The following is a 115343-nucleotide window of genomic DNA, read 5'->3' as shown; positions in this document are numbered from 1 at the left end:
CAACCCATTCTCTTAATTTTGATTTGGGTTTTTTATCTTCAGTATCTTTTTTCTTTTCCCAGAATTTCCAGTTCATTATTGAATTTCTTTAACTGTTGTATTTGTGTGGCTTATTTAAAAAACCTTACAAATTAAGGTGATTTTTTTAAAACTTTAAGAAATCTTCCATTCCCAGTACGCCCTTTTTACCCATCATCCATTCAGCCACCAGCAAGGCGCCTTTCGCAAAACCCTCTCTTGAATGAGCCGTATGTTTGATTTCAATAGTATCAATAGGAGAAGAGTATTTGATGATATGAGTTCCAGGTACTTTTCCTTCTCTTTTGGAGTATATAGGAATGGCTTTTTTGTCACTATCGTCATTCAATATCCATTTTTCCTTGAGATCACTTTTTTTGATAATTCCCTCGGCCAGTGTAATTGCAGTACCACTAGGTTCATCCTTTTTCTCAGTGTGATGGATCTCTTCCATTTCTAAACGATATTCGGTAGTATTTTCCATTAACTCAGCTAACCGTTCATTTAGCTTGAAAAAGAGATTTACGCCAATACTATAGTTTGAAGAATAGAAAAAAGCGCCATTATTCTCCTTGCAGAGAGTTTCAATATCATCTTTACGGTCCAGCCACCCCGTAGTGCCGGATACTATGGGAATACCATGCTGCAGGCAATAAATAATATTATTATAAGCAGCATCAGGTTGGCTGAATTCAATGGCTACATCTACATTGGTATGGTTATACTGATGTAGGTCGGTATAATTGTCTTGATCGATACGATCGGCTATTAGATGCGAACGGGATAAGGCGAGTGTTTCGATGGTTTTACCCATTTTACCGTAACCCAACAACAAAATTTTCATATTAAAATCTCAGTTTTATAGCGAGCCCCGCCCGGTAATTTTCATATTGAGGTTGTTCGAACTTAGGTTCAATTTTAACCCTGAGATCAGGGTTAAGTTTAAACTCTTTGAGGTGAGCTGAAATGTGTGCCTCGGCAATCTGCAACAGATAAAAAACACCTGTCATAATCATATAAAAATCACGCTCTCTTCTTGCATCATCCACCAAGTTACGCAGTTGTTGTTCTGTTAAACCATCAGGACTTGGCTCGCCGGTCTCCAGTAATGCGAACAGATCACTTCTGAACCGGCTGTGTTGATCATTCCAAAATTTTACCGTCAAACCAAAACCTATAAAGCCGCCGTATACTATAGGTAATTTCCAGTAATCTTTGTTATATATCTGTCCCAGACCTGGCAGAACTGCTGCATATAAAGAAGCTTTTCTTGGAACAAACTTTGAGGCGTAAGATTGAATTTCCTGTACTTTAACACTATCACTATCAGTACTACTTATCAGTTCATCGTTGTTATACGTTGAATCCGTGGTTATTCCGGGAGGTGTTATCTGTCCAAATCCCAAAGCGGCATAAGTAAGTATGATTATGAGTAAAGCAGCTTTTTTCATTTCATGTCGAGAATATCCAGTATCCTGTTCAGGTCTTCTACTGAAACAAAAGGAATTTTAATTTCACCTTTCTTTCCATTGGATTTGACCTGTACACGAGTGCCAAAATGTGAAGCTAATTTACCCTGAAGCCCTGCAATTTCCTTGCTAGTTTCGTTTTCCGCTGGAGTATCTTTTAGCTCTTTCTCTTTCAGACTCTGCCTGACCAGTTCCTCTACTTTTCTCACGGAAAGGTCTTGCTGGATGATCCTTTTAAAAATGTCCAATTGGAGCGCTACATTTTCTATGTTAATAAGAGCTCTGGCATGTCCCATGGATATTTTCTTGTCTCTCAAAGCTGCTTGAATATCAGGTGGCAGTTTAAGAAGGCGCAGATAATTATTTACTGTGGTTCTGTTTTTCCCCACACGGCCCCCTAATTCTTCCTGTTTAAGATTACACTCGGAGAGTAGGCGCTGATAGCTTAGTGCAATTTCTATGGCATTTAGATTTTCCCTTTGGATGTTTTCGATCAATGCCATTTCCAACATTTGCTGATCGTCAGCCGTCCGTACATAGGCGGGTATGGCCGATAAGCCTGCAAGTTGTGAGGCTTGAAAACGTCGTTCGCCGGAGATTAACTGGAATTTGTTTTCAGCGAGTCTTCTTACCGTGATGGGTTGAATGATCCCTTGTGTTTTAATGGATTCACTCAATTCCCGAAGGGCATCTTCATCAAAATGAACTCTTGGCTGATAAGGATTAACTTCTATTTCCTCGAGTTTGATTTCATTTATACCACTTGATTTAGATGGTGTTGCGGAAATAATACCTTTAGATGTTGAAGGAGAGTCATCCAGCAACGCTCCTAACCCTCTGCCCAGTGCATTTTTTCTTTTAGTCGTTTTTGCCATTCCTCCTCACTTTAACTTATTAAATACTATTCTTTTCTACTATCTCCCTGGCCAAATTCAGATAGCTGATGGCGCCCTTGCTTTCTGCATCATGAGCGATCACAGGTATACCGAAACTTGGTGATTCACTGAGCTTTATATTTCTTGGAATAATGGTATCAAATACCATAGAGTGAAAATGAGTTCTAACCTCTTCTACTACCTGGTTACTCAGGCGCAATCTCACATTGTACATGGTGAGAAGTATCCCTTCTATTTCAAGATCGGTGTTTAATCGGGTTTGAATGATCTTAATGGTATTCAAAAGTTTACCCAATCCTTCTAAAGCGAAATATTCACATTGTACTGGTATTATCACTGAATCAGCGGCTGTCAGGGCATTTATGGTTATTAAACCTAACGAAGGGGAACAATCAATGATCACGAAATCATAATCATTTTTTATTTTGTTTAGCGACTCCTTCATTTTTCCCTCGCGCTCTTCTATGCTTACCATTTCAACTTCTGCTCCCACTAAATCTATATGAGAGGGTAGGATATGCAAGAACTCTATGTCAGTTGGCCTTATAGCATCTTTTGCCTCTACCGCATCTACCATGCACTCATAAATGCTGTTTTCAACGGACTTCGGATTGATTCCCAAACCGGAGGTTGAATTGGCCTGAGGGTCGGCATCTACTACAAGTGTTTTGTATTCTAAAGCGGCAAGACTGGCAGCCAGATTAATGGCTGAGGTAGTTTTACCTACGCCACCTTTCTGGTTGGCAATAGCAATTATTTTACTCATGTATAAAACTTACAAATTAATGACGTCTCCAATATTCATCAGGATCAATTCCTGACCATTTTCTTTAAACGTATTTATGGCTTCATCATGGTCAATTTTTATAAAAGGAAAAGAATCATAATGCATGCCTATCACTTTGGTGGTGTTGACAAATTGTGCAGCACGCGAAGCATCTTTTATACCCATAGTGAAATTATTCCCTATGGGAAGGAATGCAAAATCTATCTTGAACTCGTCAGCGATCAACTTCATATCATAGGTTAAAGCTGTGTCTCCGGCGAAGTAAAATGTACCTTCACTATTGCTGATAATAAATCCTCCAGGGTTTCCTCCATGGCTGCCATCAGGTAAACTGCCTGTGTGAACGGCATTCACCATTTTGACCTTTCCAAAATTAAAGTTCCATTCGCCACCAAGGTTCATTGAGTGGTTGTTCTCAATTCCTTTTTCTTCAAACCATGAGACAACTTCAAAATTAGCAATGACCTGGGCTTTAGACTGCGCATAGATCAGTTCAACATCAGCAACGTGGTCCTGATGTCCATGAGATAGCAGAATAAAATCCGGTGTAATGGTACTCACATCAATATCAGCCGCTAATTCATTAGGTGTAATGAAAGGATCAAAGAGAAGTTTTTGACCCTCAGTGTTTACTAAGAAGCTGGAATGACCGAAATAGGTAACTTGCATAAGCTAGGGTGTTTTATGCTTTAAAATCAGGCCTACAAAGATATAAGTTTAATTGAATTATAATCGGTACACCTATCCAAGTTCCATAACATGTTACTTATTTCTTTGACTTACTTTGCTGGCTGGCCTTCATTGCATCTTCCAGTCTTTGCTGAAACTTTGATTTTTTCTTGCTTCCACTTCGCTTTCTGTTTTCCTCAAGTACTTTTTTGATTTTATCTTCATCAATGAACTTACGTATCAAGGCTTGTTGGCCAAACGTTACCAGGTTAGAAACAAAATAATAGAAACTTAATGCAGCCGGATATGAATTAAGCACAAACATAAAAATCACAGGCATCAGGTAAGAAAATGATTTCATGGGTCCCTGTACGGTACTTACTTGCTGGTTTTGCCAGGTGATAAATATAGTAGAGACAGTCATGAGTAACACGAATAGACTGACGTGACTTCCATAAAATGGGATAGTAAAGGGTAAGTCTAAGATAGAGTCGTAGGATGATAGGTTTTCTGCCCATAAAAATGACTTGCCTCTTAATTCAATCGACTGGGGAAAGAAATAAAACATGGAAAGTAAAATGGGCATTTGAAGTACCATGGGAATGCACCCACTCACAGGATTTACTCCTACTTTTTGATACAACTTCATTTGCTCTTGTTGAGCTTTGGTCATATCATCCCCATGTTTTTCCTTTATTTCATCCAGGTCTGGCTTCAACACTTTCATTTTTGCCATGGAAACATATGACTTGTATGAAAGAGGTGATAAAGCCAGTTTGATCAGGAACACCATGATAATGATGATTATACCATAGTTATCGATGAAGTTATTTAACAGATCAAACATCGGGATGATCACGAATTTGTTCACCCATAGCATCGGAGGCCAACCTAACCAAAGGTTTTTGGAAAAGTCCGTGGCAACATCGGGGGTAATGTGGTAATCATTCGGGCCAAAATAATATTTAAAATGCCCCTGGTTAGAGACGATATCGTCATAAGGCAATTTTAAATCTACTTTTGCATATTTTACTTCAGTTTCATTATTCGGATTGAAGTCAGTGCTTATCCTGGCCCCGTTAAACTTATTTTCAGCGATAAAGCCTGCAATAAAGAAGCGTTGTTTGATAGAGATCCATTCGACGGGTTCATTTAAGATCTCTTCCTCTAACCCATTGGACCGTTCACTTAGATAGTCAAAATCACCCTTTGATGTATAATAATTAATAGTGGTATTGGTACGACTTAACGTAATGTCTTTTTCCTGGGGTATGATATGGTCATTCCACCTAAAGTCAAGGTCCTCTCGATTGATGATGCCTTCCAGTCCCTTTAACTTGAGTTGATAGGCTACTTCATATCCCTGAGCAGACATTTTATAGATGTGTTCAACATACTTACCATCGCCAATTTCAAGTTTAAAGCTATGGATACTCGTATCGGCCACAGAGGTTTTGGAATAACTATAGAATAACTCTGTCAGATCAATTATTCTGTTGTTCGATTTTAAAGATATTTCAAAATCACTACTCTCAGGTGATAGTAATACAACGGGTTTGCCCTCAAACGTTTCAAAACTTTTGAGTTCTACCTGTTCTATAGAAGCCCCCTTTGTGCTAAGTTCTATTTTTAACAGATCGTTTTCGAGTGAAATGGTTTCTTCAACTCCTGACGCCCCTACGCTGAAAACACCAAATTTGTCTGTGTTCATAGCTTTAAGCAATGAATCTGGTAATTGAGTTAACTCTTCATTCGGAGTGTCGTTTGTTTCTACTTTTACTTCTTGTTCTATTGTAGTTTCTTCCACTAATTCTTCCGCCGACGGTTCCGGAGCGAAAAAAGTGAAGTATCCGATTACCATTAAGGCAATCAATATTAAGCCTGTGGCTTGATTTCTATCCATTACTGATATCCTATTAGATTAATTCTTAGCGTGTAGTTTACTGTTTTGTATTGCTGCTCTCACAAATTTGACGAACAAAGGGTGTGGATTAAGTACCGTGCTTTTTAGTTCAGGATGATATTGTGTTCCTATAAACCAAGGGTGGTCCGGAAGCTCAACTACCTCTACTAACCCTGTTTCCGGGTTAGTGCCTGATGCCATCAATCCGGCTTTCTCCATTTTGGTTAAATACTTATTATTGAATTCATACCTATGACGATGACGTTCAATGATTTTAGATTTGCCATAGATCGTTGCAGCTTTACTTCCACGTTTAAAGGTGCAAGGATAAGCACCTAAGCGCATGGTTCCTCCTTTTATCGTTATTTTTTTCTGTTCTTCCATCAGGTCAATTACAGGGCTTTTAGTATTTTCATCAAGCTCGGTAGAAGCAGCATCTTTAATCTTCAGCACATTTCTTGCAAACTCGATGACGGCGCATTGCATGCCCAGACAAATCCCGAAGAAGGGTATTTTATTTTCTCTTACATACCTCACGGCTTCTATCTTTCCGGGAATACCACGTTCCCCAAAACCCGGTGCAACTAAGATGCCATCAAGCTTACCAAGGACAGATTGGCAGTTTTCCTCATTGATGCTTTCAGAAGGGATCCATTTCAGGTCTACTTTACATTCATTTACCGCTCCGGCGTGAATGAAGGCTTCAGCAATAGATTTATAGGCATCGGGTAATTCAACATATTTGCCCACAAGACCGATCTTGACTTCTTCTGTGGGGTTTTTAAGCTTACCGAGGAAATCTTTCCATTGGTCTAAATTTGGTTCTGTTTTGTTAGAGATCTTCAACTTGGTTAACACCCTCTCGGCTAATTTCTCTTTACGCATCAATATAGGCAAATCGTAGATAGTATCAGCATCTAAGGCTTCTATGACCGAATTATATTGAACATTGCAGAACAATGCCAGTTTTTTTCTGATGTCATCAGGTAATTTCGTTTCTGCACGACAAACCAGGATGTCCGGTTGTATACCGGCTTCCAGCAATTGCTTAACGGAATGCTGTGTGGGTTTAGTTTTGAGCTCCTTTGCAGCCTTAAGGTAGGGGATCAGTGTCAAGTGGATCACCAGGAAGTCGTTTTGTCCTACGTCCCATTTTACTTGCCTTACCGCTTCTATGAATGGCAATGATTCAATGTCGCCTACACATCCGCCTATTTCCGTAATTACAAAATCATAGTCGCCACTTTCGCCAAGCAGGTAGACATTTCTCTTTATTTCGTCAGTGATATGAGGTACTACCTGGACAGTCTTTCCAAGATATTGCCCTTCTCTTTCTTTGGTGATGACATTGTTATAAATGCGTCCTGTGGTAATGTTATTAGCCTGAGAGGTGGCTGTATTTAGAAAGCGTTCGTAATGCCCCAAGTCCAGATCAGTTTCCGCACCATCATCTGTAACGTAACACTCGCCGTGTTCATAAGGATTTAAAGTACCTGGATCAATGTTAATATAGGGATCAAATTTTTGAATTGTTACCTTAAAGCCCCTGGCTTGTAGTAACTTACCTAATGAAGCTGATATAATTCCCTTACCTAAAGAAGATGTTACGCCGCCCGTAACAAAGATGTATTTCGCCTTGGCCATAAGTTTGATTAGAGATGCCGTTTAACCTATGGGGTACAAAGGTAGAAGAATCAAAATGAAATTGATAAGTTATGAAAGAAATTAAATATCTTGCAAAGATAACGTTTATAGTAAGTGCTGATGAACGTTGTTGATAGTTATTTACTGTTTACTTATTGCTTACATAAGGTATTAATTTACGAATGGTTGGCTTTCATATAAACTATCAACTTTATTTGGAGAAAATTAAAGGACTATTTTGGCGACATCTTTATCCTCTTTATTCAGGCATATTGCCGTTTTTTTATTGGTTATTCTGTCAACAATTTCTGTTGTCAAAGGCGAAGATTTTTTAAACACGGACCCCGTAGAGGAAGAACTGTGTAGTGTTTCACCGGCTGTTGATTTTAATTTTGCCGCTGTTTTTGCTGGGTTTTCACTAACTACGGCCTGGTTTCGTACCTCCATGAATGAAGCAGGAACAGTATATGTGACCTTATATACCGCTGATCCTGGGGTGTTGACCAGTGCGGATGTTTTGAACCATCACAATGGAATAGGAGTGCCGCCCGGTTTTTTTGATAGTAGAGCGATCGGTTTTGATGGAGCGGATGACCCTACTAATCCACCATTTGCCGGAGCATCGGCTGACGGCTCTTATCCCTACGGGGGAGCTCAGTTCACGGGCCTTACAAATGGTACCAATTACTGGTATGCTATGGCAGTGTTCGATGTAGGTGATGCAAACGCAGGATCTACAGTAATTCAAAACAATGATGTGGCCGGGGGCCAGCCTTGTTCTCAAACCGGTGGAATTGCTACTGATACGGGTGGTTCGGATTCAGATCTCTGTGGACCAAGAAATGTGTCTTACAGTATGTCTTTAACAGGTATTCAGTATCAGGATCCCAATACAGTATTTTTTAGTTTTAATTTTCAGTTTGAGGCAGGAATTGGTATTCCATTTGTCAGACCTACTATTCTTAACCCGGGCGAATTAAATATAAATGCACAGCAATGGGAAGCAACAGATACATTTACATATCCTGACAATGGGACAGAATGTAATTTTGCTGTCCCTGCTTTTTTAGTGTACACTAATCAAGGCAGGTGTACCAATGTCGGTGAAACGGTAACCTTTGAAGTATTTGATGATCTTGCCAATAATAACCTGGGGCAGATAGACATTATAGATCCCCTGGATGGTGATACTGAAATAGAGGTTTGTGAGGGCGAAGATGTTACTGTTAATTTTAACAATTCTACAGTGCTCAATTGTGTTGCAACAACGTTGTTGGAAGACGATGATAATCCTGTTGATGGTATATTTGACAGGCCTAACACTCAAAAAAGGTGGTACCAATATGTTTACGGTACTAACGCTGCAGATGCTGATTTTTTAAGTGATGTTGAGGTGGATGCCACTCCCGAGGGAAATGGTACTATCACGGCATTTCCCTTTTTTAGCCAACCGGTTTTCTTAGCTACTGCCGATGAAACTACTCCTTTAGACCCTTCCTATGACATCAGGGTTTTACCAACCAATGTCTTTGCTCCGGCGGGTAAGAGGTTTGTCGTACAACTGCGGATGTGGAATATTTGTAATGCCTATGATAATGATGGGGTTTTCCCATTTGACAATCTCTCCCCTGATAATAATGATCTTGTAAACGGTGATAATGCTCCGGTTACAGATGAAGCTGAAATTATTCTTGTACAACAGCCACCTGTTCCCACAGCAGTTCCAAAGGATATTTGTAATGGTAATACATTGCCGGATTTCGAGATCACAATTCCACCTCCGGGAAATTTCGATTTTGTAAACTGGTTTGACGATGACCCAAATGCCGGTGGCAATTTCATTATACAAACAGGAGGAACTACACTTGGTGCAATTGCCAGCGGCGTTGTACCTAATAATACCACAGCCGGTACTTACACAGTTTGGGCAGCTTACCAAAGGCCTACAACCGGCACAGGAACCGATTGTTTGAGTGAAGCCATTCCAACTACTATTGATATAAGAGAGGCTCTTTCAAATCCCGGAACAATTAACTCTACTTCTACTTTCCCAATCTGTGCAGATGCACCTAATATTGTTTTTACGGTACCTGATCCGGCTGGCACAGGAACACCAGGAGGGACGGTAGAGTATGACTGGCGTTTTGGTGGAGGAACCCTTGATGATAATCTAAGTTTTGTTGGGCCGAGAAATGGCCAGTCGGTTACAGTGGATATAACCAGCAGTACAGCCAGTGGTACACGCAGGATCCGAGTAAGAAGAAGGTATGTTAATGGTGATGATGATGGTGATGAATGTCAGACAGGATTCGTAAATTTTGACTTTGATATTGACGCTGTGTCGGTCGCAGGAACGGTTTCCGGAGGAACTGAAATTTGTTCAGGGGACGGTACCGGAAATATCATCTTGTCCGGAAATACAGGATCGACAATCATTTGGCAACGTTCAGTGAATGGTGGCCCATTCAACGGTTTGGGAGCTGGTTTTGACGATTTTACGATAATTTCAGAAGCAGCGCTAACTGCTGGAGGCACTTCTCCGGTGACCTATGATTATCGGGCCTTGGTGACAAATGGTGCTTGTTCTCAGGTTACCAGCGGTTTTACACGTTTTACTGTCAATCCTATTCCGTCAGATCCCACAATAACGACTCCTTCAACTGACATCTGTGAAGATGTTACAACAGTACTTACAGCCAATAGTAATGCTGCTGCAGATAGTTATCAGTGGTATAGGAATGGTGTGGCAGTACCTGGAGAAACGAATGCCACGATCACACTGGGAACAGTTGCTGAATCAGGTGATTACACCGTCGAGGCAATTGGTGTTACTCCCACGTTTTGTACAAGTAACCTATCTGCACCTACCGAAGTTACCATAAATCCATTGCCGACAGCGACGGTTTCCGGTGGCGGATCTGTATGTGCGGGAAACCCTGCGCCGCCGGCTGTCATAACATTTACCGGGACGGGACCTTTTAATGTTACCTATGAAAGAAATGGCAATCCGACAACGGACAATAGTGTTACATCTCCTTATACAATTCCTGGTTCAACCACGGTTGTTAGTCCACCCACCAATGACGTATATGTGGTAACCTCAGTTACGGATCTGGGTACAACGGTTAATTGCACTGTTAACGCTCCATCACCCAATATAACAGGAAGCGCCACGATAGCAGAGAGCGCTGTGGCTCCACCTACCATTGAGGGAGTTACTGTTGAGCCGGCTGCTTGTGAAGATGATGTGGCAGCCAATACAGATGCACCGGACATTGTTGTTGACCTGGCTCCGGATGATGCTACGCAACAATACGATATAACTTATACCATTAACGGAGGAGCACCGATAGTTATTAATAATCAGGTAGTAGATGCTTCTGGCGTATTTAGAATTCAACCTGACTATGTTGCGGACCTGGGGACTACTCCTGGAACGTATGGGTATGAAATCACTTCCATAGTAAATGTAACCTCATTTTGTACTGCTACTGGTTTGCCCTCGGGCCCACATAATGTTATTATTAATCCTCGTCCTTCTGATCCTACGAATGCTGTAAATGGAATTGCCTGTAGTAATCCGGGTACCGGTGTTGCTCTTTCAGTGGATGTGCCACCAGCGGGAACAAGAATTCGGTGGTACCAGGATGCAGCGCTTACCATAGATGCTGTGCCTGCCGCAGGGGCTATTTCCGGGTCTGCTACACGTGATGAAATATTTATACCAACTAATTCTACAACGGCTACTTTTCATGCAGTAGTAGAAAATACGACAACATTATGTCAGAGTAGAGTTGATTTATCGGTTACCATTACCGAAGATACACAGCCTGCACCGCCAGCCGCTCAGGCTGATGATCAAACATGTGATGATTTCTATGTACTTAGTGCAACAGCTGCAAGCCCGGCAGCCGCCACTGGGTTCTGGTCAACGACAGGAACGTTGTACTATGAAAATTTTGATGATCTTGCTGACGGAACAAGTGCCGATACAGGTTTGTTTGGATGGACTACAGACGTATCTTCTTTAGTTAATTATTTCCCTTCCGGAGATTACTTTGAAGTTCGTTCAGGGCGATTTGAAGGTCGTGACCTGGGCGATGGGAGTACTTCGGCTTTTTGGCTTTCAGATGTTATTGATGTTTCTACCATTAACACCGTCGATATAACTGCCTTACTTTATAAAAACGGTGACCTGGAAACAGGTGATTTCATTGAAATATACTATGTTTTGGATGGGGCAAGAACAAGGTTTGGTGAATTAACCCGAGTTGTAAATGATTCCGGACCATCACTGTTAGAGCTTCCCGTATCCAGCTTGGGGTTAGATGTATCTGCTGTAAACGATCTTCAAATAGAAGTAAGGATACGTGGTAATGCCGGGGATGAAACCCAGGGAATAGACGACATTATAGTTAGAGAAGCATCTTCGACCAGTTTAACATTTGATAATATATTTGATACAGGTACAACTGTCAGAGGCCTTCAAGATGGGGCAAATAGTGTTTTTTGGAATGTAGTGAGTCAATTTGGTGTCTGTTCTCCGGCCTCAGAAGAGGTGATCATCACTAAAATTGCAGCACCCATTGGAACAGACGCAACAGATCAGTTCTGTGAAGATACATTCAATGGAACAGTTACGACGGGTGTAGATCTGTCAGTGTATGATGGAGTTGTAACCGGAGGAACTCCTAATAGGTCAGTTCAGTGGTTTACGGACGTTAATCGCACGATTCCTGTTCCGTTAACAGGACCAGGACCTGATCCTATAGTAACTGTAAATGATGGAGATGAGTTTTATGCTCTGATCACAGAGACGCTCAGTGGTTCAAACTGCCAGAATATTGTGCCAGGACCAGGTTCAATGACCTTTACCGTAATCGATTTACCTGCAACAGCGGACCAGGACATCACTAATCCTGAAACTGAATTTTGCGAAGACACACCCGGGTCCGGTGTTTTTGGTGCAGGAGCCATTGCCGGAGTTGATTTAAGGACGATGGATGATGATGTGGCCAATGGAATAACTGCCAATCGTACCGTTGCATGGTTTGTTGATGCAGCATACACTATTCCTGTTCCTGATCCCACAGACGTGGAGGTGAGCGATGGAGATATATATTTTGCAAGGATTACTGAGACCACTTCCGGGGAAAGCTGTTTTAACGATGCCCAGGTTGAAATTACCGTAAGTTCAAGGCCAGGTAATAATGACATTGTGGGGGACGATTTTCAATGTGTTGACGCAAGTTCTTTGCAGATCTACCAGATTACTCCCGGCCCTCCAGGAACAACTTATACCTGGACGATCAATCCTCTTTTTACAACGTTTGGTGGTGGTACGATCAACGACCCTTTTGTTATTCTACAGTTTCCTACAAGTGGTACCGCAGACATTTCAGTTGTTGAAACGGCCGCATTTACAAATGTTAATTGCGACGGTATCATTGAAACAAAAACAATAGTGGTAGAAAATGCACCAACAGGTTTGACCATTACAGGGCCGGATGAGGTGTGCGCTAACGAGGCGGGAGTTTCATTCTCTACAGCAAGCTTACCTAATACTACTTATGATTGGCAGGTGCCGGTTGGCTCTTCGATTATATCCGGACAAGGGTCGGCAGCCATTACGGTCAATTTTGGTAATACAGGTGGTAATGTTTTGGTAACGCCTACGAGTACAACGGGAAATTGTTCAGGGACTGTACCTCCTAAGCCCGTAACCATCAACCCAAGACCAGTACTCAGTTCTGCTTTATCTAAAATAGTTTGTAGCGATAGCAACACAGAAGTGACATTGGCTGTAGATATATCCAGTCCGGTGGCGGCAAGTAATTACAATGTTACTGCCTCCGTAGCGCCGGGTTTATCCGCTAATACAGGCCCAACTACTGGGAATGGACTTACAGATGCAGCTATTTTTAATGACAACTTCACGAATACCACCGGAGGGCCTTTGAATGTTACTTATGTAGTTACTCCTGTAAGCGCTGATAATTGTGAAGGTGCGCCTGTGAATGTCGTGGTAACGATTGATCCTGAACCAGTAATGGCAACGGGATTGGACGTTATTCAGTGTAGCGATGCTGCACTGGGTTTGACGCTTGATGTGGCAGCCGGTAGCGTGGTGGCGGCTAATTACAATGTAACCCTGGTGGATGTTCCTCTTGCAATTACGGCTGATGTGACTAATGCTACGGTTCCTCAATCGGGCGTTTCAGCCAATTACCTGGCCAATGATCACTATACAAATAATACGGCCTCACCGGTAATAGTAGAATATACGGTGATACCTGTCAGTATGAGTGGTTGTCTGGGTAATCCTTTAGTTATTAATGCCACCATCAACCCTGAACCCGTCATTGATCCTGCGTTAGACGACATTGCTTGTAGCGATGATGCCATTGGAGTAACCCTTGCATCAGATGGAGTTTCAGTGAATGCTGCCTCCTTTAATGTTGTCTCAATCAATGTTCCAGGAGGTCTTTTGGCTAATACCGGGAATGCCGGGCCTGGCAATGGTGTACCGGCAGGTCATATATCAGGTGATCGTTATACGAATCAAACAATAAACAATATTGATGTTATTTACAATGTACGAGGTATAAGTGCAGATGGGTGTGAAGGTGACCTTTTACCTGTAACTGTGACTATCAGGCCGGAACCTGTGGTGAATCCATCTATATCCAATACAGTTTGTAGTGATGATGTAGCGTCAATAACTTTGGCGTCGGCAGGTACAGCAGTGGCTGCCGCTACTTATAATATATTGAGTGTGTCTGTTCCTACTGGCTTAACAGCTGACCCGGGCAATGCAGGTATCCCTGCATCTGGCCAATCAGATAATTATATTTCAAACGATATTTACACGAATCAAACCGGTGCTGCACTTAATGTTACGTATGAGGTGCAAGGGGTTAGCGCGGATTTGTGCGTTGGTGATACCGAAACGGTAACACTGACCGTTAATCCGGAACCTGTCATTGACCCTAATCTGGATGCAGTCAGGTGTAGTGGGCAAACGGTTGGAGTTACACTTAATACAAATGGTACGTCAGTCGGGGCCATTAGTTTTGATGTAGTATCTATAACACCGCAAACTGGTCTGGTAAGTGACCCCGGTAACGTTAGCGCAGCCAATGGTGTAGCTGCGAATTATATTCTAAACGCCATTTTTACCAATACGGGAAGCATACCATTAACCGTTGATTATGTGATCAGAGGAAGAAGTGCAGACGGATGTTTGGGTGACAATGAAACAATTACGATTACTTACAACCCTGAACCTGTAATAAGTACAGCCCTCGATAATACAGTCTGTAGTGATATACCTATCAATATCAATTTTGCTACGAATGGGGCATCAGTGACTGCTGCAAATTTTAATGTTATAGGTGTCACTGTTCCGACGGGAGTAACGGCTAATGGGTCTAATGTTCTTATTCCTGCTTCTAATGTAAGTGCAGGATATATTGTAGCAGATAGGTATACTAACCCTACCGGGGGTGATCTAAGCGTTATTTATGAAGTCAGAGGGGTTAGTGCTGCCGGATGTGAAGGTGAAAGTGAATTTATTACTGCCATTATCCAGCCTGAGCCAGTGGTCAGTTCATCATTGGACGCTACAATATGTAGTGACGAACCCATAAACCTTATCCTGGCTTCCAATGGTAGCTCCATACCGGCTGACAATTACAATATTTTGTCGCGCTCGGTGCCTGCGGGTTTAACGCCCGGTACTTCTGCTATTGTACCTGCTAACTCTGTGTCGGATAACTATCTGAACCTTGAGACATTTACCAACCAAACTACCGGGCCACTCCAGGTTGAATATGAAGTGCAAGGAGTGAGTGCCGTGGGGTGTATAGGGGATGTACAACTAATCACCATTACTATAAACCCGGAGCCTATTGTAAATACAGGTTTAGATCAGGTAGTATGTAGTGATGCAGCATCTGGTATTACCTTGTTGACGGCCCCTGTTTCTGTGGGAGCTGCCAGTTATAATATTGTAGATGTTACTATACCCTTAGGGCTTACCCCTAACGCTGGTAATGCCGCTTTTCCGGCAAGCAACCAATCATTGAATTATATTTCCAATGATATATTTACAAATCAAACAAATGCGTCACTTATCGTTATTTATGAGGTAAGGGGAGTGAGTGTAAACGGATGTATTGGTGACAGCGAGTTTATTAATCTGACCGTTGATCCGGAGCCTGTCATTGACCCAAATTTAGATGCTTCAGTTTGTAGTGATCTACCTACTGGGTTGGTATTCGCGGTAGATCCATCATCAACGCTTGCCAGTACCTATAATTTACTATCAGTCAATGTTGCGACGGGTTTGACACCAGGTGTGGCCAATGTAGTACCGGCAAATGGTATTGCAGCCAACTATGCATCGGGCGATGTATTTACGAATCAAACCAGTGCGTCATTGGATGTAGAATATCAGGTACGAGGCAATAGTTCAGCGGGGTGTATAGGGGACATAGAAACAATTACAATAACTATCAACCCGGAACCTGTCATTGATCCTAACCTGGACAAAACGTTATGCAGCGATAGCCCCATTGAACTGACCCTGAATACGAACGGGATATCTATTACTGCGGATAATTATAACATTGTTGGTATTAACATACCGACCGGGTTAACAAGAACAGGTGCCGCTATTCCGGCAACTGCCGTAACTGATAACTATTTATTTACCGATGTTTATAATAACATAACGAATGCCAGTCTCGATGTGATCTACGAAGTTAGAGGTGTAAGTGCCGGCTGCATAGGTGAAAGTGAGTTTATTACCGTAACGATAGACCCCGAGCCTGTGATAAGTCCTAATCTGGATAGAACCGAGTGCAGTGATGTAGCTACTGGTCTGGTACTTACTACAACGGGAACGTCCGCTACAGCCGCGAGTTACGATGTATTAAGTATTTCGCCCCATATAGATCTTACTCCTGACCCTGCCAACGCAGTGGTCGCCAACGGTGTCCCAGCCAATTATCTTGAGAATAACAGGTACAATAATATCACAAACAACTCACAAGATGTAGTTTATGAAGTAAGGGCCAGGAGTGGGGACAATTGTTTAAGTGATATCGTATTTATTACGGTTACTATTGACCCGGAACCGGTTATTGATCCTGGTTTAGACAGGTCTGCTTGTAGTGATGAAGCTACTAATCTGGTATTGGGAACAAATGGTTCATCTATCGGGGCTACAAGTTTTAACATTACCAATATAACCGTTGGAGGTGGTCTGGTCGCAGACCCTTTAAACAATGCCGTTCCTGCCTCAAGTGTGCCTGCTACTTATTTATCTGCTCATAGATTCAGGAATGCTACAAATGGCCCGCTTAATGTTACTTATGAAGTGGTGGGTGTTAGCAATGATGGATGTGAAGGGGACAGTAGGACGATCACCGTTACCATAGATGCCGGTCCTGTGGTAGACCCTAACCTGGATGCAACAGTATGTAGTGATGACCCTATTGGTGTTACTTTTGATATACTTACGGGTTCAGTTGCAGCCAGCAATTACAATTTGATCAACGTTACAGCTAATCCAAGCCTAAATCCCGCAGTTGGTAATGTCGCTCCTGCTTTTGGACAACCGGCCAATTATATAGCAAATGATAGCTATACCAATACTACCTCCATTCCATTGGAGGTGATTTATGAAGTCAGAGGGGTAAGTTCTCTGGGATGTGTAGGTCCAAGTGAACTAATTACCGTTACCATTGATCCTGAACCCGTAGTAGACCCTAATCTGAACAGAACGGTATGTAGTGATGAAGCGGTAGGCTTGATATTGGCGACCAATGGGGTATCTGTGGGCGCGTCTCAATATAATGTACTTAATGTTACCATACCCGCCATACCTGGTGTGAGTGCGGATGGCGCCAATGCTACGGTTCCTTTCAACGGAGTGGTTGCAGGATATCTTTCAAATGATAAATATACCAATACCACCAGTGTGACGCAGAACGTGGTATATGAAGTGATAGGTGTGAGCGGTTCCACGTGTCCTGGAGATACCAGGTTGATTACTATTAGTATACTTCCGGAGCCTATTGTCAATGCCGGGCTTGATGCCGTGGTTTGTAGTGACGACCCTGTAGGGATTACACTTGACATTGAAACAGGCTCTGTAGCAGCTGCCGGTTACAACATCATCAATAAGTCTGTGCCCGGAGGTCTTATACCGGGAGGTTCAAATGTGCCGGTCCCGGCCAATGGTGTGGGAGTGGGCTATCTTACAACGGACATGTATACGAATACCACTGGAGGTCCAATAAACGTAACGTACGAGGTGAGGGCTGTTAGTGCGGATAATTGTATTGGCGATAGCCGTTTTATACAGGTTACCATAAACCCTGAACCTGTTATTAGTCCATCTTTGATAAACGCTGTCTGTAGTGATGATCAAATAGCCATTACCCTGAATACGAATGGAATTTCTGTTGGAGCTACAGATTATGATATTTTGAATGTTGTCATACCCACAGATTTAGCAGCGGATCCGGGTAATGTGGCTAACCTCGGTCTTCCTGTTAATGGTGTAGCTGATAATGCCATTTTTGGAGACCGGTATACTAACGTGACTTCTAATCCACTTATCGTTGAATATGAGGTGAGAGGACGAAGTGCAGATAATTGTTTTAGTGACCCTGGTATTATCCGTGTTACTATAAATCCGGAACCTGTGGTGAACCCGGCACTGGATGCTACCGTGTGTAGTGGGGATATTTCTGATATTGCTTTGAGTACTAATGGTATATCCGTTGCAGCAGCGTCTTATAATCTGATCAGTAACAATGTGATTGCAGGTGCAGCTACCCCGCAGGCCGGTAATGCCACTTCCGGAGGTACAATTAACCAGGATGGCATCCGTAATGACCGGTTTGATAATACAGGTACTGTGGATGCTGTGATTGAATATCGGGTTGTGCCGGTAAGTCCGGCCGGGTGTGAAGGCGAGGAAGAGATCATATTACTTACGGTTCAGCCGGAACCTGTGCTGGATCCTGCCTTGAGTCCCGCTCCGGTGTGTAGCGCCTTGCCGTCTATGATAACATTAAGAGAGACTCCTGGTACAGCCGTAGCTACAACCTTTAATATTACAGGTATTGCGGTACAGAATGGCCTTATTCCTGGCGTCGGGAACAGTACCATTGCTAATGGACTTCCTGCAAATGCTATATTCAACGATGTGTATACCAACACAACGAATAATCAACTTACCGTTACCTATACCATTGCCCCTGTTACTGCAGCAGGTTGTGTAGGAGAAAATGCTACCGTTATTTTTACTATCAACCCTGCCCCGGCATTGGCAGATCTTAATAAAGTAGTATGCAGTGAAGATGCATCTGGTATCATTCTGGGTACGGCTTTAACCAGTACAGCAGCCACCGATTATGATATAATTGCGATCCGCCCTGATGGGGGACTTACACCAGATGCGGGAAATGTAACTACCGGATCAACCAGCGATATCAATTATTTAAGTGCAGATATTTTCACTAATCCTACCAATAACCCACTCACGGTGGAATATGATGTTGTACCTGTCAGTGGTCCGGGGTGTAGAGGGCCATTATCTACGGTTGTGTTAACCATAGAACCCGGAGTCACTGTAATAGACCCGGGCGATGAATTTATTTGTAGTGGCGATGCTACCACTATTTCAGTACAATCGCCAACCGTTCCTACTTCTGGAGACATTACCTTCATAGTGACTTCTGTGGCTTCGAGTGGGTTGGTTACTGGACAAAGTATTTTTCTGCAACTTAATAATCCTTCTACAATAACCGATGTTTTAACCAACAATGATGATACCCCGGAGACGGTTACTTACACTATTTTACCCAGGGCTACAGGTGCAAACAATGGAGCCGGATGTTTAGGAACAAGTGAAACGGTCACTGTGAATGTTGAGCCATTGCCTAAACTTGAGTTCACTCAAAACTTCTTATCAATTTGTGAGGGACAAAACCTTGATAATTTGGATAACTTCCTTACTACTCCTACACTACCATCTGGCGGAGGTACAGTAGAATTTGTACTTAATGGCGATCCTGTTGCTACCGGGGGGGTGACCGGATTTAGTCCTGGCGGTACGGTTTTCAATCCGGGAGACGAAATACTGGATGTATTGAATAATCCCACTACTTCTAATCAAACAGTAACATATACTTTTACTCCCAGGTCCGTTGGAACTTTATCAGGGAGTTGTATTGGAAATGATGTGACATTAGTAGTTACTGTGACGCCACGACCTACTGTTATTGCCGATCCGGCAGAATTGATACCGGGCACTTTGGATGTTGAGATCTGTAGTGGTGAGCCAAGGGTTATTGATTTAACTACGGATGTGGCAAATACCATTTCATCCTGGACTGTAACGGATAATCCGAACGTTGAAGGTGAGTTTGGCAGCTTAGGATCATCTCTTTTCTTATCATTGATCAATACCTCTGCCGTACCGCAAAACCTGACTTATACGATCACACCTTTCTCTTTATTCGATAATACATGTACTGGTGTGCCAATTGTTATGAATGTTACCGTCAATCCCAGCCCTGATGTTGTCATTATAGATCCTGAACCAAAAAGATGTGATGGTGAGGCGGCTGATATTCTATTGAATGGAAATACTCCCGGAACACGATTTGAGTGGGAAGCTCAGGTGATTTCCGGTAGTGTGATTCTACCGTCCAGCGCGGGTACAGGGACTAATGGAGACTTTATAAATCATGTACTGGTGAATAATGGAACTACCCCGGCAATTATCAGGTACACCATCAGGGCCTTTTATGATAAAATAACGGCAGATCCTGGGTCTGCTGTATGTGATGGTTTAATACCCGGTTTTGTTACGCTTACATTAAGCCCTCCTGTTAATGCCTCTATTCTTCCTGCTTCCGATGGAACTAACCCAAGGTTTAGATGTGCGGGTAATACGGAAGCCATCCAGTTTTCATTGTTAGGGGCAGCTCCATTTACTTTGATATTGGACAAAATTGAGAATGGTGTAGTAACTCGAGAGACGCTTAATAGCCTTCCCAGCCAGCATGTAATATTAGCTACAGAATCAGTCGAGTACAGAATTGTAGAAGTGATTGATGCTAATAATTGCAATGCCCGCCCTTCTGATAATGTAGAAATTGTTTTCGAAGAAGCCATAGCGGATTTTACCATTAACGGATCTAAGAACCCGGCCCCTGTAACACTTGACTTTAACACAGGAACGGTAGATGTAGCTATTGTATTAAATAACTTCAACCCGGCTAATATTTACGAAATGAGTATTGGTGATTCCACTTTTACTCCACCCGGAGCTTCATTTACCTATACATTTACTGAACCATCCCCTTTCGGATCTATCGGTGTGATAGCTGAATTGTTTGTGGATGCACCCAATGTGGTATTACCATGTAATGACAGGGAAAGCTTCTTCATACAAGTTGTTCCAGCCCCGGTGACCATAGCCGCTGTATTGGATTTTGATGAAGGTTGTGCTCCACATACTGTAAATTTTGAGAGCTTCAGAGAAAATCTAACACTGTCGCGTAATGTTATTATTGGGAGCCTGACCTGGGATTTTGGAGATGGAAGCCCGAGAATTACCACTCCTAACCCTACGCACATCTTTACAGCCCCAGGTGCCTATAACGTTATCGTGAGCGGGTCTAATGGATACCCAGGAGGAGATAACGAAGGGCAGGCTTCTCTAACGGTATTGGTATTGGAAAATCCTTCAGCTAATTTCAGTAGTAATCAAAAGGTAGTATTTATACCTGATCAGGCTTTTAGACCTATTAATAACTCTTCTCCAGCCACTGATGACGTTATTTTCTCATGGGATTGGGACGATGGGAATGTTACCATTGATGATCCGACTCCGGAGCATTTCTATGAGCAAGAGGGGGAGTACATTGTAGAACTGACCGTTGATATAGCGTATGAAAGTGGTATTACCTGTACAGCTACTTTCTCTGATACTGTAAATGTAGAAGAAGGCGGGTTCACCAAAACACCTAATGCATTTACCCCTAACCCTAACGGACCTCCGGGAGGTGAGTTTGACCCTAACAGTCCGGGTGCTGCAAATAATATTAATGATGTTTTCTTGCCTATTACAGAAGGTGTTGTGGAATTCAGAATGCTCATTTTTGATCGTTGGGGTAACCTGATCTTTGAAAGTGATAATAAAAGATTTGGCTGGGATGGATATGATTCCAATGGTAATCTGCTGCCGGCCGGAGTTTATGTTTATAGGTTAGAACTTTTGTTGTCGGATGGAAACCGCACTACAAGAGTAGGAGATGTGACACTGATTAGATAAATTGAGGAAACCTGTTATGAAAACACTTATACCACTCCTGACCCTCGCCATCGTTTGTTGCTGTTTTAGCTTCACCAGGGCACAAGACCCTCAGTTTTCACAATTTTATAATGCTCCCTTGTACATGAATCCCGGTTTTACAGGGGTTACGCCACAACAGCGTTTAATTGTAAATCATCGGCTTCAATGGCCCAACCTGCCGCAAACTTTTGCTACTTATGCATTTTCTTATGAAATGTTTATCCCTGAACTGCAAAGTGGGTTTGGGTTAATGGCCACCACGGATAAAATGGGTACAGGTGGATGGAGAACAACAAATTTTGGCCTTTTATACTCGTATAAAGTAAGAGTGAACAAAAACTGGGTGTTTTCTCCGGGCATCTACTTTGGTTACGGTTGGCAGGGAATAGACCAATCAAAACTTACGTTAGGGGATGAATTGGCCAATAATCAAAACGGAACCAACGATGGTACAGTTTTCAGAGTAGAAAACGAACAGTATTTCGATTTTGCTTCAGGCGCACTTCTTTACAATAGAGCATTATGGTTTGGGGTTTCTGCTTACCATATTAACACACCTAATATCTCTTTGATAGGAGCTGAGAGCAGGTTGCCCATAAGGTACAATGTTCATGGTGGTATGAGAATACCTCTGTACAATGGCCCACGTACGATAAGCAAGGTGTCTTATTTAACGCCTTCTTTTGTTTACCGAAGGCAGGGGAATACGTTCTCACAACTTGATCTGGGTATACAATATCATATTGACCCTATTGGTATTGGTGTTTGGTATCGAGGCGTTCCTATACCTCGCGGATTCCAGCTATTAGATTCAAAAGAAAGTAAAATACAACAAGATGCTATTGTTTTTATTTTGTCCCTTCAATTTTCCGGATTCCAGGTGGGGTATAGCTATGATTTTACCATCTCAGACCTGGAAACACGCGTAGGTGGCGCCCACGAGATCTCTATGATCTATGAATTTGTGGCTAAACCATTCAGAAGAGGAGTGAAAAGGAAAAACAAATTGATACCGTGTCCTACCTTTAATAGAAAAGAAGGTTTCTGGAACTAGTTGATCCTTTGAGGATGCTACAAACTCCAGTTGAAAACTACACAAATGAAAAGTTTGACATTTGATCACCAGTGAGTTAGGAGCTGATCTCAGTCATCGATCATATGGACTCCACATAATTTTAAAGTCACTTTTTGGAACTAATTGATTATCCGTAGTTTATCGCTGGATAATTCCTTTAATTGCTTAAATAGCGAGTTGGTCGATACCTGTGACCAATAGCGCTTTGTTTATGGTTTCTTTACAAATACAAGGAGTATTTAGAAGAAATGTCTGAGTTGGTTTTAAAATGGTTGTTAATCCGTTTTAAAACTAATGTTGAAACCACTATCTCTATTTGTATTTGTTGCACTAATTAGTTTGCGACCCTCGCTGTCTTACAGCCAATGTAATTCGCTAAGGCCTCAAATATCGATTGATTTTGATACAGACCAGGATTGCGCACCGGTAACGGTTACTGACTTTACCATTACTTACTTTTTTAATACGGCACAAAATCCAGCGGATATTGAGATACGGTTTGAGTGGAATGACCCTGGCAATACCATAGATGTCATTAATACAGGTAATGGCCTTGCTTCAGCAGTAGGTAATACAGAGTTTACAGCTTCTGCACCCCCATTTACTTATTCGGATAACAATGGGCAATGTACCATAATACCTACGGCCTTTATCTATATAAACGGAGTACTATGTCCTACCTCCGAAGAAATTCAAACCGCTTTTTTCTGGGGTACTGACGAACAAGCCAATGCCCAGCTATTTATAAACCCGGGTACTTATGATGTGTGTTACAATAACCCGGTGACTAATGCGGTTTTTGTAGACAATTCCGAATTTAATTGTAATATCAATGTAGAACCTGACCGGCCCAATGAACAGGCCAGGCATGTACAGTTTGTATATGGCACAAATCATAATGCGGCAGCCACAATACGGGACCTGTCTTTGCAGGATGGAGGAACACAACCGTTAACAAATGGAACAGGTGGTTTGGTAACACCACAAACCAGGGGTACAGCCGGTATGCCTGTTACAGGTGGTTATTTTGGTCCCATAGAAACGGTTCCTTTTCCAGCCAATGCTCCCATTTCACAATCATTCCCTATGAATGCACCGGCAAACATGGCAAATGCCGTGGGGAATCAATTTGAGATCACCTTGTTTAACTGGAACATATGTAACCCATGGAATGGTAATACTGCCAATCCCAATTATGAAGATGCAGTAATGACCACTGCCTATATAACCATTGTTGATGCCCCGGATCCTGATTTTTTAACACGTGAAGATAACGCAGCAGGTGATGTTACCGATATCTTTTGCATAGGACAGACCATCTATTTTGATAACGAGACTACCAATACCGCCGGATTAGGTTTTACCTGGGAGTTTTATGATGATGCGACTGGCACAATACTTTTGAATACCAGTAATAATAATAACCCTACATTTATCTATAATACTTCTGGTCAAAAGTTTATCAGACTGATAGCTGAAAACCCAACCGCACAAGGCAGTTGTATTGAGAGCTTCGAAAGAGTAATTATGATCTCACCTACCATGGTGGCGCAAATTGGTATTACTGACTTATCCAATAATCCCATCTACGGATTATTCTGTCAGGATGCTTCAAATCTTCAGAGTTTTGATGTTCGCTTAGGAGACATTTCCACTGGAATGCCAAATACGTTTACTCAATGGAGGTGGGAGTTTTATAATGAAAATAATTTGTTAGTAAGAGAAGAACCCGCTGCAGGTGCTTTTTCCAGTACAATATTGGGCCCGTTTGATCAAAGCTTCAATGGTATAGGAGTACACCGCGTTCGTATTATCATTCGGGATGATGCTACAGACTGTGAAACCGTGGATGAAGTCGAGATCATTATTTATGAAAACCCTGTCGCTGATTTTACTGCTACCAGGGTGTGTGAAGGTCAGCTCACGCGTTTTGAGGATGCCTCCGTACTCAATGCTGTAAATGGAGAAACTATCATACTGTGGGAATGGGATTTTGACTACGATGGAGTGACTTTCAATAAAGACGGAGCCTTTGACAATCAAACTTCTTTTGACCGACTTCTAACGCCTGCTGATACATTGGATGTTGCATTACGTATTACGACGGACCAAAATGTCTGTACACACCTGGTCATAAAGCCAGTAATTGTTGATCCAATGCCTTTGGCAAGTATCAGCGCTAATCAGGCCAATGGGTGTAGTGTGCTCGACGTGACATTTGTTAATAATTCGGTGGGGAACCAACCGGACATTATCCAACAATACATTTGGGAAGTGGACGATGGGTCGGGCTTTGTGATTGATTCTGTTCAAAGTCCGTCAGATCCGGGTTTTAGTAGCCTTTTTGTTCGTTCGTTTGAAAATTTCACCTCAGCGAACCTCACTTACCAGGTTCAGCTTCGTTCTGTTACCGTTAATAATTGTGAAACTATTGGTACACCGGTCAATATCGTCGTTGAACCAGGGCCTCGTTCAGGGTTTAGCATATTGAATTACTCACCTTTTGATGATAACTGTAGTCCTGTAAGTGTAGATTTCGAAGTCGATGCTGAAACGATCGCCTTGAGCCCAGTCTCTTATATATGGACGATTAACGATAATGAAGGGTTGGTTAACCAACAAAACACAGGTACGATACCTACCTACACCTATAACTTTGTTAATGATACCACCTCAGTAAAAGATTTTTCCATAACACTCACAAGTGTACTGGCCAATGGGTGCTCAAGTGATTCAACACGCCAGATTAGGGTCAATCCGGTACCTCCAGCAGATTTTACAATAGATACACTTCATTTCGATTGCGAAATAATGCAGTTGAATATGGAAGCTATCACAAAAGGGTTAAGTGAATATGCCTGGGAATTAAAGGTAAATGGTGTTACCATATTTAGTACTACTACAGAAGGAGATAGCTTCGAGCGTACCTTTAACAAGGCGGCTTTGGATCAAAACATCGAAATATCACTACAGGCTACCAATCTGGCAAATTGTCAGAGCAATTTGATCACTCAATCAATAGTAGTCCCGGCACGAGAGGTAATAAATGCCTCATTCAATGCTACTCCATTGGTACAGACACTGCCTGACAGAACTGTATTTATCAATAACACAACAAATGCAGGCCCCTGGAGCTATGAATGGGACTTTGGTGATGGCAATACATCTACAGACCCTGATGTGAGTGAACATACGTTCGATACGTTCGGGACTTACATCATAACACTAACTGTTACTAATGAAGAGTGTGTTGAAAAAGCTGTAACATCTATTATTATTAACCCGATACCACCTATTGTCGATTTCGATTATGCCCCACCTTTTGGCTGTGCCCCTTTAACCGTTCAGTTTACAAACCTTTCACAATTTGCAGATTCAGCCAGCTATTTTTGGAGTTTTGGATTGGATGAAGGTAAGTCAAGGGCTGTTAACCCCACTTATACATATTTTGAACCTGGTATCTACACCGTAAGCTTGGGTGCTACCAACATTCTTGGTGACACAGTTCGTGAAACGAAACCTTTGATCATAGAAGTATTTGAAAAGCCGGTAGCACAATTTGATGTACGCCCGTTTATTGTCCTCATCCCGGACCAGCCCCTTTTTACAAATAATAACAGCTTTGGAGCTACTTCCTTTCTGTGGGACTTTGGTGATGGAACACAGTCTACTGAGCCGGAGCCGCGGCATTTTTACAAGCAAGAAGGTATATATGATATAACCTTGATTGCCACCAGTTCCAACGGATGTATGGATACTACGCGAAAGGAAGGGGTAGTACAGGCTAAGGCCGGAGGAAGAGTGCTGATACCCAATGCGTTTACACCTAATTTATCGGCGTCTTCAGGTGGCCAGGTAGGTAATGGAGTTAACGACATATTTCTGCCTTTGACCCAGGGGGTTGCAGAATTTGAAATGCTTGTTTTTAACCGTTGGGGGGAGCTGTTGTTTAGTAGTGTCAATAAAAATGTGGGCTGGGATGGCTATTACAATGGAAAACTTTGCCCCCAGGATGTATATGTCTATAAGCTTAACCTGGTTTTTGAAAATGGGGAGCAGGCAGTAAGAACAGGAGATGTGAATTTAATTCGATGAGGGACGCAGGGAGCATATTTTTTATTCTTTTAATATCAATGAAATTGGCCGTAGGTCAGGACCCGCATTTTTCTCAATACTATGCAGCGCCTACCTATTTAAATCCGGCGTTTACAGGTACCGGTGCTGAGCACAGGTTTATTGCTAATTATAGAAATCAATGGCCCAATATTACCAATGGGTTTGTTACCTATTCCTTTTCATATGATTATCATCTGTCAGATCTAAAAAGCGGTATCGGCTTTCTTGCCACAGTAGATAAAGCAGGTTCTGCCGGGTTAAGGTCCAATCATATTGGTTTGTTATACTCCTATAAAATACAATTGGCCAACAAATGGGTAGTTACACCAGGGCTTTACTTCGGTTATGGCCACAGGGATATTGACTTCAATAGCCTCGTTTTTGGTGATCAGTTAGAATTTCAAAGAGATGGTCAGGTACCAAGTCAGGACCAGCAAACCAATTTGTTGGGGAGTGCTCAATATTTTGATTTTGGAAGTGGCATACTTGTTTATAACAAAAGCTTTTGGGCGGGTTTTTCAGCGAGTCATATTAATCAGCCGAATCGCTCACTTATTGAAGATGAGAGTGAGATACCTGTGAAAACCTCTTTACATGCAGGTTTTCGCATTCCGTTGTATTCCGGTGTTTTTAAAAAACAACGCACTTCCAGCCTTGCACCTTCTTTTGTATACCAAAGTCAGGGCGAATTTGACCAGCTTGACATAGGCCTGCACTTTCTATACGAACCTATTATGATTGGTTTTTGGTATCGTGGTATTCCTATACAGCAAAATGTAAAGGACAATGTTAGCCAGGATGCAATGGTGTTGATACTTGGGATGCGTTTCTCTAATGTAGAGATGGGTTACAGCTACGATTTTACAGTATCGGAGTTGGGAACTATATCAGGAGGAGCCCATGAGGTATCACTACAGTATAATTTTCGCGCCTCTCTTCGTTCTAAAGTGCGAAAGCCTGAAAAATTTATTCCTTGTCCTACCTTTAACAAATAGCCTTTCGGCTTTCTCATTTAATAGTAACTTTGCCCTTGTATGTAGCCTGCTTTAAACAAGGGCAATGTTTTTATGAATTACTCCTCATCTCTTAGTGATAACCCGGTATTTGCATTGGTGAAAAAAGTGGCCCGGCAGGAAAGCCTTGAGACCTACGTGGTAGGAGGTTGGGTACGCGATATTTTACTAAAAAGACCTTCAAAAGATGTAGATTTTGTTTGTGTTGGTAGTGGAATTGAACTGGCAGAGAACTTAGCCCGTGAAATAAAAGGCGCACGTGTAAGTGTATTTAAGAATTTCGGGACGGCTATGATCAAGTATAAGGACTGGGAGCTGGAATTTGTAGGAGCCCGGAAAGAATCGTATCGAAATGATTCCAGGAAGCCGCTCGTAGAAGATGGTACACTGGAAGATGATCAAAATCGACGTGATTTTACCATCAATGCCATGGCTATTAGTTTGAATGATAATAACTATGGAGAGCTGGTAGACCCTTTCAACGGAGTGCGTGATTTGAAAAGGAAGATGATAAAAACCCCGTTGAGTCCTGACATTACGTTTTCAGATGATCCGTTGCGTATGATGCGTGGTATTCGTTTTGCTTCACAACTGATGTTTGATATTGATCCTGATACCTATGAAGGGATTGTAAATAATGTAGAACGAATTAAAATTGTTTCTGTAGAAAGAATTACAGAGGAGCTCAATAAGATCATTATGTCTTCTCAACCGTCTTATGGGTTTAAACTTTTGTTCCATACCGGGTTGCTAAAAATAATATTTCCTGAAATGGTGGCATTACACGGGGTGGAGACGATCAATGGTAAATCTCATAAGGACAATTTCTATCATACACTACAGGTGTTGGATAACCTATGTGAGTACTCTAACGACCTTTGGTTGCGTTGGGCAGCAATTTTACATGACATTGCAAAGCCACCTACAAAGCGATTCAATAACAAAGTAGGCTGGACCTTTCACGGGCATGAAGATAAGGGAGCACGTATGGTGCCCAAGATATTCAGAAGGTTGAAATTACCACTGAATGATAAAATGGAATATGTTAGAAAATTGGTAAAACTCCACCTCAGACCGATAGCATTAGTAAAGGATAATATAACGGATACAGCATTGCGCAGACTATTATTTGAAGCGGGTGAAGATATTGATGATTTAATGAAGTTATGCAGGGCAGACATTACTTCCAAGAACCCGGATAAAGTAAAAAAATACCTGAGCAATTTCAGCAAAGTTGAAAAGAAGCTCCTGGAGGTAGAGGAAAAAGACCATGTAAGAAATTTCCAGCCACCCATATCCGGACAAGAGATTATGCAGGCTTTCAATTTAAAACCCGGAAGAATTATAGGTACGATTAAAGAAGAGATCAAAGAGGCCATTTTGGAAGGAGATATAAAGAATACTAAAAATGAGGCATGGAAGTTGATGATTGAAGTAGGTAAAAAAAATGGGTTGGAATTAGTGAGTGAAAAATAATACTTTTGCAGATCAAAAAAATAAGAAGATGATTAAGAGATATTTGGGAATACTATTTGTTTGTTTCGTAACCGCTACTTACGCTCAGGAAGAGCAGAAACAAACCCCTAAACCTACTACCGGACAAGTTTTTTCTGCCCACTATGCGCGCACCTACCAGGTGGCGATAAGATACAATGACTATGACGTGGCTAAACACGCTTTATATAACCTCCTGGTAGAAAATCCGCAAAATGACTCAATACTTTATTCCCTCTCATTATTGTATGTGCAAAATCAGCAATATGCATCAGCAGTGTTAAGTGCCAATGATATTTTGTCTGTAAAACCTGCCCATACAGGTGCTCTGGAAATAGGGGGGATATCTTATGAAAACCTTGGTTTGAAAGATAAAGCGCTAGAGAGATATGAAACATTATATTTAAATACCGATGACTTTCAGACACTTTACAAAATAGCTTTTTTGCAGTTTGACCTTAAAAAGTATACTGAATGTACCACCAACATAGACATCTTGATGGGAAAAAAGGAAGCAGAAGAACTTAAAAGTGTCTACACACTGGAGAATAATGAACAGAAAGAGTTTCCTATCAAGGCTGCACTCCTTTCTTTAAAGGGAATGGTCCTCAAAGAGCAAGGGGATAAAGAAGGCGCTAAAAAACGTTATAATGAGGCCTTGGCACTAGCTCCTGATTTTCCTTTGGCCCAGGAAAAACTAAAAAACATGGATAAATAATTTTTGTATGCAACTTTTGTTCTTATTACGGGTCTTTATTTGGAATGTAGACCGGATTGAGACAGAAGTTTCATAATATACATGCCGATTTAATAGATCGATGCCTGGAAGGAGATGCTTCGGCCCAGAGGCAATTGTATACTTCATATTCCAGGGCCATGTTCAACATATGCTATCGTATCACTAATGATCATAGCGATGCCGAAGATGTGTTACAAGAAGCTTTTGTAAGTGCCTTTCGTAACTTAAGCTCTTACCAGGGGGAAGCCACCTTCGGAGCGTGGCTAAAGCGTATTGTGATCAATAAATCCATCAACTTCCTGAAAAAGAAAAGGGTGGATCTGGAAGAATTAACCCCTGAGAATGAAGTAATTGAAGAAGAGGATACTAAACAGGATGAATGCACCGTTCAAAAAGTAAAAGAAGCAATTGAGCAGTTACCGGATGGCTATCGTGTGGTCTTTTCCTTGTACATGTTAGAAGGTTATGATCATGGGGAAATATCCCATATATTGGGAATCACAGAGTCTACTTCAAAGTCTCAATATAATAGGGCTAAGAACAAAATTAGACTACTTCTTAAGCAGCAATCGCTATGAAAGACGAACTTGAGAAATTTATTACCGTTAACAGGCAGAAGTTTGATACAGAGGAGCCATCTGAAGGGGTATGGAATGGGATAATACGTCAGGTCTCCCGTAAAAAGAATTTTCAATGGCTTTGGAAAGCTGCTGCTATCACTTTTTTCCTGATCAGTGTTTTTTTACTTTTCAAAAACGACTGGGATAAGAAAACTAACCTTCTGGCACAGAAAGAAAAGATATCCTCTGACTTTAACGATATCGAATCGTTTTATTTTGAAATGATCTCTCAGAAAAAAAACTTGATTGACAGCTTCGAGGAAAATATAGAGATTGATTATGGCTATGAACAGGACCTTCAGAATTTGGACGCGATGTATGAAGTACTAAAAGATGAACTCCAAACCAATCCTAGTAAAAAAGTGGTTGACGCCCTTTTACTTAACCTCGTAGTCCGTATTGATATACTCAATAAAAAACTAGCTGAATTAGAAGAAGATGACGAGGGTGCCATCGAAAATAATGATGGCGTTGAGGTAGAAATCTAAAAGCTTTCAGTATTCAAACTAAAAGAAGCTGTTTTAGAATCCAGGATCTTTCCTTTTTCACATTTCAAAACACGGTACCCGTAATTTTTCACCAGTGAATGATCATGTGTTGCCATTAGTACTGCTGTTCCGCTCTTATTGATGTCCTGGAAAATTTTGAAAATGCCTGTGGATACTTCCGGGTCCAGGTTGCCGGTAGGTTCATCTGCCACTAATATTAAAGGCTCATTAAGTAAAGCCCTGGCTATAACTACACGCTGTTGTTCTCCCCCGGAAAGTTGGTGAGGCAGTTTGGGACCCGCAGAACCAAGACCTACCTGCATTAATACTTCCGCTTGTCGTGCTTTGATCTTTGCACTATCTTTCCAACCTGTGGCCTTGAGTACAAAATTGAGATTTTCAGCTACAGTACGATCTGGAAAAAGCTGAAAGTCCTGGAAGATGATCCCTACTTTTCTTCTGAGCATAGGAACTTCAGAAGCTTGTATTTTACCTATATTGTATCCGGCTACTTGCATCTGGCCAGACCGGAAAGGAAGGTCGGCATATATTGTTTTTAACAAAGATGATTTACCACCGCCCGTACGGCCAACAAGAAACACAAATTCCCCTTTCTCAATGTCAAAATTCACATTGTTTAACACTGCAATATCCTCTTGGAAAATGCTTGCCTTCTGCACACTTATGACTGGTCCTGATGAAAAAGACATACGTGTTTCTTTTTAAAGTATTGTATTTATCAGCAACGACTAGCTATTCGCTTTTTTATGATCGGCTAAGAATTTTTCTAATCCCGAGTCAGTCAGTGGATGCTTCAGCAATCCGGTGATTACGTTCAAAGGACAAGTTACTACATCTGCGCCGATTTCAGCACATTGGATCAAATGCATGGTATGTCTGACACTCGCTGCCAATATTTCTGTTTCAAAACCATAGTTATCATAGATCTGAACGATTTGTTCGATCAAAGAAAGTCCATCGTGTGAAATATCATCTAATCGACCTATGAATGGAGACAGGTAACTGGCACCAGCTTTGGCCGCCAGAATAGCCTGACCTGCCGAAAAAACTAATGTACAGTTTGTACGGATTCCTTCATTGCTGAAATGTTTGATCGCCTTAACACCATCTTTGATCATAGGTACCTTCACTACGATCTTATCATCTATTTTAGCCAATTCCTTACCTTCTTTAATAATGGAGTCGTATTCAGTAGAAATTACCTCTGCACTCACATTATTATCTACGATGTCGCATATTGCTTTATAATGTGCTCTGACATTTTCTTCTCCACTTATTCCTTCTTTTGCCATTAACGATGGATTGGTAGTAACTCCGTCCAGAACTCCCAGATCGTAAGCTTCTTTGATATCGTTCAGATTGGCGGTGTCTATAAAGAACTTCATAGTTTGATTGTATGTAAGGGTTAAAATATAGTGACAAAGAAAAAAAGGCAAATCAAGTATCGCACCGCTACAACCGCTTACCCTTGCTACCTTCCGGTCCTGGGGGAGTTCAGCAGGAGCTGATCGTACTGATTTGCCGATGCAAATGTAAGAGGAATTGAGCAATTCGAGAAAGGAACTGATTATTTAAATGGAACAACGTTCATTTCCTGCAAATCAACATTAGTTTTAAAAACTGTTGACAGTCTGAAAATAAATTCTGAACTTCATATCTGTTGTAAATTTTTTTTGGTTTTAGTACTTTTTATTTACTTAGAAAGATACTTTTTTGACTTAAGATACCTCCATGGATAAAAAAAATCAATTTAATCTTGATATAATTACACTTCATTGTTATCGCCAGGATGAAAGGAAAGCTGATGAGATCTTCATATGTTACCAGGGAAAAAAAATATGGCCTTCAGATAAGAAGTACAAGAAAATTACTGTTGGAAAGCACACTTTAAATTTTAGGATACCACAAATAGAACAAAATGAAAGTATCGTATTAGAGTTATGGGACTATGATTTTTTCAGTCCCAATGATCACCTGGGTACGTTCAACATGCTAATTAATGAAAAAGGAGGGCCGTACAGAACCGATCTTGATCTCAAAGAAAGTAGAAATGCTAAATATACATTGGAATGGGAAGCACATTAATATTTTGCCAGACCTTTTAAGTACAAGTTGAATTCCAGTGGGCTGGCAGGTTCAAACCCATCCTCTTCCAGGTCTTCAAATATTTCTTCATCGAAGCGCATTTTTCTTTTCTCAACCGTGCCATTGTTATTAATAGTAAGTTCCATCCCTGAGAAATTAGCAGGATTGACTTGCACTAATACTTTAAACCCGTTAAAATTTCTTTTAAAGTATTCATGGACCATAATAGAAACGATTGTAACTCACATGCAATAATGAAACGTAAAAATAGCTTTTCTACCTTCAAGCTTCTTATTTATTGACCAGTGTTTCAAATTATGCGATTTCAACAGGTTCCTTTTCCTGGGATCTGGGTACGGGTACCTGTATATTCTCAACAAGGGACTCTTCCAGCATATTGACCCATGCCTCCAGGTACTTTACCACATCATCGCGCCTGTTATGTATCAAATGACGCTCTCCGATAGGTAACATACGCAATACACGCTGATCTGAAAGCTTTTCCAGGTGTTTCAGATCATCTGTGTCCAGTCCATAGCTTAATAACTCAGTGATGAGATCATCCATTAAAAGGCCGCTGGTAGGACAGTAGTCATTGAGTTGTTCATTCCAGTCCCCATATTTTTGCATAGCCCGTGTATGTATCTCACTTTTATTTAGTTTTGTTAACTCCTGTGCCAAATGCCCACAGTTACAACTGCCCATATGTCCCCATTGATAGGATTCACTGGTTGCCAGTGTTTTGGCTGTGTTTCTCAGCGCTTCTATAAGTACAAAATTAGCCTTTGCCATAATTATTTCTTTTCCTCTAAATAAACACTCATCCGGCCTTAAGGTTTGATAAACAGCACAGTCTGTCAAATTTATAATTCATCAGGACATGCGACCGTTAGCGTAACATCTGTGTTTTAAACCGTTTGCATTCTTCAATTTAGCTAAATAAATATAAAATTTATGAAAATCAACATACTAGTAACATGTTTAGTTGGCAGTTTCGGAGCATCGCTATTTGTTTCATGTGGGCCTGCTAAGGAGGAGGCAACAGAAGAAAAGGTAATGGCCATTAATACGGACTATATGGATTCTACTGTGAGCCCTGCGGATGACTTTTTTAAGTTCGTCAATGGAGGCTGGGTCGATGAGACGGAAATCCCGGGAGATCAGGGTCGCTGGGGAAGTTTCAATGAACTTCGTGAAATGACCAATGAAACGGTGTTGAGTGTATTGGAAAATGCCGCTAAAGATGAGCAATATGGTGAAGGTACCGACCAAAGGAAAGCAGCTGATTTTTATAGTATAGGTATGGATTCGCTACTGGCGGAACGTGCAGGTATTACACCGCTTCAATCATTTTTTGATCAAATTGATAAGATCAAAGATAAAAAGGACCTTCAAAAATACCTCTCTCATCAACAGAGTTACGGTGGGGGAGCATTCTTCAACTTTTTCATTCTGGCAGATTTGAAGAACAGTAAAATGATGGCGGCTTATATAGGTCAGGGAGGTTTAGGTCTTCCGGATAGAGATTATTATACTAAAACGGATTCAAAATCTGTTGAGATAAGAGAAAAATACATCAAACATGTATCCAGGATGCTTCAGCTATTGGGAGATTCTCCGGAAATGGCAGATGAACAAGCAGATAGGATCATGGACCTGGAAACAGGTTTGGCAGAAGCGTCTATGACTAATGTGGAGCAAAGGAACATTCCAGCCCTGTATAATAAAATGTCTTTGACAGAACTTAATGAGATAGTTCCAGCTTTTGACTGGTCAGAATACCTTGCAGATATTGGTGTAAATGGTCTGGATACTTTGATCATTACCCAACCTAAATTTATGGTAGAGGTACAACGCGTAATAAATGAGGTTCCTGTAAGCAATTGGAAAGAATACCTGAGGTGGCAAGCGGTAAATGGAGCTGCCGGCTTCTTAAGTAATGAATATGTAAGTGCCAACTTTGACTTTTACAATAAAGAGCTTAGAGGCGTTGAAGAAATGCGCCCCAGATGGAAGCGTGTCCTTGAAACTACGAACGGATCATTGGGTGAGGCTATCGGTAAGCTTTATGTAGATCAGGTATTTCCTGCCGAAGCCAAGAAAAAAGCCCGGGAGATGGTAGAAAACATCAAGTTGGCTTTTGCCGATAGGATCAAAAACCTGGATTGGATGACAGATTCCACTAAAGAAAAGGCACTTGAGAAATTAAAAACGATGACCGTTAAGATTGGTTATCCGGATGAGTGGAGAGATTATTCCAGGTTAACGGTAGAAAATGACCCTGAGAAATCTTCTTACATACAAAATATCCTTAACGCCACTAAATTTGGATTCGAATATCAAGTAGCAAAACTAGGCAAACCTGTTGACAGGAAGGAGTGGGGTATGACACCTCAAACGGTCAATGCGTATTTTAATCCACTTTTCAATGAAATTGTATTTCCGGCAGCTATTTTACAGCCTCCCTTCTATAACTACCTTGCTGATGAAGCGGTGAATTACGGTGGTATAGGTGCAGTTATTGGCCATGAAATATCTCACTGTTTCGATGATCAGGGGAGCAGATTTGATGCTGAGGGTAACTTAAAGAACTGGTGGACTGATGAAGATGCACAAAGCTTCAAAGCTCGAACAGGTAAGCTTGTGGAGCAATACAACGCCTACGAACCTCTGGATAGTGTAAATGTGAATGGTGAGTTTACACTCGGGGAAAACATAGGAGACCTTGGAGGAGTTAATGCTGCATATGACGGTTTACAACGTTTTTTCTTACAAAACGGGAAACCGGAAACGATCGATGGGTTTACTCCTGAGCAGCGCTTTTTCATATCCTGGGCGACGGTCTGGAGAATCAAATATAAAGATGAAACATTAAGAACGCAGGTTTTAACAGACCCACATTCACCGGGTATGTACCGGGCGAACGGGCCTTTAGCCAATCTTGAGTCATTCTACCAGGCATTTGATATCAAACCCGGTGATGGTATGTATCGTGCGGATAGCATCCGTGTGAATATTTGGTAATAGGCAAAGTGTAACGTAATAGAAGCATTGAAAGCAAAAGCGCGCTAAAATAAAAAGAAAATTATTTTTCATTTGGATTTTGGTTTTAGCTGCCTACATTTGAACCGTAATGAAGAGAAACAATTTTTATAATGCATGGTGGTGGTACTTTCATAATATATGAAGTGAACAGCCCTGTTGAATAAAAAAATAGATAAATATTAAAGGCCCGCTGTTCTACAGCGGGCCTTTTTTGATATTAAAACACTCTGAAAAAGCCAAAAGACACTAAAAACAATGAAGTTCAAATTCAAAACGAATCATAGACGCTTACTAGCCGATACACTTACACCTGTGAGTATTTATTTCAGGTTAAGGGACCACTATGCTCAAAGTATCTTGTTAGAAAGTTCTGATTACCATGGGAATGACAATAATTTTTCATTTGTATGTTTTGAGCCTATTGCTTCATTCAAAGTAGAAAAAGGAAACTTATCGGTTTCTTATCCTGATGGAATGAAAGAAGAAAAAGTGGTTGCCAGGAATGAACTTGTTGGAGAATTACAGAAGTTTAGCCAATCCTTTTTAGCAGACCCTTCACTCGACTATAAATTTACTACCAATGGCTTGTTTGGATATATCTGTTATGATGGGGTTCAGTATTTCGAGGAAATTGAACTTCAAAATAAGAATGATGAAATACCTGACATAGTTTATAAAATTTACAAATACGTGATCGTAGTAGATCACTTCAAAAACGAGCTCTATCTTTTTGAGCATCTGTTCAATGTAGAACAAGAAAGTAACATTAATAGGGTAGAAACGCTCATACAGGTCAACAATGATCCGCAGTTTAACTTTGAACTGGAAGGTGATGAGCAATCCAATTATACGAATGAGGATTTTTTGACGCTTTTAGATAAAGGGCGTTCACACTGTCTTAGGGGTGACGTATTCCAGATCGTTATATCCAGGAGGTTTAACTCAAAATTTCGTGGTGACGAATTCAATGTCTACCGGGCACTTCGTTCGATCAATCCTTCTCCCTATTTATTTTATTTTGACTATGGTAGCTATAAAATATTTGGCTCATCACCTGAGTCGCAAATTGTGATTAAAGACAATGAAGCCATTATTTATCCTATTGCCGGCACTTTTAAACGAACAGGTAATGATACGGCTGATGCTGAACTGGCTCAAAAGCTTTCGAAAGATGATAAGGAGAACAGCGAACATGTGATGCTGGTAGACCTTGCCAGAAATGACCTCAGCAGAAACTCTGAAGAAGTAGAAGTAGAAGTATTTAAAGAAGTACAGTATTATTCACATGTAATTCACCTGGTATCTAAGGTTACCGGTAAGCTTGCTTCTGATACCGACCCTATCCAGTTAGTAGCGGATACATTTCCGGCAGGTACTTTGTCGGGGGCGCCAAAACATATGGCGATGCAACTGATCGATAAATATGAAAATGCCAGCCGTAGTTACTACGGAGGAGCTATTGGCTTCCTCGGCTTCAATGGGGATTTCAACCACGCCATTATGATCCGTTCATTTTTAAGTCAAAATAACAGATTAAGCTACCAGGCCGGTGCTGGAGTGGTGGCTAAGTCCGTCATAGAAAGTGAACTTCAGGAAGTGAATAACAAATTAGCAGCATTAAGAAGTGCGCTTAAACGTGCAGAAGAGATATGAAGATACTTGTGCTGGATAATTACGATTCTTTCACCTACAACCTGGTGCACATTATCAGGAAACTGGGCTACGCTAAGGATATGAACGTCATAAGAAATGATCACATAACCACAGATGAAGTGGAGAAATATGATAAAATATTATTGTCACCAGGCCCAGGAATACCGGATGAGGCCGGAATTATGAAAGAAGTTATAGAAACTTACGCTGCCACGAAAAGTATACTAGGCATTTGCCTGGGCCATCAGGGCATCGCAGAGGTTTTTGGGGCAGAGCTTTATAATATGCCTTTAGTACTTCATGGGATCACCGGGCAGATGAACATACAAGATGAAGATGAAATCCTATTTCAGGGAGTACCAGCTTCCTTCCAGGGATGTCATTATCATTCATGGAGCGTAAAACCGGAATCTGTCAATGGGCATTTAAAAGTGACTGCGAAAGATAGTCGCGGTCTGATCATGGGGATAAGCCATACCGAATACAATGTAAAAGGGCTTCAATTTCATCCTGAGTCTATCCTGACTGAAAATGGTAAGATCATAATTCAAAACTGGTTGAATAACTAACGTATAAATTCAGATGAAAGAAATACTTAACCAACTGATAGAGCATAAAACGTTGGACAGAGAATTGTCCAAGGCCGTGTTGATGGATTTAGCTCAGGGAAAATACAACCAAAGCCAGGTGGCGTCTTTTCTGACGATTTTCATGATGCGTAGTATTACTGTTGATGAGCTGGAAGGCTTCCGTGATGCTATGCTGGAATTATGCCTGCCCCTTGAAATTGATGAATACAATGCCATTGACCTTTGTGGTACCGGTGGTGATGGTAAAGACACCTTTAATATTTCTACATTATCATCCTTTGTTGTGGCAGGTGCCGGTCAGGCCGTTGCCAAGCATGGGAACAACGGCGTGTCTTCGGTTTGTGGGTCTTCTAATTTATTAGCACACTTTGGTTATCAGTTTACTAATGATAAAGATGCCTTAAAGCAGAGCCTGGACGAAGCCAATATTTGCTTTTTACATGCTCCTTTATTTCACCCGGCTATGAAAAATGTGGCTCCCATTCGTAAGGAACTGGGAGTGAAGACCTTCTTTAATATGTTGGGACCGATGGTCAACCCATCTTTTCCCAGGAAGCAGTTGGTGGGTGTTTTTAGCCTCGAATTAGCCCGGCTATATGGTTACTTATACCAGCAGACAGACAAAGACTTTGTCATACTTCATTCACTCGACGGTTATGATGAAATTTCTCTGACAGGTGATTTCAAAATGATCTCAAATACCGGTGAACAAATTCTGGGACCTGCAGCTCTAGGGACCGGTACATTAGATGCTTCCAAAATCCATGGTGGAGAAACAGTTGAAGATTCAGCAAAGATCTTTGAGGCTGTATTAAAAGGGAATGGTACCGATGAGCAAAAAGCTGTTGTAGTTGCAAATGCAGGTATGGCGCTTTATTGTGCAAACCAGGAAGCTGGATTGGAAACAGCACTTTCACGTGCCGAGGAATCATTGGATTCTGGAAAAGCTTTGCAAGCTTTTAAAAATATGATCAGGAAGAAAACGAAAATCTCACTAAACTAACATGGATATTTTACAAGAAATAATTGCTCACAAACGCACAGAGGTGAAGGAAAGAAAAGCACTTTTCCCTACAAAACTTTTAGAGCAAAGCCTTTATTATGGTAGTCGTACTGTATCTATGAAGCGATACATTTTACGCAAAGACAAAGCAGGTATTATCGCTGAAATAAAGCGCAAATCACCTTCTAAAGGGACGATTAACGCACATGCTGCTATAGAAAAAACATCCATTGGATATATGCAGGCAGGGGCTTCTGCACTGTCTATACTTACAGATACAAAATATTTTGGAGGGAAAAATGAAGACCTTAGCACCGCCAGGAAATTTAATTTTTGCCCCATTTTGCGAAAGGATTTTACCATTGATGAGTATCAGGTGGTTGAAGCTAAATCAATAGGTGCGGATGTTATATTACTTATCGCCGCTGCCCTTGATCCGAAGGAAATTAAGTCGCTTGCGGAGCTGGCAAAATCACTTGGGTTGGAAACATTATTGGAAGTACACAACCGTGAAGAGTTGGACCGGTCTGTGAACCAATATATTGATCTGGTAGGGGTAAACAACCGAAACCTGAAAACATTCGAGGTATCCATTCAAAATTCACTGAACCTCGTAGATGCTATTTCGGATGATTTTGTTAAGGTTTCAGAAAGTGGGATAGACCATCCGGAAGCATTATTAGAACTTAAAAATGCCGGTTTTCAGGGGTTTCTTATTGGAGGGAAGTTCATGCAGAGTGGAAGACCTGATAAGGCCTGCGCCCGATTTATAGAAGCGTTAAGCCAACTGGAGAATAAAGCCTATGTCTAATGAGGCTGACATACGGCTAAAAGTTTGCGGACTTCGTGACAATATTCAAGAAGTAATAGCACTGGCTCCTGATTTTGTGGGGTTTATATTTTATCCTGAATCACCAAGGTATGTCGGAGCCCTGGAGGTGGGAAAAATTGCTTCAATGCCTGAAAGTATTAAGAAAATAGGAGTGTTTGTCAATGAAGAACTGCCCAAGGTCAGGGAAATAATACACAAATATTCCCTGGATCTCGTGCAGCTCCATGGCCATGAGACAGTGGAGTATTGCAAAGATCTGAAAACCGATGGCATTGGTGTTATCAAAGTATTCTCCGGGAATGATCTGCCCTCGCAGGAGCTTTTGCAAGCTTATGTTCCTTACATTGATTATTACCTGTTTGATACACGGAGTGAAAACTACGGAGGAACAGGCCAAAAATTTAATTGGAGCCAACTGGAAGTGTTGGACCTCGAACGTCCTTTTTTTCTGAGTGGTGGAGTAGATATGGACAGTATAGACCATCTTAAAAAAGGCACGTTATCCGTGTATGCTATAGATGTGAATAGCAAGTTTGAAATGGCACCCGGTTTAAAAGATATAAAGTTACTCGAGCAGTTAAAGCTTAAAATGAATTGATCTTTAGCGTTTAAGAGAGAATGATACTATGGAAATAAAAGCGATAAACATGAAGTATTCTGTGGATGAGAACGGTTATTATGGGAAGTTTGGAGGGGCTTATATTCCTGAGATGCTTTACCCCAATGTGGAGGAGCTGAAAGAAAACTATTTGTCGATCATTGGTTCGTCTGATTTTAAGGAAGAGTTTGACAAACTTTTGCGTGATTATGTGGGGAGGCCCACACCCTTGTTTCTTGCAGAGCGCTTATCCCAAAAGTATGAGGCACAGATCTACCTCAAGCGTGAAGATCTATGCCATACTGGTGCCCATAAAGTGAACAATACGATCGGTCAGATTATCCTGGCTAAAAAGTTGGGAAAGCAAAAGATCATTGCTGAAACCGGTGCCGGTCAGCATGGTGTGGCTACGGCTACGGTGTGTGCCCTGATGGGTATGGAATGCATCGTGTATATGGGTAAAATAGACATGGAACGTCAAAGACCCAACGTGGAACGTATGCGTATATTAGGCGCCCGGGTAGTGCCGGCTACCAGTGGTAGCCAAACATTAAAAGATGCCACCAATGAGGCAATGCGCCATTGGATCAATCACCCCACTGACACTCACTATATCATCGGATCAGTGGTGGGGCCACATCCTTATCCGGATATGGTAGCGAAGTTCCAGTCCGTGATCAGTGAAGAGATCATGAACCAGCTGGAGGCAGCTACAGGCAGCCCCTACCCGGATTATATACTGGCCTGTGTGGGTGGAGGCAGCAATGCGGCAGGTGCTTTTTACCATTTTATGGATAACGAAAAAGTGAATTTAGTGGCAGTAGAGGCCGCCGGACATGGAGTAGGATCCGGTGAATCGGCGGCCACTACAGCGTTGGGAAAGCCCGGTGTGCTTCATGGCAGTAAAACACTTCTAATGCAAACCAAAGATGGACAGGTAGTAGAACCTTATTCCATTTCAGCCGGGCTTGACTACCCGGGAATAGGTCCAATCCATGCACACCTTTTTGATACCGGGCGGGTACAGTTTCTGAATGCTACGGATGAAGAGGCTATGAATGCAGGAATAGAGTTAAGTCGACAGGAAGGGATTATTCCAGCCATAGAGTCAGCTCATGCATTTGTTGCTTTGCAAAAGTTGGATTTGACACCTAATGATACAGTAGTGATTAATCTTTCGGGCCGGGGAGATAAAGACCTGGAAACCTACATCCAATGGGGTAAATACTAATTGATCCTGGACGAATTAAATCTAAAAAAATGAAGGTTACCCATATGAACCGAATCAACACGCTTTTTGCAAATACAAGACAGAAAGTACTTTCTGTATACTTTACAGCAGGTTTTCCCAATATAGATGATACATTATCAGTTGCTAAACACCTTGAAAAAGCGGGCGCTGATATTGTAGAAATAGGGATGCCCTTTTCTGATCCTGTTGCAGACGGACCGACTATCCAGGAAAGTAATAAGCAGGCACTGGACAATGGCATGAACCTTGAACTTCTTTTTAAACAATTGGAAAAGCTAAGGGACAACGTATCTATTCCGGTAATCCTTATGGGATACATCAACCCTGTTATTCAGTATGGAGTGGAACGTTTTTGCCAGTCATGTGAAGCTGTAGGAGTGGACGGACTTATTTTGCCGGACCTTCCTATGGCGGAATACCTGACCGAATACCATTCTACTTTTGAAAAACATGGATTGAAAAATGTATTTCTCATCACACCTCAAACGTCAGAAGACAGGATCAAGACGGTAGATGATAATACGGATGGCTTTATCTATATGGTATCATCAGCCAGTACCACCGGTGCCCAAAGTTCCTTTGGTGATGAACAAAAATCCTATTTTGAAAAGGTCAATGGAATGGAATTGAAAAACCCTGCGTTAGTAGGTTTCGGAATTTCAAACCGGACTACTTTTGAGCAAGCCACAGCTTATAGTGCCGGAGCTATTGTAGGCAGCGCTTTTATCAAGCTATTATCCAAGTCAGACGACCTGGAAAATGACATTAACACATTTGTAAAAGAATTGAAAGGCTAAAAAAATGATCATACAACTGGAAAAAGGGGCATCCGCCCAGCTAAAAGAAGATATTATTAAAAAGGTACAGAACCTAAAGTATAAGATCACCGATGTAAAAACGCAAAAGGGCGATTACCTGGTGGGGATTGGAAAAAAAGAATTTGACATTCGGGATGTAGGTCATATGCCAGGCATTGCGGATATCCACATCGTTTCAGACGATTACAAATTGGTATCCAGGAAATGGAAAGTAAAACCTACGGTCATTGACCTAGGCGATGGTGTGCTTATCGAAGAAGGAGGAATGGCGATTATGGCCGGCCCATGTTCCATAGAAGGAGAGGAGCAGATCGCAAAAACCATAGAGCATCTGAAAGAAAACAATGTGCAGATCATGCGGGGTGGTGTATATAAACCAAGAAGCTCGCCTTACTCATTCCGTGGATTAGGTATAGAGGGGCTGAAGATGTGGTATAAGGCAGTGAAAGAAGCCGGTATTAAGATCATTACAGAAGTAATGCAGGTATCACAGATTGAGGAGATGTATGAATATGTGGATATCTACCAGGTAGGTGCGCGCAATACACAAAACTTCAATTTACTGGATGAGCTGGGACATGTGGATAAGCCCGTATTGATAAAACGTGGTATATCAGGAACGATTGATGAATTGCTTTCTTCTGCGGAATATGTGTTTTCTGCCGGCAATGAGAACCTTATGCTTTGCGAACGCGGTATCCGCACATATGAAAAAGCCAGTCGTAATACAATGGATATCAATGCCATTAGTATTCTCAAAGAAAAATCACACCTGCCGGTCATCGCTGACCCCTCGCATGGTATTGGTATCCGTGATCATGTAGAGCCAATTGCACTGGCCTGTATCATGGCCGGAGCGGACGGCGTGATCTATGAGACACACCAGGTACCCGAAGAGGCTTATTCGGACGGGCAGCAGACACTGGACTTCAGAGAGTCCAAAAGATTGATCAATAAAATGAGGAAGGTTTTTGAGCTCAGGGAAAGCATGTAGTGAAACCAGTACTTTAAAGTGAGATAAGGTCGGTGGCATGACACAGATCAGTAAAATTCACATGAAGAAAAGTTTGCAATTTAAAATATTAAACTACCTTTGTAGTATAATGATCAATAGCAGAACATATTACTATTACTACTTTAGCCGCTACGATGTCGGAGCAAGTAGGATATGTTCATTCTAAAAGAAATTAAAAACTGAATATAAAGCCTGGTTCCGAAAGAGCCAGGCTTTTTTTATGGCCTATTTTAAATGAAGACTATGGAAACGGAAACGAAAAGAAGCATCCCGACATTAAAAGACATGAAGCAGGTCTACGATGCATACACAGAGGAAGACCATGAAGTATGGAAGATCTTATTTAACCGGCAGATCGTGAATCTACCGGAAGCAGCTACCGAAGAATATATGATCGGGCTGGAAAAGATCAACTTTACCGCTGATCGTATCCCTAATTTCACTGAAACAAATAAGATCCTTAAGGCCCTTACCGGATGGGAACTGGTAGCAGTAGAGGGTATAGTAGATGATAAGCTCTTCTTTGAACTAATGTCCAACAGGAAGTTCCCTGCTACCACCTGGCTAAGGAAAATGAGTGAACTGGACTACCTGGAAGAACCGGATATGTTCCATGATGTATTCGCACATGTGCCACTACTTACCAATCAGAAGTTTGTTGATTTTCTGCAAGCCATTAGCCAAATAGGGCATAACCACGCAGATGATCCGATAGCCATTGACTTATTATCAAGAGTATACTGGTTTACCGTGGAATTTGGCTTGATCAGGGAAAACGGATCTCCACGCATCTATGGCGCCGGTATTCTGTCTTCTGCTGGTGAGACTGAGTTTTCTTTGAGTAAAGAGCCTAAACATTTCGAGTACCATGTGGAGCAACTATTAAATACACCTTACAGGAAAGATGTATTCCAGGACCGTTACTTTATCGTTGATTCTTACCAACAGCTTTATAATTCCATTGATGAAATAAAAGAAGGTTTGAATGAGAAGCTGAAAAAGCTGACTACGTTTGGTTGAAGTAATGAATTTCGTTTAAGTCCGTTCCTGGTCGTAGGTGATGTTGTTGAACCTACGACCTAAACAGGATGGATTCTTACTCAAGCAGGTAGCCAGAATTTATAATCAAATTTAATTTTGCTCCATTTGTAAGGGTTTGATATTCAGTACACCTGTCGGTCACCGGTACCTGGTACACACCACGTTAAGCTCTTGTCTCTTTGCACTCTGCCCTTAGGTGTGTTTTATAAAAATATTCTTTTTATTCGAAGTAATTGGGTTATATCAAACTTCTTTGGTTAGTTAGAGTGGCCGGTCAATTAGCCTTTTAAATCTTTAATAAGATTTAACTATATTGATGATAATTAGCGGCTTTAACTATGGAAAAATATGATTTAGTGGTGATAGGTGCTGGTCCTTCAGGGTACGCAGCAGCTATGCGGGCAATGGATTTTAGGAAGAAAGTATTGCTCGTGGAAAAAACACGGATAGGAGGGGCGGGCGTGACTAATGGAGCGTTGTCGTCGAAAACATGGTGGGAGCTGTCACGCGAAACGTATTTGTTCAATAAACATTTGAAACGATACGACCTTTCCGCACCAGGTGTAAACTACCAGGAGATGCGTCAGGAAGTAAGACAGGCGGTCATAGAGCGGCGTAGTATGCTAACCCGGCATATGGAGTTATTGGAAGAATCTAACTACTCCGGTTTATTGACGTATCAAAAAGGCACTGCACGCCTGTTGAACAACCACGAGATTGAAATTATCTCAGATGAAGGTACCGAAGTCATTTATACGGACTATGTGATACTCGCCACCGGTAGTCGTCCCCGGAAGCTACCTCATATTCCTATTGACGAAAAGATCATTCTGACGAGTGATGGTATCGAGCACCTGGATGACTTTCCTAAAAGTATGGTAATACTTGGTGCAGGGGTGATAGGCTGTGAGTTTGCCACTATTTTTTCAGGATTTGGCCAAACCAAAGTACACCTTATTGATAAAGGCAATCGTATACTTCCTTTTGAAGATGAAGATGTTGTGTCAGTGATAGAACGTAATATGGAATCCAAAGGGGTGCATATACACCGTAGCAGTCAGCTCGTACGTATGGACATCGTAGATGGTCGGGTGGAATATGAACTGGAATACGATAGTGGAGAAAAGAAGATTTACCATGTAGAGAAAGCATTAGTATCTGTGGGACGTATCCCTAACTACGAGGGGCTTTGGAGTGATGAAGTGGATATAAAGCTGAATAACCGTGGCATTGAAGATGAAGAAACTCAAACATCGGTTTCGAATATTTATGCTGTAGGAGATATTACCTCAGACATCGCTTTAGTAAATGTTGGCGAACTGGAAGGCCGTCATGCGGTGGAGAAAATATTCGGCAAACCTAAGCGTAAGCTGGTGTATGAAAACATCTCTACTATCATGTTTTTACAGCCTGAGGTGGCCGGAGTAGGTCTTAATGAGACACAGGCAAAGAAGAAAGGGATTCCTTATAAAGTGGTGTCTTTAGATTACAGCGTTATACCCAGGGCAGTGGCAAAAAGGATTACGCAAGGTTTTATCAAACTGCTGGTTACTAACGACGAAGAGATGAAAATTCTGGGTATGCGGGTGGTAGGCCTACATGCTTCCAGCGCTATTCAAGCGGTGGCGTTACTCATCAATATGGATAAAGGCATAGAGGAATTGGCTGAATGCGTTCACCCTCACCCTTCTATTATAGAAGGCATACAGGAATGTGTACGCATGCTTTTAGGCAAGTCTATGTTTAAACCGGAGGCTTTACCCGGTAAACTAACCTGTAGAACTTGTTGTGATGGAGTATATGAAGATATTTTGTTCTAGTGAGTGATCCCTTTTAAAGGATTGTTATGTAAAACCTTTCAAGTTATTTCAGGACGGGGCGGTAAGCGGTAAGTGAGCTTGTCTGCAGGTTTCAATACATCTTATGGATATATGCTCCATCAGGGAACCTGACTTTGTATTGTTTGACAAGTTTTTTCTGGAGGTCTTTTCTATCCGTGAGCCTAGCCAGTTTCCAAAGGAAGAAATGGTGACTCTGAACCTCCTCATTGAAATTTTCCGGATTTTTCAGGAAATGATAGGCTACCTCCAGCAGTTCCCTAGAGGTGATATTATGTAAAAAATGATTGAGCTCCGTCAGTTCCTCCCCATAATTGGCAGTATTACTTTGAACAAAACGGTAAAGTTCACTATACTTTTTAGCCTCACCAAGTTCGATCAGGACTTTTGTGATCATAGTGATGAGATACGGATCTTCAGGATATCTCGAGCGTTGTTGCAACGCTTGATGGAGACATTGATCATATTTTTTCATGAAGTAAGCAGCCTCCACAGTTTCAAACTCAGCAATAAGAGTGATCTCATCGGCATCATTTTGTACGGATGGGCTTAGATCGGCAATGTCCATCCTATTAACAAGAAGCTGCAGCCGTTCAGGAATAACCGGATGTGACTGTAGAGAATCCACTCGGAAGATCAATAAATGAGATTTTTTCATACTATACCCTCTTGGTCTTCCTTTTAGCCAACGGGATTGCAAAGGATAGTCCTTGGCATGAAAAGGTTCGAGTAATGAATAGCCTTGCGGATACTTAGGATAGGTAATGGAGTCCAGCATAGACAGGGCTGTTAACGCTCCCCACCCCGGGTATTTACTTTTTTTATAATAAACATACCACAGTGAGTCTGCCTTTATTTCATTTTCTCTTTTAAATCGGCCAAAGTCATAGGCCATTCGCTGTAAAGTTATAATCGTATTTTCGAGGCTTCGACCTTCTATTTCTTGCGATAACCGGCCTCGGCTTTCATCTTTTATTTCACGAATTTCTGCCAGGCTTTTTTTGACATGGTCCAGCTCGTTATGCGCCATTTCGTGTGCCAGGACAAAGGCCAGTTGATCTTCATTTTGTACACGTGCCAGCAAACCGATGTTTACCACCAGGCAGTTAAGCCCTACGGTATAGGCATTTACCGAGTTGTTCTTGGCAATAAATATGAATTTTGGAGGATGTCGTATGTCATTTTGTTTCAAGATCCTTTCCACGATCCGATCGATAAAATTTTGTAAAACGGATTCATCGATGAACGCGTCGTTTTTGATCATACTCAGGAGGAATTTTAGGTTTTTTTTATAATCACTTTTTAACCTTTCGTCTTGTAACAATGGAACTTCCTTTCTAAACTCTTCTTTTATTGTTTTGATCAATTCCTTTGATTCCTGATCATATGTATCTTGGAATATATTGAAATGACTGTTGTCCCAAAACAGTGATGGTAGCCATAAGATTAATGCCGATGATAAATGCGGCATAAAGGAAAGTTCTGAGCATGAGTAAGTAAAACCAACTATACGGCGAAAATAGTAAATCACTCTTATTTCACGTTAAAAATAAAAACAAACTATTGTCAGTTAGGAGAACAGGGTGCTGGATAGATCGTGTTTATAAAAAGCTGGAAAAGATACATCCAAACATTAGCTGATACTTGAAAAGGTTCTATTCATAGGCTAAAGGCTTATCAGACGGATGATTTTTTCAATATCACCATTATAGATAATATGCAAATTCGCCTTTTCACCTTTCCTATTCCCCAGGTGCTTAACTTCTATTTTCAATTGCTCATCAGCGTCCACAAGAGTTAAACCCACCTCGGATTTGATTTGAAATCGGTCATTTTCCGGTCCGGTTAATTTTATTGTGTTGATGAAGCTACCGGTATTTCCTCCCGTGTTTTCAATTTCTATGATTTTGGTCTTTCCGTTAATCATGGATATTTCTGTTGGAGCAATGAGGTTAGAAGCTATTAAAGCCACACCTTCAGGAGCATCTTCATTATAAACTTCCATATTCCATTGCCTTCCACCTCCACGATTAGGTGATCCGCCTGCTATATAGACCCCATTACCTGACAAGATAGCCTGGGTGCCATGTCTGGGATAATGCATATCCGCTTTACGGGACCAGCGTTGAGATACAGGACTATAGGCTTCAGTAAGTTTGTAGGCCGGTCCCTGGATTTCACCTTCTCCACCCATAACGAAAAGCTCATTGTTAAAGGTAACAACTCCGGGTGCTGCCCTGGGAGTGGGCAGTTCTTTTTCAAGAGTAGACCATGTTTGAGTCTTGAAATTGTAGGTGTCCACTATGCTAATAAGTGGGGCAAATACACCACCTTTTCCACCAGACTGCCTTCCACTGGCTGCATACAAGGTGTGGCCTATTACAGCGGCGTGGAAGTGGTCCCTGGCCTGAGAAGCGTTTTCAAGTATTGTCCAGGTATTTGTTTTTGGATCATATGAATCAAACCAATTTACATAACCTCCGTCGTGGCCAACGGTATTCCCTCCAAGTAAATAGAATTTATCCTGGTAAACAACGAGCCCGGCGCCGCCACGTCTTCTGTTCGTCGGAATTTCAGGACCTTTGATCCATTTATCTGTGGGCGGATGGTATAGCCAGATGTTTTCCTCCGGAATTTCTTTGGGGAAGTTATTGGTTTTAAAGCTTCCGATTACCCAAACAAATCCTTTAAAGAAAGTGGCCTGGAAATGGTTGAATTCCTTGGGCGCATCACTTCCGGTGCTCCAAGTGTTTGTTTTATAGTTGTATATATCTAATTTTTGAGCAGATTCTCTCCCTCCGAACATTATGAACCTGTCACCTGCCTGTACAAAAGAACATTCATGACGGGCCGTATAATTTTCATCCTCATTTTTATCGATCCATTGGTTTACAGAAGTTTCTGTGACCTGACAAAACAGAAGCGTTGGAAATAGACATAATACATTTAATATACTTTTCAAGCCTGCATGTGACATTTCCTTCATGAGTTTATTAAGGGTTGAGATGCATTTAAGTTACGTGAGTTTCAGCATAAGATCTGTAAATACTATTCATTATAGTCACCTTGCATTTTTTGCCTATTAAACACAGGGCACGGGTATCCCTCAGTAGTAAAGTGAGGTAAAGCAGGTATTTCATTAGTTGCCAGATAGCCTGTTACGTCAAGGTAAATTCACTTATCAAGTCACTTTCTACACGAAGATCCTCGTACGATCAGCTGCGTATCGATAGTGATCACCTCGTTCATTCCTCTATCGGTTTCTCCACGGATTTCAGCAATAAGTCGCTTTGCCGCTGCTTTTCCTATTTCTTCTCCCGATTGATCAACGGTAGTAAGTCCAGGCTTTATGATAGATGTACTTGGTGAGTTGCTGAATCCGGCGATTGCCATATCATCAGGTACGGAAAAAGAGCCATCCTTTTGAAGGTATTGCATAGCTGACAGGGCCGTGAGATCATTTGAACAGAAAAGTGCGTCGGGCAAGTCAGGGAGTGATAACAAGTACTTTATTCCCTCTATTCCATCATCGGGTAAAAGGCGACTTTCAAAAACCATAGTAGGATCCATTACCAGATTGTGATCTTTGAGCGCTTTTTTATATCCGTCAAATCTATCCCGGTAGATATTCAAATTCCGGGGTCCGGAAAAATGCGCTATCCTTCTGTGACCCTGGCTGATCAAGTGCTCCGTTACCTGGTAAGCAGCTTTAAAATCATCGATCACCACGCGACAGGCCGATACTCCGGGAGGATACCGGTCAAAGAATACAATTGGAATATTTTCATCCTTAATTTGTGTCAAATGGTCAAATTTGGTGGTATCCATGGCAACAGAGGCCAGCACACCCTCGACCCTATTATCAAACAGGGCAAATGTATTTGACACTTCTCTTTTATAGTTGTCATGCGACTGGCATATTATGACATGGTACCCTTCTTTGTAGACTACTTGCTCAATACCCGATATGGCTGAAGAAAAGAAGTGACGAGATATCCACGGCACGATCACCCCAATGGTCTTGGATCGTTGGGTCCGTAAACCGGTTGCCATAAGGTTAGGGCGATACCCTAGCTCAGAAGCCACTTTTCTAACCTTTTCCTTTGTTTTGGCTGTTACACGAGGGCTATCATTTAAGGCACGTGAAATAGTAGAGCTATCCAGACTCAAATGTCGTGCAATATCATGAATGGTGATCTGCCCTTTTTTCATGACACAAATAAAGCAATTTTATACAAGCTCAAATACAATCGATTGTATTTACATGGATTTATTGTAAATTGACCACTAAAGTATTTACAAAAAGCAATGGATATTCATATTACGAACCATAAAATTCTTTGGATATCATTTTTGATGGATATAAAAAAGACGCGTTGGCACAGCATATGTCTGGCTATTCTTAGTCTATCCGTCACTGCTTGCACCACAGGTTCCAATGTATCCATCACTTTAGAAAACACCTTAGACCTTGAGCGACCTGATGAACCGATAGTACTAAGGAGAGCAGATCTTTTAGAGTGGCTGGCCATAGATATAGATCCGGCCAACGAGGTGATCATGGTAAATGATAGGTCTGGCAAGGTCCTGCCCAGCCAACTCGACGACCTGGATGATGATGGTACCTGGGACGAACTGTCTTTTCAATATTCTTTCCCTCCAAGGGCTAAAGTTGAGCTTACGCTTCAATGGGTGGAGCAATCGAAAGATGTCAGGCATGATTCCCGTGCCCATGCCTACCTAGGTTACCGTCCCGCAAGGCAGGGAGATTTTAAATCGGTTGATCACAACGTCAGACCAGATGATCATGAGCCTCAAAGTCAGCCTTACCTGTATCAGTTTGAGGGCCCTGGGTGGGAAAGTGATAAGATCGCCTACAGGGTGTATTTTGACAGCAGAAATGGTAAGGATATCTTCGGAAAAACTAAAACCGGGATTTTCCTTGATTCAATAGGCCTAAAAGGGAACTATCATAAATTACAACCTTGGGGTATGGATGTCCTGAAAGTAGGAAACTCACTTGGTGCAGGGTCCCTGGCCATGCTCAAAAATGACTCATTGTACCGGTTAGGGAAAACTAGATCCGCAATATTTAAAAAAATTGCAGATGGACCTGTGCGGGCAATAATTCAGCTCAGTTATAAGGGATGGCAGGTAGAAAGTAAAAGCTATGATATGGATGAGTTTGTCACTATCTGGGGAGGGAAAACATGGTATCATGATAAGGTAGTGATTAAAGGTTCTGCCAGTGATACACTTGTCACCGGGATAGTGAATATGTTTGGCATTGTCCCGGTCCAAAAGGATGTTGGTGCGCTGGAAGTTCTTGCCAGTCATGGTAGGCAAAGTGAAAATCAGGACATGTTAGGTATGGCTTTACTTACTAACAAAGATCAATTGGCGCGATACGGTAGTGCTCCCAAAGAAGGTGACGGGATCACTTTTACTGACTATATGGCTCTGAAAAGTGACAGTGATGAATTTCAGTTCTATTTCTATACGGGCTGGGAGCTGGAAGATAAAAAATTCGCTGACCAGGACCTTTTTATGAAGGCATTGGAAGATGAAGCAGTCAAATTATCTGAACCAATAAAAATTACTTTCAATAAATGATTGTCATCTAAAACATCGATTGTATAAATGACCATAGATGGAGACCTGATGGGAGACTAAGACGGGAAAATACCATATACTGTGAAGTGAAATGGTGATCAATGAAAAATAAAAAAGGTAATGTATCATAAGATCTCACATAATGATGATGATCTGGAAAAAAGCAAGTTGAAGATTAGTAAATCGAGTAAACCTGTATTTTATGACCAGGACCTTGCCCTTTGGGATGCGTTCAGAGAAGGGTGTGAGAGTTCTTTTGCAATGTTATATCAAAAGACTTTCATGGACCTGTATCAGTATGGACTGAAAATCAGCCAGCAAAAAGAGTTGGTGAAAGACTGCATACATGACCTTTATGTTGATCTGTGGAATAAAAGAGAGCAATTGAAGGCTGTAGACAATGTTAAAGGCTATCTCGTTATTGCGCTGAAAAGAAGGCTTATTAACCATTTTAAGCGATCAAAAAAGATCAGTGTGCAGGAAACATTGTTTGAGCATGCAGTGCTATTGACTACGGCTTCAAGAGAAAGTGAAATAATTGATCACCAGTCACTGGAAGAAAGGAAGGCCCGCGTGTTTGCTGCAATGGAAATGCTTACTTCGCGGCAGAGAAAAGCCCTTCATTTAAAATTTTATCACAATTTTTCTAATCAGGAAATTGCAAAGAAACTGACCATCGATATTAATTCTACCTATAACCTTATCTCAAAGGCCATAAAACTTCTTCGTAACAGCCTCACCACTATAATTTTATCCCTCATACTTTTTGGGCAGTCCTATATGTAAAGCGTTGCTTTATTTCCTGCTAAATACCCCTGTTTTATTAAGTCCTAACCAGGTAGTAGAGTAAGGATCATTACATCCAACCTTCATGTATATTTCCGTATCTCCAATTTTTTTTGATAAAAGAGATTAGAATTTCCCATCTCATTTGTCAGTGTATTGAAAGCCGGAAAAAGCGATCAGACTTTTCCGGCATGAAAAAAAGAATCAGTGTAAAAGCCATGAAAAAAAGTCATTATACAACCAGAGATTTTGTATTGGATAGACACTTCCAATCCTGGGTGCTGAACCCTACTGATGAGAAAGATCAGTACTGGCAAACATGGATAAAACAAAACCCTGAATATGATAAGATCATCGCGGAGGCCCGGGATACGGTTCTGCTTTTGGGTTTTACCAGTGATCCGGAAGCCAATAATGATTTTGTCGAGGTTTGGAAAAAAGTACGTCAGGATACCGCCACATCCGTTTCCGGTAAGGTGAAACCGCTTAGGGCATCATTTTATTACAAGGCCGCTGCAGTTTTCGTTGGCACACTCATGCTGGCTGCTGGCTATTTGCTCTATCTGAAACCGGATGTTACTGTTTATTCGTCTGCCTATGGCGAAATTAAAGAAGTTACCCTACCAGATGGTTCACAAGTTACCTTGAATGGTAATAGCCGGCTGCATTTGTCAGATTCATGGCAATCCTCATCAGGTAGAGAGGTATTTCTGGAGGGAGAAGCCTTTTTTGACATTAAGCACATTGAACATCAGGGTGCGGCTAAGAAATTCGTGGTCCATACCAGTGAACTGGGGGTAGAGGTATTGGGTACAACTTTCAACGTAACCAGTAGACATGAGGAGACCGAGGTAGTCCTGAACACCGGTAAAGTGCGCTTGTATATTCCGCAGGATACGGACACGGCAGAGGTGATGATGGTGCCTGGCGAACTGGTATCCTTTGACAAGGTAAAAGGTAATACGATAGTGCACCACGTTGAAACTCCCGGACAGCTATCTTCCTGGAAGGACAACCAACTCATCTTTGATGGCACGCCATTACTTGAGATATCACAAATACTGAGAGACACCTACGGGCTGGAAATACACTTCCCTAACGATTCTGTGAAACGCAAGAGATTTAAAGGGACATTTCTGGCCAATGACATCGATATACTTAAAGAAGCCCTCACACAAACTTACAATCTGAAAATTATTGAGAATAAGTAAGTTATCTCATCGGAGGTCCGGTTGGGCCCCGCTATTTATCTAAACCTAATTTAGAGTTTATGAAGAACAATTTACCAAAAATGAGAGGGGCTGTTAGCTTGCTTATGGCCTTTCTGAGTTCCTTTTTGATCAGCCATGGCCAGGGTCTTGCGTTAGTGACGCAATATGGCACTGGTGACCTTTTTCAGGCTATCAACTCAAAAGAAAAAAGTTTATCTGACTTGCTGGAATGGGTTGAAACTACCTATGAGATCAACCTCAGCTACGATGTTGAGCTAGTCCTTGGTAAGCGTCTGACCATGGAGGCGTTCTCGTTTCCTGAGGGTGATAAAGTCAGGATAAAACAGGTTGAATCTGCGCTTAGAGATATTCTGGCGTCTATGGACTTGAATATGAAACGAATAGATAAAAACTATTATCTCATTCAAAGGAAAATAAATGAAACACGTCCGAAGCGCCTGAAAAAAAGATCTTTGGGTAAGAACTATCCTAAGGCTGGTAATCGTACTATGGTCGCCAATGCACCTTCTTCCATACCTGACATGTCGTTATCCATAGATCGGGTGATCACGGGAAAAGTGACGGATGACGAAGATAATGTCCTGCCAGGAGTAAACATCTTTATAAAAGGTACTACCATCGGAACAGTATCAGATGTAGACGGTAATTATACATTTTCTGTACCGGACGATTCCAAAGTATTAGTGTTTTCTTTTATTGGTTATGCAACAGAAGAGGTGTTCATCGGAAACCAGACTACTATTGATGTGCGCCTGACCCTGGACATTTCAACTTTGCAGGAAGTCGTGGTCATAGGCTATGGTACTCAGGAAAGAAAAGACCTCACCGGTTCCGTATCTACTATTAATACTGAGAACATTGCCAATATGCCGGTACCGAGGATCGAGCAGGCCCTGGCGGGTAAGGCTGCAGGATTGCAGATCACCAATTCTGATCCGTCTCCGGGTACGGCACCTACCATTCGGATCAGGGGAAATAATTCTCTTACAGGTGATAATAACCCACTGATAGTTATTGATGGAGTTCTTGGGGCCGATCTTCAATCTCTTAACCCTAACGATGTGGCATCCGTGCAGGTATTAAAGGATGCTTCAGCCACTGCTATCTATGGTTCCAGGGGGGCTAATGGTGTGATCATTGTCACCACTAAGAGAGGTGAATCGGGTAAAACAACTGTTAACTTCAGTAGCTCAGTAGGGTACCAGGAAGTGCTCAAAGAACTCGATCTTCTCACAGCAGAAGAGCATTTGAGTTTGTTGGATGAAAGCGCACTATTTACTGTTCCGGCTAGTTTTTCACCCAGTGATCCCGGAAGTTTCGAGCTGGATAACCCTATCTTAAGTGGTGAGGGGACGGATTGGCAGGATGAAATATTTCAGAGGGGAATATTCCAGAACTATCACTTATCCGTAACAGGGGGGAGTGAAAAAACCAGGTTTGCCGTACTGGGCGAGTACCTGGAACAGGAAGGCGTAGTCAGGAGCTCCAATTATGAAAAAATTGGTATTCGTATAAATGTAGACCATGAAATCAGTGAGAATTTCAGGGTGGGGAATAATATGAACCTTTTTCGTGCCGTGACCAATGGTATTGTACAAAATGTAAGGGGAGGCGGGTTAACTGCAAGAGCTACCACCTTTTCACCGATTGTACCGGTTTTTGCTTCTGACGGTATCACGTACAATGAAGCTGTGGATGGCGCTTTGGTAGACAATCCCGCCGAGGTTCTTGATATCAGACAAAATGAAGAAGTAAGGAACTATCTGCTCAATAACCTCTTCATAGAATGGGATATCATTCCCGGACTGACGCTTAAAGTGAGTGGAACTTACATCAATAAAAATCGTGAGACAAAGAATTATGTGCCGGGCGCTTTATTCGAAGCCAGGGCAGATAGTGGCCGTTCCACAATTACCAACCGAAGAGATGACGAGTGGCTTATTGAAAATACATTGAGCTACATAAAAGCATTTGGTAAGCATCGCTTCAATTCTGTTGCCGGATTCACGGCACAATCTTTTACGGATTTCAGAACAAGGTTTACCGGTACTGGCTTTTCTACAGATGCACTCGGTTTCGCTGGTTTAGGTCTAGCAAAAAATATCGTTGCGCCAAGCACCCGCTTACGGGAAAGTACGATAGCATCGTTCCTGGGACGTATAGCCTATGCTTATGATGATAAGTATTTGTTGACTATTTCAGGAAGGGCGGATGGCTCCTCTAAATTTGCAACTAACAATAAATGGGCTTTTTTTCCGGCGGCTTCTGTATCATGGGTAGTGTCAAAAGAAGGCTTTATGTCGGACCTGAGTTTGCTGAGCAATCTTAAGGTCCGTGCCGGATATGGCGAAGTGGGGAGCCAGGCCATTGATCCTTATCAGTCATTAGCAGCCTTTAAAACAGGTAATAATGGTGGTTACGCAGTGGGGCAGAACTTCTTTACCAATGAAATCAATGTGGAGACTGCAGCCAATCCTAATCTGAAATGGGAAACCACTGCCCAAACCAATATAGGAATTGATATGGGATTTCTCGAAGAGCGGATCACCTTGACTGTGGACTACTTTCATAAAAAGACCCGTGATCTGTTGTTTGATCAGCGATCGCCCTTTGCGGCCGGGTTAGAACGTCAGGTACAGAATATTGGTGATATGGAAAACTGGGGATGGGAACTGAGTACCGAGGCACGAGTTCTGGATAAGGGAATTACATGGGACTTAGGTGCCAACATAACTTTCCTTAATAACGAGGTGACTAAACTCGGCCAGGATTCTGTAGTTTTTTTAGATGGTACCCTGTCCTCTTTAGGCAATGGATTCCGTCCAAATGGTATACTAAGAGAGGGTGAACCTATTGGTTCTTTTTACGGCTTTGTCTTTGATGGAATATTCCAGAATGACGATGAAGTGGCCACATCTCCCCAGGCAGATGCAAGACTTGGTGGAGCGCGATACAGGAATATAAATGAAGATGATGTGATCAATGAGGAAGATAAAGTGATCATTGGGAACGCCCTGCCGGATTTTATCTTTGGCATAACCTCTACCTGGGCATATAAGGGCATTGACCTGAGCGTAGCTATTCAAGGTTCTATTGGTAATGACATAGCTTACCTGGGGCGTGCGTTCCTGGAAAGGCCCGGAAGTGCAAATAACGGTTTCAAAGAGACATTAAATTACTGGAGTCCTTCCAATCCAACGAATGAGATGGTCGGTATTGACCAGGAATTTGATGTGATCTCGGATCGTTTTATTGAAGATGGCTCCTTTATCAGGTTTAGGAACATTTCATTAGGATACACGTTTCCCGCCAGCGTATTGAATACCATGAAACTGGCAAGCCTCCGGGTTTATATGAGTGCGGTAAATTGGTTTACCATCACAGACTACTCCGGTTATGATCCGGAGGTGAATAGCCGGGGCGGGAGCGGATCGGCAGAAGATCTTGATCGCAACGTATTACTGGGATTTGACTATGGAGCATATCCCGGTTCAAGACAGCTGGTTTTTGGGGTCAATGTTGGTTTTTAATGATGGTTTTAAAGTTGTATAAAATGAAAAAGTATAAATTATTTACCATACTCCTTGTTATTAGCTTACTATCGTGTAGTGATTTTTTGGAAGAAGACCCTCAAAGTCTTTTATCGCCTGGCACCTTTCCATCCTCGCCTTCAGATGCTGAACTATTCCTGAATGGTATAGGAGATGATGATCTTAACTCAGGATTCTATTTCGATGAAAGTTTTTTTCAGCTCGCACAAGGAAGTTCAGATGAAAGTACCTCTGATGATTCAGATAACAGTCGTTTTGACATAGATCACTATACTTTCCTGACCAACAATCGTCACGTGCTTGACGTCTACCAGGCTTCATTTCGTGTTATCAATGAAGCTAACACATTGATCGGAGCTATAGAAGGGCAGGAATGGGCTCCTCGTTACTTAGGAGGTGCAAGATTTTACAGGGCATGGATGTATTTTAACCTGGTAAGACTGTATGGCGGAAATTTACCGCTTGTGGATAAGCCTACCGAATCACTTGATGCAAGTTTCCAGCCTGTCCGGGATGTTGAAGCGATTTACAGGTTCATTGAATCAGATCTGCTATTTGCCGAAGCTAATGCACCCGCATCATGGACGGGTAGTTCGGCTGTGCCTGACGATGGAAGGCCGACATCAGGCGCAGCTAAAACTATGCTTGCAAAGCTATACCTTACGTGGGCAGGGTGGCCGATAAAAGATAATTCAAGATGGGAAATGGCGGCATCAAAGGCCCGGGAAGTGATCGATATGGGATTATACAGTTTGGTAACTGACTTTTCAGAGTTATGGACCCATTGGGGTACTCCTCAGGAAACAACAATGGAAAACATATTATCGTTTCATTACGTCAATCAGGCCCCAACCAGGATAACACGTCATTTTCGTCCTAATGAATTCGGAGGTGGTAGTAGAGGTACCGGAAGGTTCCTTGCGTCTGAAGTAACGCTTAATCAATTCTCAGACGCAGATAGCCGTAAGGCCGCTACCTTTATCACTGAATTTGACAAGGGTGGAGGAAATATAATAACCTATACGGATAACTGGGGTGGCAATAACGAATTGGCCGGTGAACCTGTGTGTATCAAGTATGATGTTGACAATAGTACCTACAGCGGTTTGAATAGAGCATCTGCCGCTAATATTAACATATTCCGTTATGCTGAGGTACTTCTTATCCTGGCAGAAGCTGACAACGAAGCCAATGGTGGTCCTACGGCCAGGGCATATGATGCCATCAACCAGGTCCGGGTCAGGGCCAATATGCCGGAATTGTCAGGTTTATCTCAAAACGCATTCAGGGATGCGGTGAGAGATGAATGGACTTTTGAGCTTGCCTATGAGGCAAAGCGCAGGTTCAATTTAGTGCGATGGGAACTTTTTGATAGTGTTATGTCGGCCGATGCACGCGCATCAGACGGGTATCAACCACATATGATCTATTATCCGCTGCCTGAATTGGAAATCGGATTGACAGGTTGGCAACAGACAGAAGGCTATTAAACCTTATGATAGTTAATGTTTATCAGATAGGTTCTGCTATTTCTGTGTTATAGCACCGATCTCATTATTAAAAATAGTATGCAGTCTGATAATGCTATAGACTGTTTCCTTGGATAGGGTATAAAAGGCAGAATATGGAAGGTATTCCCTGGGTTTTGGTTAAATCGGGTAGGCTGGCTTATGCCGGTCTACCCTTTTAAAACCAGTCGAAGGTTACGATAAGACCTGATCTGTATTTTCCGGACCGGCTTCGGTTATAGTCAAAAATTTAAATAGGAAGAAATCATCTCAAAATGTGATATCCATGAAAGTGCGATGTGTTAATTCAAGTATAGGTAGGAGCTCAAAAAATATGCAACTGTTGAGTAAGGGTATTTTTACCTTGGTGCTGGTAGCATTTGCTGCCCATGTAAATGCCCAGTACAGAAAGGCACTAAGAACGGAAGAAGGAACGGTCCGTTTTCTGGCAGACAAAGTGTTGGAAACAACCTCCTTACAACTGATCAATCACAAAACCGGTGAAAACTATCCTGACAGCAAGGGCCTGGCAACCTCTGCAGACATAAAACTTAAAAGCAAATATGTCGACTGGCATTATGAAAATGGTGTCCTGAAAATGGCTTTGATCAGAATGTCTGAGGCTCTGAATGATCCTAAGTATGCGGACCATGTGGCAGAAACTTATACCTATGCCTTTGACCAACTGGACTATTTCCAAAAACTATATAAAGACCCGGAAGTTAAAAAAACCTCTTTATTCCGGTTTTTTAAAATGGATATGTTAGATAACTGCGGAACCATGGGGGCAGCGCTAATAGAAACCTACCAGGTACACCAGGACAAACGCTTTAAAGAGTATATTGATAAAGCTGCCGATTATATATCTCATAGAGAACACCGTCTGGAGGATGGAACATTTGTTCGGGATCACCCTGTAGAGATGACACTCTGGGGAGATGATCTATATATGGGATGTATTTTCCTTGTGAAAATGGGAGAGATGACCGGTGAGGTGAAATACCTGGAAGATGCGGCCAACCAGGTGATCAACTTCACCCAATACCTTTACAATGACACTGACCGGTTGTATAATCATGCTTTCATTATTCCTACAAAAGATCTTACCCCGGCTTACTGGGGACGTGCCAATGGCTGGATTATGATGGCGCAGGTTGAGCTCCTTTCAGCACTGCCGCGTGACCATCCCAAGAGAGCTCAACTTCTTACGATCTTACGGCGTCATATCCGCGGTATAGTCCGTTATCAGTCGGGGTCAGGCCGGTGGCATCAGGTTTTGGACCGTACCGATTCCTATGAGGAGTCATCCTGTACGGCAATGTTCACATATGCTATCGCCAGGGCAGTCAATGAAGGTTGGGTCCCGGACCTCTACCGTACCGCTGCTCAGCGCGGCTGGCAGGGGCTCAAGGAGAAAGTCACCGAAGATGCCCAGGTGAGTGATATATGTGTAGGGACACATGTTGAGCTTAACGCACCCTTCTATTATAACCGGCCCAGGTCCGTGAATGATACCCACGGTCTTGCATCCACATTACTTGCCGGTGTTGAAATGCATCGGATGAACAATTCTCAAAAATGAATACTCAAACAACGCGACCATGACACCCGCTCACACATATCATTCTGGCAAAAACACTTATAGACCTCTTTTATGGGCCCTGTTTTTTTTGATAATATGGGATACTCCAAATGCCCAGGGCACTTTTAGCCAGCGTGGCGATGCCATTATTGATGAATATGCCGTAGGCACAATACCCGGTGATATTCCAAAATACGGTTTTTGGTATGCACAAGCTAACTTTGTTAAAGGATTGGATGCCCAGGGAAGGGATGTGCTGTCACAAACGCTGGCCAGCACACCTGAAGACCCACCTTTTGCCTATTGGGGAAGTATGGATGCATACCTTCGTTGGAAGAGTACTCGCTATACAGATGAACTTAAGGATGTTACCCGGAATTTCATGACCTCATTCACGGGGTATGATGAAGGGGCCACCCAAAATCATTTGATAATGTTGGCAACGGCCCGGTTCCTTGCTTCAGAGCAATGGCCGGCTTCAGATTTTGCAAGCGGTTCCGATTTCGCCGCTGGTGATCCTGCCGGTAAGAACTATCTTCTGTTCAGGCTAAATGAGTGGGTTCGTCGTGGTGTGATCGAACATGATTCACCCATTTATATTACTTTTCACCTGGGCCCATTGCGTACATTGGCCGATCATGCACTTGACCCTGAAATACGACAATTGGCAGCCTTGGCCTTTGAATGGTTGATGATCAATTCAGCCAATGAATGGATGGAGGGGCATTACGCTACCTCTTCTTTACGTAGCCTGTTCCCATACGATGCTCAAAATGAATACTTTGAAACAGACATGACCCTTTGGTTATACTTTGGGGGTAAAAGTCCGGATAATTTCAACCTCAGGTCTTTGCCACGCGCTTGTTTTGCCATCGGTTCGATCGTATCAGATTACAGGTTACCCGAAGTGATCTATAAACTGGCCAACAAACGTGAACAACCGTTCCTGAATCGTGAAAGCCATGCGGTAAATACAGAGTGGGCACTTGATTTTCGAAAGACCACTTTTATGGATGGTGATCGCTATGCCCTATACAGTCAGGCGGAACTTCCTCCGAATCAAAGCTCAGGCCTGAACCAACAATCCCACCGATGGGGAGTGGTTTGGCAATCTGTGAATGGTGATGATCGAAAAAGCGCCTTCTGGATGAAGCACGGAAGGAGGGATATTTCACGCAATAGAGCGGGCACCACACGTTTTGAGCAGGTGCTTCAAAAAGACCGTACCCTGGTGGCTATTTATAACATAGCCTCAGACCAGGACTTTCCATATACAGAAGGTTTCATATCGGATGATTACGACGCTTTCATCGATAGTACCAATAATGTTTATTTCCATTATGGAAATGTATTAATAGCGGTGCTATCTCTTAAGGAACTGATTTGGAACCAAGGAGATGCACGCATTCGATCGGATCATTTGAAAAATGGGATAGTGATTGAAACGGCAAATCCTGACCGCTATTCAGGGGAAGATGCTATAACCCAACTGGCAGCTTTCAAAACAGAAATAGAAAGTATAGATAGGCTGGAAGGCTCGAATCCGGACATAGAAAATCCGCAGCTGGTTTATCGATCAATTTATGGTCATACCCTGGATATAGCCTATAACCTACATCGAAAAATTGATGGAAATATTATTGACTACACCAGTTGGCCTTTAATGACCAACCCATGGGTGCAGCAGGATGTTGATTCTGATATTATGGTGGTTAGTATCGATGGGATGTTGCGAACTTACAATTTTGCTGATCTAACCATAAGCGAAGGTACCGGTGAGCTTTTACCCACACCTTCAAACTTTAATGCGAAAAGTATTTCTTCATCTGAAATAACACTTTCATGGTCCGATGTCGACGGTGAAACGGGTTATAAGATCCAACGCAAGGCTGAAGGCGACGGATTTGTGACTATCAAAGAGACGGATACGGATATAGTCAGTTTTCGGGATGACGGATTAGAACCCAATACTACCTACAGTTACCGTATAAAAGCATTGGGTACAGCAAACAATTCATTTTATTCCGACCCGGTTTTTAGCACTACATGGAAGTTACCTCCTGACGCTCCTGACAGCCTGGTTTTGATCCAGACCTTTTTTGATCGTATTCGTCTTACCTGGTCGGATCGTTCTGATACAGAGGAGGGTTTTTTGGTTCAACGAAGCCAGCAAGATAAGCCATTTTCAACGATTGCCACCTTGCCCCCGGAGAGTGTCGACTTCATGGACTCAACGCTTGAAACAAGTGGCAACTATATCTATCGGATTGTCGCATTTAACAATGGGGGTGAAAGTACTTCGACGGAACAAAATATAGTTTACAAAAAAAAAATTAGCCGGCTTTCTCTTTCTCCGTCATGTTCACAAGACCCGTCATATGAACTTAGGTGGGAGGTGTACAATCCAAACCCGTTTAATGTAAGGATTGGCTGGAGAAGCTATAGCACAGGAGGTGGGCAGTACGGTAAGCAGGTTGCGCCACCGGGAGTAAGCTATTTCTTCACCAACCCGGCGTCATGGTTCAACATAGCCAAAGTCTTTTGGCAAAATGAAAAAGGGAGATGGCGCTTGAGAACCAGACTATCCCGTAAAAAACAGTGCAACCTCCCCGTGCCAGCCGTTCCGGACAATGTAACTGTAGCCACTTTAGGTCTAACCAGAGTTCAGGTAAACTGGAAAGACCTGGCTTCTAATGAAGACAGCTATGACATAGAAAGGCTGGAGAGAAACGGTTTTGTACTGGTGGGAGCTACAGAGCAAAATGAGGAAAACTTCATCGATGAAGAACTATCGGAAGGAGAGGCGTATACCTACAGGATACGGTCATTTAACAAGATTTTCGGACATTCCGCCTATTCGGAAACAGGAACGGCCACCACGGCCTCTGCACTGGCATATTATAGACTGGAGGGCAATGTACTCGATGATAACGGGATCAATCATGCTATTAACAGCGGAGTAAGTTTTACTTCGGGTAGGTTTGATCAGGCAGGCAGTTTCAATGGGGAAAATAATTACATCATAGTTCCATCGGGTATTCTTAGTAGTGCACGAGGGGCTGTGCTACTGTGGTTCAATACAATTCAAAGCGGCAGGGGGATGATCTTCTATGGCTCTGCCGAGAACAGTGGTAATGGGTTTGGGCCTGATAAAGAAACACATCTTAATATTAGCAGGGACGGTGGACTGGAATTTTATAGCAAAGGGGCTAATGATACGGAGCTGAATGCCGGTTCTGTCAACGATGGCAACTGGCACATGGCGGTAGTGTCCTGGGACGTAGAGGGAAGGACTGACCTGTATCTGGATGGAGAACTAAAAGGCAGTGCGATCCATGGAGGAGATCCTTTTACCTTTTCGGCTAATATCTACCTGGGGCGTCCAAGTGATAACAGACGATATTTTGCAGGCCATCTGGACGAAATTAAATTGTACAATGTTCCCTTGACTACATCTGAAGTGAGCGACATCTATGGCGAATATTTATCCATTTTATCGTCATCAACCGCTGGCTATAACTCCCGGATACGAATGTCTTATCCTGATATAAGAAGTCAACTGCCGGAGCAGCAAAATACCTTCATCTTTCCTAACCCGGCAGGCGCAATGTTAACTATGCGATTTCCTGAAGAGGGTATTTGGAATCTCAGTATTTCAGATGTTGCCGGTAAAAGGATCATTCAACAATGGAATTATGAGATAAGAAGCAGAAGTGAGATCACCTTGATAGACACCAGTTCATTAAATAAGGGCCTGTACTTGATACACCTTCAAAATGGAGAGAGAAGGTATATTCATAAACTGATTATTGATAAATAAATATAGATTTCAATTGACTTTAAATAATAAAACCACATTCGTATTATTTTTTGTATTGATAGTATTATCAACACTCGCGGGATGTACCTCTGACCGTCAAGAAGTAGTAAAACCATTCAAAGATCAGGTGGATTCGCTGTTGGCCGTGATGACATTGGAGGAAAAGATCGGCCAGCTCAACCTTGTAGGGCGCGATGGTAATTTGGATTCTGCTACCCGTATTGGCCCTGATAAGGCGGAGGCCATCCGTAAGGGGCATATCGGAAGTCTGATCGGTGTTGTGGGAGCCGGTTTTAATCGCGAGGTACAGCGCATAGCGGTAGAAGAATCAAGGCTGGGTATACCCTTACTTTTCGCCCGGGACGTCATTCATGGCTACAAAACACTTACTCCTGTTCCATTGGCAGAAGCTGCCAGCTGGGACCTGGGTGCGATTGAAAAGTCAGCCCGAATGGCTGCTTTTGAGGCTTCCGCTTCCGGTATTAACTGGACGTATGCGCCTATGGTGGACGTATCCCGTGACCCGCGTTGGGGGCGGGTAATGGAAGGAGCCGGAGAAGATCCCTATTATGGTAGCCTTGTAGCCGCCGCAAGAGTACGGGGTTTTCAGGGCAATGATCTTAACCTCAACAATACTATTCTGGCGTGTGCCAAGCATTTCGCTGGTTACGGTTCGCCCATGGCGGGACGGGAGTACAGCATAACGGATATCTCCATGAGAGAGCTGTATGAAGTACACCTCCCGCCTTTTAAAGCAGCCTTTGAAGCGGGTGTAGGTACCTACATGACCTCATTTACCGAGATCAATGCCATACCCGCTACTGTCAGCCGTTTTTTGTTAACCGGGATTCTTCGCGAACGATGGGGCTTCGACGGTTTCGTAGTCACAGACTGGAGTACGATCACCCAGCTAATGGAGCATGGAGTGGTTGCTGATTCTGCCTCCGGGGCCGCAGTGTCTCTGAAGGCGGGAGTAGATATGGATATGGGTTCTCTGGCATTTGTTAATTACTTGAAAAGCCAGGTAGATGAAAAAAGGGTTACCGAAGCTGATATTGATACGGCAGTTCGAAGGATATTACTTGCCAAATACCGGCTTGGCCTTTTTGAGGACCCCTACCGATATGCCGACCCTGAACGAGAGAAAAGGGAAGTCCTGACCTCTGAAAATCGGGAGTTGGCCCGTGATATAGCCAGGAAATCAATGGTGTTATTGAAGAATGAAGGTCAGCTGCTTCCTTTAAGTAAGTCGCTGAAGACTATTGCAGTAATTGGGCCCTTGGCAGATGATAAACGGGCTTTTATGGGACGTTGGAAGGCTGAGGGAAACAAGGGGGGTGTCATTACGTTGGTCCGGGGAATTAAAAACAAGCTGCCTGATGCTAATGTGCTTTTCGCGAGAGGAGCGGATTTTGAGTCAGATGACCGGTCGGGCTTTCAGGAAGCGCTGGCTGTCGCCCGGCAGGCCGAAGCAGTTATTTTAGCGGTCGGTGAAAGCCAACGGCATAGTGGGGAAGCTTCTACCAGGGCTTCTATTGATATTCCCGGAGTGCAGCTTGAGCTGGTGCAGAAGATCCATGCGTTAGATAAACCCGTGGTGGTACTTCTTTTTAACGGGCGCCCTCTGACCATTAATTGGCTCAAAGATAACATACCGGCCATTCTGGAAGCTTGGATACCGGGAACGGAAGGGGGTAATGCCATAGCCGACGTTGTTTTCGGTGATTACAACCCCTCAGGAAAGCTACCCATGACCTTCCCGCATTCGGTAGGCCAGATACCCGTATTTTATAGCTATAAAAATACGGGGCGTCCGGATGACGGCTCGGGTTCACGTTGGGTTTCCGGGTATTATGATATTCCCAATGAACCTCTTTACCCTTTTGGGTATGGATTGAGTTACACCACTTTTGAATACTTTGATCTGCAACTGGGAAAACCAAAAATAGAAATGGACGATACCATTAGGGTCAGAATGAAGATAAGGAATACCGGACCTGTAAAGGGGGAAGAAGTAATCCAACTTTACATTCGTGACCTGCTGGCCAGTGTCACACGTCCGGTGAAAGAACTCAAAGGGTTTAAAAAGGTAATGTTGGAGCCGGGAGAATCAAAAACGATAAAATTTCAATTGTCTGCAAACGATCTTATGCTTCTGAATGAAGAACTGAAATGGATCACCGAGCCAGGTGAATTCCAACTGATGATCGGGAGTTCCTCTTCTGATATAAGGCTGGAAGGAAAATTTGAATTATTTCAATGAAATGAAGATATGATAAAAGATCGGCATACATCAGTCATACGCATGCTATTTGTAATGATTTGCACATTGAAGTTAAGTCCGTTATTGGCGCAGAGCATTGACGATTCCTACTGGGCGTTTGACAATAATGTGATTGAATTGAGTTGTGATAAACCGGGGGAACAGTTTTTTAGGGTGATCTTAAATCCAATGCCAATTTCCCCTCAGGTTAAATATTACAAATCGAAGGGTTCGGGAGAATGGACAGGGACCAGTGGCAAGTACGGTGGCAGAACTCTTCCTGAAGCGCCCAGATGGCCCGTGGAGGTGGTGTATACCAAAGCGGATGAATACAAACGTAACGGGCAGTATTCTTTACTCAAAGATAAAAATATACCAAAGCCAAACGCTTACACACTGACCTTACCTGATATCGAAAGAGGAAATGAAATATCCACTTTATCCAGGGAGTTTGGAGATTATCATAAAGACTATGATTTCATGGTTCAAAAGAGAAATGAGATACTAAAAAATGTCGCACTTGATAGTTCATCGGCTGATTGGGACAAAGTAATGGCCTTTGCCCGGTATGCCTATCAGAAACGAAAGACTTCAAGCTCCAAACTTAAGCGGGGACGGTATATCCATGCTGTTGATTTTTGTATCCATGGTGATTTTTGTGTTGGGGCGGCTAATGCATTTGCAGGATTGTGCAGTACAATAGATATACCTGTCAGGTTAATGGCTTTCTCGCATCATACATGTGCTGAAGCGTTTGTCGACGGACAATGGCGGTATGTGGAAAACTCTGTGCCTATTTTAGATTCTTTAAGGAACATGACCGGAAAGGTCGAGGTAGGCCCAATGTTTACTTTTTCTTTTCAGGAAATGATCACAGATCCACATAAATATAATATTCCATCCATGAAAATGGATTACGTGGATTTTACCTGCCTGTCCGACGATCGTAAAGGAGAATTGGAGATATTTTATGAATTACATGCCAACTGGATATTTCATTTATATGGGATGTATAAAGATGCACCGTATTATAATGTAGATTTTTCGTTGGGTTCTGCACGTGAATTGAGGTTGCTGTATCCACAGAAAGAACATTTAGCCTATAAAAGCGATCATATCCCCAGAATGTGGCTAACCTCTTTTGGAACTACCACTGCCGGTGAAAACCGACCTAATTGGATGGTGATCGGGCAGGGGAGTTCTATTCGGCAGACTTTTTATATCAATACACTTGAAGACGTCAAACAAGTCAAAGCCTATATACCTGTTCCTCAAAAATTTTATCGGGCTATGCCGGAAGGAGGAGGAGACTGGTATTACGCCGTGAATGGGAAAAGGTATTACATAAAAGACACTGATGGTTGGAACTATGCTTATCATGATGAGATAAAGGCCAACTGCGTCATGTTTGATATTCCCCTGGAGGCTTTAAATGTCGATAATAAATAGACATGGAACGATGGGCCGGATGAAAAAAGGACGGATAAAAGACTTTTCAGTTCATGGAGGTCAATCTTATAATGAGGAAGATAGAAAAGCAAAGTGTCATGAGGTCTGAAATGAACTGGTATAAATATATCATTATATGTGCTTTTATCACACTGGCAATGATGGGTTGTCAGCAAAGAGAAGACAGCCTGCCTTTGGAAGGCCCGGGCATTACCGATCTTGTCAATCCGTTTATTGGCACGGGTGGCCACGGACATACTTTCCCTGGGGCAGCGTTACCTTTTAGTATGGTACAATTAAGTCCTGATACCTATACCAGGGGGTGGGATTGGTGCTCAGGCTACCATTACACGGATAGCTCTGTCATGGGTTTCAGTCATACACATCTTAGCGGCACAGGCCGTGGAGATTTACTGGATATTTTGGTGATGCCCACCGTAGGCAAGGTAAAATGGGAACCCGGAAGCCGCGAAGACCCGGATAAAGGATACCGGTCAAGATTTTCTCACAAGGAAGAGCACGCTTACCCAGGCTATTACGAGGTGTTTTTACAGGATTATAACATCCGGGCCTCCTTTACAGTAACACCACGTTCAGGCTTTCATCGTTACCAATTTCCGGCTTCTGACAGCAGTCATATCCTTTTTGACCTCACCCATGGCCGACCGGGAGATAAGGAAATTGAAGCTTACCTGTCCATTAAAAATGATTCGCTGATCACCGGTTTGAGAAGAAGTGATGGATGGGCAAAAGATCAGCATGTTTACTTTGCAGCTAGATTTTCAAGACCTTTTCAACACCATAGTTTACTGGTAGACGGTCTGCTTGAGGAAAAGAGTCCTGAGGGTAGAGGAAACCAGGTCAAAGGAGTTTTTAACTTTCAGACCAAGAAAGATGATGTGATCTACATCAAAGTAGGTATTTCACCAGTGAGTGAAGAAGGTGCCTTGAATAATTTGGACATGGAGAATCCCGGATGGGATTTTGAAAAAGTAAAGGCTGATGCGCGTCGTATATGGGAGAGAGAGCTTGAGAAGGTCCGGGTAATAACGGACAACCTGCAAAGAAAAAAAGTGTTTTATACAGCAGCCTATCACAGCTATCTCGCACCTTATCTTTACATGGACATTGATGGCAAATTTCGTGGTGCGGACCAAAAAATCCATTTAGCTGATGGATTTACCCGGTATACAGTCTTTTCTCTTTGGGATACATTCAGAGCTACTCATCCATTATTTACCATAACTCAACAAGACCGTGTAGCTGAAATGATCGGGTCCATGATGTCACACTTTGATGAGTCAGGATTGCTGCCGGAGTGGTCGTTAATGGGTACGGAAACCTTCACTATGATTGGTTATCATGCCGTACCGGTGATTGCCGATGCTTTTTTCAAAGGTATCAGGGGTTTCGATGTAGAGAAGGCCTATGAAGCTATGAAAAACAGTGCCATGCAAGATCATTTTGGCCTGGATCACCTCAAAAGCTACAACTATATTCCTTCGGAACTTGAGAACAAGGCTGTTTCCAAAACACTTGAATATGTTTATGATGACTGGTGCATTGCACAAATGGCAAGTGCCCTGGGGAAGGAGAAGGACTATCAATATTTTATGAACAGGGCCGGGGCTTATAAAAATGTGTTTGACAGGTCCACCAATTTTATGCGAGGTAAAAAGGCGGATGGAAGCTGGGTCACACCTTTTGATCCGAGATACTCTTCACATAGCGGATATGATTTTGTGGAAGCCAACGCCTGGCAATATACCTGGTTTGTACCGCATGATGTGCCGGGGTTGGTGGAGCTCATGGGAGGTGAAAAACAATTTATAAATAAACTCGACTCCCTTTTCGAAATAAACTCAGCCATAGCAGGAGAAGATGCCTCAATGGATATTACAGGCCTGATCGGTCAATATGCTCATGGCAATGAACCCAGTCACCATGTTGCTTACCTTTACAACTATGTTGGTCAGCCGTGGAAGACGCAGGAGAAAGTAAGAAAGATCCTTACAGGACTTTATGATAACACCCCGGACGGACTGAGTGGCAATGAAGACTGCGGACAGATGTCCTCCTGGTATATTCTGAGCTCTATGGGTTTTTATCCGGTCAATCCGATGGGAGGAGTGTATGTCCTGGGAGCTCCTGTTTTTGAAAAGATTACGATTCAACTCAACGATGGGAAGACCTTTACCATAGAGGCCGGTAATCTGTCGGACGAAAACAAATACGTACGATCCGTAACACTCAACAATCAACTGCTGGATCGTACCTGGATATCTCACAAAGAGATCATGGCCGGAGGGCAGTTGACATTTGAAATGACCAGCCGGCCCAATAGGAATTGGGGGAGTCACCCTAAAAGCTATCCACCAAGTAAACCTGAAAACTAACATGTCAGAACAGCTTCACCATAACAACCTTACCTCATCTTCATCTGCTATTAATGGCGCAGATTCTCTGAATCTGTGCCAACCCAATCCTAAAGGTTCTCCGAACCTGAGAATAAAACGAAACCCATCAATTGTGGTCTTCTGCATAATACAAAACATAAAGATCCACCAGACCTGCTTAGTTGGTCTTCTTACGCTTACCCTTATTATATTCTCCTGCCAGCCCCCCGTCCAGGAAGAAAAGGGAACACCCCTGGAAGAGATCATAAACTCAAGCCTTGACAGGGCGATCTATCAATACAAACAAATGCATAAAGTACTGCCGGATACTCTTTTTCCAAGGTCATTGAATAAGGAAGGGCAGCTGGTGACCAACCAACGGCAATGGTGGACCAGTGGATTTTTCCCGGGGAGCCTGTGGTATTTATATGAGTATTCCGGAGATGAGCACATTAAACAGATGGCACTTGTAAGGACCGCTACGTTGGAAAAAGAACAATACAACACCCTGGACCATGACATAGGTTTCAAGATGCTGTGCAGCTATGGCAATCGCATCCGGATAACGGGTGATAGTTCGACCACTCCCATATTGATCCAAAGCGCCGAGTCACTGATCAGCCGATTCAGAGAAACAACCGGGGTTATCAGGTCCTGGGAAGGGTTCCAGGAGTATAATTACCCCGTCATTATTGATAACATGATGAACCTTGAACTCCTTTTCTGGGCTTCAAGAGTTAGCGGTGACCCAAAATACAATAAGGTAGCCGTAAGCCACGCTGATGTTACGCTGGCCCACCATTTCAGATCAGATAACAGCAGCTACCATGTACTGGCTTACGATTCCCTGACAGGAGAAGTACTGGCCAAAAAAACTGCCCAGGGAGCAGCGGACGGGTCCGCGTGGGCGCGTGGACAGGCCTGGGGGCTTTACGGCTTTGTAATGACTTATCGCGAATCCGGAGATGATAAGTACCTGAGGCAAGCCGAAAGGATTGCTAATTTCATTCTGGGCCACCCTAATCTGCCCGAAGATCACATTCCCTATTGGGATTTTAATGCTTCTGATATTCCCAAAGCGCTCCGGGATGCATCAGCAGCGGCCATCACGGCGTCGGCATTGATCGAACTAAGTTTCTATGTGAAGGATGAATTAAAAAATAAATACCTGAAAGCGGCAGAGACAATCATAAGAAGCCTGTCAGGAGAAAATTACCTGGCCCAAAAAGGCGGGAACGGTAATTTTATCCTCAGACACAGCGTAGGTCATAGACCCGCCAAAAGTGAGGTAGACGTCCCCCTCAGCTACGCTGACTATTACTTTATAGAAGCCCTGATAAGATTCAAAAGAATGAAGTTATGATCCACTTGAATTCAGCATTACCCAATGCCGGCACGACAGAGGTTTTCCAAACCGCCCAACTGCCACCCCGCCAACCCCAACTGGCGCAGGTTTTCCAAACCCAACTGGCGCAGGTTTTCCAAACCTGTGACTACACAATACAGAAGGTTCTCCGAACTTGCTACACTGCTACACTCACCTTCATTTTTGTTCACCTCCATAGCCTTTACCCTCCCAGACTATTCAAAAACCTCCTTTTTCTCATATGTAGTATAGTATGTTGGTTTGGCTACCACCCGACATACTCCCAACCCAACGTTAATTGGCAATCGCTCACTGAAAGATATACCCTGGAACAACTACGATCTATTTTGGGATCACCGGACAGCTGGCAGCTGTATCCCAAAGCCAGCGATCGGGCGGCTTGGGAACAAGTACCACAATACCTGCAGAACCGGTGGATCCAACGTGGCGAAAAAGCCTTATCTTATGAATGGAGCGCTCTTCCCGCCACCCTTTTTCTGGACTATGCCCGAACCGGAAACCGTCAACCTTACAGCAGTAAGTTATATGAGAGGCGTATTAAACTACGGCAACTGGTATTAGCCGAATGTATGGAAAATAAGGGGCGGTTTATTGATCAGATCATTAACGGTATCTGGCTCATCTGTGAGGAGACCTTTTGGGGGATACCCGCACACATTGGCATGCAAAAAGCCGGAATGGGTTTGCCGGATGTCGAAGAACCTGTGGTTGACCTCTTTGCTGCCGAAACGGCTGAAATGTTAGCCTGGTCAGTTTATTTACTTCGGGAGCAACTTGATGTAGTGTCTCCTCTTATTCATCGTAGAGTAAAGCTGGAAGCACAACGAAGGATATTAACACCGGCACTTACCAGAGATGATTTCTGGTGGATGGGGCTGGACCCTGATGGAGAGAAAGTAGGTAACTGGAATCCCTGGATTGCTTCAAACTGGATGGCTACGGCCGTCCTTTTGATCGATGATAAAGAAGTACTGGCTGATCATATTTCAAAGATCCTAAGGGTATTGGACGCTTACGTGAGCAAAAACCCTTCAGATGGAGCTTCAGATGAGGGGCCACACTACTGGGGACATGCGGCGGGGTCGTTATTTGATGCCTTAGAGATACTTTATAGTGCAACGAATGGCAAATTCAATATCTACAATGATCCCTTGATCACTCAAATGGGTCAATACCTGAATCGCATGCACATTAATGAACAGTATTACTTCAATTATGCAGATGCTGTTCCTTACATCCGAAACAATCCTTTCCTGATCTATCATTACGGCTCCAGGATCAACGACCCTTCCCTGATGGACCTGGGCGCTTACCTTGCTCCTTTTGGAAATTATAGTGAGCGTGCCGGCACACACGATGGAATGGGAAGAGTATTGCGGGAGATATTTCTGGTGGAAGAAATGCAAGACCGCTCACAGGAGCATCTTTTTCTTAGAGATGTCTGGATGCCCGTATCACAGTTGATGGCAGCCCGCCAAAAAGCGGGGTCATCGGAGGGTTTTTTCCTTGGTGCAAAAGCCGGGCACAATGCAGAAGGCCAGGGACATAACCACAATGATGTTGGCAATTTCATTGTCTATTATGATGGAAAACCAGTCATTATAGATGTAGGTATGGCTACTTATAACTCTAAAACGTTTGGTCCCGAACGTTATGAGATCTGGAATAACCAATCCGCATACCATAATCTTCCAACCATAAATGGAGTAATGCAGCAGAATGGGTTGGAATTCAAGGCGGAAAATGTGGCATATACATCTGGCAAAAGAAAGACCACTCTTTCTATGGAAATAGCAGGGGCTTATCCTCCCGGGGCCGGATTAAGCTCCTGGCGACGTTCTCTTACCTTGGATAGGAAAAAAGGCATCATCTTGTCAGACGTCTACCAATTGGAGAAACCCGGGCAGGACATTCAGCTTTCTTTTATGACCATTTGCCAGGTAAATGCCGATATACCGGGACAAGTCAGACTGCTCGTGGACCCCGGGCGTGGTCAAAGTATCCTGGTCACCTACGATCCTGAAAAGCTTTCTGCTACACTGGAAAGGCTGCCATTAAATACAGCGCATGATCTAAGGATCAAAAAGTTCTGGGGCGAGCATATGGTAAGGATACTCTTCAGCGCCAAAAAGGAAATGAAAGAAGACATTTTTACCATGCATATTACCAAACAGTAAATGATCAGGATATCCCATATGACCGGACTATTACTTTGGTCCATAATAATGATCAGTTGTAAGCAACAGCATGATCTGATCCTGACCTCGCCAAACGGACAGGTTGAGATCAATTTTCTTTTAAGCGTTGAAGGACGACCGCAATACACTGTGGCTTTAGATACAGAAATGATCGTGGATACCTCAGGGCTGGGTCTTGATTTAAGAAAACAGCCCGATCTGCTGGCAGGTTTCACGATAGACAAAGTGATAAGATCAACAAAAGATGAAACCTGGGAACGTCCCTGGGGAGAAACACGGTCCGTACAGAACCATTATAATGAATTAAAGATATTCCTTGTAGGTCAGGAAAGCAGGGGCCGCAGGTTGAACATATATTTTCGGGCTTTTGACGATGGGCTGGGTTTTCGATATGAAGTACCTGATCAGGAAGAAGTGGATTCCCTTTTCATTATTTCCGAGGAAACTCAATTCAACATTGCCGGTGATCCTGAAACCTGGTGGATCAAGGCAGATCATGACTCCTATGAAAAGAGATTTCGACAAACACGGTTGAGCGAGTCAGCTTCACTGGGGACTCCTGTTACGATGAAGACCGCTAAGAATAGCTTCCTGAGTATCCATGAGGCCAACTTGACCAACTATGCCTGCATGACATTAGTACACCAAGAAGGATCGACATTGCTTGAAAGTGAACTGGCCCCCTGGCCGGACGGAGTGAAGGTAAAAGCCACCTTCCCCATGTTGAGCCCATGGCGGACTATTCAACTTTCTAAAACGGCAGGAGGTCTTATTGAATCCAATCTTATCGTCAACCTGAATGAACCAGGTAGAATCGAGGATACCTCATGGATCAAACCTATGAAATACATTGGTATCTGGTGGAGCCTGCACCTGTTCCTGGAAACGTGGAAAGCAGGACCCAAACATGGAGCTACTACAGAAAATGCTAAGCGGTATATTGACTTTGCAGCGGCAAACAACCTTCAGGGGGTGTTGGTGGAGGGCTGGAACCAGGGTTGGGATACCTGGCTTACCGAGGACAGCTTTGATTATATTACTCCCTATCCGGATTTTGATCCCGTAGAGGTGGTACGTTATGCCAAAGAAAAAGGGATTGAATTTATAGGTCACCAGGAGACAGGGGGTAATATTCCCGAATTCGAAGCCCGCCTGGATTCAGTTATTGTAATGTACAAAAGCCTTGGGGTGCATGCTATCAAAACGGGTTACGCAGGAAAGATCAGGGTGCCAGGCCAAAGCCACCATGGCCAATTTATGGTCGATCATTATCGTAAGGTCGTGGAGATGGCAGCTGCCAACAAGATTATGGTCAATGCACACGAACCCATCAAAGATACAGGGATTCGTCGCACCTGGCCCAATATGATGACCCGTGAAGGAGTGAGAGGCATGGAATGGAATGCCTGGAGCAAAGGGAACAGCCCTTCCCATACCACCATCATGGCTTTCACCAGGATGCTCGCAGGCCCGGTAGACTATACCCCTGGAATTTTTGATGTTACCTTCAGTAATTCCCGGGATAGAATGCCCAAATGGGATGAATTCAAAGAACGTAACCTGACCTTGAGGGTGAGGACGACCATTGCTAAACAGCTGGCACTTATGGTAGTCCTTTACAGTCCCATGGTGATGGCTGCTGACAGGATTGAAAACTATGAAGGTCAGCCGGCTTTTCAGTTCATCAGAGACCTGGATGTAAACTGGGAAGATCAAAGAGTGTTGAATGCAGCTATTGGAGAGCATGTTACCATTGCCCGTAAAGCCGGGAACCGCTGGTTTTTAGGAAGTATTACCAATGAGGAAGCTCGTGAATTTGAAGTGCCCCTGGACTTTTTGGAAAAGGGGAAAATATATCGGGCAGCCATCTATGCTGATGCAAGCAATGCGCATTGGGAGTCCAATCCTCATGCGATTTCCCATGTCCTGCAAACGGTGGCATCGGATACTGTATTAAAGATCAGGTTGGCACCGGGTGGCGGGCAAGCGATTGAATTTAAACCTATTGACCAGGAATAGAATGGGACTGACCAGACATAAAAAAATGTGACTGAAACTTATACCATCACAGTGAAGAGATTTTTATGCAAATGAAGCAGCTGACTATTATAGTATTCATCTTATGCAGTACCCAGGCAGTACTGGGGCAAAATGAGAAACTGAATGTCCTTTTTATCGCGGTAGATGACCTTAATGACTGGGTAGGGGTACTTAATGGACATCCCAATGCAATTACTCCCAACATTGATGGATTGGCTGGTCAGAGCACACTGTTTACCATGGCCTATCCTGCCGCCCCTTTGTGCAACCCTTCACGTTCGGCGTTGCTTACTGGAATCCATCCTTTTACATCGGGGGTTTATGACAATAAGCAGCCTCTACGCAATAGTGAGGTGTTAAAAGAAGCACATACGCTTCCGGAATATTTCAGAAAAAACGGTTATAAAACCATGGGTTCCGGTAAGGTATTTCATTATAGACACGATACCGTATCGTGGGATTATTATTGGCCTTCTAACGAACAGATCAGACCAGAGGATCCTGCTCCCCCTGAGGTCCCAATGCATGGTATGCCAATGCATGACCGTTTTTTTGACTGGGGTGCGTTGGATGTGGAGCCTTCGGAAATGGGGGATTGGAAAGTAGCCGATTGGGTATCGAACCAGCTGAATATAGACCATGAAAAACCGTTCTTTTTGGCTTGTGGGTTTTATAAACCTCATTTGCCCTGGTACATTCCTAAATCGTACTTCGATCGATATCCTTTGGATGAGATCAGGCTTCCGGAAGTGAATAAAAACGATTTGGACGATGTACCTGCTGCGGGAAGAGGAATGGCCAAGTTAAAGATTCTGAAAGATGATAACATACCCGGAGACAGTGTAGAGGGGGACCATGCGAGAGTGTTACGATACGATAAATGGAAAGAAGGCGTACAGGCCTACCTGGCCGCACTAACGTTAGCAGATGAATGTCTTGGAAGAGTTTTAGACGCCCTGGAAAACAGTAAGTACAAAAATAATACTATTGTGGTGCTCTGGTCTGATCACGGATGGCATTTAGGAGAGAAGCGTCATTGGCGAAAGGCGACCCTTTGGGAAGAAAGTACCAGAAGTTTACTGATGTTCAAAGTCCCGGGAGTGACGCAAGCCGGTTCCAAAGTGGACTGGCCGGTCAGTTTGATTGATATTTATCCCACCTTACTGGATTTGACCAGGTTGCCACAAAAAAATGACCTGGAAGGTAGCAGCCTGCACCCGTTGTTAAAAGACCCTTCCCGAGAATGGGATAAGCCCGTGGTCACCACATACCGGTATAAAAATCATAGTGTCCGATCTAAACGCTACCGGTATATCCGCTATGCAGATGGAACAGAGGAATTGTATGATCACGCGGTAGATCCATTAGAATGGATCAATTTGGCTGGTCAATCCCTGTATGATCCGATCAAAGCGGAATTGACTCAATTGCTGCCTGAAACCAATGCACCTTATATACCTAATGATAGTGTAAAATGAAGTTATTTAAAATACAAATTACATTAAGTTTACTGATGATGCCTCTGGTTTGTGTCTACGCACAAAAGGCGCAGGTCCAAAAACCTAATATCCTGTTCATTATTGCCGATGACCTTGGTTGGAAAGATACCGGGTTTAATGGAAGTCAGTTTTTTGAAACTCCGAACCTTGACAAAATGGCGGCACAAGGTATGTTTTTTGCCAATGCCTATGCTAATGCGCCTAATTGTGCACCGAGTCGGGCGGCGATCATGTCCGGACAATACGCGCCGAGAACCGGGGTATATACCGTAGGGAGTTCGGTGCGGGGTGAAACCGAATGGCGTGCAGTGATCCCGACACCCAATCAACACAGGCTGGATCCGGAGAAAATCACCATTGCGGAAGCATTGAAACCTGCCGGGTATACCACGGGTTTCGTAGGCAAGTACCACCTGGGTGCTGCCCATGACAAAAATGGACCCGCCGAACAGGGTTTTGATGTGAATGTAGCCGGGTGTTATAATGGAAAACCTTACTCTTATTTCAGCCCATACCAGCATGAAATCCTCGAAGACGGGCCGGAAGGAGAGTACCTGACTGACAGGCTCACGGATGAAGCCTTGAAGTTTATAGAAGATTATAAGGAGGGGCCGTTTTTCCTGACCATGGCGTACCATTCGCCCCATACACCCATTCAGGCCAGGGATTCTAAGATGTGGAAATACATTCCCAAACCACCGTCCAACGGTCAGTTCGATCCCATCTATGCTGCAATGATCGAAAGCCTCGATGATAATATTGGAAGGGTGATGGACAAACTGGAGACATTGGGGATTTCGAAAAATACCGTAGTCGTGTTTTTCTCTGACAATGGAGGGCTGCACGCTGTCACATCCATGAAACCTCTGAAAGGCTTTAAAGGGATGCTCTACGAAGGTGGGATAAGGGTCCCTATGATCGTTAAATGGCCAGGTAAAGTTCCGGCTGCTTCCATATGTAATGAGGCTGTGATCGGTACGGACTTTTATCCCACTTTTCTCGAGCTGGCAGGTGCCAAACCACCAAAGCACTATCCGTTGGATGGAGAAAGTATTAAGCCGTTGTTCACCCAAAAAAAGACATTAAAAAGAGATGCCATATTTTGGCACTATCCCGTCTACTTACAAGCGGGATATGGACTGGATCAGTTGTGGCGTACCACACCCGTTGGTGTCATAAGAATGGGCGATTATAAGCTAATGGAGTTCTTCGAAGATAATCACCTGGAATTGTATAACCTCAGAGATGATATTGGAGAAGCAAATAACCTTGCATCGCTTGAGCCGGAGATAACACGGCAAATGTTGCAGCGCATGCGTGATTGGCGAAAAGAGATCGGGGCGCCATTTCCATTGGAAAAGAACCCGGACTATGATCCTTCATCATTGAAATTGCAAAACAAACCTGCCAGGAACAGGGAAAGGATCTATTATTTTAGAAAACCCTAATAACAGAACTTAATGTACTGCCCTGGATATAAAACTAGTGCTGGTGTATGTTCTCTGAACCTAAGTATAAGAACAATTAAAACAAATCAAATGAAGCTCAAAGATCTAAAATTCAAAGCATATCTCTTGTTCACCATTTTTTTGATTGTAAGCTGCCAGTCAAAGCATCCGGAAAACCACGATGAAGTTTCCTTGTCAGCATCCCCGATTAAGGTACCAGCCAATTTCAGAGAAGCCAGATGGCAAATGGATCCCCGTGCTGTACTTACCCGGTCTGATGAAAATGGCTTTGACTCCCATGTAGTAGGTGACCCCTGCATAGTATGGGACGAGGAAATTCATACATGGCGAATGTTTTACTTCGCTATGGGCAGAGCTGAGGATGGTGAAGAGCTATTAAGCACCGGAATGGCAAAAAGCAAATCTGCGGAAGAGATTGGCCCGGGTGACTGGGAAAAATTGGGCCAGGTGGAGATATCAAACCCGGAAGATTTCACTTACGAAATCGGCTGGCATAAATGGTGGGTCATCATGGACGCCTATAAACCTAATCGTGCGGCTAAAATCGAGGAAAAATATTGGTCTGTTTTCACTTGTACAACTCCCAATGAGCAAGGGGGTAAAAATAAATTTATACAGGTAGCTTTTGCCAATCGATTGGCCGGCCCCTGGACTGTAGTTAAACAGCCTGTGCTTTCGCCTGATGAAAATTGGTTTGATGGTTTACATTGTGATACACCTACGGCCTACTGGGTAAAAGATGAAAATAAGGTAGCCATTTTTTACAAAGCGTATCCAAAATACGCTCAGCAGGAACAAAAAGAGTCAGAATTTGGATCAGGAACGGTACTGGCCTGGTGGCACCCCAGTCGGGCTGAAGCTGAAAAAGTAAAAATACTACAGCGACCAGGGCAGTCAAAAGCCTGGAACCAGGGCTGGATGAGTACACCTCAGGTGTTCTATGATAAGCACAACAAACAATGGTACGGCCTGATCAATGGAAGTCCTACCTCACCGGCCGATGAAAGCCACAGGGAACCGGCTCCTTCTTTAGGCGGATGGGTAATCAGTGGACCGGAAGGTCTTGAAAGTTTATGGTCACCGGACACAGTCAATAGTCCTTTTCGATATCCGGAGGATTTAAATCAGGCCGAATTGGATGGCGGAATAGGCGTGAATTTTTGGCGGCATCACTTGTTGGCAACCCCGGGAGGTAAAGCCAGGATCTTTTTCAATTCCGGCCAGTATGGAACAGAGCAGATGTATTCTATGGAGATGCAATCGTTTGACAGGTAGATTAAGAGTGGTTCAACAAAAAGCCAATGATAAACAGTATGACCGTCTTTAAAAAGGGTAGTGACTCCCTGATCAGGAATTGCCGGAGGTGGTTTCTTCTGACCATAGGCATCCTGTTTTTGGGTTGCACTCCTCAGGAAAAACAAAAGGAATCGGAAAAAACCTGGACTTTCGTAAGCGTCCCTGATTTCCTCAACAAAGATGCCCGATATCCGCATCCGGGCTTTGAAGAAGCATTTTCATATTTCCTGGATGCCGTTAAGGCGGAAAATCCGGATTTTATCTTAGTACCTGGCGACCTGGTGGATGGCAGGTGGCCATCGATTTTAGAGCCAACGGAGGAGTCTATTTTAAAAAATGCCGCCATTTTTTACCCAGCGTGGAAAGCGAGAATGGAGGCAAAAGGATTAAAATATTATGTATCTGTGGGTGACCATGAGGTAGGAGATAATCCCTGGCCTGAGGAAAAAGCCAAACTGGTGCCACTGCTGGAAGAACAGTTCAGGAATTATATGCGAATGCCAATGAACGGCCCTGATCATATGAAAGGGCTGGCGTACTCTTTTATTCATAACAACACCTTGTTTGTTTCGGTAGACGTATTCGAGCCCGGTCAGGGGGCGGAGGGCCATATTGTGGCACAGGTTTCAGGCAAACAATTGGAGTGGTTGGGCAATGTACTTGCAGAAAAAAAAGAGGTGGATCATGTCATTGTTATGGGACACACACCTATTCTGGCACCGGTGAATAAGTTGAATTCCAGTGGAATGATGTTGGAGAAGGGGCGTGAATCAGATTTGTGGAAGACGCTTACAAAGCATAATGTCGATCTATACCTGTGTGGAGAAGTTCATGCCATTACCTGTACAGAAGAAGATGATGTGCAGCAGGTTGCGCATGGTAGTCTGTTTGGGTGGAACCCTACCGTCAATTACCTGGTGGCGAAGGTAAGTTCAGATCAAATTCAACTTGCTCTCAAAGAGATTGATATCATTCCAAGAGTAGAAAACCGAAAGTCATTGGCAGCAATCATTAGCCCTGAAGCAATGGAAAAGGGATTTCGGACCATTGGTACCATGACCGTTGATAAGTCCGGAAAGCAAACAGAAAAACTTAAAACAGGATGTTTTATTGAGTCGGATGGAAAGTAATCTTTTAAGATTTGTTGGATACTTTTTGATCCTTTTGCTACAGGCTCCGGGGGTTGCCCAAAATGTTGAAGTAACCTATGGGCCAATTTTAAGGAAAATGGCAGATGGCGGTATTGGTGTTTGGATAAGAACTTCCGGAGCAGGTACCCTGTACGTCAAATACGGACCTAATGAACGGCAGCTAAGTGATTCTGTGGCCATCTCTACCAGGACAGGATATGACTTAACCGGTTGGACACGCTTATCAAACTTAAAATCAAATAAAAGGTGTTTTTCGATACAATAGCGGTAATACTGGAAATCTACTTTATGCAAAGGCTAGTTCAATTATTGAATTTGACAGTGAAGAAAATAAAACAAAAGATGAATGACAATTAAACTCATGATCTTGCTGAAAAGTACAGGTGTTCTGCTGCTGCTTTCGACTAATTTTTCATGTGCACAGCAAAAAAAACCTAACCTCATCCTCATTGTTACCGATGATCAGGGGTATGCTGATTTAGAAAGTTTCGGATCCAATGATTTGGAGACGCCTAATATAGATGGGATAGCTGCGGCCGGTGTTCGGTTTACTCAATGGTATGCCAATTCTCCGGTCTGTGCTCCGTCCAGAGCTGCCTTGATGACAGGGCTTTATCCTCATAACGCCGGAGTGCCTGATTTACTGGCCCCACGCTCTCCCGGCCTCTCATTGAATAGGGTGACTTTGGCAGATGCATTAAAAAAGAAAGGCTACCAAACCGGAGTTTTTGGGAAGTGGCACCTTGGGGCCGCTGCTGATTACCTGCCTAACAAAAGAGGATTTGATGAATTTTTTGGTCATTTGGAGGGTACATTGGATTATTTCTCCCATATGTATTACCTCATACGTGCACCCCGTCCCTTTCATGACCTATGGAGGAACACGGAGGAAGCCTGGGAGGAAGGGAACTACATGACCCACCTGATCACCAGGGAAGCGAAACAATTTATTCGAAATAATAAGGAAGAACCCTTTTTCATGTATGTGGCATACAATGCACCCCACCAACCATTGCATATGCCTAAAAAATACCTGGATCGATTCAGTCATTTAGAACCGCAACGTCAACGAATAGCCGCTATGCTGGCGGTAGTGGATGAAGGCGTAGGTGAGATCATCGCACAACTGAAAAAAGACGGACTGAACGATAATACCGTGGTATTTTTTATGAGTGACAATGGAGGAGCAAATAATACTAAAAATTTTCTTTCCAATGAACCTGATCAATTCTTTTACGGTGCCAACAATGGTGGGCTCCGGGGCCATAAGGGGAGCGTATTTGAAGGAGGCATCAGAGTCCCTGCTTGTATGAGCTGGCCTGGAGTGATCCCTCCGGGTACTGTAGTGGATGAGCCGGGTATTGGTATGGACATCTATCCCACCTTCCTGAAAATAGCCGGAGCTGAGCCCCCGGACTATATGTTAGATGGACATGATCTAATGCCCAGGATAAACGAACGTAAAAAGACACCGCATGATGTGCTTTGCTGGGAGTATGCAGGCCAATATGCAATTAGAAAGGGCAAATGGAAACTCTCTCTCAATACGATGCTTGACTTTAGAAGAGAAGGCCCTGAAGTGTTTTTAGCAGACCTGAAAGCTGATAGAGAAGAGACCCATAACCTGGCTGGAGAATATCCTGAAGTGGTAAAGGAACTGCGTACTCAGCTTGATACCTGGTATGAATCCGTGAAACCAAATCTGCCTTCAGAATGAGATATAGAAATATACATATTGTATCCTTGATCATAGGGAGTTTTCTGTTAATCAATCTGATAACTTCATGCACTTCTTCTGCGGACCCACTCACCGGATCAAAACCCAACATCATCATCATTATGGCTGATGACCTGGGGTACTCTGACCTGGGGTGTTATGGTTCGGAAATTAAAACACCTAACCTGGATCGGCTGGCTGCCGGTGGTTTGAAGTTTACTCAGTTTTACAATGCCGGTCGCTGTAGTCCGTCCCGGGCGGCATTACTTACAGGTTTGCACCCACACAAGGCCGGAGTGGCCTGGTTAACGACTGAACCTTCAGGAAATACTGCTCCGGGCTATCGTGGTAATCTGAACGATCAATGCGTTACTATCCCGGAAGTGCTTAAAAAGTCAGGTTATACCAGCTATATAAGTGGCAAATGGCATGTGACCGAAAAGAAATTGATGGAGTCCTCAACTCCGGTTGCAAGCTGGCCTAATCAGCGTGGCTTTGCTCAGTTTTTTGGTACGATCAATGGGCTGGCTGACTTTTTCACTCCTGTTGACCTCAAAAGAAATAACAATTCCATTTCTTATCCGGAAGGCTTTTATTATACCGATGCCATCAGCGATACCGCGGTAAGTTTTATCTCCAGCCATGCGAAAACTCAACCGGAAGACCCCTTCTTCTTATATGTGGCTTATACTGCACCCCATTTTCCTCTGCAAGCCAAACCTGAGGATATAGTCAAGTATGAGCATACATACCTGTCGGGCTGGGATGAGGTAAGAAAGCAAAGATTTGAACGCATGAAAAAATTAGGTGTCATTGATGCAGAAGCATCACTGATTGGTAGAGATGCTGAAGTAACGGCCTGGAAAAACCTTGACGAAGCCAAGAAAAAAGAGATGACGCAGCGTATGGCCGTGTACGCTGCACAAGTTGATTGCATGGACCAGGGAATAGGTCGTATCCTTTTGTCGCTTGAACAGAATGGTCAACTTGACAATACCCTGATTTTCTTTTTATCGGATAATGGGGCTTCCGCTGAGTATAAATCTGAATTGGATCCTGATCCGGCCCTATTGGGGACAGCAGGGTCTTATGAAAGTTATCGAATGGCCTGGGCACATGTCAGTAACACCCCTTTCAGCAGGTATAAACATTGGGTGCATGAGGGAGGGATCAGCAGTCCTCTGATCGTTTCCTGGCCTGCAATAGTTAAAGATAAGGGAAAGTGGGTACATGATCCGGCACATATTGTAGATCTTATGGCCACGAGCATGGATGTAGCCGGTGCCCGCTATCCTGAAGAATTTGAAGGCAGGCCCATACATCCCTATGACGGTCTGAGTTTGAGCCCGGTATTGCAGGGAAGACTGCTGGGTAGAGATACCCTTTATTGGGAGCATGAAGGAAACCGTGCCATCAGGATAGGGAACTGGAAGCTGGTATCCAGAGGGAAGCCATTGGCCCCATACTATGGAGAATGGAAATTGTTTAACCTCGGAAAGGATCGAAGCGAACAGAAGGATCGTGCTGCTGAATTTCCTGAAAAAGTTAAAACAATGGCAGATGTATGGCATCATTGGGGAGAACGAAGTGACGTATTCCCGCTCGATGGTCGTGCAGGTAAGGCAAGAAGATACGTCTCGGATTATGCCATTGATCAGGAAAAATTCGGGGCCATGCCTGATGGAAGACAGGTGCACCTTTACACCTTAAAAAATTATGATGGAGTACAAGTCAAGATCACAAATTACGGTGGTATCATTACCCGGATACTGACACCGGATAAAAATCAATTCTATAAAGACATTGTACTTGGATTTGATACACTCGAGGAATACCTGACCAAAAATGGTCCGCACTTCGGGGCCCTCATCGGTCGGTATGCCAATAGGATCGCTTATGGTAAGTTCGAGCTGGATGGGAAAACCTATGACCTACCTAAAAATCGTCCACCTCACCATTTACATAGCGGAGACAGGAAGGGGTTTGACAGGATTTTATGGGATGCTGAGATTGTTGAGGAGGACCACCAGGAAAAACTTAGACTTACCTACACCAGTCCGGATGGTAACGAGGGGTATCCCGGGAACCTGGATACAAGGGTAGACTACTACCTGACCAATAACAACGAGCTGGTGATCGATTACCTGGCAAAAACAGATAAACCAACCATAGTCAATCTTACCAACCATTCATATTTTAACCTTTCAGGGCAAGATACAAAGCAATTCCGGGAGTACGGGCCGGATCTGGAGAAGTATTTACAGATCATGGACCATACAATTTATATTAACGCGGATAGTTATACTCCCATAGGTGCTTCGCTCATCCCGACCGGTGAGGTGCTTCCCGTAAAAGGGACAAAATTTGACTTCACGGAGTCAAAAGTGATTGAACAGGCTGATCCAGCCGGGTATGACCATAATTTTGTGCTTAATAAAAGCACACGATATGAACTGGCATTAGCAGCGATCATACACGATCCAAAAACAGGTAGAACGATGGAAGTGCATACCACACAACCAGGCCTGCAATTCTACACCGGAAATTTTTTATCGGATAAGATTAAAGGAAAGAAAGGGAGATCACTGACAGAACATGCTGCTTTTTGCCTGGAAACCCAAAATTTCCCGGATGCCCCCAATCATAAAAACTTTCCCAGCCCTGTATTAAGGCCAGGAGAGGTATACGAACATAAAACCATATACAGGTTTGATGTCCGGACGGAATAATTAACAAAGAACGAAAATTGAGTGATGATCATGACGGACAAATACGAACGACGATCTTTCATTAAGAAGCTATTAGGAGGCTCAGCGGCTGCGATCACCCTGCCGTCCATAGGATGGACCAACCGGAATAGGTTTGACCAGTTTCCAAAATTCAAAGAATGGACACAACCGGAAGAAGATTACTGGGCTTTGGTCAAAAATCAATATCAAATTAAGCCCGGCCTGATCATGATGAATGCTGCTAATTTTTGTCCAAGCCCATATCCTGTAAGCCACGCAATGGCAGATCACCTGGATAGTCTGAACTCAAATGCCTCCTCTCAGGATCGTAAAAAATACCATGCTATTTACGATGAAACAGTAAACCTGTTGGCTGATTATCTTGGAGCCCAACCTGAAGAGATAGCCATAACCCGCAACACCAGTGAAAGCAATAATATGATTAACAATGGGCTAGATCTGAAACCCGCGGATGAAGTGATCTACTGGGAGCAAAATCATCAGACCTTAAATATTGCGTGGGAAGTGCGTGCGAAACGAGCTGGTTTTAAGATTATCAAAGTGAGTACACCACGCAGCCCTGAAAATGAAGAAGACCTGATCAGGCCGTTTACAGATGTCATGACCAAAAAAACCAGGTTGATCTGCTTTTCACACATTTCCAACATATCAGGTACACTGCTACCTGTTCAGCGACTGTGTGCCATTGCCCGTGATAAAGGTATTCTCAGCCTGGTCGATGGCGCACAGACCTTTGGATTTATGAATGTCGACCTGGAAGAGCTCGGATGCGATTTTTATACCGGCAGTGCCCATAAATGGTTAACAGGACCAAAGGAATCCGGTGTATTATATGTCAAAAAGAACCAACTCAATAAAGTATGGCCACTGGTGATCAGCAAAGATTGGACCTGGGGGAATGAATGGAAAATAGAAAACCTGGTCCGATACGGACAACGCAATGACGCTACCATAGCTGCTTTTGGAAAGGCAGTGGAATTCCATAACATGATCGGCAAGGACAAAGTGGAGGCACGGGTGCGGGAATTGGCGACTAGTTTAAAGGACAAGTTGTCCATGACGCTTCGGGAAATTGAATTTGTTACTCCTGAAAATGCTAAGATGAATGCTTGTATTTTGGTATTTAACCTGCCGGGTATTGATTCGGATACAGCAGTGGCCAGGCTGTATTCCGATTATAAAATTGCTGCAGCGGGTACTCATGATGGCTTCAATGGAATACGCCTTTCACCCAATATTTATAATACCAAAGAAGAACTGGATCAGGTAGTGAAAGCACTAAGAGAACTTAAAATTTAGCAGATGACCAACTCAAAAAAATCACTGTCTAACCGTTTAGTTTGGGCGACCTTGACAATTTGTGCACTTACCGTGATCAGGCACTTAATTATCATTAAGAGGTGGAGAGTCTGATATACCCATATAAGAATGGAGTAGAGTCAATATCTATTGAACGTATTCCGGACGAATTATTAGAATAGAGATCTAAATCCTTTTTAATAGATGAAAGCGAAATTTTTAAAAATGGACAAATGTATAGTACTGATCATCATAGTAGCCTTCGGTTTTTCTTGTCAAAGTCAGCCCGAAGTAGAAGAACAAAAGAAACCCAATGTGTTGTTCATAGCTGTGGATGATCTACGCCCTATGCTGGGTGTCTATGGCGATCTGAATATCAAAACCCCAAATATTGATCGGCTTGCTTCAATGGGTACGATGTTCGAAAAAGCTTACTGTAACGTACCAGTCTGCGGAGCCTCGAGAGCAAGCCTGTTGACCGGTCTGCGCCCTACACGCCGCAGGTTTTTGGACTATGACACCTGGGCTGAAAAGGACGCTCCGGGAGTAACCAGTTTACCTGCTCATTTCAAGAAAAACGGTTACTTCACAGCTAGTTTGGGAAAAATATTTCATTTCGCGGATGATATGGCGAAGGAAAGCTGGTCTGTGGACCCCTGGCGTGCCAGTTATGTCCGTTCGAATGGGAAAAAGAGTATATCCCGACATTACCTTTTGCCTGAAAATCAACAATTAGATGCCAGGGGTAATGGTTTACGCGGACCTTCCTATGAACAGGTGAATGTACCTGATAGTGCCTATTTCGATGGGCAAATAGCAAAAAGGGCCATCAAAAAACTTAATGAATTCAGCCAGGCGGACACTTCCTTTTTTCTGGCTGTAGGATTCCATAAGCCTCACCTTCCTTTTAACGCACCTAAAAAGTACTGGGATATGTACCCCGAAGAAGCAATATCCCTGGCACAAAATTCTTTTTGGCCACAAGATGCGCCCTTAGAGGGCTGGTACGGTACAGGTGAGCTTCGAAAGTATCATGGTGTCCCTTCAGAAGGCCCTGTGCCGGACTCGCTGGCTATGAAGTTGGTCAGGGGGTATAAGGCCTGTGTGAGTTACGTTGATGCACAGGTTGGAGAGCTGCTGCAAACACTTGAGTCAACAGGTCTGGACAAGAACACAATAATAGTACTATGGGGAGATCATGGATACTTACTTGGAGAGCATAAGCTATGGTGCAAACATATTACTTTCGAAAAAGCACTTCATGTGCCTTTACTAATAAATGCCCCGGGGTATCAGCCCGGGCAACGGACCCAACAGCTGGCTGAATATGTAGACCTATATCCTACATTATGTGACCTGGCCGGATTGGACCAACCTGAACATCTGGAAGGAACAAGCCTGGTGTCCCTTTTGAATAATCCGGAAGGCACTGGCAAAGAATTTATTACCTCCCGATACCTGAATATGGAAGCTATTAAGACAGATAAATTTTTATATACAGAATGGATCGATAGTGCAGGAAATGTCGAGAACCGTATGTTGTATGATCATACTAAAGACCCTGATGAAAATGTTAATGTCGCAGAACAGAACCAATACGAAAAAATTGTATACGAGCTAAGTCAAAAACTGGCTAAAAGTATCGATGATGCAGATACGGACAGTTTAACCGGTAATGACTAATAAAGGTCCCACGATACAACCTTAATAAAATATAAAACACTAATTCAATCAATTAGATGGCGCAGGTTCTCCGAACCTGTGCCACTTAATAAAAAGGTTCTCCGAACCTTAGATAAAACCAACCATATGAGTACAAAGTACAGAGTTATTGACGATCAGGTACCCCACTTTCTTACACTAACGATTGTCGAATGGATTGACCTTTTTTCAAGACAGATTTACAAAGATATTTTTATGGACAGCCTTAGGTTTTGTGTCGAAAACAAAGGGTTGGTACTACACGCCTTTGTCGTTATGACCAATCATGTACACTTGATAGCCAGTAGCAAAGAAGGAATAAAGCTTACTAACGTTATCCGTGATTTAAAAAGATTTACAGCCAGTGAGATCTATGAAGCCGTTAGGAAAGAACCTGGCGAAAGTCGCAGGAACTGGCTCATATGGTTATTAGACAGCCAGGGGGAACGGAGCAGCAGTAATGTGAACTATAAAGTCTGGTTACATGAAAATCACCCGGTGATGCTGGATACGAATGGTTTGATCGATCAAAAATTGAATTACTTACATCAAAACCCGGTCAAGGCAGGGATTTGTTTTACAGCCGAGGATTATGTGTACTCCAGCGCTGCGAATTACGCTGGTGAGACGGGGATCATGGATGTGGTATTTTTGGATTGATAGCAGGTTCAGAGAACCTGTTCATAAGCGGGCACGGGTTTAGAAAACCCGCGCCAGTTAGGTATTGTGGTTTTCAACCCAATACCTGAATAGTGATTAAGTTAGAAGAATAACTAATACAGCCTTGCTACATTATTATTTAATTATTAGGCGCAGGTTCTCCGAACCTGTGCCAACTAATAAAAAGGTTCTTTGAACCTTAATAAACTATACATGTAATGAAAAACAAACATTGGATACCCTGCATACTGTCATTAACAATAACTTTTTTTTCATGCCATCATCAGCCTTCCGACGATCAAGGCCTTGTCAACATTCAACCACAGCCATTCCTTGAAATAAAAGATCTACCACAGCAAAAATCGTTACCAGGGTTGATGGTCACTGAAAGTGATACCATCCATTCGGTTGAGGAATGGGAAATTCATAGAGAATATCTGAAAAAGATGCTTATGTTTTATCAATACGGAGAAATGCCTTCCAAACCGCATGACGTCGAGGTCAGGGAAACAGAAAGAAAAAATGATAATGGAAGGATACATAGCAGCTATGACTTCATACTCAGGCAGAATGGAAAAAAATTGACGTTTCGTTTGGGGCTAATACGATCAGAGGAAGAGAAAATGTACCCGATCATCATCAAAAATGATCGTTACCGCTTTGATATGGCGGAAGTTGAAAATAAGGAAGTGCGAAAGAAATATACGAAGCAAAATCGCCTGGCGGTGGATTATCTGGTCGCTGAAGAGGCAGTGAAACGAGGGTATATCTATTGTAAGTTCGTACGAGAAGACGTAGCCGGCGATGTTAACCGCCCTAAAAAGGGAAGGATATTTGATCTGTATCCGGAGCATGAGTGGGGTGCTATTACTGCCTGGGCCTGGACCTATCAGATCATCATTGACTGGTTGGAAAAGCAGCCTTTTGTAGATAGCAACAAAATTGTGGCCACAGGTCATTCCCGTGGAGGCAAAACAGCACTTTGTGCAGGTGTTTTTGACGAAAGAATTGCTATAACAGTTCCTAATTCTTCCGGCCTGGGGGGGACAGGGAGCTTGAGATTTTATGATTTCAGCAGAGGCGATGTCCAGACTATTGACCATCAAATTGAACGTTTCAGCCACTGGTGGCCAGAACGTTGGTACACCTTAAAAGACCATATTGGAAAGGCACCATTCGATAGTCACTTTGCTAAGGCGCTGATTGCCCCAAGAGCTTTATTAAACACCCACGCAAGACATGATTTTTGGGCAAATCCCTACGGGACCTATCTTACCTATCTAAGATCACAAAAACCCTTTGAATTATATGGACTAACTGAACACAACGCCATGCATTGGAGAGATGGCGGACATGCCCAGGATAAAGAGGATTGGATGGCCCTTTTTGATTATTGTGATTGGGTATTTTATCAAAAACCAACCAATCGAAAATTCCGGGAAAACCCTTATCCGGGGATATACCAGTTTGATTCATTAAAAAACCACGATATTACAAAAATAAATGATGATGGATCAAAATAGAGTTTTCATACAGGTACTTAGCCTGATCACCTTGGCCCTGGTGGCATGTACCAGCGAGATGGAGACCATAAAACAGGATATATTTAATGCACAAGGGGAGATTTCCGGGGAAGTAACACAGACCAGTGTAATCCTCCAGTCGAGGCTGACGGGTAGTGATACATTGGTAAATGGAGATATGCCAGGTGCTCATGGTATTGCCCGGTTCGAATGGAGCGAAACCCAGGATTTCTTAGCGTCATACATTTCTTCCTGGTTCATGACCACGGCAGACCGGGATTTTATTGTGAAGGTAAAGCTTGACAATCTGAGAGCGGGTACAAAATACTATTACCGCCTTCGGTTTGGGAGAGATACGATCCAAACTTATCTGGGTGACCAACGTTCATTTTGTACATTACCGGCGGTAGATAGTGATGAGTCCCTTGACTTTATTGTGACATCATGCTATAACTATCATCGCTTTCATTTTGGCCGTTTGGATAAGCCGGAGGAGCTATATCAGGGAAAAGATAAAGCATTGGGATACCCGGCACTTTCCATCATAAAATCCCTAAAGCCTGATTTTGTAGTGTTTACTGGTGATAATGTCTATTATGATACTCCACAGACGGACTCTCTACGTGCCAAAACACCTGTACAGCTAAGAAAAAAGTGGCATGAACAACTTATACAACCCCGGTTTATCGATCTTTTTTCAGAGGTGCCCACCTATTGGGAAAAAGATGACCATGATCACCGCTTCAATGATTCCGATACCCTTTCGGACGTCAGACTACTTTCACACCTGATGTTAGGGGACAAAGCTGATCCCACTTCTCTTAGTTTGCCGTCTCACAAGACAGGTGTAGCCATTTTCAGGGAGCAAGTGCCTGTTGTTGACCCCAACGATCCTGATGCTGTGACGTATCGAACGTACCGATTGAACAAACATCTTCAGGTCTGGTTTACTGAGAACAGGGATTACCGAAGCCCTAACCATTTGCCGGACGGCCCGGATAAGACCATTTGGGGCAGAAAACAAAAGCAGTGGCTGAAAGAGACCTTACTTGCCAGTGATGCCGATTTCAAACTGCTGATCTCACCAACACCACTGGTTGGCCCGGATGATGCTTACAAAACCGATAATCATGTAAATCATAATGGCTTTCGGCATGAAGGAGAAAGCTTTTTGAGTTGGATCAGTGAGAACAAACCTGGTTTGGGTGGGTTTTTCATAGTTCATGGCGATCGTCACTGGCAGTATCATTCCATACATCCCCTGGGTATCGAAGAGTTTTCGGTAGGGACTATAGATGATTCCAGTTCCAGGCAGCCCAGATTACCCGGAGATTCTGCTTCTACTGATCCACAAGCTAAGATAATCCAACCCTATGTGACTGCTGAAAAAACAGGAGGTTTTTTACGCTTGAGAACGACCCTATCCAACGGCAGGCCTTCCTTGCGCTTTACATACTACAACGAAAAAGGGGAGGTGCTTTATGAAACTACAAAAATGGCCGGTAATTCCAGATGAATGGTACGGACTTCAAACTGAATCCAACGATCCAATCTATGAGAGGTTTGATCCATTCATCACCGGCATGAACCAGGTGGGTCCATGTCATTTGATGAGGATATTGCCGTAGTTGTGATCTCTTTCGTAGGCACACCAATTTCTTTTATTTTTTCATACGTCATTGATAACGATGACAGAAGGAAGCAGTAGCCCCCTGATCGCAGAACGTGGGATAAATCGTTTTATATTATGCGATTCGTGAATTGCTATAGGCGTAAGCTTCTTCAGTAACCTCAATTCTTATTTTGTCATAAATAGCTTCAGGGACCATCAAAAAAGCAACAACCCGCTTTGAAGGTCAAATCCAATGCAGATAGAACCGTTCCCACCTCCCCTGTAGTATAATTCCATCAAATATCCCAAAATTCATCAATGACCTGCTGTATATGAGGAAAGTCCTTATCCGTTTCGTCTAAAGCCTCACGATTTTGCTTCAGCCTGTTTTTTAGATCAGAGATGATCTCCGCGTACTCAGTATCATTATAAACATTATTGACTTCATCCGGATCTTTCCTGAGGTCATAAAACTCCCAGGCAGCAGGGGTTTGCGCTATGATAAATGAATTTTCCTTCCACGGCATAGAGGGGGTGCCCAATACCTCCTTATTATATGGGAGACCGTAGTAGAAGATGAGCTTATAATCTTTTGTGCGAATGCCAAAATGTGCCGGGTTATCGTGATGCATCATATGCATCCAATAGCGGTAATATGTTTCTTTTCTCCAATTCTCAGGTGTTTTATCGTCAAGAAGTAATGATTTCAAGCTATGACCCTGCATATATTCAGGTGTTTCTCCTCCGGCCAATTCGATCATCGTAGGAGCGAAATCAGAATTGTTGACCAGAAGATCAGCACGTTGACCGGGGCGAATTCCTTTTGGATAATGCATGATCAGTGGCATCCGCATGGATTCATCATACATCCACCGTTTATCCATGTAGTCGTGTTCCCCTAACATAAAGCCCTGGTCTCCGGTATAAATGATGATGGTATTTTCCATTTGACCTGTTTCCTCCAGGTGCTGGAAAAGCCTTGCCAGGTTATCATCTACCCCTTTGACACATCTCAGGTATCTTTTTAGATATTCCTGGTAAGCCGCGTGTTTTGCTTCATCAGCTGTTAAGCTGTCATGTACCTTGTAATCATCTGCATAGCTTCTTATGGGATGTCTTCTACCTATAGACGTACCGATACGATGAATGAGGCTATCATTTTTTCCCCTGGTGGCTTCAGAACCAAAATTGGGCTGAGTATAAAGACTTTCCGGTTCCGGTATCTCCACATCGGCCAGGTAATCTGCATAGCGGGGGGCAAATTCAAAGTCGTCATGCGGGGCCTTGTAGTGATGCATCAGGAAAAAAGGCTTTTCACTTGTCCGGTTTTTTAGCCATTTAATGGAGAGGTCAGTAATGATATCCGTGCTATGCCCTTTATATTCCACCGTATTTTCAGGCCAGGGTTTTTCACCTCGTAATCTGAACACCGGATCAAAATATTTGCCTTGAACGGGTAATACTTCATAATGATCAAATGCCACAGGTTCTTTTACCAAATGCCATTTGCCAATAATAGCCGTCTCATATCCGAGGTTTTTCATTTCTTTTGGCAAATACTGTCTAGGTCCATCCAGTGTGCCGTCCAGATCCAATACTCCGTTGGCTTGTGAATACTGGCCGGTCATAATCGTGGCCCGGCTCGGAGTACAAATGGAATTAGTGCAAAAAGCATTATTGAAAATTATTCCGTTTTTACCAAGTTTGTCCAGCGTTGGGGTTGGGTTTAGGTTGGCTAACCTGCTGTTATATATACCAAAGGCTTGTGACGTATGGTCGTCAGACATGATGAATAATATGTTGGGCTTTTTATTTTCCGGAGTATGGCAGGCGGACAGCAGCAAGGTCAAAATTGCTATGAAGTATGTGGTTTTCATCCTTTTAAAGTTGAATGTTATTGCATGTAAACTAACAAAGACAGTCCGTCATCATGATTCAAACGGTTGCGCAATTTTGCATGGACTTCCAAACACTTAAAACAAGAAGGACAAAGCACTGAATAGAAAACCTTTGCGCAAAGGCATTTGCCTATTTTTAGAGTAATTAAGCAATATCCGAATATGCAAACAATACATCTAATGAAAATGTCCATGAAAATATGGGTAGTATTACTTACTATCGTTACAGGAAGCCTGAATGCACAAGCTCCTAATAAAGCCGTTTGGTTTGATGAGTCCTTAACTTTCGAAGCACGTGCAGAAGCTCTGATCAATGCGATGACCCTGGATGAAAAGATCACCCAGGCTATTGATGGAAGTCAACCTATTCCGCGATTAGGTGTACCTGAATATAATTGGTGGAATGAATCATTGCATGGAGTAGCCAGAAATGGACGTGCTACTGTTTTTCCACAAGCCATAGGATTAGCGGCTACTTTTGATGAAGACCTGATTTTTAAAGTAGCCAACGCCATATCCGATGAGGCGCGGGCGAAATTCAATGCTTCTCTTGACATTGGCAATAGAGGAAGGTACGCAGGCCTTACCTTTTGGACTCCTAACGTTAATATTTTTCGGGATCCAAGATGGGGCAGAGGGCAGGAGACTTACGGAGAAGATCCCTTTCTGACCAGTAGAATAGGTGTGTCCTTTGTGAGGGGGCTCCAGGGGGATGATCCCAAATACTTAAAAGCCGCGGCTTGCGCCAAGCACTATCTGGTGCATTCAGGTCCTGAAGAGTTACGTCATGAGTTTGACGCCATAGCCTCGGAAAAAGATATTTATGAAACGTATCTACCGGCTTTCGAAGCTCTGGTAGTTGAGGCCAAGGTAGAAGGTGTGATGGGCGCTTACAACCGCGTCTTGGGTGAACCTGCCTGTGGCAGTCCCAGGTTTTTACAAAAGATACTCAGAGAGGACTGGAATTTCAACGGTTACGTAGTTTCGGATTGCTGGGCGATCAGCGACTTCCACCTCTATCATAAAGTGACCCAAACTCCGGAAGAGTCCGCTGCATTAGCTTTGAATAGCGGAGTGAACCTTAACTGTGGAAACACTTACCCGCATTTGAAGAAATCAATCGAACAGGGGCTGACCTCTGAAGAAGTGCTGGATAAGTCGCTGAAGCAACTTTTTCTGACCCGTTTTCGACTCGGTTTCTTCGACAAGAAAAGCTCGGTACCCTTTAACAAAATAGGCGAAGAGGTAGTAGACTCTGAAAAGCACCGGGCAATAGCCAGGGAGGCAGCGGTAAAATCAATCGTGCTGCTGAAAAATAACGGCAATCTCCTGCCTTTAAAAAAGGACCTGAAGTCTGTGTACATTGTTGGACCTCATGCCAGTAGTGAAGAAGTGTTATTGGGTAACTACTATGGATTAACCAGTAATACCTCCACCATTTTGGACGGAATAGTTTCAAAAGTAAGTACAGGTACTTCCATTAACTACAAACAAGGTATTTTGGCCTACAGAGATAATGTAAACCCGATAGACTGGTCTACCGGTGAGGCTAAAAACTCCGAAGTAATGGTAGCAGTAATGGGTATATCCGGTCTCTATGAAGGAGAAGAAGGCGAGGCATTAGCTTCTGAAGATAAGGGCGATCGCCTTACAAATATACGTCTTCCTCAAAATCAGATTGACTATGTTAAAAAGCTAAAGAAGGATACTGATACGCCTTTGGTACTTATTCTCACCGGAGGAAGCCCCATAGCCCTGCCTGAAATAGAAGAGCTGGCAGATGCTATACTTTTTGTATGGTACCCTGGTGAGGAAGGAGGTAATGCCACGGCTGATGTACTGTTTGGAGATGCCAACCCATCAGGAAAATTACCATTGACATTTCCATATTCAGTAGATCAGCTACCACCTTTTGAAGATTATACTATGAAAGGACGTACCTATCGTTATATGGAACAAAAACCACAGTTCCCATTTGGTTTTGGCCTGTCGTATTCCACTTTTAAGTACGCTGACCTGAAATTGACTACTAAAAAAGGTACAGTGGATGTAGAAGCTACCATAGAAAACACAGGAAGTGTTGCGGGAACCGAAGTGGTGCAGCTGTATGTGAGTTCGCCACTGGCTGGAAAAGGTGACCCTTTCAGCTCTTTAAAATCATTTGAGAAAGTGGACCTGCAACCCGGAGAGAAAAAAGCAGTGGTGTTCGAGTTAGATAGAAAGGCTTTTGTGCAGTATGAAAATGATGGACAAGAAGTTATACGCAAAGGTGAATATACGCTCAAAGTCGCCGGCGCTTCACCTGGTGAAAGAAGTGAATCATTGGGAGCGCCTATGCTAACTTCAGCCGGGATCAACGCACGGAAAATATTTAAGTAAAGGGCAAAGCTTGCTCTATAAAACCCTCAGATAAATAATGCTCACGAGATAGCGAATGCTATTTCGTGAAACTTCTGTCAACGTATGAACGCGGTTGGCTGTGATGTGAAGCATTTTTTAGTTATATTATTTTAGTGTAATAGGGTGAATATGAAGGAGGTTAAAACTATCTTTTGTTCGATGTGCTGGCTGGCCATGATACCGGCGATGTATGCTCAACGCACTTTTGAGGATGTTACGGAGCGTTTTGGCATTAAGCACATACATGAGGCGCAGAATTACATGGGCGGAGGGGTAGTATTTTTCGATTTCAATAATGATGGCTTTGATGATATCTTTCTGACAGGAGGGACGGCTTCCGATAAACTGTATAAGAATATTAACGGAGAGTTTTTTCAGGACGTGACGGTCACTTCCGGTATATCCGCTATTGCAGGACGAAAGACTAAGGCAGCAATAGCAGGCGATATTGATAATGACGGATTCAGGGAATTATTTATTGCAACCGAATCAGGTCAAAATATCCTTCTGAGAAATGAAGAGGGAGTTTTTACAGACATTTCATCTGAGGCGGGCATCACACATGGATCATTTAGTATGGGAGCCTCTTTTGCTGATTTTAATAAAGATGGTTTCCTGGATATCTATGTGATCAACTTTATAAAAGAACAGAAGTTTATCCGGAATGGTCAGAACGAAGTAATAGGGTTTGACCATGAATGTTATCCAAACTTACTTTACATCAATAACGGGGACAATACATTTACAGAGTCTGCACAATCCTATGGTGTAGCAGATGAGGGGTGCGGTTTGGCAGTAGTAGCCGATGATATTGATGATGACGGGGCCATAGACCTTTATATAGCCAATGATTTTGGTGAGTGGGTCCGGCCCAATATCTGCTTACGAAATAACTATCCTGAGCCTACTTTTACGGACGTTTCAGACGAAATAGGGGTAGGTTTAGCCATGTATGGAATGGGGATAGCCATAGGAGACCTGGAAAATGACGAAAGAAAAGACTACTATGTGAGCAACCTTGGAAGTAACGCATTATTGAACCAGACAAGTGAAGGTATTTTCGAGGACATAGCTACCGCTGCCAATGTAGAAAATGATGTCTTTGGCAATGCATTCTCTACGTCCTGGGGCACTGTCTTTATGGATTATGACAATGACGGTTTCCAGGACCTCGTAGTAAGCAATGGATTTGTTCCGTCCCCGTCCTTTAGTCCGACTTCTTTTGAAGACCCCAATAAACTGTTTCATAATAATGCTGACGGTACATTTGGCGATATAAGTGAACAACTACCCCAGGCTGACAGCGTGGTTTCCAGGGGACTGGCCAAAGCGGATATTGACCATGATGGTAAACAAGACCTGTTGTTTGCTAACTTATCTGTTAATGTCAACGATCAACAAAACGTTTATTTGTATAAGAACCAATACCAGGAAACCGGGAACTGGTTCGGCCTTTTATTAACGGGTGCGGAAGTGAACAAAGATGCTATTGGCACCAAAGTGATACTTGAAGCTGGAGGACAGGCATATATCAGGAGTGTTGTCGGCGGGTCCAGTCATGCTTCACAGAACAGCTTAAGACTTCACTTTGGTTTGGGGGTGCAGGATCAAATAGATAAAATAACCATCCAATGGCCAGACGGAACCAGCGAGATACTTAATACGGGTTTTGTTATGAATAAAACGATGCAATACCTTCAGGGGTCTGAAAAGCTACTGTTAGCCGGGTGTACGGATCAGCAAGCATTGAACTTTTCGTCTGATGCACAATATAATTACGGCTGCAAAATGGATGTATACGGATGTACGGACCCTGGATCTGATAATTATGATCCGGATGCTTTGATCGACGATGGAACCTGCATGATTACGAGTACGGACCATGTACATGTTGAGGATGTTTCTGTCTTTCCAAATCCGGTTTCAGATTTGCTGAATATAAGATCAAAAGAAGAAATCGTTTCACTGGATATCCTTGACATAAGTGGAGTAAACATAATACACCTGGTAAACCTGCCAAATCAGGTGCCTATGGGTTATCTTCCAAGTGGAAGCTACATTTTATCCATTCAAACCAGGACTTCGTTAACACATCATCGGGTTTATAAGGAATAATTTGTTTCAGTAGTAATGTTAACCACTAATTTTCTTCACCATAGATAACTTTTTTGCCTATTGTCAAAGGTTTTTCCTGATGTCTGCAATACGAAGATTTAATACAAGGTTAAAAGCCGGTGATCAGGTAGTATTTGGAAACTTGGTAAACCCTTGCGTTACTTGGCTAATAATATTAACCATTTTCATGAAATAGATGTTCAATTTATAAACTTGAATGAAAACATCTATATCAGTAATCCAAAAGGTCATCTGATACTCAATCTTTGAGGAGAAAAGAGGCAGAAAACCAAAAAATTCAAAGGAAATTGAGTGAAAAGCATGGAATGTTTTATAGACGCTTAGAAACAGATCTCATGTATCTGTATAAGATATTCAAAAGAAGTAAGTAAAGGGACAAACTACTGCTATATTAATTGGGTAGAATAAGATGAAAAAAAGTATTAGGTAAATGTAAAAATGAAAGGTGTAATGAATCGAAATTGCTACCGTTTCGTAATACCTTTTGTTATATTTATATTTGATATATGAAAACAACGACAGAAATAAGGCTTTTTGAATTGCTTAGAGGTAAGTTTTCTGAGGATGATTCAAAAGAACTTGTCAGCGAGATCAAGAGCATGACACAGGATGATTTAGCCGAACGTATCGAAGCTAAGATCATTTCAGCTTTAACTTGGCGGCTATTGTTTTTCTTTATTGCCCAGGTGGGTTTTACAATTACATTAATCAAATTAATGGGTTAACTAAACCCCTCATTTACATGTCTTAAATAGATCGAATTAAAGCTGCAATAGATCAATGAACGATCCGGATAATTGAATACAACCGATTGCTCATTTGTACTGTCTCAATTTTTTTACTTTTAACAAGTTCGATTAAAAGAAAATGATATGATGAGGCACCTCAAAGCAGTAGGAGCAGTTTGCTTGTTAGTAGTCTTTATCCAGTCCATAGGGCAGGCACAATGGATAGGAGAGAAAGCCAGTTTTAACAGCAATTGGAAATTCCATAAAGGTCAGGCCGAAGGTGCGGAAAACCCGTCCTTTGATGATTCGGAGTGGAGAACGCTCGACCTTCCTCATGATTGGGCTATGGAAGGGCCTTTTAGCAAGGAATACAATGCCAGGGCAGGAGGTTTGCCTTTTCATGGCACGGGATGGTATCGAAAGTCATTTACTGTTCCTGCCGAAGATAAAGACAAGCAGACCGAGATCACCTTTGACGGTGCTATGTACGATGCACACGTTTGGATCAATGGAAAATTCCTGGGGAACAGGCCGTTTGGCTATATAGGTTTTCATTTTGACCTGACTCCTTATCTGAACTACGGTGGTGAGAATGTCATCGCCGTCAGGCTCCAACCTGAAGACCTCTCTTCCCGTTGGTATCCTGGCGCCGGGCTCTATCGTAACGCATGGATCTCAGTCAATGATCCTGTGCATTTTAAGACATGGGGTACTTTCATAACTACTCCCGAAGTGACTAAAAAAAGCGCTACGGTAGAAATAAAGACCGAAATTGTGAATGCTTCCGCAGGAGCATCAAAAGTGAAATGGATTACCAAAATACTTGACAAAGAAGGTAGAGTCGTGGTAAAGAAGTCTATTCCTGTTACACTGCCTTCTGCTTCACCGGTTCAAAAAAAAGCCACGCTAAAAGTACCCCGGCCTAATTTATGGGATACTGAAAACCCATACCTGTATTCAGTACGGATGGAAATCGAAAAAGATGGGAAAGTGGTTGAAAATCAAACGGAAACACTAGGTATCCGAACCATTCGATACGAAGTGGGCAAAGGCTTTTTTCTGAATGGAAAGCTTACTCGCATGCAAGGGGCCTGCCTGCACCACGACCTGGGGCCTTTGGGAGCGGCAGTCAGCCGCAGAGCTACCGAACGGCAGCTTGAGATCATGAAATCCATGGGGGTAAATGCGATTAGAACGAGTCACAACCCTCCTTCTCCTGAGCAATTGCAGTTTTGCGATAAGATGGGGTTTCTGGTACAGGTAGAAGCATTCGATTGTTGGGAGATGGCAAAAGTGTCTAATGGATACAATAAGTTCTTTGTGGACTGGCATGAACGTGATCTAAGAGACATGATCCGAAGGGACAGGAACCACCCTTCCGTAGTTATGTGGAGTATCGGAAATGAAATCCTGGAGCAATGGCAGGAAGATGGGGCCAAATGGGCTAAAGTACTATCAAAAATTGTAAGGGAAGAAGATACGACCCGGCCGGTCTCCGCCGGTTTTAACTCCGGGTATCCGGCCATTGATAATGGGCTGGCGCAAACACTGGATGTGGTTGGGTTTAACTATAAGCCCCTGGAGTATGCTAACTGGCTGAAGGAAAATCCTGATTTCATCATTCTTGCTTCGGAAACCTCTTCATGCACCAGTACGCGTGGAGCCTATCATTTCCCTATTGAAAAGTATCAGACACACCCGTCACGGCAAGTGACCAGCTACGATATTATTGGCCCGGGCTGGGCCTATCCGCCGGACATTGAATTTGATGCACTTGAAAAGAACCCTTCCGTGATAGGTGAGTTTATTTGGACCGGAATAGACTATTTGGGTGAGCCCACTCCTTATGGAGGACGTGACAACAGTACTAATGGCTATTGGAACGGTGACTGGCCCGTACATAGTTCTTATTTTGCTCCCGTAGATTTAGTGGGGTTTCCCAAAGACCGCTACTACCTTTATCAAAGCCAGTGGACTACTGAACCCATGGTCCATGTTTTGCCACATTGGAACTGGGAAGGAAAAGAAGGTGAGACCATTCCCGTATACAGCTTTACGAACTGTGAGGAGGCGGAACTCTTCCTCAACGGTAAGTCATTGGGTAAGCGTGTCAAAGGAGTGGATAAAACACCGATAAAAGTTGATTTTGCCAAATGGGAGGGGGGTGATTTTATGAGCAAATACCGGCTTCGCTGGGATGTGCCTTATGCACCCGGAGAGCTCAAAGTAATTGGATATAACGATGGTAAGAAAGTGGCAGAGAAAGTAATGAAAACTGCCGGAACGCCTTACCAGATCAGGCTCACGCCAGATAGAAAAGAGATCAGTGCTGATGGGCAGGACCTAAGCTTTATATCGGTGGAAGTAGTAGATAAAGAGGGTAACTTATGCCCCTGGGCAGACCATCGAATACGCTTCTTTGTAGAAGGAGAAGGTGAAATAGCCGCAGTAGGAAATGGCGATCCGTCCAATGTTACCCCTTTTACCGCTGATTACCAGAGGGCCTTTTACGGCAAGTGTATGCTGATCGTAAAATCAAAAAATGCCGCAGGTACCATTAACGTGAAGGCAATGGCATTGGATAAACCTTTGAAAACAGCCGAGACCATCATACGTACTAAGTAAGTATGTGGGGGCAACACTTTTTTGCCTCTTTCTTCTTAATTACGAGTTAGTAAACAAAATATCTTGACGGTTAGTCTTATCGGAATAGGGTTTTAGCAACCGTGTTTTGGGCAAACCGTTGTCCTGTTTCTGATCAATTTTATACTTATTTTATGTTACAGTTGCGCTGAAGTAATATTTAATGTGACAAAATTGATCGCTATGAAGATTTTAAAATTTACATGTTTACTGGCTTTTCTATGGGTGAGCAGCTCTGTCAGCTTTGCTCAGCCTCCCGGTAGCGGATGGGAAAATCCTGTTTTCCAGGATGAATTCAACGACAATTCTATCAATACCGGCAAATGGAGAGTCCGGAACGATGCTCCGTTTGTGTCGTGGACGGTGAATGAAGTACAGGTAGAGGGTAGAGGGGTGTTGAGAATAGAAAATGTGACGAACACCGCCGGGGCACATTTTGGCGGCTGGATGGATTCCAAGCAAAAATATGGCAATGGGGCAGCATTTCCGAAGTATGGCTACTATGAAGCTATGGTAAAAATAGATAATGCTGCCAACGGCCAGATATGGCCCACCTGGTGGATATGGGGTGACCGCATTAACGGTTTTGAAACCACTGAATTTGATATGATGGAGTACAGTGGCTTTTCCAGCAGGTGGAACAACAACAAGGCCAGTTCTTCTCACCACTTCCGAAACGATAATGTAATAGGAGGCGATGACAGGTCCCATACCCATGGAGATAACAACAGAAACGCTTTCTCATGGCATAGATGGGGAGTATTATGGACGCCCACTGAGGTTTCTTTCTGGTATGACGGAAACAAATACTTTGAGTCTGTAGGAGCATCAGATGCTGCCGCTGAAGTATATCCTTTAAAACTTATTTTTTCTTCTACTCCGCATGTGATAGATGGATACAATGGATTCAATGATCCGGTTCAGCCTGACAACCCTATCCAGGCAAACACTCCGCAACCCGGAGCAGCATTACCTTCCCTACTGGTAGATTGGGTGAGAGTATGGCAAGGTGGTAACCCTCCCGGTGGCGGCGGTGGATCTAACCCCGTAGTTACCATGCGTAAGGGAAATGCAACAAACTTTTCCATCGATGGAGGTGATGGAGGCGCTAACGGACAAAATGTGAGGCTATGGACCTATTACAATCATGTAAATCAACAATGGGTTGAAATTGATCGGGGAAGTGGATATTACACCTATAAAAAAAGAAATACCAACTTTTGCCTGGATGGAGGGAACGGGGGAGCAGATGGACAGAATGTTTATCTGTGGAGCTGTCAGAATAATAACCAGAATCAGCACTGGAGGAAGGTGAATTTAGGTGGAGGCAAGTTTCGATTAGAAAAGCGTAATGCTTCAGGCTTCTCTATTGACGGAAATGCCGGAGGTGCCAATAACCAAAACCTTTACCTCTGGAGTTCCAGCAATGGTAACCCTAATCAGCAATGGTCCTTTACAAATGTCGGGACTGCAAATGCCCGATTAGCAGGTGCTGAATTGCCAAACCCGGCTACTGTAGATGAATCACTGGATAAAGAAAATCTCATTATCTATCCTAACCCATTAACAGAAGGGAAACTTAATTTGAGCGTGGATCTCCAGGAAAGGAATACCATCGGATTGAGAGTGTTTGATAATGCAGGAAAGCTATTGTATGAAAATGCCATGGGTGAATACATATCGGGAACTCATATTTTGACATTTAGTACGGATGAATTGAAAATGCACACTAAAGGTCTGTTTATACTCGAGGTGAACATTGGTGGTGCATATGATTACAGAAAAGTGATCATTTACTAAACTCCGGATTATTATCAGGACATTTTTTAATTGAGAATAAGGATTTATATGAAATTGCCCGAATAAACTACTACGTTTATTCGGGCAATTTTGATAGTATGGCGCAAGCTATTCTCTTTGATATTGATAGAAGGAAGGTTATCGGTTAACCATTTCCTCAAGTTTCTTTTTCAATTCAGCCGTTATTTCCGGGTACTGCTCTGCTACATTTTTCGTCTCTCCCGGGTCATCCGACAGATTATAAAGCTGATCTGTTTCAGACATTCCGGTTTCCATATCTTTACTTTCCAGGTAAGCTACAGCTCCCGGTTTAGGGCGTATGTATTTCCAATTCTCTTTTCTGAGTGCCAGGTCAAAAGATTCTTCTATCATATAAGTCTTGCCGGTAGTGGACTCTCCGAGCAGTTCTTTCAGTATATCTTCACTATCAGGGTTGCCTTTGGGTGATGCAGGCCCCATAAGTTTGCCTAAAGAAGTAAAGAGATCTACTTGTGAGATCATAGCGTCACTCTTAAGGGGTTTGATCCTGCCGGGCCAGTAGGTAATGGTAGGTACCCGGGTGCCGGCTTCAAAAGCACTGTACTTCCCGCCTCTGAAAGAGCCTGCCGGATCATGATCGCCTATGAGTTCTTTGGCCTGGTCCATGTACCCGTCATCCAGCACAGGGCCGTTATCACTGGTGAAGATCACCAGCGTATTTTTGTCCAGACCAAGTTTTTCCAGTTGTGAAATGATCTGCCCTACCGTCCAGTCCATTTGAACGATGGCATCACCTCTGGGGCCCATCTCACTCTTTCCTACAAACCTGGGGTGCGGGATGCGTGGTACATGGATATCATGAAAGGAAAAGAAAAGGAAAAAGGAACTGTCCTTATGGTTTTCTATAAAGTTTTGTGCTTTTTGTACCAGTACGTCTGGAAACTCTTCATCTACCCAATGAGCGGAACTTCCACCAGACATGAATCCAATACGACTGATCCCGTTAACAATGGTATTATTGTGTTGTGCATCCGCTTTTACCTTTAACAGTTCAGGATTTTCCGAACCTACCGGTAACCCTTCTATCTTTTTGTTATAGTCAACAGTGATAGGGTCTTCGGGATCCAGTCCGACGACCTGCTGATTTTCCAGGTAAACACAAGGCACCCGGTCTCCCGTAGCAGGGATCAAAAAGGAGTAGTCAAACCCAACTTCCGCCGGCCCCGGGCTGATCCTTTTATTCCAGTCTATGGCACCCTTACCCAGGCCCAGATGCCACTTACCGATGACTGCTGTGCTGTAGCCATTCGCTTTGGCAGCCGAGGCTATTGTTTCTCCATTGGTATCTATGATCAGAGGAGCATCCCCCGGCAGAATGGATGCATCATTCCTGAAGGCATAACTTCCTGTAAGTAAAGAGTATCGCGAAGGGGTACAGGTAGCTGCAGTGCTATGGGCATCGGTAAACCGGACTCCATTACTGGCAAGACGATCAACATTGGGGGTAGTCACACCTTTTGCCCCGTAACACCCCAGGTCGGCATATCCCAGGTCATCTACATAAAAAATAATGATGTTTGGCGCTTTCGTCTCTTCGGCCTTTTCACAAGAAAAGAGACCCAAAAGAGAGGCAAGAAAAAATAGAAGTAAACGGGCGTTTTTCATAGGTAAGCTTTTTATGATCTTAAAATTTCATCATTTTTTGCGGAAAGCGTTTGCCTAAAGCTTTGCGCAGCAAAATGGAAAATTAAGAGATGCATAACAATTTCCAAAACGAATGAAATTTGGCTAAAAGTAGCGTAAACCGATGACGCCGCAGGAGGCAGAAGCGATCCCCAACTAGTCCGCGTCTGTGCCCATAGCCGTCAGGTTAAGGTTGCTACTCTCCTGATCTATTTAGACCATCCCTGATTTTGGTTATGACCCAAAGTCCACAGAGCTCCAATGAGTTACACAAAGATACTCTATTCACCCTTTGTGCTCCTCTGAGCTTCTTTGAGGGCTTTGTGTAACAGCCAGACTACATCGGTAGTGAACAGAGAAAAACAAGGGGCTGCCTTGCGGAAAATGAAAAAATAGTCACTGTATCGCTAGCAAATGGCCGATATCATCAAGAGCCGCTTACTTGAAGAACCCATTAATGTATCCTTAACCTGACGGCTATGGTCTGTGCCTTGGATTACCGGATGTAAATTGGTAAAAATTCTAGCATTGCTTTTATGATTTAAGCAATTAAAACCTCTCCCTGGTCTTTGGTTAAGCGTAGCGTTCCTAAGACCTATAATCGGTGAGAGCTTCCGGCTCGTAGGGTGTCTAGACAGGACTGTTGTCTCACTAAAGGATAAACCCAATGTTATACTGTGAAAACAAACTAAGAGCGTGAGGTTAAAGCTTTTGCTTTTGTGGAAACAACAACCTTCTTCTGAGTAAGGTTGGACTACAGAGAGAGATCGAGCAAGACGCTATTGGCTGTGGTAAGGTGGTAGCTCCTTTTTGCTCACGCTACGACGAGGTGGTACGCATGAAGTAATACTCTTTTTGGTTGCACCTCCTCCTGTAGTGCATTGAACAAAGTGTAGTGCGTTCCAAATTTACTATCAGCACACATTTCAGTATTTCTAAGGTAGATAAGAGAAGTAAATGGACAAATTTGTACGTTTACTGAATTGTCGTGAATTTGAAAATTCAAAACAAGTAAACAAAAGAACGTTGTTTCAGAATAACTCATAGGGGTATATGAAAGCTGAAAAACTAAAGGCAGGAACATTTATGGGACAAACTCAAAAAATGAGAACCTTAAGTGGCTTTACCCTTTCAAGGACAGATCATAGCCAAAATATGAACGTTCCGAAACACGAGCATGAACATCCCTATATCAGCTTATTACTTCATGGATTGTATCATGAGAAATCTATAGTTTCAGAGCATGATATTGAAACGGGAAGTACATTATTTAGACCGAAAGGATTTGAACATAAGAATAGAATTGGATCATGTAACAGCTTTTGCTTCAATATTGAAATTGAAAAAGAACTGCCGGATAAGAAACATTATTCAAAATTATCAGACTATATACAGTTCGAAAAGCACAATTTGGAAATCTTAAAAATACATTATGGGTTTCGAAATGATTTTTCAGATGAACTTTTAACCATTATGGTTGAAGAAAATTTACATCTTTTATTTCAACAACAATATGCCCAGAATACATTGAGTAGAACAGTATGGGTTAATAAAATAAAAAAAGAAGTTAGATTAAATCCTGAAAAAAAGTACAGCATAGATGAGGTGTCGGACTCTTTATGTTTACATCCTAATTATTTTGTAAGGAAATTTAAGTCAAAAACAGGTTGTACTTTTGGGGAGTTTTTGTTGAGACAGCGTATTTCCAGAGGAATAGACCTAATGTTACACTCCTCAAAACCACTAACTGAAATAGCCGTTGAAAGCGGTTTCTATGATCAAAGCCATTTTATAAGACACTTCAAACACTTTTTTGGCACTACGCCTTCACGCTACAGAGAAATTGTAAAAGGTTAATCCCATACAATTTAATTTTCTCCGCTTAGCCTTTCTTTGAACTTCATTTCTAATTTTTTATTCCATGAAGTTGCCATTGTCTATTTTACTGTTCACTATGAGTTTAGCTGCCGGCGCCCAAAATAAATCAACCGCCTATTCAAAGGTCGACAGCACTAATTTTAACAAATTGTACCCATATGCACTAAGGGGTAATATGCATGCTGTTTTTGAAATGTTAGAGATGACCGAAGACGGTTACTTAACCCAAAAGCAGAGAAGCAAAAAGAACAAATATTACCAACGCTTCTTATACAGGAATGACGATTTTGATTACAACACTAATGATGCTGAGATAGTTGACCTTTTTAAACGCTTCCAGAACTACTGGAGATCAGTAATCATTGAAAATGTCTCTCAAGATTTAGCAGACAGTCTGTTTAGAGATGAAATGAATTACTTTTTAAAAGAACACTTCAAACCTGAACTCAGTATTGGAAAAATAGATGATGATTGTTTTACCTTATTTCAAGACTTTTTTAAAGCTAAGAACATGCATGGAATTGCAATGGGAAAAACGGGGCATTTGTATGACTTATACCTTTGGAAAGACCAAGAGGAAGTTGATTACAGTATAGATCTTCCTGAAGGGCCAACCATTAAAGTTCCTGTAGTTTTTATGAGAGATTTCATTAGTAATGGCTGGGCTCACTACACAACCTTTGGTCATAGTTTTAGTGGTGGATGGGCTACCGCAAATAAATTATTTTGTGTGGAAGAATCGTATGGGCCTAAGAATGAGGAAGAGTTTTTAATTAGTTATGTGTCCCATGAGGGGCAGCATTTTTCGGACTACAAATTATTTCCAAAATTGAAACAAGCTGATTTAGAGTATAGAGCAAAATTGACCGAACTGTTTTTAGCTAAAAAGACTACGTATAAAATAATAGACAAATTCATTGCCAATGCGAAAAATGACATGTCTTACGCACATGCGTTTGCAAATCATATGGTAATCAAATTATTGTCCAAGAATATTTTTGACTCTCATTTTGAGTCCAATCTTGAAAAATGGGAACAAATACCTGTAAATAAAATTAATAGAACAGCATTTAAGCTATTAAAAGAACACTCCGGAAAGTTAGAGGCATTAGGAGCTGACTCAATTGAAGCCTATATCACCACCTTGTAAATACATGTAGTCTTCGAAAATTCAGCATACTTAACTGTGGAAAAAGTCTTAGGAACCGGGTAGTGATAAGCCATCTGTTATGGAAAATAGAAAAACAACCATTTAAGTTTTCAATAGTAAAATGTTTTTTAGCTTTGTGTAAAATTTAAAACATACTGCAGGAAATCCAACCCATACACTCTTAGTGGCTTGGGAACGAGAAATCTAAATTACAAATACTACAAAAAGGCTTTGAGGTTAATCCTTAACGCTTTGGAATTTCAATTTAATTATTAATTGAAGTAAATTGTTGTAACTGGATTTTCATAAGTTTTTCCTTCCATTCGAGTACATTCCTTTTGTAAATCATACTGACAAATTACTTCGTGAAAAATTCACGAAAATGCTTATTACTAAAGAAATAAAAGAAGAATTAAATCATTTATTCTTCTTATTAAAACTACAAGACAGAAACTCAAATTCGCCTCTTAGTAAACAGGTTAAAATAGAACAGGTACTTGCCTATTTGGAAATTATTCATGCCAACCTAAGAAAGACATCCAAAAGACGAAAACTTGTCTTTATTGATAGTGGTGCGGGCAACTGCTATTTAAGTTTTTTGGTTTATTATTTTTATCACAAGATCGAAAATAGAGAGATCGAAATTCATTGTATTGACTACAATAAAAGGCTGATGCATTTAAATGAAAAGCTGGCAGCCGATATGAATTTTAACAATATATTCTTTCATCCGGTCGATATTATAGATTTTTCGACAGATCAAAAAATTGATCTGATATATTCATTGCATGCTTGCGATACGGCAACGGACAAAACCATGTATTTAGGTATTAAAAGCAAGGCTAAAATTATATTATCTGTTGCTTGCTGTCAACATTCCATTAGCATGAAACCTACGTCTTTTAAAATAGTGGTTCGATACAAGTCTTTTAGAGAAAAAATACTCATGATGATTTCTGATACTTTAAGAGCATTGTTGCTGGAAAAAAATGAATACAAGGTGGATATTTTTGATTTCGTTTCATCCAGGTATACCGAAAAAAATACAATGGTTCGAGCTATCCGTACAGGTTTTAAAAAACGGATAGATGCTAAGAAGGAGTACGATATTCTTAGCAAAGAATTTAAGATGAAGCCTTATCTGGAAAAACTTTTATTAGAAACAGATAAATGATAGGGCAAAAGTATAAAGTCTTATTGGTCTGCCAGACGCATATATAGCGATAGCGTTATGCGTGCTGATTTAAGAATAGGGTTTGCTCCGGGGGCACTGCAGAGGTAGCTTTTGGGATATGATACCTCTCCCAGGTCTTTGGTCAAGCGTAGCGGCCCTACATCGACTTGAATAAGTAAAAAAATAAAAGGTGAGATGTGTAATTAATCGGTTCCCTGAATAGGAATGTAATAGTGACCGGTGCCGGATAAAAGCTGACAATTATAATTGCATGATGCTCATAATGAGTATTATATTGGTCACGTAACGTAGTCCATTGAAAAGAAACGTATACCTTTAATAAAGTATCCAACTGCTAAAGGGTATTAATTATATCTTAGGATTAGTCACTTATGAACATGGCTTCGCATCGAAATTTGTACATAGAAGAGTCAGCTGAATTCAGTAAACCTGTGACGCAGTACACAAAAAGCGGCAGCATTAATATTGCATACCAGGTTTTTGGATCGGGTTCAATCGATCTGGTTTACATTCCCGGTTGGGTATCTAATATTGACTGGATCTGGGAATGCCCCGAATTAGTACGTTTTTTAAGAGAACTGGGGCAAATAACCAGGGTCATTATCTTTGATAAGCGGGGAACCGGTCTTTCGGATCGTGTGGTGGAACTTTCCACTTTAGAAGAACGAATGGACGATATCCGGGCTGTAATGGATGCGACGGATTCTCAAAAAGCAGTTTTGTTTGGGCATTCGGAAGGAGGTTGTGTTTCCACATTGTTCGCTGCCACTTATCCCAACCGGGTGATCTCATTGATTACTTTCGGGATTTTCGCCAAGCGCAGATACTCACCGGACTATCCCTGGGCACCTACTGATGAAGAGCGCCAAAAGGTATATGATATGATCGAGCACCATTGGGGAAAGGGTGAAATGGGGCTGGAAAAGCTTGTGCCATCGAAGACCCATGATACAAAATTCATGGATTGGTTGTCCAATTACTTTAGATCTGGGGCCAGTCCCAGTGCGGCCCTGGTACTTACCAAAATGAATACCCAGGTAGATATCATCGATATCCTTGGCTCAATAAATGTACCTACCCTGGTCATGCAAAGGACCCATGATATTGATGTGAAAATTGAGGAAGGAAGATTTATATCTGAACGTATCAAAGGAGCCGTATTTGTCGAACTCGATGGTAATGACCATCTTTTCTGGGTTGGCAATACAGAAGTAATCTTGCACCGGATGAAGGCGTTTATTTTAGATGACAAGCCAGCCATAAAGTATGAAAAACAACTGCTCACCATTGTAGTGGCGCGTATTCTATTTGTTGGTGATACCTATCAAAATACTACAGAGTTGATACGGAAGGTGGTAGAACAGTATCGCGGCAGATTAATTCAAAATGACCGCTCTACCTTAATAGCCAGTTTTGAGGGGCCAAGCAAAGCCGTTCATTGTAGTATGGACCTGATGGATGGTATGCGACGTGTGAATGCACAGCTTGCTACTGGCATTCACATCTGGGAAGTTGCTATTGATGAGACCCAATCCATAAGCGGTGAGACCAAGACCTTTGTAAAATCGATCCTTGATAAAGCCCGGCCAAACCAAATTTTAGTCACCCAAACGGTCAAATACTTACTCTCCGGGGCAGGTTTGAAATTTACACAACAAAAGTCAACGTTCGAGACTATTTCCGGGGATGCGCTTCCTTTGTTTACCGTCAATGACCCGAACCGTTCCCATTCAGGTGTTGTTGACTTTCCGCAACATGAGTTACCGAAGAAAGACTCCTTCTTTGAAAATGTTTTGCAATGTATAGATGAGCATTTGGATAATGATACTTTCAATGTGGAGATACTTAGTAAACATATAGGTACAAGTGAACGACGATTGCAACGCAAACTTAAAGCCACTACCAATAAGTCTCCTAATCAACTGATCTCTTCGGTAAGGTTACATCGTGCAAAAGAACTTATTCTTACAAATGAATATAGTATTTCTGAAATTGCCTTTAAAGTAGGATTTTCCAGTCCATCCTACTTTTCCGAAAAGTTCAAAAAAGAATTTGGAATATCTCCTTCTCTTCTATTGTCGAACAAGAGTTTATCCAGTTACATAAGGTAAACCCCTTTGTACCTGTACTATAATAAAATCCTGTATTATTTTTCCCCAGTACCATAGGCCAAATCAGGTTTAGAGCTTCAGAGAATCCTTTTTGAAATCAAGGGTTACAGTTATTCGGTGTCGGAATAATGATAGCTAATACGGGAAACGTGTGTCGGAAAAATGATAAAGTTAGCCGCATATCTGATAGTGAGACTCCGGCCTTGTGATGAATTTTGTGGAAAATAAGATAACCGGGTTTTAATCCGGATATCGCTTTCAACACAAATTACTTACAATGACAGGCACAGCTTTTAGCGTCTTCACACAAAAGTTCAATGAATACTTTAGAATAGAAGCTGAGGTAGACCATGATTGGGTAGAGTACAGGGAGAGAAGTAATAATAATCCAATTCTCTTTGCAAACCATTCAGTCATACCATTTCCGGTTCATGTATATGAAGACAGTATGTTCAGAGATCCGGACCTGTTTTCGAGAGTGATTAAGGATGAAATAAGACCCCGAGCGAATCAGGGAATCAGAATAGAATTGTCCGTAATAAAAGGGGTGTCATCAACGGTACAAAGGATTTTCAAATGAATACAAAAGGAGATTTTGATGGTAAAGCCAACAGTAACATAAAGGCCGCGGAAAAAAATGGAGCCAATCTAAATGGATCATAATAGTATGATAAATATGGAAAAGATGAGCTTAGAATTGATAATGGGTGGAGTCAATACCCTATTGGCTTCTCTAAGACAACAATCCTACGTAAAAATGGCAGACCCAATCCAGAAGATACAGGATCGGGGAAGTTCTTAATTGAATACTAATGGTACTTATTAAAGGATGTCAGGAAGGAGACCGCCAGAGTCAGAGATTGCTGTATAAGCATTATTTTGCGTACTGTATGAGTATTTGCGTGCGCTATTCTCAAAGTGAAGAGGAAGCAAAGGAAATACTCAACGATGCTTTTATTAAAGCATTTAACAAGATAGGTCAATATGACACTTCCAAGCCTTTTAAAGCCTGGATAAGAAGAATTATGATCAATACTGCCATAGACCATTTCAGGTCTAACAAAAAGCATTATTATCATTCAGACATTGATGATGGTTATGACGAAGCGGTAGAAGCAAATGTAGTGGGAGACCTGTCTTATGAAGAAATTTTGTTGTTGGTTCAAAGACTAAGCCCGGTGTATCAGGCTGTATTCAGTTTGTATGTAATTGACGGATACAGTCATGAAAATATATCGAAAAAGTTGGGGATTTCAGTGGGGACATCCAAATCAAATTTGTCCAAAGCACGGGCAAATTTAAAGAAGATGCTGATGAAAACGAGTAAGGAGGTTTATGAACAATATATCTGAGAGAGATCTGGATAATCTGTTCAAGAAAGCCGCAGAGGAGTATGACATACCTTTTGATGACAATGCCTGGGAGGAGTTGAATGATCGTCTGGAACACAAAGAAGTAGTGGAACTGTCGCTTAATCGTAACAAAATAGCGGTTGGGATATGGCTTATGTTCATTTTGCTGTGCTTATTGATGTGGCTGGGTTATCTCTCCTGAATTCCTCGAAGGTGTTGCAGGAATGAAAATGCCTTCAGTGGAGGATATCGTATCAATTACTACCACATTATTTCACCTCTTCCATACAACCCAATGTTGAGGTTCGTAAGTTTTGTAAAGAGGGTTTATTAATTCTTATAGCATTACTTTGACTCAGGTCGCGGATCAGGCATTTTTCACCAACAATTCAAGTGACTATGGTCTCACATAGACCTGGGGGGACATTCTTAGCTATTTTAAGTTTTAGGTAGAACCTAAGAAACAAGCGAGAGCAAAAACCACTTTAAACCTGCATTATGCATTAAGATTCGTTACGAAAGGGCAAAGTGCTAGAATATCAAGGGCTTAGGGTTATTTTGACACGGAGGCATAGTGATCATTATGGTGAGTATCAAAATGTTCATAAGTGCTTGAGATTGAAGTAACTTGTTCTTGTAGTAGAATCCTAATGCATAAACCCAAATTACGCAATAGGAAATATCAGAGGTGTTTGGACTTGATTTGAGGTATTCCAAAGTCCATTGAACCATTTTCTTCGTTGTTTGGCTAGTGCGATTTTGAGGACGGTTTTTCCTTTTACTTTC

General features: G+C 42.6%; 74 protein-coding genes and 1 other RNA gene (1 of these 75 running past the window's edge). 57 read left to right on the top strand and 18 right to left on the bottom strand.

All coding sequences use genetic code 11. From position 1 onward, the window contains the following. From lepB to FNH22_RS01780, 8 genes are all read right to left on the bottom strand, one after another. Positions 1-76, bottom strand: the 5' end (the start) of a protein-coding gene (gene lepB, locus FNH22_RS01815; protein ID WP_143396600.1) for a signal peptidase I. Its footprint begins 1079 nt before the window's first position; 76 of the gene's 1155 nt are visible here — the first part of the coding sequence; it begins with the start codon at positions 74-76; its stop codon lies off the left edge, out of view. Positions 77-145: 69 nt separating this feature from the next. Then, positions 146-862 carry a 4-hydroxy-tetrahydrodipicolinate reductase gene (dapB, locus tag FNH22_RS01810; protein WP_143396599.1) on the bottom strand — a complete coding sequence of 239 codons (717 nt, stop codon included), beginning with the start codon at positions 860-862 and terminating at the stop codon, positions 146-148. A 1-nt stretch (position 863) separates the two neighbouring features. Then, complete coding sequence (locus FNH22_RS01805) at positions 864-1469, bottom strand: DUF5683 domain-containing protein (protein WP_143396598.1); 606 nt, start codon at positions 1467-1469, stop codon at positions 864-866. Then, entirely contained in the window at positions 1466-2362 is an 897-nt protein-coding gene (locus FNH22_RS01800) for a ParB/RepB/Spo0J family partition protein (protein WP_143396597.1), read from the bottom strand. The genes FNH22_RS01805 and FNH22_RS01800 overlap by 4 nt, the downstream gene beginning before the upstream one ends. A gap of 19 nt (positions 2363-2381) precedes the next feature. After that, positions 2382-3149 (bottom strand): ParA family protein, encoded by a 768-nt coding sequence (locus tag FNH22_RS01795; protein WP_143396596.1) that lies wholly within the window; start codon positions 3147-3149, stop codon positions 2382-2384. A 9-nt stretch (positions 3150-3158) separates the two neighbouring features. Next, on the bottom strand, positions 3159-3839 hold the full coding sequence (locus FNH22_RS01790) for a metal-dependent hydrolase (protein WP_143396595.1): 681 nt from the start codon (positions 3837-3839) through the stop codon (positions 3159-3161). A gap of 97 nt (positions 3840-3936) precedes the next feature. After that, complete coding sequence (yidC, locus tag FNH22_RS01785) at positions 3937-5742, bottom strand: membrane protein insertase YidC (RefSeq protein WP_143396594.1); 1806 nt, start codon at positions 5740-5742, stop codon at positions 3937-3939. 18 nt (positions 5743-5760) lie between these two features. After that, the gene (locus tag FNH22_RS01780) at positions 5761-7386 is read right to left on the bottom strand and encodes a CTP synthase (protein WP_143396593.1); all 1626 of its coding nucleotides are present in this window, start codon (positions 7384-7386) and stop codon (positions 5761-5763) included. A gap of 238 nt (positions 7387-7624) precedes the next feature. On the opposite strand from FNH22_RS01780, the gene FNH22_RS01775 reads away from it, so the two are divergent. From FNH22_RS01775 to FNH22_RS01740, 8 genes are all read left to right on the top strand, one after another. Next, on the top strand, positions 7625-21745 hold the full coding sequence (locus tag FNH22_RS01775) for a PKD-like domain-containing protein (RefSeq protein ID WP_143396592.1): 14121 nt from the start codon (positions 7625-7627) through the stop codon (positions 21743-21745). A gap of 16 nt (positions 21746-21761) precedes the next feature. After that, a complete protein-coding gene (locus FNH22_RS01770) occupies positions 21762-22820 on the top strand; it encodes a type IX secretion system membrane protein PorP/SprF (RefSeq protein ID WP_143396591.1) in 1059 nt (352 codons plus the stop codon). Positions 22821-23135: 315 nt separating this feature from the next. Then, positions 23136-26936, top strand: a complete 3801-nt coding sequence (locus FNH22_RS01765; protein WP_143396590.1) for a PKD domain-containing protein — start codon at positions 23136-23138, stop codon at positions 26934-26936. After that, positions 26933-27952 (top strand): type IX secretion system membrane protein PorP/SprF, encoded by a 1020-nt coding sequence (locus FNH22_RS01760; RefSeq protein ID WP_143396589.1) that lies wholly within the window; start codon positions 26933-26935, stop codon positions 27950-27952. Before FNH22_RS01765 ends, FNH22_RS01760 begins: the two co-directional genes overlap by 4 nt. Positions 27953-28024: 72 nt before the next feature. Then, positions 28025-29446 (top strand): CCA tRNA nucleotidyltransferase, encoded by a 1422-nt coding sequence (locus tag FNH22_RS01755; RefSeq protein WP_143396588.1) that lies wholly within the window; start codon positions 28025-28027, stop codon positions 29444-29446. Positions 29447-29474: 28 nt separating this feature from the next. Beyond that, positions 29475-30182: a tetratricopeptide repeat protein gene (locus FNH22_RS01750; RefSeq protein WP_143396587.1), complete on the top strand. Its 708-nt coding sequence runs from the start codon at positions 29475-29477 to the stop codon at positions 30180-30182. A 56-nt stretch (positions 30183-30238) separates the two neighbouring features. Next, entirely contained in the window at positions 30239-30781 is a 543-nt protein-coding gene (locus tag FNH22_RS01745; protein ID WP_143396586.1) for an RNA polymerase sigma factor, read from the top strand. Further along, positions 30778-31311 (top strand): hypothetical protein, encoded by a 534-nt coding sequence (locus FNH22_RS01740; RefSeq protein ID WP_143396585.1) that lies wholly within the window; start codon positions 30778-30780, stop codon positions 31309-31311. Before FNH22_RS01745 ends, FNH22_RS01740 begins: the two co-directional genes overlap by 4 nt. Here FNH22_RS01740 and FNH22_RS01735 read toward each other — a convergent pair. The 3 genes from FNH22_RS01735 to ffs all read right to left on the bottom strand — a co-directional run bounded on the left by FNH22_RS01735 (position 31308) and on the right by ffs (position 32858). Then, positions 31308-32021, bottom strand: a complete 714-nt coding sequence (locus FNH22_RS01735; protein ID WP_143396584.1) for a cell division ATP-binding protein FtsE — start codon at positions 32019-32021, stop codon at positions 31308-31310. The genes FNH22_RS01740 and FNH22_RS01735 overlap by 4 nt on opposite strands. 39 nt (positions 32022-32060) lie before the next feature. Continuing rightward, positions 32061-32717 carry a fructose-6-phosphate aldolase gene (gene fsa, locus FNH22_RS01730; protein WP_143396583.1) on the bottom strand — a complete coding sequence of 219 codons (657 nt, stop codon included), beginning with the start codon at positions 32715-32717 and terminating at the stop codon, positions 32061-32063. Positions 32718-32757: 40 nt separating this feature from the next. Further along, positions 32758-32858: signal recognition particle sRNA small type (gene ffs, locus FNH22_RS01725), an RNA gene on the bottom strand. Positions 32859-33063: 205 nt separating this feature from the next. Here ffs and FNH22_RS01720 point away from each other — a divergent pair. Beyond that, the gene (locus FNH22_RS01720; protein ID WP_143396581.1) at positions 33064-33417 is read left to right on the top strand and encodes a hypothetical protein; all 354 of its coding nucleotides are present in this window, start codon (positions 33064-33066) and stop codon (positions 33415-33417) included. On the opposite strand, the gene FNH22_RS01715 is transcribed toward FNH22_RS01720, so the two are convergent. Then, entirely contained in the window at positions 33414-33641 is a 228-nt protein-coding gene (locus tag FNH22_RS01715; RefSeq protein WP_143396579.1) for a hypothetical protein, read from the bottom strand. The two genes, FNH22_RS01720 and FNH22_RS01715, sit on opposite strands and share 4 nt — an antisense overlap. 91 nt (positions 33642-33732) lie before the next feature. Next, positions 33733-34209 (bottom strand): hypothetical protein, encoded by a 477-nt coding sequence (locus tag FNH22_RS01710; RefSeq protein ID WP_143396577.1) that lies wholly within the window; start codon positions 34207-34209, stop codon positions 33733-33735. Between the two features lie 162 nt (positions 34210-34371). Here FNH22_RS01710 and FNH22_RS01705 point away from each other — a divergent pair, with 162 nt between their 5' ends. From FNH22_RS01705 to FNH22_RS01655, 11 genes are all read left to right on the top strand, one after another. Further along, positions 34372-36441 (top strand): M13 family metallopeptidase, encoded by a 2070-nt coding sequence (locus FNH22_RS01705; RefSeq protein WP_143396575.1) that lies wholly within the window; start codon positions 34372-34374, stop codon positions 36439-36441. Between the two features lie 276 nt (positions 36442-36717). Next, on the top strand, positions 36718-38115 hold the full coding sequence (locus tag FNH22_RS01700) for an anthranilate synthase component I family protein (protein WP_143396574.1): 1398 nt from the start codon (positions 36718-36720) through the stop codon (positions 38113-38115). Beyond that, positions 38112-38684, top strand: coding sequence for an aminodeoxychorismate/anthranilate synthase component II (locus FNH22_RS01695; RefSeq protein WP_143396572.1), 573 nt, complete (start codon positions 38112-38114; stop codon positions 38682-38684). The genes FNH22_RS01700 and FNH22_RS01695 overlap by 4 nt, the downstream gene beginning before the upstream one ends. A gap of 13 nt (positions 38685-38697) precedes the next feature. Then, positions 38698-39708 carry an anthranilate phosphoribosyltransferase gene (trpD, locus tag FNH22_RS01690; protein ID WP_143396570.1) on the top strand — a complete coding sequence of 337 codons (1011 nt, stop codon included), beginning with the start codon at positions 38698-38700 and terminating at the stop codon, positions 39706-39708. Position 39709: 1 nt separating this feature from the next. Continuing rightward, positions 39710-40519 (top strand): indole-3-glycerol phosphate synthase TrpC, encoded by an 810-nt coding sequence (gene trpC, locus FNH22_RS01685; protein ID WP_143396568.1) that lies wholly within the window; start codon positions 39710-39712, stop codon positions 40517-40519. Beyond that, positions 40512-41138, top strand: a complete 627-nt coding sequence (locus FNH22_RS01680) for a phosphoribosylanthranilate isomerase (protein WP_221420198.1) — start codon at positions 40512-40514, stop codon at positions 41136-41138. Before trpC ends, FNH22_RS01680 begins: the two co-directional genes overlap by 8 nt. Positions 41139-41187: 49 nt before the next feature. After that, positions 41188-42369 (top strand): tryptophan synthase subunit beta, encoded by a 1182-nt coding sequence (gene trpB, locus FNH22_RS01675; RefSeq protein WP_143396566.1) that lies wholly within the window; start codon positions 41188-41190, stop codon positions 42367-42369. A gap of 29 nt (positions 42370-42398) precedes the next feature. Then, positions 42399-43187 (top strand): tryptophan synthase subunit alpha, encoded by a 789-nt coding sequence (gene trpA / locus FNH22_RS01670; protein WP_370513158.1) that lies wholly within the window; start codon positions 42399-42401, stop codon positions 43185-43187. Positions 43188-43191: 4 nt separating this feature from the next. Next, positions 43192-44202 (top strand): 3-deoxy-7-phosphoheptulonate synthase, encoded by a 1011-nt coding sequence (gene aroF, locus FNH22_RS01665; RefSeq protein WP_143396564.1) that lies wholly within the window; start codon positions 43192-43194, stop codon positions 44200-44202. 264 nt (positions 44203-44466) lie between these two features. Further along, positions 44467-45243: a phenylalanine 4-monooxygenase gene (locus FNH22_RS01660; RefSeq protein ID WP_143396562.1), complete on the top strand. Its 777-nt coding sequence runs from the start codon at positions 44467-44469 to the stop codon at positions 45241-45243. Positions 45244-45602: 359 nt separating this feature from the next. Next, positions 45603-47084: an NAD(P)/FAD-dependent oxidoreductase gene (locus FNH22_RS01655; protein ID WP_143396560.1), complete on the top strand. Its 1482-nt coding sequence runs from the start codon at positions 45603-45605 to the stop codon at positions 47082-47084. Positions 47085-47175: 91 nt separating this feature from the next. On the opposite strand, the gene FNH22_RS01650 is transcribed toward FNH22_RS01655, so the two are convergent. The 3 genes from FNH22_RS01650 to FNH22_RS01640 all read right to left on the bottom strand — a co-directional run bounded on the left by FNH22_RS01650 (position 47176) and on the right by FNH22_RS01640 (position 51314). After that, on the bottom strand, positions 47176-48573 hold the full coding sequence (locus FNH22_RS01650) for a M48 family metalloprotease (RefSeq protein ID WP_143396558.1): 1398 nt from the start codon (positions 48571-48573) through the stop codon (positions 47176-47178). Positions 48574-48768: 195 nt separating this feature from the next. Beyond that, positions 48769-50088 carry a kelch repeat-containing protein gene (locus FNH22_RS01645; RefSeq protein ID WP_143396556.1) on the bottom strand — a complete coding sequence of 440 codons (1320 nt, stop codon included), beginning with the start codon at positions 50086-50088 and terminating at the stop codon, positions 48769-48771. A gap of 200 nt (positions 50089-50288) precedes the next feature. Then, positions 50289-51314 carry a LacI family DNA-binding transcriptional regulator gene (locus FNH22_RS01640; RefSeq protein ID WP_143396554.1) on the bottom strand — a complete coding sequence of 342 codons (1026 nt, stop codon included), beginning with the start codon at positions 51312-51314 and terminating at the stop codon, positions 50289-50291. Between the two features lie 96 nt (positions 51315-51410). Between FNH22_RS01640 and FNH22_RS01635 the strand changes: the two genes are divergently transcribed. The 25 genes from FNH22_RS01635 to FNH22_RS01515 all read left to right on the top strand — a co-directional run bounded on the left by FNH22_RS01635 (position 51411) and on the right by FNH22_RS01515 (position 93508). Next, positions 51411-52715, top strand: coding sequence for a DUF4861 domain-containing protein (locus FNH22_RS01635; protein WP_143396553.1), 1305 nt, complete (start codon positions 51411-51413; stop codon positions 52713-52715). Between the two features lie 120 nt (positions 52716-52835). Next, on the top strand, positions 52836-53501 hold the full coding sequence (locus FNH22_RS01630; RefSeq protein ID WP_143396552.1) for an RNA polymerase sigma factor: 666 nt from the start codon (positions 52836-52838) through the stop codon (positions 53499-53501). A 191-nt stretch (positions 53502-53692) separates the two neighbouring features. Further along, positions 53693-54712 (top strand): FecR family protein, encoded by a 1020-nt coding sequence (locus FNH22_RS01625; RefSeq protein WP_143396550.1) that lies wholly within the window; start codon positions 53693-53695, stop codon positions 54710-54712. 59 nt (positions 54713-54771) lie between these two features. Next, positions 54772-58263 (top strand): TonB-dependent receptor, encoded by a 3492-nt coding sequence (locus FNH22_RS01620; protein WP_143396549.1) that lies wholly within the window; start codon positions 54772-54774, stop codon positions 58261-58263. A 23-nt stretch (positions 58264-58286) separates the two neighbouring features. Continuing rightward, positions 58287-59774, top strand: a complete 1488-nt coding sequence (locus FNH22_RS01615) for a RagB/SusD family nutrient uptake outer membrane protein (RefSeq protein ID WP_185154039.1) — start codon at positions 58287-58289, stop codon at positions 59772-59774. 304 nt (positions 59775-60078) lie between these two features. Next, complete coding sequence (locus FNH22_RS01610; RefSeq protein ID WP_143396546.1) at positions 60079-61374, top strand: glycoside hydrolase family 105 protein; 1296 nt, start codon at positions 60079-60081, stop codon at positions 61372-61374. Between the two features lie 19 nt (positions 61375-61393). Beyond that, entirely contained in the window at positions 61394-65194 is a 3801-nt protein-coding gene (locus tag FNH22_RS01605) for a LamG-like jellyroll fold domain-containing protein (protein ID WP_143396545.1), read from the top strand. A gap of 13 nt (positions 65195-65207) precedes the next feature. After that, positions 65208-67457: a beta-glucosidase BglX gene (gene bglX / locus FNH22_RS01600; protein ID WP_143396544.1), complete on the top strand. Its 2250-nt coding sequence runs from the start codon at positions 65208-65210 to the stop codon at positions 67455-67457. A 9-nt stretch (positions 67458-67466) separates the two neighbouring features. Then, the gene (locus FNH22_RS01595; RefSeq protein WP_143396543.1) at positions 67467-68906 is read left to right on the top strand and encodes a hypothetical protein; all 1440 of its coding nucleotides are present in this window, start codon (positions 67467-67469) and stop codon (positions 68904-68906) included. 71 nt (positions 68907-68977) lie between these two features. Then, the gene (locus FNH22_RS01590) at positions 68978-71302 is read left to right on the top strand and encodes a GH92 family glycosyl hydrolase (RefSeq protein WP_221420197.1); all 2325 of its coding nucleotides are present in this window, start codon (positions 68978-68980) and stop codon (positions 71300-71302) included. A gap of 1 nt (position 71303) precedes the next feature. After that, positions 71304-72665, top strand: coding sequence for a glycoside hydrolase family 88 protein (locus tag FNH22_RS01585; protein WP_221420196.1), 1362 nt, complete (start codon positions 71304-71306; stop codon positions 72663-72665). Continuing rightward, positions 72662-74866, top strand: a complete 2205-nt coding sequence (locus FNH22_RS01580) for a heparinase II/III family protein (protein ID WP_143396542.1) — start codon at positions 72662-72664, stop codon at positions 74864-74866. Before FNH22_RS01585 ends, FNH22_RS01580 begins: the two co-directional genes overlap by 4 nt. Continuing rightward, a complete protein-coding gene (locus FNH22_RS01575; protein WP_255517958.1) occupies positions 74867-76906 on the top strand; it encodes a glycoside hydrolase family 97 protein in 2040 nt (679 codons plus the stop codon). Between the two features lie 71 nt (positions 76907-76977). Continuing rightward, on the top strand, positions 76978-78405 hold the full coding sequence (locus FNH22_RS01570; RefSeq protein ID WP_185154038.1) for a sulfatase: 1428 nt from the start codon (positions 76978-76980) through the stop codon (positions 78403-78405). Next, on the top strand, positions 78402-79874 hold the full coding sequence (locus FNH22_RS01565) for a sulfatase (protein WP_221420195.1): 1473 nt from the start codon (positions 78402-78404) through the stop codon (positions 79872-79874). The genes FNH22_RS01570 and FNH22_RS01565 overlap by 4 nt, the downstream gene beginning before the upstream one ends. A gap of 90 nt (positions 79875-79964) precedes the next feature. Further along, entirely contained in the window at positions 79965-81170 is a 1206-nt protein-coding gene (locus FNH22_RS01560) for a hypothetical protein (RefSeq protein WP_143396540.1), read from the top strand. Positions 81171-81196: 26 nt separating this feature from the next. Beyond that, a complete protein-coding gene (locus tag FNH22_RS01555) occupies positions 81197-82321 on the top strand; it encodes a metallophosphoesterase (protein ID WP_143396539.1) in 1125 nt (374 codons plus the stop codon). Continuing rightward, a complete protein-coding gene (locus FNH22_RS01550) occupies positions 82311-82607 on the top strand; it encodes a hypothetical protein (protein ID WP_143396538.1) in 297 nt (98 codons plus the stop codon). The genes FNH22_RS01555 and FNH22_RS01550 overlap by 11 nt, the downstream gene beginning before the upstream one ends. A gap of 81 nt (positions 82608-82688) precedes the next feature. Then, positions 82689-84059: a sulfatase gene (locus FNH22_RS01545; protein WP_221420194.1), complete on the top strand. Its 1371-nt coding sequence runs from the start codon at positions 82689-82691 to the stop codon at positions 84057-84059. After that, the gene (locus FNH22_RS01540; protein WP_143396537.1) at positions 84056-86788 is read left to right on the top strand and encodes a galactose-1-epimerase; all 2733 of its coding nucleotides are present in this window, start codon (positions 84056-84058) and stop codon (positions 86786-86788) included. The genes FNH22_RS01545 and FNH22_RS01540 overlap by 4 nt, the downstream gene beginning before the upstream one ends. A gap of 30 nt (positions 86789-86818) precedes the next feature. Continuing rightward, on the top strand, positions 86819-88108 hold the full coding sequence (locus FNH22_RS01535; protein WP_185154037.1) for an aminotransferase class V-fold PLP-dependent enzyme: 1290 nt from the start codon (positions 86819-86821) through the stop codon (positions 88106-88108). 204 nt (positions 88109-88312) lie between these two features. Then, the gene (locus FNH22_RS01530) at positions 88313-89791 is read left to right on the top strand and encodes a sulfatase (RefSeq protein ID WP_221420193.1); all 1479 of its coding nucleotides are present in this window, start codon (positions 88313-88315) and stop codon (positions 89789-89791) included. Positions 89792-89917: 126 nt separating this feature from the next. After that, complete coding sequence (locus FNH22_RS01525) at positions 89918-90469, top strand: transposase (protein ID WP_143396534.1); 552 nt, start codon at positions 89918-89920, stop codon at positions 90467-90469. 218 nt (positions 90470-90687) lie between these two features. After that, positions 90688-91992 (top strand): hypothetical protein, encoded by a 1305-nt coding sequence (locus FNH22_RS01520; protein WP_143396533.1) that lies wholly within the window; start codon positions 90688-90690, stop codon positions 91990-91992. Further along, the gene (locus FNH22_RS01515) at positions 91979-93508 is read left to right on the top strand and encodes an alkaline phosphatase (RefSeq protein WP_143396531.1); all 1530 of its coding nucleotides are present in this window, start codon (positions 91979-91981) and stop codon (positions 93506-93508) included. The genes FNH22_RS01520 and FNH22_RS01515 overlap by 14 nt, the downstream gene beginning before the upstream one ends. Before the next feature lie 392 nt (positions 93509-93900). Here FNH22_RS01515 and FNH22_RS01510 read toward each other — a convergent pair whose 3' ends face one another. Continuing rightward, positions 93901-95481, bottom strand: coding sequence for a sulfatase (locus tag FNH22_RS01510; protein ID WP_143396530.1), 1581 nt, complete (start codon positions 95479-95481; stop codon positions 93901-93903). Positions 95482-95694: 213 nt separating this feature from the next. On the opposite strand from FNH22_RS01510, the gene FNH22_RS01505 reads away from it, so the two are divergent. The 5 genes from FNH22_RS01505 (at position 95695) to FNH22_RS01485 (ending at position 105209) form a co-directional block, all read left to right on the top strand. After that, on the top strand, positions 95695-97881 hold the full coding sequence (locus tag FNH22_RS01505) for a glycoside hydrolase family 3 C-terminal domain-containing protein (protein WP_221420192.1): 2187 nt from the start codon (positions 95695-95697) through the stop codon (positions 97879-97881). A 150-nt stretch (positions 97882-98031) separates the two neighbouring features. Then, positions 98032-100017, top strand: coding sequence for an FG-GAP-like repeat-containing protein (locus FNH22_RS01500; RefSeq protein ID WP_143396529.1), 1986 nt, complete (start codon positions 98032-98034; stop codon positions 100015-100017). 527 nt (positions 100018-100544) lie between these two features. Beyond that, complete coding sequence (locus FNH22_RS01495; protein ID WP_143396528.1) at positions 100545-100763, top strand: hypothetical protein; 219 nt, start codon at positions 100545-100547, stop codon at positions 100761-100763. Between the two features lie 147 nt (positions 100764-100910). Then, positions 100911-103391: a beta-galactosidase GalB gene (galB, locus tag FNH22_RS01490; RefSeq protein ID WP_221420191.1), complete on the top strand. Its 2481-nt coding sequence runs from the start codon at positions 100911-100913 to the stop codon at positions 103389-103391. 201 nt (positions 103392-103592) lie between these two features. Continuing rightward, entirely contained in the window at positions 103593-105209 is a 1617-nt protein-coding gene (locus FNH22_RS01485; RefSeq protein WP_143396527.1) for an RICIN domain-containing protein, read from the top strand. Between the two features lie 138 nt (positions 105210-105347). Here FNH22_RS01485 and FNH22_RS01480 read toward each other — a convergent pair whose 3' ends face one another. Continuing rightward, positions 105348-106853: a sulfatase-like hydrolase/transferase gene (locus FNH22_RS01480; RefSeq protein WP_143396526.1), complete on the bottom strand. Its 1506-nt coding sequence runs from the start codon at positions 106851-106853 to the stop codon at positions 105348-105350. 1071 nt (positions 106854-107924) lie between these two features. Between FNH22_RS01480 and FNH22_RS01475 the strand changes: the two genes are divergently transcribed. The 7 genes from FNH22_RS01475 (at position 107925) to FNH22_RS01445 (ending at position 114759) form a co-directional block, all read left to right on the top strand. After that, positions 107925-108728: an AraC family transcriptional regulator gene (locus tag FNH22_RS01475; protein ID WP_143396525.1), complete on the top strand. Its 804-nt coding sequence runs from the start codon at positions 107925-107927 to the stop codon at positions 108726-108728. A gap of 97 nt (positions 108729-108825) precedes the next feature. Then, positions 108826-109899 carry a hypothetical protein gene (locus FNH22_RS01470; protein WP_143396524.1) on the top strand — a complete coding sequence of 358 codons (1074 nt, stop codon included), beginning with the start codon at positions 108826-108828 and terminating at the stop codon, positions 109897-109899. A 382-nt stretch (positions 109900-110281) separates the two neighbouring features. Further along, positions 110282-111073 (top strand): methyltransferase, encoded by a 792-nt coding sequence (locus tag FNH22_RS01465; RefSeq protein ID WP_143396523.1) that lies wholly within the window; start codon positions 110282-110284, stop codon positions 111071-111073. Positions 111074-111525: 452 nt separating this feature from the next. Then, a complete protein-coding gene (locus tag FNH22_RS01460) occupies positions 111526-113205 on the top strand; it encodes an alpha/beta fold hydrolase (RefSeq protein ID WP_185154036.1) in 1680 nt (559 codons plus the stop codon). A 277-nt stretch (positions 113206-113482) separates the two neighbouring features. Then, positions 113483-113785 carry a hypothetical protein gene (locus FNH22_RS01455; RefSeq protein ID WP_143396521.1) on the top strand — a complete coding sequence of 101 codons (303 nt, stop codon included), beginning with the start codon at positions 113483-113485 and terminating at the stop codon, positions 113783-113785. Positions 113786-114017: 232 nt separating this feature from the next. After that, positions 114018-114557: an RNA polymerase sigma factor gene (locus tag FNH22_RS01450; protein WP_143396520.1), complete on the top strand. Its 540-nt coding sequence runs from the start codon at positions 114018-114020 to the stop codon at positions 114555-114557. Further along, entirely contained in the window at positions 114541-114759 is a 219-nt protein-coding gene (locus FNH22_RS01445; RefSeq protein WP_143396519.1) for a hypothetical protein, read from the top strand. The genes FNH22_RS01450 and FNH22_RS01445 overlap by 17 nt, the downstream gene beginning before the upstream one ends. The last annotated feature ends 584 nt before the right edge of the window (positions 114760-115343 follow it).

Origin of the sequence: Fulvivirga sp. M361, assembly GCF_007097395.1 — a bacterium.
Taxonomy (GTDB): Bacteria; Bacteroidota; Bacteroidia; order Cytophagales; family Cyclobacteriaceae; genus Fulvivirga.
This window is presented reverse-complemented; position numbering and strand designations above follow the sequence as displayed.

Bases quoted from the DNA above. Each gene is read 5' to 3' on its own strand.
- dapB (WP_143396599.1), bottom strand. From the start codon at position 862: ATGAAAATTTTGTTGTTGGGTTACGGTAAAATGGGTAAAACCATCGAA.
- FNH22_RS01805 (WP_143396598.1), bottom strand. From the start codon at position 1,469: ATGAAAAAAGCTGCTTTACTCATAATCATACTTACTTATGCCGCTTTG.
- FNH22_RS01800 (WP_143396597.1), bottom strand. From the start codon at position 2,362: ATGGCAAAAACGACTAAAAGAAAAAATGCACTGGGCAGAGGGTTAGGA.
- FNH22_RS01795 (WP_143396596.1), bottom strand. From the start codon at position 3,149: ATGAGTAAAATAATTGCTATTGCCAACCAGAAAGGTGGCGTAGGTAAA.
- FNH22_RS01790 (WP_143396595.1), bottom strand. From the start codon at position 3,839: ATGCAAGTTACCTATTTCGGTCATTCCAGCTTCTTAGTAAACACTGAG.
- yidC (WP_143396594.1), bottom strand. From the start codon at position 5,742: ATGGATAGAAATCAAGCCACAGGCTTAATATTGATTGCCTTAATGGTA.
- FNH22_RS01780 (WP_143396593.1), bottom strand. From the start codon at position 7,386: ATGGCCAAGGCGAAATACATCTTTGTTACGGGCGGCGTAACATCTTCT.
- FNH22_RS01770 (WP_143396591.1), top strand. From the start codon at position 21,762: ATGAAAACACTTATACCACTCCTGACCCTCGCCATCGTTTGTTGCTGT.
- FNH22_RS01765 (WP_143396590.1), top strand. From the start codon at position 23,136: ATGTTGAAACCACTATCTCTATTTGTATTTGTTGCACTAATTAGTTTG.
- FNH22_RS01760 (WP_143396589.1), top strand. From the start codon at position 26,933: ATGAGGGACGCAGGGAGCATATTTTTTATTCTTTTAATATCAATGAAA.
- FNH22_RS01755 (WP_143396588.1), top strand. From the start codon at position 28,025: ATGAATTACTCCTCATCTCTTAGTGATAACCCGGTATTTGCATTGGTG.
- FNH22_RS01750 (WP_143396587.1), top strand. From the start codon at position 29,475: ATGATTAAGAGATATTTGGGAATACTATTTGTTTGTTTCGTAACCGCT.
- FNH22_RS01740 (WP_143396585.1), top strand. From the start codon at position 30,778: ATGAAAGACGAACTTGAGAAATTTATTACCGTTAACAGGCAGAAGTTT.
- FNH22_RS01735 (WP_143396584.1), bottom strand. From the start codon at position 32,021: ATGTCTTTTTCATCAGGACCAGTCATAAGTGTGCAGAAGGCAAGCATT.
- fsa (WP_143396583.1), bottom strand. From the start codon at position 32,717: ATGAAGTTCTTTATAGACACCGCCAATCTGAACGATATCAAAGAAGCT.
- FNH22_RS01720 (WP_143396581.1), top strand. From the start codon at position 33,064: ATGGATAAAAAAAATCAATTTAATCTTGATATAATTACACTTCATTGT.
- FNH22_RS01715 (WP_143396579.1), bottom strand. From the start codon at position 33,641: ATGGTCCATGAATACTTTAAAAGAAATTTTAACGGGTTTAAAGTATTA.
- FNH22_RS01710 (WP_143396577.1), bottom strand. From the start codon at position 34,209: ATGGCAAAGGCTAATTTTGTACTTATAGAAGCGCTGAGAAACACAGCC.
- FNH22_RS01705 (WP_143396575.1), top strand. From the start codon at position 34,372: ATGAAAATCAACATACTAGTAACATGTTTAGTTGGCAGTTTCGGAGCA.
- FNH22_RS01700 (WP_143396574.1), top strand. From the start codon at position 36,718: ATGAAGTTCAAATTCAAAACGAATCATAGACGCTTACTAGCCGATACA.
- FNH22_RS01695 (WP_143396572.1), top strand. From the start codon at position 38,112: ATGAAGATACTTGTGCTGGATAATTACGATTCTTTCACCTACAACCTG.
- trpD (WP_143396570.1), top strand. From the start codon at position 38,698: ATGAAAGAAATACTTAACCAACTGATAGAGCATAAAACGTTGGACAGA.
- trpC (WP_143396568.1), top strand. From the start codon at position 39,710: ATGGATATTTTACAAGAAATAATTGCTCACAAACGCACAGAGGTGAAG.
- FNH22_RS01680 (WP_221420198.1), top strand. From the start codon at position 40,512: ATGTCTAATGAGGCTGACATACGGCTAAAAGTTTGCGGACTTCGTGAC.
- trpB (WP_143396566.1), top strand. From the start codon at position 41,188: ATGAAGTATTCTGTGGATGAGAACGGTTATTATGGGAAGTTTGGAGGG.
- trpA (WP_370513158.1), top strand. From the start codon at position 42,399: ATGAAGGTTACCCATATGAACCGAATCAACACGCTTTTTGCAAATACA.
- aroF (WP_143396564.1), top strand. From the start codon at position 43,192: ATGATCATACAACTGGAAAAAGGGGCATCCGCCCAGCTAAAAGAAGAT.
- FNH22_RS01660 (WP_143396562.1), top strand. From the start codon at position 44,467: ATGGAAACGGAAACGAAAAGAAGCATCCCGACATTAAAAGACATGAAG.
- FNH22_RS01655 (WP_143396560.1), top strand. From the start codon at position 45,603: ATGGAAAAATATGATTTAGTGGTGATAGGTGCTGGTCCTTCAGGGTAC.
- FNH22_RS01650 (WP_143396558.1), bottom strand. From the start codon at position 48,573: ATGCCGCATTTATCATCGGCATTAATCTTATGGCTACCATCACTGTTT.
- FNH22_RS01645 (WP_143396556.1), bottom strand. From the start codon at position 50,088: ATGAAGGAAATGTCACATGCAGGCTTGAAAAGTATATTAAATGTATTA.
- FNH22_RS01640 (WP_143396554.1), bottom strand. From the start codon at position 51,314: ATGAAAAAAGGGCAGATCACCATTCATGATATTGCACGACATTTGAGT.
- FNH22_RS01635 (WP_143396553.1), top strand. From the start codon at position 51,411: ATGGATATTCATATTACGAACCATAAAATTCTTTGGATATCATTTTTG.
- FNH22_RS01630 (WP_143396552.1), top strand. From the start codon at position 52,836: ATGTATCATAAGATCTCACATAATGATGATGATCTGGAAAAAAGCAAG.
- FNH22_RS01625 (WP_143396550.1), top strand. From the start codon at position 53,693: ATGAAAAAAAGAATCAGTGTAAAAGCCATGAAAAAAAGTCATTATACA.
- FNH22_RS01620 (WP_143396549.1), top strand. From the start codon at position 54,772: ATGAAGAACAATTTACCAAAAATGAGAGGGGCTGTTAGCTTGCTTATG.
- FNH22_RS01615 (WP_185154039.1), top strand. From the start codon at position 58,287: ATGAAAAAGTATAAATTATTTACCATACTCCTTGTTATTAGCTTACTA.
- FNH22_RS01610 (WP_143396546.1), top strand. From the start codon at position 60,079: ATGAAAGTGCGATGTGTTAATTCAAGTATAGGTAGGAGCTCAAAAAAT.
- FNH22_RS01605 (WP_143396545.1), top strand. From the start codon at position 61,394: ATGACACCCGCTCACACATATCATTCTGGCAAAAACACTTATAGACCT.
- FNH22_RS01595 (WP_143396543.1), top strand. From the start codon at position 67,467: ATGATAAAAGATCGGCATACATCAGTCATACGCATGCTATTTGTAATG.
- FNH22_RS01590 (WP_221420197.1), top strand. From the start codon at position 68,978: ATGAGGAAGATAGAAAAGCAAAGTGTCATGAGGTCTGAAATGAACTGG.
- FNH22_RS01585 (WP_221420196.1), top strand. From the start codon at position 71,304: ATGTCAGAACAGCTTCACCATAACAACCTTACCTCATCTTCATCTGCT.
- FNH22_RS01580 (WP_143396542.1), top strand. From the start codon at position 72,662: ATGATCCACTTGAATTCAGCATTACCCAATGCCGGCACGACAGAGGTT.
- FNH22_RS01575 (WP_255517958.1), top strand. From the start codon at position 74,867: ATGATCAGGATATCCCATATGACCGGACTATTACTTTGGTCCATAATA.
- FNH22_RS01570 (WP_185154038.1), top strand. From the start codon at position 76,978: ATGAAGCAGCTGACTATTATAGTATTCATCTTATGCAGTACCCAGGCA.
- FNH22_RS01565 (WP_221420195.1), top strand. From the start codon at position 78,402: ATGAAGTTATTTAAAATACAAATTACATTAAGTTTACTGATGATGCCT.
- FNH22_RS01560 (WP_143396540.1), top strand. From the start codon at position 79,965: ATGAAGCTCAAAGATCTAAAATTCAAAGCATATCTCTTGTTCACCATT.
- FNH22_RS01555 (WP_143396539.1), top strand. From the start codon at position 81,197: ATGATAAACAGTATGACCGTCTTTAAAAAGGGTAGTGACTCCCTGATC.
- FNH22_RS01550 (WP_143396538.1), top strand. From the start codon at position 82,311: ATGGAAAGTAATCTTTTAAGATTTGTTGGATACTTTTTGATCCTTTTG.
- FNH22_RS01545 (WP_221420194.1), top strand. From the start codon at position 82,689: ATGACAATTAAACTCATGATCTTGCTGAAAAGTACAGGTGTTCTGCTG.
- FNH22_RS01540 (WP_143396537.1), top strand. From the start codon at position 84,056: ATGAGATATAGAAATATACATATTGTATCCTTGATCATAGGGAGTTTT.
- FNH22_RS01535 (WP_185154037.1), top strand. From the start codon at position 86,819: ATGACGGACAAATACGAACGACGATCTTTCATTAAGAAGCTATTAGGA.
- FNH22_RS01530 (WP_221420193.1), top strand. From the start codon at position 88,313: ATGAAAGCGAAATTTTTAAAAATGGACAAATGTATAGTACTGATCATC.
- FNH22_RS01525 (WP_143396534.1), top strand. From the start codon at position 89,918: ATGAGTACAAAGTACAGAGTTATTGACGATCAGGTACCCCACTTTCTT.
- FNH22_RS01520 (WP_143396533.1), top strand. From the start codon at position 90,688: ATGAAAAACAAACATTGGATACCCTGCATACTGTCATTAACAATAACT.
- FNH22_RS01515 (WP_143396531.1), top strand. From the start codon at position 91,979: ATGGATCAAAATAGAGTTTTCATACAGGTACTTAGCCTGATCACCTTG.
- FNH22_RS01510 (WP_143396530.1), bottom strand. From the start codon at position 95,481: ATGAAAACCACATACTTCATAGCAATTTTGACCTTGCTGCTGTCCGCC.
- FNH22_RS01505 (WP_221420192.1), top strand. From the start codon at position 95,695: ATGAAAATATGGGTAGTATTACTTACTATCGTTACAGGAAGCCTGAAT.
- FNH22_RS01500 (WP_143396529.1), top strand. From the start codon at position 98,032: ATGAAGGAGGTTAAAACTATCTTTTGTTCGATGTGCTGGCTGGCCATG.
- FNH22_RS01495 (WP_143396528.1), top strand. From the start codon at position 100,545: ATGAAAACAACGACAGAAATAAGGCTTTTTGAATTGCTTAGAGGTAAG.
- galB (WP_221420191.1), top strand. From the start codon at position 100,911: ATGATGAGGCACCTCAAAGCAGTAGGAGCAGTTTGCTTGTTAGTAGTC.
- FNH22_RS01485 (WP_143396527.1), top strand. From the start codon at position 103,593: ATGAAGATTTTAAAATTTACATGTTTACTGGCTTTTCTATGGGTGAGC.
- FNH22_RS01480 (WP_143396526.1), bottom strand. From the start codon at position 106,853: ATGAAAAACGCCCGTTTACTTCTATTTTTTCTTGCCTCTCTTTTGGGT.
- FNH22_RS01475 (WP_143396525.1), top strand. From the start codon at position 107,925: ATGAAAGCTGAAAAACTAAAGGCAGGAACATTTATGGGACAAACTCAA.
- FNH22_RS01470 (WP_143396524.1), top strand. From the start codon at position 108,826: ATGAGTTTAGCTGCCGGCGCCCAAAATAAATCAACCGCCTATTCAAAG.
- FNH22_RS01465 (WP_143396523.1), top strand. From the start codon at position 110,282: ATGCTTATTACTAAAGAAATAAAAGAAGAATTAAATCATTTATTCTTC.
- FNH22_RS01455 (WP_143396521.1), top strand. From the start codon at position 113,483: ATGACAGGCACAGCTTTTAGCGTCTTCACACAAAAGTTCAATGAATAC.
- FNH22_RS01450 (WP_143396520.1), top strand. From the start codon at position 114,018: ATGGTACTTATTAAAGGATGTCAGGAAGGAGACCGCCAGAGTCAGAGA.
- FNH22_RS01445 (WP_143396519.1), top strand. From the start codon at position 114,541: ATGAACAATATATCTGAGAGAGATCTGGATAATCTGTTCAAGAAAGCC.